The sequence below is a fragment of the Paenibacillus sp. J31R109 genome (assembly GCF_059692055.1).
On the sequence record NZ_JCAUAR010000005.1, the window covers coordinates 288,358 to 403,700 of the forward strand.

The window sequence follows — 115,343 nt, forward strand, 5'->3', positions numbered from 1 at the left end:
TCCATGATTTCATGTACATCGATTGCCATGATCCAATCCCCGACGGCTTGATCGAGGAGGAAATTCCTTGCAGCAGACTCGTTCCAAGCATCGGCGGGTAGACCAGACGGCTTATGATGGAACATCCGAATGTTAGCACGGGTTTTCCAAGCATTCAGGATGCGTACATTAGCGTCGCTGCTACCTGCGAGCATGATTAGAATTTCATCCGCATAGGAAGCGACACTTTCGAGAAACAAGGGGAGAACATGTTCCTCATTCAAGAGCGGTACGATGACAGATAGCGTTGGCCTGGGTTCGATTAAGGGCAGTTGTGGCACCCCCACCGGTTCAGGAGCTAGTGGAATGTTAATGATAGGTCGACGCAGTCGCTTCACCAGACGAGTCGATCGGACGGATGCTCTTCTCGGTATGCGTTTTTTGATGAGTCGCAGCCCCGTTTTGCGCAATGGTACGCTTCTTCGCGGTCGTTTCCTGTTGGTGACCGTTTTACTGCGACTACTTTTAACTATCTTGCTTTTCCGGTTCGTTAGAGGGGCCTTCCTAGGTGCTAGCAGGAGAACTTTTTTCATAGATGACCTCCTTGTTGCAGTATTCGAAACGATTCAGCAGCAATGTGACAATCCCGTTCCGATAATCAAATTTAGTATATTCAAACAGTTCTAGCCCTGAATGGACGAATAACTACATGTACGTTTTTGCGTGTGGATAACGCCAACAGATGAACTGCAAAGGATTGTAAGGAAGGTTGTCGAATAGAGTGTGTAACATGACTTGTTAGGGGATTATTTTATGAAAAAAATCGGGTTACCAGTGTGCATTGTTGGGATGAGCTTGCTTTACATATTCTTCATTCCATCCGATCCAACGGCAGTTAAACTCCTGTTTAAGCTTATTCCGATGTGGCTTATTATGTGGTATGCGTATCTGCAAATACCAATTCAAAGACAGCGTTACCACATGTACATCCTCATAGGATTGTTTTTTTGCATGTTAGGTGACGGCCTATTAAGTATGTTCGTTATCGGTCTTTCGGCTTTTCTCATTGGACATTTATTCTATACGGCAAGCTTCCTACAGAGGTGGAGTTTCTCGAAGCTGCGCTTTGCAGTGATTATTCCACTCACGCTGTATGGTCTAATTATGGGTCGAGAACTTCTTCATGCTTTAGTTAGCGATGGAAAAGAGGGCTTGATTGTCCCGGTACTTCTCTATTTAATTGTCATTTCTTTTATGGCATTCTCAGCGATCATGACTGGGCATCCATGGGCGATCCTCGGAAGTATGCTCTTCGTCGTCTCCGATTCGATTCTCTCGTGGAACATGTTTATCTCCGATGTCACCTATTCAGGTCCGTTGATTATGACGTCCTATTATGCGGCTCAATTCCTCTTAGCTTATAGCCTAGGGAAGTCGTCACGGTTTAGGGCGGGGGTTGGGAATTAAGGTCTGTATTACTGCAAATATACATCTTTTTGTGGAGATTTTTCGTGAAATAGGAGAAAAACTGCGAAAATGCAGGTTTTTAATGGAGTTTGATCATAAATGGATAAATAAGGTTAGTAAAGATGCACATTTGCATCAATTTGCGATTTTAGAGGGGAAACTAGCTAAAAGGATGTATAATCGCATCTTTTTAGATGTAACAGGAGTAAATAAGAAGAAGCCATTTCCCCTGAGCGGGAAGATGGCTTCTTTCTTTAAATAGGCGTCGCTTCTTTCGCATATCGATTCGCCGGCCTCGATAAGCCGAGATTCTCACGAAGGGTTTTGCCCTCATACTCGTTGCGGAACAGACCGCGCTTCCTTAATTCAGGCAGCACGAGATTAACAAACTCCTCAAGTCCGCCTGGAAAATAAGGCGCCATAATATTAAAGCCGTCGCAGCCTCCCCCGACAAACCACGCTTCAAGCTGATCAGCAATGGAGGAAGGGGTGCCGAAGATCGTCCAGTGCCCTCGAGCACCAGCAATTCTACGGCTAACTTCTAGAATACTAAGTTGATCTCGTTTGGCAATATCTTGGATTAAATGCAGCCTACCCTTCACTCCATTGGAGATATCGGGAAGATCGGGGAATGGGTCATTCGGATCATAGGAAGTGAGATCGTGACCGATCATGCCAGAGAGCAGGGTTATTGCCGCTTCCGGATGGATGAGGCTTTGGAAATGCTCATATTTCCGAAGCGCTTCGTCATCGGTCTCGCCGATTATGGGAAGAACGCCAGGCAAGATGAGGAGATCGCCTTCAGATCGTCCGTACGTAACAGCTCGACTTTTCACATCATGATAGAAAGCTCGCGCTTCTTCAAGCGTTTGCCAGGCCGTGAAAATAACCTCGGCAGTCTGCGCTGCAAAATCCCTGCCATCCGCTGAGGAGCCCGCTTGAATGACGACAGGGCGACCTTGCGGTGAACGCGGCATATTCAGCGGACCTTTCACGGAAAACCAGGTGCCATGGTGATTGGCTGCATGCACTTTGTCTTTATCGGCGAATAAGCCGTTCTCTTTGTCGAGTATCAGCGCGTCATCTTCCCAGCTATCCCATAGCTTGGATACGACGTCGAGATATTCTTTGGCCCGTTCATAGCGCAGATGATGATCCAAATGCGGTGTTTCACCGAAGTTACCCGCTGCTCCCTGATTAGACGTTGTAACGACATTCCAAGCGGCGCGTCCATTACTCAAATGATCCAACATTGCGAATTGTCGCGCCACGTTATAGGGCTCACTGAAGGTAGAAGACAAAGTGCCCGTCAAGCCAATGTGTTCAGTTACTACGGAAAGGGCAGATAACAGGGTGATGGGCTCAGGTCGAATAGCGGCCATCCGTGAGATGGCTGTATCGAAATTCTCGGAGACGGCAAGAATATCAGCGAAAAAAATCATATCGAACTTCCCGCGTTCAGCTAATTGTGCCAAATATTTATAGTGTTGGAAGTCTAGAATTCCTTGCTCATTTGCTCCTGGATACCGCCATGCGGCCAGGTGATGTCCTGCTCCACTGAGAAATGCGCCAAGTCGCATTTGTCGTTTGGTTTCTGTCATTGTCATCTTCTCCTTACTTCTGGGCGCTTAATTCCTTCAGCGCTTGTTCCACGAATTTACTTTCCAACACTTGGGAAGTGTCTAATTTTTTATTAATAGCTCCTTGGGCAAAAAGGAAATCAGCTTGTTCCTGATGAGCTTTGGCGAATTCCGGCGTGATAGGGGATAGCAATGGGAATGAGTTTTTAAGCACAGTTTCAATAATTGGTTTATCTAGTTTTTGCGTTTTGACAAAGCTATCCGCTACTTCATCTTGATGATCTAAGTAATATTTACGAGCTTGCTCATAGGTTTTGAGGAACAGCACAGTGAGATCCGGGTGATCTTGCGTGAATTTCGTTCTGGCAATCAGGAAGCCTGGGGCATTAATATTCAGATCTTCACCAGAGACTAACACTTTGGCGCCTGCTTGGAACACAGCGATGGTTGCATAGGGATCCCAAATGGACCAAGCGTCGATAGCGCCGCTGTCCAGCGCGGGTCTGGCATCATCTGGCTGCAGTTGAATAACCTTGATATCATCGTCTTTTAGCCCCGCTTTGGCAATCGCCATATAGAGGAAGTTATAAGCGCTGCTCCCTTTGGCAACAGCTATTTTTTTGCCTTTCAGATCTTTGAGTTCTTTGATCGGGCTGCCTTTTGGAATGACAATCATATTACCTTTCTTGCCATCACTCGTAACGCCGATAGCTTTGAAGTCGATACCGCCAACTTGGCCGGAGACGACCGGGGTTCCACCGACGCTGCCGAAATCGAGTCTGCCTGAAGCTAACGCTTCAAAGTGGGGAGGACCGCTGGCGAATTCGTTCCATGTTACTTCTGCGCCAACGGCAGCGAAAGCTTTTTCGAAGAAGTTATTCTCACGGGCGTAGACTAGAATACCTGTTTTGCCTTGTACACCGATGTTGATCTTCACTTTTTCCTTAGGTTTGGCTGTCTCCGAGGCAGCTGTAGCTGTTCCTGGGGTTGATGAAGTAGCAGGGGTTGCGGCATTGGCTCCTGTTGTCGTTGTACTGCTTCCTTGACCGCAAGCTGTTAATGTAAGTGCAAAAATCAGAAATAGGAAAACGGATAAGTGCTTGAATGACCCTCTTTTAATCGACATAGTTTAAAAACTCCTTTATATATAATGGTTGTTAGATCTTATCGAATCTCATAATGAAATGGCTGACTTCGTATATCGATTCTTCGGTTGGGCAAGGCCGAGATGCTCTCGCAGGGTTCGCCCCGTATAGGCTGTGCGATACAATCCGCGTCGCTGAAGCTCAGGGACAACAAGGTCAACGAACTGCTCTAATCCTTCAGGCAAATAGGGCGGCATAATGTTAAAGCCATCGCAGGCTTCCTTGAGAAACCACTCTTCGAGCATATCGGCGATTTGGACCGGCGTTCCTGCAATCGTACGGTGTCCGCGTGCGCCAGTTACCCTGGCAATAAGTTGACGAATGGTTAACTGCTCCCGTCTTGCCATATCCAGAATAAGCTGATAGCGGCTCTTGCCTCCGTTAATCTCAGTTGAGTCTGGCAGATCTGGCAACGGACCGTCTAAGGGATATGCGGAAAGATCATGCCGCAGCACACCGGAGACCATGGAGAGCCCCACGCTAGGGTGGACGAGTTCCTGTAGCGCAGCTTCCTTTTCGCGCGCTTCTTCTTCGGTCCTTCCGATGATCGGTAGGACGCCTGGCATTATTTTTAACTCATCAGGTGATCGACCGTATGCAGGCAATTGTCCTTTCAAGCTGGCGTAGAAGCCTTGCGCTTCCGCAAGGGTTTGCCATGCCGTGAACACGACTTCGGCGGTTTGCGCTGCAAAAGCTTGACCTGTTGTGGATGAGCCAGCTTGAACAATAACAGGTCTGCCTTGCGGTGTGCGGGATACGTTCAACGGTCCGCGGATGGAGAAGTGTGTGCCTTGATGGGCTGTGGTATGCACCTTATCTGGATCAGCAAAAATGCCGGAAGCTTTGTCAATAACAAGCGCGTCCTCTTCCCAACTGTCCCAAAGCGCTGTGACCACATCGACGAATTCTTTCGCTCGCTCGTAGCGAAGGGAGTGGTCCAAGTGATGATCACGGCCGAAGTTCTGCGCCGTAATTTCCATACTTGTCGTCACCACATTCCATGCCGCTCGGCCGCCACTAAGATGGTCGAGCGAAGCGAACTTACGTGCTACATGGTATGGTTCGCTGTAGGTCGTCGATACGGTACCCGCAAGGCCAATATGCTTGGTGACGGATGCCAGCGCAGAGAGTAGCGTAAGCGGCTCTGCCCGAACGGGCACGGTATGCCGAACAGCGGTATCCAAACGTTCGGGCAATGTAGGGATATCCTCGACGAAAATCATATCGAATTTGCCTCGTTCGGCGATTTGTGCAAACTTGCGATAGAAATCCAACGTGAGGAGACCTTTCGTATCCGTATGCGGATGACGCCAAGCGGCGACGTGATGGCCGACACCGAAAATAAATGCCCCAAGATGAAGCTGTTTTTTTGTATTCCCCATAATGGATGCCTCCTTTGTTTAAATTGCTGATGTCCTGTAGGCAAATCGGTTCACAGGACGAACAAGACCAAGATGCTCGCGCAGGGTTGATCCTACATATTCAGTACGGAATAATCCTCTTCGTTGAAGCTCAGGAATGACGTGCTCAACAAATTCCTCGAGGCCGCCGGGTAGCGTTGGCGGCATAATGTTAAAGCCATCGCAAGCGCCTTGCGTGAACCACTCTTCGAGTTGGTCAGCGATTTGACTTGGCGTGCCGGCAATCGTACGGTGCCCGCGAGCACCGGTTACGCGATAGATGAGCTGGCGAATCGTCAGGCCTTCTCGTCTTGCCATCTTGGAAACGAGCTGGAATCGGCTTTTGCCGCCATTAATGGTTGCAAGCTCAGGGAGATCCGGCAGGGGACCATCCAGCGGATAACCGGTCAAATCGACATTCAGTGAAGCGGAAAGCATGGAAAGTCCAACGGCTGGCAGCACTTGTTCCTGGAGGAATGCCTCTTTAGCTCGAGCTTCTTCCTCGGTTGCCCCGATGACAGCAAAGATGCCGGGCATGATCTTAATATCCTCCGGTGAGCGACCATTTGCCACGGCAAGTGACTTCACTTCACGGTAAAAACGCTGCGCTTCTTCTAACGTCTGCCAAGCGGTGAAGACGACCTCTGCCGTCTCGGCAGCAAGCCGTCGACCTGTTTCTGAAGCGCCAGCTTGAATGATGACGGGTCTGCCCTGCGGGGAACGCGGGAGGTTCAGCGGACCGCGGACTGAGAAGGCCTGGCCTCGGTGGTGAAGCTCGTGTACCTTGCCGGGATCAGCGAATTGCCCGCTTTGTTTATCCGCGATGATCGCGTCATCTTCCCAGCTATCCCAGAGTGCATTGGCGATATCGACGAATTCGCGCGCTCGTTCGTATCGTTCCTCATGTCCAGGATGTGCAGCAAGGCTGAAATTTTGCGCTTCTTCATCGCGACCTGATGTTACGACATTCCAAGCGGAGCGACCGCCACTGAGATGATCGAGTGTTGAGAATTCACGCGCTAAATTGTAAGGCTCGTTATACGTTGTTGAGACTGTAGCCGCTAGTCCAATGTGCTTCGTCACACCGGATAAATAAGCAAGGAGGGTTAAGGGTTCAGGTCTAACCGAGACGGTGTGCTTAATGCCCGTTTGACCGCGATCTACAACAGCCAATGTATCCGCGAGAAAAATCATATCGAATTTTCCACGCTCAGCCAGCTGTGCGAAGTTTTCGTAGAAGGTATGATCCAGAATGCCGTGCGCTTCTGTTTCTGGATGTCGCCAGGCGGCTACATGGTGGCCAACCTGAAATAAAAATGCGCCAAGATGCATATGTCGCTGATTGTGATGACTCATGATTGTGCCTCCTTTAATAAAATAAAAAAGACTCCATAAGCTGTTCAACGTCGTAGACGCTGTCAGTTAGGGAGCCTTTGGATGACCAATGGGCGATATGTGATGTTGGAGTTATGTTATCAGGTTTAATCCGATTATACAAGTGGGTTTTATGAGAAATAATGATTGACCCGATGGTAAGGCGGTGTTAAGATCGGTCTATATCCAAAATTTTGACAGTTTTAGTTTGGCAGTATCTCATATTAATAAGTCCACCGGACAACTGGAGGCTTCCAATTCGATTCTTGTATAGAATCGGGTCGGGAGTCTTTGTGTTTCTAAGATTCCTGAAGGAGTGATTTGTTATGCCCATTATTCAATCGCAGAAGCAAGTAAGGAGGAGTGCCCAATGAGTGTAACTACATTAGAGATTGATCTGCCACACAAATGGTTTCACACACCGCAGGGTACTCGTATTGAGGCTCTAAACAACATTCATCTAACGATCAAACAAGGTGAATTTATTACCATTATCGGACCTAGTGGATGCGGTAAAAGCACACTTTTGAAGATAATCGCAGGACTAGATACGGATCACGAGGGAAATGTGTTACTCGATGGGCAGCAGGTCGTGAAGCCTGGCATTGATAAAGGATTTATTTTTCAGGAGCATCGCTTATTCCCGTGGTTAACTGTTGAGAAAAATATAGCCGCCGATCTTTCCTTGAAAGATCCTGTGGTGCGCAAAAGAGTCGACGAATTGATTGAATTGGTCAAATTGCAGGGTTTCGAGAAAGCTTACCCACGAGAATTGTCTGGGGGCATGTCCCAACGTGTGGCGATTGCAAGAGCACTGCTGCGTGATCCTAAAGTATTGCTGCTAGATGAACCATTCGGCGCGTTGGATGCTTTTACAAGATCACATTTGCAGGAGGTAGCTCTGAATATTTGGGAAGCGAAACGCACGACAATGGTGCTGGTTACCCATGATATTGATGAGGCCGTTTTTCTGGCGAACCGTGTTGTGGTGATGAATGCAAGGCCAGGTACGATCCGCAATATTATTCCGGTTGATCTTCCCCATCCGAGAAAGAAAGCATCGGTTTCGTTTCTGGAATTGCGTAAGGTTGTCATGAATGAATTCGAACGCGTCGATGAACTAGAACTAATTGATAGCTCGGGCATTTAATTAAAAATGAGAGAAGAGGTGAATTCGTATGAGTCAAGCAGAAGTGGTAACAGGGGTTAGCAAGGGACTTGTTCAAGCTAAGTCACCCAAAGAAACGCAAGCTCCTCAGCAAAGTCAAAGCACACTGAAAGCAGCTAAAAAGGATCCTAAATGGCTGCTCATCGTAAGAGGAACAATTTTGCCGCTAACTGTACTAATTATTTGGCAAATCGTCGGATCGCTAGGTATTATTTCCAAAACGTTGTTGCCGACGCCCGCTGAAATTGCGGTTGCTTTTTATGACCTGTTAATTACGGGGGAGTTGTTTAAGCATTTGAAAATTAGTATTTGGCGCGCAGCCGTTGGATTCTTGGTAGGGGGAAGTTTGGGGCTGTTATTTGGTCTATTGGTTGGTCTATTCCGCAAATTTGAGCAATCGGTTGATCCTTCGGTCCAAATGCTGCGGACAATTCCGCATCTAGCGATTACTCCGTTATTCATTTTATGGTTCGGTTTTGGGGAGTTTTCAAAAATATTGCTCATTGCCAAAGGCGCTTTTTTTCCGCTCTATGTACAGACCTTCCTAGGTATTCGGAACGTGGATTCCAAGTTGTTCGACGTAGCGCGTGTGCTGGAATTCAATCGGTTCAAGCAAATTACGAAGCTGGTGCTTCCGGCAGCGTTGCCCAATATTTTATTAGGCTTGCGTTTATCCATCGGGGTAGCTTGGCTGGGCTTAGTTGTGGCTGAAATCATGGGCTCAAGCGAAGGCGTTGGCTATTTGATCATGGATGCCCGCCAATTTTCACAGACAGCGGTTGTATTTGTCGGTATTTTGATATTTGCTTTTGTTGGAAAAGGTTCGGATTCACTTGTGCGGATATTAGAGAAAAAGCTGCTGAAATGGCGAGATAGCTTTAATGGATAAAGGTCCGAAATTGAACGGAGCACAGAGGGTAGATAAACATAAGGATAAGGAGATGTTGGTATGAGTATCGGGCAAAGACGTTTAGGCAGAACCGGGTTAAAAGTATCGGAAGTAAGTCTCGGAACGATGGCTTTCGGTCGTTGGATTGATGAGAAGGCGTCGGCAGAAGTACTCGATACGGCGTTAGATTCGGGTATTACTTTGATCGATACAGCCGATGTGTATGGCTCTGGTATGGATAAAGGCAACCCACTCGAAACGGGAGAATCGGAAACAATTCTTGGGAATCTCCTTGGAGCGCGTAGGCATGAAATCGTACTTGCCACCAAGGTGCACGGCAGAGTAGGACTTGGACCTAATGATGCTGGCCAAAGCAGATACCATATTGAAAGGGCAATTGATAACAGCTTGCGAAGGCTGCAAACGGACTATATTGATCTCTATCAGGTGCACCGTTTCGACGAAGAGACACCGCTGGAAGAAACTCTGAGAGCGCTAGATGACCTGGTGCGAAAAGGAAAAGTACGCTATATCGGCGCCTCCAATTATGCTGCTTGGCAGATCGCCAAAGCGCACGGGATTTCAGCTCGGCTCGGACTGGAACGATACGAAAGTGTCCAGCCGGAGTATAGCCTCATTGCGCGTGGTATTGAGCAGGAGATTCTTCCATTGGCGGCTTCAGAAGGCGTCGGCGTTATTGTGTATAGTCCGCTTGGGCGCGGCCTGTTGACAGGCAAGTACAGCTATGGCGGACAGCCGCCGGTTGGAACGCGTGGGGCAGCTGGCGAGCAGCGGCTGAAGATACTGCTAGAGCAGGAGCGCAATTTCCGCATCGTGGAACAATTGAAGCCGTTAGCTGAGCGAAGAGGCTGGACATTAGGTCAGTTAGCGCTGAACTGGGTGCTTAGTCAACCAGCGATTACATCAGCTATCCTAGGTGTCTCGAAGCCGCAGCATATCACGGAAGCACTCCCAGTTCTAGGCGAGAAGCTGGATCGCGAGGAACTTAAACAGATTGATGCAATCACAAGCGGGACGCAATTGGAGTTGATCGCACGATGAGTGCAACAGAGCGTAAGCTGCATTTGAATGTGTTTTTGCGGGCAGCTGGCCATCATGAAGCGGCGTGGCGACATCCAGAGGTGCATCCCGAAGGGGATCTCGATATTCATTATTTGGCTAAAATGGCGCTGATCGCCGAGAGCGGGTTGATGGACTCGGTCTTTTTGGCAGATGGCTATGCAGGGCGAACAGCCAAACTCGAGCCGTTTACCCAATTAGCGGCCTTGGCTGCGGTTACCCGCCATATCGGATTAATTGCCACGGTGGGGACCGTCTACAATGAACCGTTTCATGTTGCGAGACAATTTGCTTCGTTAGACCATATTAGTGGAGGACGGGCAGGATGGAATATCGTAACAGGTGCTGGCGATGCTTCCCAGAATTTTGGCCGATCCGCGCATCCTGAACTTTCCGATCGCTATATTAGCGCAGAGGAATTTGTTGAAGTCGTCAAACAGCTATGGGATAGCTGGGAGGATGACGCGCTCGTGTACGATAAACAGGCGGGTATTTTTATCGCAGAAGAGAAAGTGCGAGAGATTAACTTCAAGGGGAATGTGTATGCCGTCAAAGGACCGCTCAACATTCCTCGTCCACCGCAAGGCTATCCTGTTCTTGTTCAGGCAGGCTCATCAGAGCAAGGCAGGGAGCTGGCTGCGCGTACAGCGGAGGTCATCTTTACTGCGCAACAGACATTTGGCGCTGGTCAGGAGTTCTACGCCGATGTCAAAGGAAGACTGAAGAAGTACGGTCGGTCTGTGGATGAGCTGCATATTCTGCCAGGGCTCAGCCCAATCGTGGCGGACACGGAAGCTGAAGCTCGAGACATTGAGGCTGAGCTGAATGGGTTAATGGATCTGCCCAAAGCACTGCAGGCGATGTCAGAGCGCTTCGATGTTGATTTGGCGGCGTATCCTTTGGATGGCCCCGTGCCGCTCGACAAAGCCAAAACGGCGGAAGCGTTTAACGGCATTCGCAGCCGTCAGGAAGTCATTCTCGATGCGGCGCGCCGTGAGGGGATGACGATCCGGCAGTTGATCTACCGCCATGCCGGCGGCCATGGACATATTACTTTCACGGGCTCAACGCTGCAGGTTGCCGATTTCATCGAGAAATGGTTCCGCGGAGGCGCGTCCGATGGGTTTAATATATTGCCGCAGACGTTTCCCGGCGGGTTAGAGGCTTTTGTGAACAAGGTCATTCCAGAGCTTCAGAACCGGGGGTTATTTCGCACGGCTTACGAAGGAAGAACCCTGCGTGAGAATCTGGGACTGGTGCGCCCAAGTAATGTGCGTAGTGTGGTTACAGGCGCGTAACTCGAAAAATTCGAGTTACGCGCAGCGAGAAGAGCAAAAGCAGTTGCGTAACTCGAAAAATTCGAGTAACGCGCAGCGAAAAGAGCAAAAGCAGTCGCGTAACTCGAAAAATTCGAGTTATGCGTAGCGATAAGAGCAAAAGCAGTCGTGTAACTCGAAAAATTCGAGTTACGCGCAGCGAAAAGAGCAAAAGCAGCCGCGTAACTCGAAAAATTCGAGTAACGCGATTGAATATCAGAGGATGTCCCAAAAGCCACGAAAATGGCAGGGGGCATCCTCTATATGCATGTCAAAGATTGAGCATTTTACGCTACTTCATTTGTGTTATTTCAAAAAATGCGCATTTTACGCCTTACCTATTTTGTGTTATGTTATGTGATAATTATACACAAATTATTCAATGAGGTGTTCGATCGTGTTACCTATCCAAAGAAGGCAAGTGATCAGCGAATATTTGGCTAACCATGGAGGCGCTACGATCAAGGAGTTAAGTACCCAATATGGGGTTTCTGAGATGACCATTCGACGGGACTTTGAGCTATTAGAGCAACAAGGGTTGGTCGCGCGGTCTCATGGTGGAGCCATTTACGTAGATAAGCTTATTGTAGAGCCAGCGCTGCCGGAGAAGCAATCGCGGAATCCTGAGGTGAAAGAAAGGCTCGCAGCCTATGCCGCAGAGCGGTTTGTATCTGATGGGGATGTCCTTATTGTGGAGGGAGGGACGACGGTGTCCAGAATGGCCGCGTATCTCAAGCACGCTCATTTGACACTGATGACCAACGGAATGGATGCCCTCCAGCAGCTAAGGGAAGTAGCAGGAACGCACACGGTCTTATGTTGCGGCGGTGTATTGCGAGAACCTTCAGGCACATTTGTGGGTCCTGTTGCAGAAGCTTTTTTCTCACAGTATCATGCACGCACAGCGTTTCTGTCATCTCTTAGTTTTACAGTCGAAGCAGGGTTTACAGATCCGAACATGATGGATACGCAAGTCAAAAAAACAATGATCCAATCGGCGTCAAGAACGATCATGCTGCTGGATTCCTCCAAAATCGGCAGTCGATCGTTCGCTACGGTAGCGCAATTATATGAGGTATCGGTGCTGATTACAGATAGCGGAGTGAATGAACAAGTACGTGAAGCGTGTGAGTTAGCAGGCGTAGAATTACATGTGGTTTAACAGGTTAACATCGATCTCTTTGTAGCAAATTAGCTACAAGGAGATTTTTTTGTGGTCGAATGTGTTAATTTGTGTTATCTTATGTTATATAATGATAAATTCAATGGAGGTAATCACACATGACGATTACATACAACAAGAAACCAACCATTCTCATTCAAGGGCACGAGCAAGAAGCACGACGAGGTTACACGGATATTGCTGAGGTTCTAAGTACTCGATTGCACAAAAAGCAAAAAGAAGTCCTTGTTATCGAATGTTATCCAGGTGTTAGAAAACAAGAGATTCTAGATGGGCTTCAGCCTTATCTACAGCCCTCTGTCATCATTGATGTGGAAGCTGCTGCTATAGACACAGTAGAGATGGAGAGCATGTTGGAACGTTATCTAACGGATGACCGGGTATTCGGATACATGTCTCCGTTTCATATCGAGGATTTGTATGACGCATCCAAATTGTCACAATTGAAAGAACAAGTGGATGCGGTGTCAGAAGGGATTGTCGTTCTGATTGGTTTTGGAGCTTCGCTTGTTTCCAAAGGCGATGTGCTTGTGTATGCAGATATTACACGTTGGGAAATTCAACTTCGGTACCGTTCGAAGGAATTTGGTAATTGGCTTGCTCATAACGAAAATGAAGATATGCTGCGTAAATACAAGCGGGGATATTTCTACGAATGGCGTATGGCAGATCGCTTGAAGCGGTCGCTATTTGAACATATTGATTTCTATCTCGACACGAACGTACAAGACGATCCGAAGCTAGTTTCATGGGAATCCTTGCTGGATGGTATGGAGCAAATTGCTCGCAGACCTTTCAGACTTGTCCCTTATTTTGATCCAGGTGTTTGGGGCGGCACATGGTTGGTGGAGAAGATGTCTTTGGAGCCCAAAGAGCATCCATACGCATGGGGCTTCGATGGCGTGCCAGAAGAAAACAGCTTGTGTCTGGACTTCGGTTCGATTCAATTGGATGTGCCGGCGATTAACCTCGTATTCTTACAACCGAAGTCACTGCTTGGAGAGCGAGTATATGCCAGATTCGGCGCGGAATTTCCAATTCGATTCGATTTCCTCGATACGGTTGGCGGTCAGCATTTGAGCTTACAGGTACACCCAACAACTGATTATATTCGCAATCAATTTGGAATGAACTATACACAAGATGAGAGCTATTACATTTTGGATGCTAAGCCTGGTGCTGAAGTCTATTTGGGCCTCAAAGATGATGTGGTGCCCGAGCAAATGATCAATGACTTACGGAAAGCTGAACAAGGCGTGCCTTTCCCTGCTGAACAATATGTCAATATTTTTCCAGCTGCGAAGCATGATCATTTCTTGATTCCTGCCGGTACGGTGCATTGCTCTGGGAGTGATTGCATGGTGCTCGAAATTAGTGCGACACCTTACATCTTCACGTTTAAACTGTGGGATTGGGATCGTGTAGGTCTAGATGGCAAGCCGCGCCCTGTTCATATTGATCATGGGTCCAAAGTGATTCAATGGGACCGTAAGACAGCTTGGACCGAGCAAGAATTAGTGGGTAGAGTGGAACCAGTTGCGGAGGGAGAAGGCTGGAGCGAAGAGCGTACAGGACTTCATGAGTTCGAATTTATTGAAACACGCCGCCACTGGTTCTCAGAGCCTGTGCTTCATGAAGGCAATGGCAGTGTTCAAATGCTTAATCTCGTTGAGGGCGAAGAGGCTGTCGTGGAAAGTCCAGAAGGTCTGTTTGATCCTTTCGTTATTCATTATGCGGAGACGTTTATTATTCCGGCTTCGGTTAAGCAATACGTCATTAAACCTGCTGGCCCAAGTATCGGTAAGAAGATCGCGACGATCAAGGCTTTTGTCAAAGGATGACATACAGGTTCAGATGGAGGGAAATAGTATGAAGGAAGGGATTTATTTAGCTTTCGATGTTGGTGGCACTTCCATTAAAGCAGGAGCCATAGATAGCGCGGGAATGATTATTCCACACACGATTTCGGAGTATCCGTCCCATGCGAACGAGTCTGCTGACAACATCTTTGATCATTTTGTACAAATGGCTGTAGATTTGCTGGAAATAGCAGATCCTGAAGGCCAAGAACGGATTGCTGGGATCGGTTATGCCTTTCCCGGCCCGTTCGATTATGAGCAGGGCATCAGCTATATACAAGGCTTGAATAAATTCGATGCGTTATACGGGATGCAGGTTGGCGAACAGCTACAGACAAAGATGATGTTGGACAAGCGGTTAAAGGATCGAATTATCCCTCATTTCTTGCTTCGTTTTGAAAATGATGCTTCGTTGTTTGCAGTTGGTGAGGCGCATTTCGGACAAGCCGCAACCTATAGGAAGGCTGTTTGTTTTACGCTTGGAACTGGCATTGGATCGGGGTTTGTGGAGTCAGGTAAGTTGATTACACAGCGAGAAGATGTTCCAGCGGGCGGCTGGGTGTATGCGATCCCCTACCGTTCCAGTATCGCTGATGATTATATTTCGCGGCGTGGGTTACTAGCGCTGGCATCAGAACTAGGAATTAACTTGGCTGGCCGGGATGTCAAGGAGTTAGCCGCCTCCGCACGTGCTGGAGAGGGTTCAACTCAGCAACTGTTTGACGTGTTTGGAGAGAGAATGGCTGAGGCATTAGCAAGCGTATTGAACACATTTAAACCTGACATTATTGTGCTTGGTGGTCAAATTTCCAAAAGTGGTGAACTATTTATCCCAAGTTTTTGTCGTGAATTCATTCATAAAGAGATACACGCCTCTGTGGTCGTTAGTCATGATACCTTAAGGAGTACGCTCATGGGCATTTATCATATGTTGCAAGAGCATTAGGAGCTGATTTCAATGATCTCGAGTGAAAAGTCGCAGTATATCGTGAAAGAGCTTTCCAAAATTATAGACCGAAATATTAACTTCATGAATGATGAAGGGATTATTATCGCAAGTACGGATCAGTCTCGTATCGGATTGGTTCATGAGGGAGCTCTAGTCGTTTTAAAAACGAAAAAAAAACTATTGGTTAAAGATAATCAATTTGCAGGATCCAAAGCAGGCATTAATTTGCCTGTTTATTTTGAAAATCGTGTTATTGGTGTCATTGGCATTACGGCTACGGAACCGGAAGTATTGAAGATGGCTGAGATTATCCGCAAGATGACAGAGATTTTGATCAAGGAACAACTCATCGATGAGCAGAACGAGATCATGAATCAGACGAAAGAGGTTTTTATTCGAGATTGGTTGGAAGGGAGATGGAACGAAGATAAAGTCCTCTCCTCTAGGGGATGGATGATTGGACTTAACGTTAATTTGCCGCGTGTCGTCATCACTGTCCATATTCATTACAACATCGATATTCAAAAAGGGGGGACGTCTTACGATCTGCAAAAAGAGCAAAATCGCTATAAGGGTTATTTGCAAGAAGCCGTAAAATTTAATGACCAAGATGTCATCATCCCAGTTGGGTTCATGAAATTTGCTCTTCTCCTAACATGTCAAGGTCCCAGTGAAGAAACTAAAAAAGATGTCGTCTCTCATAAAATTCAATATATTTTGAGACAGTTTCCTAAATCGGAGAATTACACGATTAAAGTAGGTGTCGGGGGATATTATGATTTCATCCGAGGGATACCGATTTCTTTTCTGGAATCAGAGAAGGCCGAATCTTATGCGAGATCAACGGATGAATGGAGCCTCTTATTTTATGACGATCTCAGGCTGGAAATGCTGTTAGATAGTGTGCCCGTGGAAAGCAGTCATGATTTTGTGCGGAAAACGTTGAATGCAGGGGCTTTTTCAGATCCCAAAGAAATCATTGAAACGCTGCGTATATTTTTTGCGTGCAATCAATCGATTAATAAAACGGCCGATAGGCTATTTATTCATAAGAACACGCTTCAATATCGATTGATCAAGATCAAGGAAATAACCGGGTACGATCCCCGTGTTTTCGAAGAAGCTGTGCTGCTTTACTTAGCCATCTATTTTCATCCAACCAATAATGCAGTTTCTTCAGCAATAGGACTTGGTACAGGTAACAATAATTGAAGCGAATATAGTGCGAATCATTGGTACGTGTAATATGTTATGCGCTTTCAGAACCTGTTACGATTTAGGTATACCAGAGAGTAAAGGTGGTTCTACAACGAATGGCAACTGACCAATCCCATGCACTACTAGAGAAACTTAACATTATATATGGCAATGAGAAGGCTCCTGCTATTCTTGAGCAAGTCAAACAAGTGCTAGACAGATACACGGTAGGGAAGCTGAAGGATAAGCGTTGGGTATCGGAAAAGGATGTCATGCTCATCACTTACGGTGATTCCATCCGAAGCGAAGACGAGGCACCGCTGCAGTCACTGCGTAAATTTTTACTTCGGAATTGCGAAGGGATTCTGTCATCTGTTCATATCCTTCCGTTCTATCCTTATTCTTCGGACGATGGTTTTTCCGTCATCGATTATCGTGAAGTGAACCCAGATCTGGGCAATTGGGATGATGTTACGGCGTTAGCCCAAGACTTCGATCTTATGTTCGACGGCGTTATCAACCATATTTCACAGCACAGTGAATGGTTTCAGCAATACTTGCAGGGCAATCCAGACTACGCGAATTACTTCGTTGAAGCGGATCCAGATGCGGATTACAGCAGTGTTACACGTCCGCGGGCTTTGCCGTTGCTAACGAAGTTCCAAACAACTGCGGGAGACAAGCACATTTGGACAACGTTCAGCGATGATCAAATCGATTTGAATTTTGCCAATGAGAAGGTCTTACTTGAAATCATAGAAATACTGCTCATGTATGCAGCACGCGGGGCTCGTTACCTTCGTTTGGATGCGATCGGGTTTATGTGGAAGAAGCTTGGCACGACGTCGATGCATCTACCAGAAACGCATGCTATCGTGCAGGTTATACGTGAGGTGTTGGAAACAGCAGTACCTGACATTGTGATCATTACGGAGACGAACGTGCCGCATCATGACAATATCAGTTACTTCGGTAATGGCTCGAATGAAGCGCACATGGTGTATCAATTCCCATTGCCGCCACTCACGTTGTATACGTTGCATACGGGTAACAGTTCTAAGCTTCAGGCGTGGGCTGAATCGCTCGGATCGACGACACCAGAGACGTCATTCTTCAACTTCCTAGCTTCGCATGATGGCATTGGCGTACGTCCAGTAGAAGGCATCCTGACGAAGGAAGAAGTTAACACCATGGCATTAAAGGTGCAGGAACATGGTGGGAATGTTTCTTACAAAAACAATGGTGACGGAACAAAGAGTCCTTATGAGTTAAATATTAACTACTTAAACGCTTTATCGCATCCCGATGACGCTATTGCGCTTAAGGTCAAACGCGTTGTCGCGGCTCATTCCATTCTCTTGTCTTTCATGGGCATGCCTGCGATCTACGTTCATAGTTTGCTCGGATCTCAAAACGATCAAGAAGGATTGAAAGCGACCGGCCGTTTCCGTTCGATTAACCGAGAGCAGCTGAAGCATAATCAGTTGCAGTTGGAACTGGATACAGAAGGTTCACTACGTCAGCAAGTTTTCCAAGCATTGAAGAAGCTCATCGAGATTCGGGTTATGCAGCCTAGTTTCCACCCGAATGCTGCGCAACGTGTCCTACCGAGTGACAGCCAGCTATTCGCATTACTTCGAACATCGGAGCAAAACCAAGATCTTCTCGCCATCGTGAATATTACCAATGAAACGGTGCAGCAAGATTTCGCAGCTTTACAGACAGGTTGGAAGCACGGACAAGTGGCATTTGACTTGATTAGTGAGCAAAATATTGCGATTGAAGATTCGCTGCAACTCACTTTAGCGCCTTACCAAGTGATGTGGATTGGGCGCCTTGAAGGGGGTGATGACAAGTGAAGATCATCATTTCGCCAGACTCCTTTAAAGGATCAATGTCCACAATCGATGCCGCCACTCAGATCGAAGCTGGCATACTCTCCGTGTTCCCTACCGCTGAAACCATCATAATTCCGATGGCAGATGGAGGGGAAGGTACGGCAGAAACGTATCGGATGATTGCTGGAGGAGAGATGATCTGGCACGAAGTGATGGATCCCTGTCATCGGACGATTCAAGCGAGTTACTGCTGGATGGAGAAGGAGCAAACGGCCGTCATCGAGACGGCTGCCGCTTCGGGGTTAACGCTTTTGAAGGAAAGTGAACGTATGCCAGCAGGCCTCTCGACCTATGGCACAGGTCAACTCATTCGTCACGCGTTGGAACGTGGAGCCAGGAAGATCATTATCGGACTGGGGGGAAGTGCAACCATTGATGCGGGAATCGGTTGCCTGCAAGCGCTAGGGCTTCGATGCTTTGATGAGAACGATAACGAGATCATCGGCGAGAACTTTCGCTTAGATGCTATTGTTCGCATGGATGCCAGTCAATTGGATGCACGTCTCCATGAAGTAGAACTTGTTGTTGCGTCCGATGTCAAAAATCCGTTATTGGGACCAGAAGGAGCTGTTCATGTCTTTGGTCCACAGAAAGGGTTGCAGCCGAATGAGCTAGCCGGTTTCGAACAACGGATGAGCCGGATTGCGGATCTCGTGACGCAGACGTCAGGATGTGACATGCGAGATCAGCCTGGTGCAGGGGCTGCTGGCGGGTTTGGTTTTGCCTTACTTTCCTTCTTCTCTGAATTAACGATGATGAGCGGCTTTGACTTGATTGCTCAATTAAGCCGATACAAAGAGCAATTGAAAGACGCTGACTTAGTCATCACTGGTGAAGGTAAGTTTGATGCTCAATCGCTCTATGGTAAAGCACCGATTGGCATTTCTCGTTTAGCCAAACCATTTAAAGTTCCAGTTATCGTCTTCGCAGGCATAGCGGAGGGGAACGAGCAAACAATAAGACGAGAAGGTATTCAAATGGTAATTCCGATCGTTGATCGGATTATGACGCTCGAAGACTCCATGAAACAGGGAGAGAAGCTGTTGAAGAAAGCCGTCATTCGGTTTTTTGAAACGATTCGGCTAGCGGGACACTTTAAGGCGAAGGGGGTGGAAAGTTGAGAATTGCACTAGCCCACTTTAGGGTCGGTGAAACAGATGGTGTTTCTTTGGAGATCGAGAAGTGGAAGCAAGTATTGAAGCAAATGGGGCATGAAGTGCTGTTGTTGGCAGGAAGTGAAGGCCAAGTTCGTGCACATGTGATCACTGAACTTCATTATAAGCATCCGATGAACGAGAAGTTTGTGTACAACGCTTATGACAAACTGATTGATTATGATTCGGAAAAAGAATTTGTGGACGACGTGGTGGCTTTCGCTGACAGTATGGAGCAAAAGATTCTTGATTTCATTGCGTCGGAATCTATTGATTTGCTCATTACACACAACTTGTTCTCACTAGGCTGGAGCTTACCTGCTGGAATCGCCTTCACTAATGCTTTAAAGGTAACGGGGATTCCTTGCATAGCGCTTCACCACAATTTCTTCTGGCAAAGAGATCGATATTTAAATCCGACATGTCCTATGGTGACGAAATGGCTTAAGACCCTATTTCCACCAGACCTGCCGAATATCATTCACGTGGTCACGAATCGTTTATATCAAGCTGAACTCATCAAGCATCGTAAATTGCGCTCCAGCATCATTCCCAACGTATTTGATTTTAATGCGAAGGTTTGGGAAAAAGACGATTGCAATGCCTCGTTGCGTCGAGACATTGGTGTTACCGAAGACGATATTGTCATTTTGCAAGCTACCCGGATAACGGAACGTAAGACGATTGAACTTGGCATTGATACGGTGGCAGAGCTGCAAGTTCAATTAACATCGTTAAAGCAACGGGGGGCCACTCTCTATAATGGGAAAACGCTTTCGGATCGTAACCGACTCGTTTATGTCCTAGCAGGCATGCCGGAATCCAGTTACGAGTACACGGAAAAGCTAAGAATTAAAGCGGAAAACCTTGGTATTGATATTCGGTTTATCAACCCAATCATTGATCAATCGCGTTCTTATTTTAATGGACAGAAACGGTATTCACTCTGGGATGCCTATGTTATCGCTGATTTTGTCACCTTTCCAAGCGTGATTGAAGGCTGGGGTAACCAATTGCTCGAAGCTGTGTTCGCACAGAAACCACTCCTGATCTATGAATATCCGGTCTATGAGAAAGACATTAAGGAATTCGGGTTTGACATCGTTTCCTTAGGTAACACGCATAAGATCGAAGCGAATGGGTTGGCGAGTGTGAATAGCAAGCATGTGAAGGCGGCGGCCGCTAAGATGGCACAGCTGCTAACGGATGAAGAAGCGTATACAGGGATGGTCAAGCATAATTTCAAGATTGGTAAAATGAATTTTTCATATGAATCGCTTCACTTACTATTGGAACCATTACTTGAGGAGGTCAAACGATGAACAAAAAATTAGGTTTAGTATCGATGACATGTCTAGTAGGTATCATGACTGCTTGCAGCAACGGGAATACAAACAGCACATCTTCCGCGGCACCAGTTGCAAGTACAGAGGCAAATAGCAATGGCAAAGTAACCAACATTAGCATGCAGATTGCATGGGCAAGCGATTCAGGTAGAGGTAAAGCAATTCGTGAAATGCTCGACCAGTTTGAGAAAGAAAATAAAGATGTGAAAGTTGAATTGCTTGGCGGCGTACAAACGGGGCAGAAACTTCTAACACAAATTTTAAGCGGAAAATCACCTGAGGTTCTTCAAGTTGCCTACGGCGATGCGAAACCACTGGCAGTCCAAGGGGCATTCGTTGATTTGATGAAGGATTTCGGTGCTGAGAAAAGCAATTACATGCCGCAAATTTGGGAACTTGCTGTGAATGAAAACCAATTGACAGGTATGCCGTGGTTGGGTCACACAATCCAAGTTATTTATAACAAAAACCTATTCGAGAAGGCTGGCATTAAAGAAGTACCGAAAACATGGGACGAATTCTATGCAGCGGCTAAGAAATTAACTGTTGATACGAATGGAGATGGTAAGCCGGATCAATTCGGTATCGGATTATCAGGTAAGCAAGGCGCCGACTTGGGCTGGATGTACGGTCTGTTCGCTGGCCAAGCGGGAGCTAAGCTTGTTACTACGAAGGACGGGAAAAGCGAAGTTGCGATTAACTCGCCTGAAGGTATTAAAGCCTTAGAATTTTATACGAAGCTGTTGACTGAAACATCACCGCCAGATTCCTTGAATAAAGATGGCGCAGCCATTCAAACAGATTTCAGAAACCAAGTCGTTGCGATGGAATTGTCGGGTCCTTGGGGCGTTGCCGAAGCTTGGAAAACGAACGGTAAGTTCGAAGCGGGTGTAGCTGAAGTACCATCAGGTCCTGCTGGTAAAGCGACTGAAGTGACATCTTACCTGCTTTCCGTCCCAACTGGGGTTGAAGGGGATAAGCTTGCTGCATCCAAGAAGCTCATCAAATACTTAAGCTCTAAACCAGCTCAAGAAATGGTCATGAAGGGTGAAAAAGCCGAAGATGGGAAATACTATCCATTCCGTATTCCAATTCGTAAAGATATGGCAGACACGCAATTCTATAAAGACCACCCAGAATTTAATACGTTTATGAAGGGTGTCGAGTATCCAGTAGCCCTATTCCCAATTCCACAGTGGGCACAAATCAGTGATGAAGTGTACACAAGTGCATTAAATCAAGCTGTATCCGGCAAGATTTCGGCAGCAGATGCTTTGAAATTAGTTCAAGACAAAGGGAATACCATTATTAAGAATTCGAAGTAAACAAGTGGGGAGCACCTCGATCGTCCGGGGGCTCCCATTTCTGAAGGGGGACTCGCAGTGAAGGTTTTAAGAAGCAAGCTCGGTGATCTCAACGCATATCTTTTTTTATTACCTTCTATCGTCATTCTAGGTCTCTTTTTAGTCTATCCGATCATTTGGTCGGTCATCGTCAGCTTTAAGAATGTTAAACCGATTGCACTCAAAAATGCAGGTCTATTCGAAATTCCGGGGACATTTGTTGGTTTTGATAATTATTCGGCGGCCATTCATAATCCGTTATTTTTCAAAGCCATTGTAAATACAGCCTATTTCGGTATCCTTTTCATACCGATTTCTATGTTTGGTGCTGTTTTTCTAGCTATTCTTGTGAATCAGAAACTCAAAGGTGTTAACTTTGTCAGATCGATTTTCTTTATCCCTTATATCATTTCCATTGTAAGCGGCAGTTTAATTTTCATGTTTTTGTTTAATGGGGACAAAGGTTTAGTCAATGCATTGCTATTGAAGTTCGGTTTAACAGGGCCTAATTGGCTTGCTAATGCTACGTGGGCGATGCCCGTCATCGTGTTGATGTCATGCTGGAGAAATATCGGTTACTATATGCTGATTTATTTATCTGGACTACAAAATATCCCTAAAGATCTTTATGAAGTAGCCGATGTAGAAGGCGCAAATAAATTTCAAAAATTCCGATTGATTACCTGGCCATTGCTAGGGAGAATCTCGTTAGTCGTTATGATATTGCTGTTAATTCATTCGTTGAACGTGTTCCAGGAAATATTCATTATGACAGGTGGCGGCCCGGGAGATTCAACCATTACGGTTCCATTCCTTATTTACAACAGGGCGTTTAAATACTATGAGTTCGGTCCTGCTGCCGCGATGTCTTACTTGCTGTTTATTTTTGTAGTAGGTGTAGCGATTATTCAAAGAAAGCTTGTAGATCGAAGATTAGGCTAGGGGGTTCGTAAAATGAAAAATAAAAACGTACTGCCCACAGTCACTCTTTGGGCAATTGGGATCGTATTTCTGATACCTATTTACTGGGTATTGGTTTCCAGCTTGAAAAGCGATGAGGACATTGTAAAATTTCCGCCAACGTTTTTCCCAGATACATTAGTATGGAGTAATTATCCCGATATTTGGAGTAAACTCAATTTCGGCGTGACCTTTTCGAACTCACTCATCGTAGCCGTTCCTACTGTACTACTTACGGTGTTGTTCTCGAGTATGGCTGGATACGCGTTTTCGAAGAAACGCTTTATGGGCAGGAATGTCCTATTCTCTAGTTTGATCGCGACCATGATCATTCCGCCAACCGTCTTGATGCTGCCTATTTACTTCATTATTACGAAACTAGGCATGTTTGACTCCTTACTAGGTTTAATTTTGCCATTCTCCGTCACGGTTTTTGCTATATTTTTCACTAAGCAATATATCGATGACATTCCAGATGAAATGCTGGAAGCAGCGAAAATGGACGGTGCAGGAGATTTCCGCACATTCATCCAGATCATTATTCCATTGATTCGACCTGCAATTACGGCACTAGTTATTATTGATTTTGTGCAAAATTGGAACTCATTTACAATGCCGCTTGTCATTCTGCAAAGCGAGTCTCATTTCACTTTACCGTTAAAGCTGGCGATGATGCTAAGCAATTCTGACAACGTTCCTTGGTCCAAAATATTAGCGGCCAATGTTCTGTCATTAATCCCAGCGCTTGCCGTGTTCCTCGTACTTCAAAAGCAATTTGTGAATGGCTTGATGGCAGGGGCTGTAAAAGGGTAAGAAGGAGATACCGATATGAAACGCAATTACAAAATCGCTTGTCTAGGCGATTCCATGACGGCATTTTGGGGGACGGAAATGCCCGAGCTTAAGGCCTCCTTAGAACGAAAATTTCCGGATCAGCCCTTTGAACTCTTTAATTACGGTGTAAGCGGAACTCGGGCGGAATATGGGATTTATCGTGTCTCCCATGACTTCCCCAGTCCGTCTGGCACCGGCATACAGAAGTGTCTGTCTTCGGTTAGTCCCGATCTCGTTGTCGTGGAATCATTCGCCTACAATCATCGGCTGGATGGAAAGCATCGCATTGAAAACTATCATTCCGTATTGCGTCAATTGTTAGAGGAAATCAAAGCAACAACACCAGCTCAAGTGGTGTTTCTCATTACGATACCGCCTGATAAAGAAAATTTCTTGGATCATATTCCGACGTATCGGAACGTTGCCAAAGATTTAAGGCAGGAATGGGCGGGATACAGCGAGATGTACCTGCAAGCTGCCGTCCAATTTGCGCAAAATGAAAATATACCGTATATCAATGTGTTTGAGCGTGTGAATGAAAAGGTGAATGCAGGTGTACCGATTCGGTGGTTCATCGATCAAAATGATCATATTCATCCTAGTCGATACGCTTATGAGCTCATTGCCGAAGAAATTACAGAAGCAATCATTCGTTACGATATTATTCAATCATCAGGTTCATTGGAGTAGGAGGAATTCATAATGCCAACGACTAATCATACGCAGCCAGAACAATGGACAAGAGGGTTATATTTTAATAAAAAGACGTATGCGGATACGCCGCTTCTGACGTTCGAGGAGGCGCGCGCTTCTCTTCCAGTACCTATATTCGAAAGCCGCCCTGATTATATCGAATGTTACTGGCGCACATGGGAAATTGCTTATCGAAATACGTTCGTGCCAACCAAGGAAAGTGGATTTGTAAGTAATTTCATTGACGCTGCATTTAATGATAAAATTTTCTTATGGGATACCGCTTTTATCACGATGTTTTGTAATCTCGCTCATCCATACATTCCAGGGATCCGCTCCCTAGATAACTTTTATTGCAAACAGTTGGACGACGGGGAAATCGCTCGTGAATATGTGACGAATTCAGGTATCGAGTTCTATAAATGGGTCAATGCCGAGCGTAAACCATTGCACTCTTTCTTCCATAATCATTATAAGCACCGGGGACTCGCGCAAATTAATGATCTTGACTTTGATGTGATGTACAAGCCAGATTTAGGACGCACTGTTGAAAACCCACCGTACTTTAGACTTGACAACTTGAATCACCCGATCGTTGCTTGGGCGGAGTTGGAAAGCTTTAAGCATACGGGAGATCGGGAGCGACTCGAGCTGGTTTGGGAACCACTTGTGCGATACTACGATGCGCTTTATTACCACCTGTATAATCAGTATGGGTTATTTGTGACTGATTGGGCGAGTATGGATAATTCTCCGCGCAACAAATATTTGGGCAGCGGGGTTGATATTAGCTGTGAAATGGTGCTTGTGGCTCGAAGTTTGATTGAGATCGGGGGCATCCTGATTGATAAAAAATTAGAAGAAGGCTCCAAAGAAGCTGCCAAAGATCTGGCCAGTCGAATCGCACAATTTGAAAAAGATGCTAGGACGTTTTCAACAGCGATTAACACTTACATGTGGGATGCCGAAACGGGCTTCTATTATGATGTTAAGAATGACGGACAACGCGCTCCTGTCAAAACAATTGCGGCCTATTGGGCGCTGCTCGCTGAAGTTGCGAATGAGTCTCAGGCTGCAAAGCTAGCCGAGTGGCTGAATGATCCGAACACCTTCAACCGTGTACACCGTGTTCCGGTGTGTGCTGCGGATGAGCCAGGTTATGATCCACAAGGCGGATATTGGAGAGGTTCCGTCTGGGCTCCGACGAATACGATGGTTATTCGCGGCTTGGAGAAATACGGATATGTGGATTTAGCCAGAGAAATTGCAATCAACCACCTGGATAATGTTGTGCAAGTCTTTAAGGATACGGGTTCAATCTGGGAGAATTATCCACCAGATTCCGTTGACTCGGGGAATGCCGACAAGAAAGATTTCGTAGGCTGGTCTGGTATTGCATCGACACTTTATCTGCTGGAGCATGCCATTGGTCTCAAAGGGGATGCTGCGAAGAACGAATTAACATGGCGACTTCAAGCAGGTATGGGGACAATCGGTTGTAAGCAATATTGGTTTGCAGGCAAGACGATGGATCTGATCGCAACCGAGCAGGAGGATGGATCATATCTCATCACGGTATCGAGTGATAAACCCGTGCAGCTTAAGATTATCTGCGGGGCTATTGAAAGCAAGCTAGAGATTAACGGCACATCTGAAATTAAGATTCAGCCTTAGGCATACACGTTAAGAAAGAAACCGTCTCCTTTTTATGTGGTGAGTAACTTTTCCACTATACGAAGGAACGGTTTCTTTTCGTTACGCAGGAGGGTGCTTACAGCAGGCAATCGCGGTCTTCTGAATGCTGTAAGTCGAAATAATCGAGTTACAGCATCCATTCCTTATTTCTCATTGCGGGATCAAAATGATCGAATCTAGCATCATAGCATATCCGGTGCTTGAGGCATTCTTTCCACTTACGGTTAGTTTGAAGGCCTTGTTGCCAGTAGTACTAAAGTTTAGCGTACCAAGGGTATGTTCCTGATAGGTAGCTGCAGCGGCGTACGTATCAAATGCTGAACCAAGATTGGTGCCGTCGATGTTCAACTGCACGGTACCCGTTGTACTTGAATTCTTCGTACGAACTTTAACCTGATAGGTGCCCGGATATTTGACATTCACGTTGAAAGTTAGGTAGTCATTTACGGCATTCGAGGCATACTGACTAAGCGCTGTGCTGCTGGCGCTTGGCTCGTTACTCGTTAAGCTCCGAGTATCTCCGGAGGAAGCAGTGATCGGTAGTCCTTCAACTTCGTAGATTTGCTCAGGTGTTAGCGTAATGGCATCCGGGAACATTCCGTACCCGGTGCTGCTCGCATTTTTGCCAGTTGCCGCAAATTTGAATACTTTGGTCCCCGCGGTGGTGAATGATTTGATCCCTAAGTTATCCATTCGGTAACCGATGACAGAGCTGTAAGGATCAAATACGCCGCCTTGTGCTGCGCCGTCAATGGAAAGCTGAACGGTGGCACGGTTATCCGCTGTACGAGAACGGACGGTGATGTTGCCGTTAACCGCGTATGGTACGGCGGCATTCAGGGAGACATAATCACCTACGGCTGTGCCTAAGTACTTTAATACTGCGCCACCGCTTGCAGCGGTATCCGCATAGGTGCCAATGACATCGCCTGACGTGGCGGCTACGCTCATCGTTTCAGCTTCATACTTGCGTTGAAGCGTTGAAGGACCGGCAGCAAAAGTATCTTTGCTGTCCGTCAGCCATTCGAGATTAAAACGGGCAGCTTTCACAACGGTAGTGCCTACCCCATACAGCAGTAAGACGGAATTGTCCTGCAGCACCGTTAAGTCAGAATACGAGGCGCTGCCCGTTGTTATCGTTTTGCTGGTTGCCCAAGAATTCGTATCATCATAGCTGAGGCTGACGACCATGTTCTCGCGCGAGGTTGGATGAGCTGGTCGGCTGAACAGAATACGACCGGGATTTCCACCTGAGGCTGTGGATAATTTCACCATGCCGGCGTCAACGGCACTAAAGGGAATCATGGCCATATCGTAGGTAGGACTTGACCATGTTAACCCGTTGTCGCTGCTGGTGGAGATAATCCGCAGCTGTGTACCGCCTGCAGCGTATCGCGCGTTAATCATGATTTTGCCGTTATCGAGCTCAACAAGTCGTGATTCGTTAGCGGGGTAAGCACTGCTAACTGGCGTATAGCCTCCGGCATTCCAAGTTGTGCCTCCGTCGTCACTATAGAGAACAGACACCCCATATTCACGTAAATTGACCGACAGGTTGACAGGGTGGCGATGCCAGACCTGCATCAGCAACCGTCCTCCACTAAGTTGTATGCCGTGACCAGGACCTGGGAGGTGAAACTCTCTCGCTTCTGGATCACCGCTGAACTTAGAAGTTACACTGACAGGAGAGGACCAACTCGTGCCATTGTCCGTGCTGGAAATATAATAAACGTCGGAGGAGTTATTACTGTAATTTTGCGCATAAAATAAGAAGATCTTGCCGTTGGTTCGATCAATGACAGGCGTGGGATTTGCATAGCATTCCCCACTTGAACTGGTAACGATCGTACTTGTTGAACCCCAAGTAGCACCATTGTCTGTGCTGCGTTTCATCATAATATGATGCGGTGAGGTATCACCTGTCGTAATGCGTCCTTCTGCAAAAGCTAGTACATCGCCATTCCCCACAACTGTCAATCCGTAAACAAAATGCTCCGCAATACTGTCTTCCCCGCTGCTCCAAATCGTCGATGTAGTAAAGATGGGTGCGGCTGCTTCACTTTTCCCGGGAAATAAATGGAGTGTCAGGCAACATGCAAATAGACTCAACAACAAATGATAGCTTACTTTTCGAATACGTTTCACAACCATAATCATAGCTCCTTTCGCAGATAAAGTAGTAAATTCATATTAATTGTAAGCGTTTTAATTGCAGGCAAGAAGCAACGATTTTGTTTAAAATGTTCATTTTTTTAATGACATGTTTGGCGTGTTCAAATATTTACGCAGTACGAAGTGAGCCACACTACGCCTGCAAAAGCCAAAAAGCAATGCTGCTCATATCGGCAGCATTGCTTAAGTCTAAATCGAGTGAAGCTCTTTCATCGATACACCGCCACGCCGGAGCACGGCTCTAAGGCGATCCAGTCCATCCGAGGATAAAGGAGAGAGCGGGTAATGCGGAATGCCTTGGCCGAAACCGAGCAGCTGCGGCATTGCTTTGAGCACAGGAAGGGAATAGCCCTCAATGGAGAAGGAGGCCTCCAATTGTTCAATAAAATCCTGAATGCGGTATGCTTCCGCAAGGTTATAGCTATGTACAGCTTTGTAGAGGGAAACGAGCTGGTCGGGGATGAGATTCCCGACACCCGGGATCAGGCCGCTAGCTCCCATCTGCAAGCTGATGATGCTTAATACTTGAACCCCTTGCAGAACAGAGAAGGTAGGGTCCGATTCCATCAAGCGGATTGTTTTCTGAAACTGTTGCATGTTCCCTGAACTATCTTTGAAGGCGATGACATTGGGGAATTGCGCAATCTGTTTAACGGTCTCCGCTTCGATTGGATTGCCCGTATAAACCGGAACGTTATAAATAATGAGAGGCAAATCGGTAGCTTCGCGTATTGCCGCAAAGTGCTTAACAATTTCTTGCTGCTTCACGCGGAAATAGTAGGGAGTTACAGCTACGATGGCATCAGCGCCAAGCTCCTCAGCTTCTCTAACAAGCTCAAGCACACGGTCGGTACTGGTCTCCATCACACCAAATAGTAGGGGGATTTTACCTTTACACGTTTCCGATAAAGCAATGAGCGCTTGTTCACGTTGTGTTCTTGTCAACATGGGAGATTCTGCAGCAGTTCCCATAGCGAAAATGCCATCAACACCGCAATCCATCATATAGCGGGCCAATCCTTGAAGCGCCTCCGTATCCACGGTTCGATCTGTGTTTAATGGTGTGATGATAGGAGGAATGACACCGGCTAGTTTTTTATTTTGTAACATGAAAATGACCTCGTTTCTGTATATGGTATAGTTTGTAAATTAACCGATTTCGCTGAAGCCTTAACCCTTAACCCCGCTTGAAGCAATGCCTTGTATAAAATACTTCTGACCAGCAAGAAACACCGCAATAATAGGGATGATCGCACAAGTAGCCCCGGCCATAACCAAGTTGTATTGAGCGCCTTCGGCATCATTCAAGGTCTGAAGTCCAAGTGGAATCGTATAGAGAGACTTACTTGTAATAAATATCAACGGATCCATGTAGCTGTTCCAGTTCCAAACAAAGGACAAGATGACCAGCGAAATGACGCCGGGAATGGAGAGAGGCATGATGATTTTGTAAAATATTTTGAAATGATGGGCCCCATCGATATGTGCAGCTTCCGATATTTCCTTTGGAATACTGATGAAGAACTGCCGTAGCATGAAGATGCCGATGACATTAAACATTCCCGGTAGGATCAGTGCCCAGTGCGTATTGTAAACACCTATCCAGTGGAACAAAATAAATCGCGGCACAAGCGTAACGTGAGGAGGAATCATCAGCGTAGACAGATACAACATGAATACGATATTCTTCCCTCTAAAATCCATGCGGGCAAACGCATACGCGGCCGTAGCGCTAATCAATACGGTACCGCTAATTGTCAGGATGGCGACTTTAATGGAGTTCCAGTAGAACAAATAGAAGGGATACGTTTTGTTAAACCAGACTTTGCTATAGTTGCTGAATTGCAGCTCATGAGGTATCCACTGAATCGGATATTGAAAGACTTCGATTGGTTTCTTGAGTGAGGCTGATATCATCCAGGCAAAAGGCATCATCATCAATAACCCGAACAGCAGCATTAGGAGTGTGATGATGAGCTTAGAAACATCCAAGCGGAACGACATTTTGGTTGGACGGGAAGGCTTAGTAATTACTGCTGCTTGCTCCATCGTGCAAGACCTCCGTTTCTAGTAGGTAACCCATTTTTTTTGGCGGTTCCATTGTATGAGTGTAATGACGAAGATGATCGCGAACAGCACCCAAGCGACGGCAGAGCCGTAGCCAAATTTGTAAAATTTAAAAGAGAGTTCATAAATGTAATAAACAAGGACTGAGGTCGAATCGCCTGGCCCGCCATTGGTCATGATATTGACCGGGGCAAACACTTCAAAGGAGTGAATAATCCGTGTGATGAACAAGAAGAAGGTGGTAGGTGACAGCATGGGAATCGTGACGTTGAGAAACTGACGAAACCGTCCTGCGCCATCCATTTCAGCAGCTTCATACAGCTCTTTCGGAACGCCTTGTAGTCCTGCCATATAAATAATTAAATCATAGCCTAGACCTACCCATACCATCATGATCATGAGGGAAGGAAGCGCCCATTCAGTACTGCCGAGCCATTTGGGCGGGTTATCGATGCCAAGCGTCATGAGCAGCTGATTGATCGGACCCTGGGTCGGATGATAGAGCTGCATCCAGACGATGGCAACTGCGACAATCGTCGTAATATACGGGAGGAAATACAGCAGCCGAAGAAAATTTCGAGCATACACCATTTGGTTTAATATCAGCGCGACACATAAGGAGACGGCTAACGTTACCGGGACAACGACAATGGAATAAATCACATTGTTTTTCAACGATTTTAGAAATAGCTCATCATGCCACATCTCGATAAAATTACGAAGTCCGACAAACTGAATATGGTTTAAGCCCGAAATCAGATCCCATTCACTGAAGGCTAGCCATAAGGAAAACAGAATAGGAAACAACAGAAATACCACATAACCAAGCAAGCTCGGCAGTAAAAATAAATAGCCAGTTGTTAACTCTCGTTTGGAGTTCAAAATTCTCACCTTCTCTAATGTTGTGTTGAGGATGACTTTATTGTAGAAGAAACGAGGCTGGGCTAGAATCAACTATCTTATCGGCTTTCTTCACTATTCCATGCCCTTTTGGGGCTGTTCACATTTTTTAAAAGGGTGTTCATTATTTTGTTTATAGCCACACGAACCTAAATTAGGTCAGCGTAAAAAGCAATGACAAATAACCCGCTTTGTCAGCGGGTCATTGGAGTTTACTTGCTATTTTTAATAGCTTCGTCTGATTTCTTCTTCATATTGACAAGGGCTTCATCAATCTTTTGTACACCAAAGAGTGCTTTCTCGGCTTCATCCTGCAGGAGTTTATTGAGCTCAGCATAACCTGTAAAGATTGTATCGTTATAAGAAACCGAGTCATAATCGAGCACAACTCGCTTAAATGCTTCCAAATCAATCTTTTTATCGGCATCCTCGCCAAACATGACCTTCACAAGCGCATCCTTATTCGTCTTCTTCCACGTTGGGATATGTCCAACTTTGGCTAGATGTATGGAACCTTCGGTTGCCAGCCATTTCATAAACTGCCAGGAAGCTTCTTTCTCTTTCGTATTCGGATTCATGGATAAGTAGCCAAAATAATGCAGGCCGTTATTGAGATTTTGCTTCTGATCCTTCTCCAGAGTCGGAAGCGGGGCAACGGTTGTGACAAAGTCCCTCGGATACTGAGTCGTATCACCGATAAAGCGAGAAATGGCATTGGAAGCAACGGCCATGGCGGTTTTCTTTTGCATAAATAAATCGAAAACCTGTGCTTTGGTTGATTTAATCTCGGTGTATGGATATTGAATTTTATCCACATTTTCCATCGCAAATTTAAATTCTAACGCCTTCTTGTAGCCAGGATAGTCAAAATTCGAAGCTCCGTCCTTGTTGTACCAGGCATTTGTTCCCAACACACTTCGAACCGGCATTGTCCAGTAGTACAAGGAATGGAAATCGCTTGTGCCATAAACTCTCGCAGGACCATCGCCCTTCGTCAGCTTCTTCGCATACTCTTTGTATTCTTCCAAAGACCAGCTTTTCGGTACGGGTAAACCAGCTTCATCGAGCAACTTTTTGTTAATAAAAACGGAGTCCGTTAACGAACTGACAGGCAGCCCGAAATACTTGCCATCCTGCTTGTAAATTTCTTTGCCCAGCTCAGCCTCTACATCGAATTTATCTTTACTGATAAATTCCGTTAAGTCTTGCAGCAGCTTTTTCTTCGCGCGAGCTTCCACCCGTGGCACACCATAATTGAAGAAAACATCCATTTCTTGACCTGCAATCAGCGAGGTATCGACCTTAACATTCCCTTCATCGGTGTTCGCGAATTTGACGTACTCCACTTTGATATTGGGAAACTTTTTGTTGAACTCTTTGATCATATCACCAGGACCTTGATCCTCGTTCCAAGCGCCCCACCACGATATTTTTGCAGCTTTATCGGCCGCAGCTGGTGCGGCTGTCGTTGCAGCTGGTGCAGCTGACTTTGTAGCTTCCGGTTGGCTGGAAGTCTGCGAAGTTCCTGTGCTTCCAGATGAACTGCAGCCTGCAATCATCATTGTAGCAAGTACGAGCGAAGTGATGCTTGACCCTCTTGTAATCTTTTTCATGAATGGCACCTCCATGGTTGATAGGCAAACTGGCACTGCTTCTTTCTATTCCCATTATAAAGGGGGGCCAAATGTACCAGAATGACTATTATTATGGTGTTGATTCATTAAATTTGGTCTTTTTTCTCGTATTCATTTTTTCGGGTAATCCTATTCACTTTTATTGGAAGGTTTTTGATCCATGCTCCCGATACTCACTCGGACTTACGCCCATGACCTTTTTGAAAGCTCGGCCAAAATAGTTAATATTGTCATAGCCAACCTTTTCCGCGATCAAATAACTAGGCAAATGCGTAGATTGCAAATATTCAGCTGCTTTATTCATTCGTACGGTGGTTAAAAATTCGATGAAGGAGATGTCCGTCTCTTTTTTAAATAAATGACTGATGTAACTCTCGCTCATGTTGACTAATTTGGCAGCACTGCTCAGTGTAATATTGCTAGCGTAATGCTGCTGCATATAATCGATAAGGTAATGAATTTCTTCGCGGTACGTACCTTTTCTTTTGCGTTCGGATGCCTCAATGAGCGAGGTAGCTAGCTGCCTGACGCGTATTTCCATATCCTGAAGCGTCTCCAGGTGAAGAACTTGCTCAAATAGAGGGGAGTGGGTCGTGTCAATTGCGGACCAATCGAGCTCTAGTCCGTTGCCGATCGTTTTTAACTGATGATAGACGTCCATGTAGATATCGAGGACGATGCTTATTTCATAGCGCTTCGTTTGCAGGTCCATGAATAAGCCAGATAACCACTGATCAAGTTTGTCGGTATCGCATCTCTGTATCGTTTGCTCCAAATCAACACCGATTTTGATCGCGTAGGGGAACCCCGTTGTGGAGCGGCGGCTGAAATAATCACTCTGATAGCCGTAATTGCCACCGGTTTCCTGATAAAAACTATATTTGGACGCTTCCTTAGCCTCGATGAATGCTGTTAATAGGCCGCCTATCCCCTGAAACAAACGACTTCGCCCTGCACTGATTGTGATATTGAGGAAACGTTTGGCGGCAATGATCAAATCCTGCACATGTTCCTCGATCAGTGGTTCTCGATGTAAATCCATATCTAACAGGAATATAGCTAGTTCATTGTTCTTATAACGTACGGAATCGATACGGCCTAGCGGTGACAGCTGTTGTTCGGCCAGATAAGTCAGCGATTTCAACAGCTGATCCTGATCTTTGTTGAAGGCATCCATGGGATGATTCCTTAGCAATAGCGCCATCTGAGAACCGGAGGCTTCCTCCCAGTGCAATCGATTGTGATAATCGGCTAACTGTTCAACGGTCAACTCACTCTCACAAAGGAGTCGAAGATACGATTGGGTCCGATCCTCTAATATACCACTTTTGGAATCTGTCGTAGATTCTAATCGATTCAAGATCAGCTTGTGCTCCTGATGAATGGACTCCGCAAGTTCTTGGAGCAGAGAGAGCAGTTCCGTCGGCTTAACCGATGCTTTGAGAATATAATCATCCGCACCAAGTTTCATCGCTTCACGGACATAGTCATAGTCACTATGACTGCTGAGGACAACGACTCGGATATGCTCAGAGCGCTTTTTGACCCTGCCAATCAGCTCCAGACCATTCATATTGGGCATAAGTATATCCGTTAGGACGATGTCGGGCAGTTGTTTATCCATAATCTCAAGCGCTTTCTCGCCATCGCCAGCATCCCCGATAATTTCAAAGCCATGATTTTCCCAGGAAATCAATGACTTCATCCCGACACGTACGAGCATCTCATCGTCGACGATTAATACTTTCAGCATCCAGATCTGCCTCCTCTTTGGCGTATGGAATCGTAATGAGAATTCTTGTTCCTTCATTTTCCGAGCTGGTCAGTGAAAGGCCATATGCAGCGCCGAATTGATGCCTGATTCTGTGATGGACATTGAGCAAGCCCACATGCAACGAATCTGCTGGCGGATCGGGCAATTGCAAGGATTCTTGAATCTCTAGAACTTTCTCAGATTTTATGCCAATTCCATTGTCAGCCACTTGGATGAACAGCTGTTGATGCTCAGCCCAGGCTTTAACTTCGATAAGCCCTTTACCATTGAGTGGCTCGATGCCATGATAGATACTATTTTCCACTAGGGGCTGCAAAGAAAATTTAATGATGGATACACTCAGCAGCTTTTCTGGCACATCGATCACCAACGATACTTTCTCGTTATATTTAATTTTCTGCAGGTGCACATAGCTTTGAATATAGCCCAATTCCATACTTAGCGGTATCTGATCTTCACCTCGGCCGATACTAGCTTCCATCATCAACGCTAAATCAGAAATCATTTCACCAACTTCATGATCCTGTCGCATGTAAGCCATCCATTTAATATTGTTGAGCGTGTTCAGGACAAAATGCGGTTTGATCTGCGCTTGCAGCGCTTTGAACCTGAGATGCTCCTTCTGCTGATGTTCGTATTTCACATTCTCGATTAGTTCTTTGATCTGTACAATCATCTGATTGTAGGACATCATTAACGCCGCGACTTCATCGGAGCCGCGTACTTGAATGGGGGAGTTCAGACTTCCTTTTTCGATGTGAAGCATCTTTCTTCGGAGCAGTTTCAACGGCCTCGTTACCCCATAGGCAATCGAATAGGTGATCAATAGAAACACGACAAAAATGACCCCAACAATGGTGATGTTGATTTCCCGCAGCTTAAAAATTTCTTTGAAAACGGAATTATAAGGGATGCGCTGGATGAGCTTCCAACCCGTTTTGGAAACGGTTACATAACTGATAATCATTCTCTCCTTATTCTCTGCGGTTTCATCTACCAACTGTCCGCTTGTACCACTGAGAATCCGCCCAACGTAGCTTTCACTCGATAAATCTTTGCCAAGCATGGCTCGGTCTGGATGTACAAGGACTTTGCCTCCGTCATCAAGAATCAGAACTTCTCCTTCCAGCTCACTAAAAAGATGAAGAAATTCACTGGAGCTAGCAGTCATGACAACCACGCCGGCGCGTCGGTTCGTTTCGAAATCATTGATCGATTTGACGAGTGAAATAAACGGGCCCTTGGATGGTGCAAACCAGGGATTCTCATGGTAGACCCATTGAAAACGGTCTCGCGTTCCTTCGGTTCGTGTATAGTTGTCGTAGAAAGAGAGCCAAGCATCCGAAGTCTTCTGATTATTCAGCGAGGAATACAGATGACCCTGTTCATCCAGGATGGATATGGAATACTCCCAGCGATGCAGATAAATGCTGAACATTTTGGAAAGCGTCTGGTCAGCTGCACGCAGTCTTTCATAGACGCTAAATTGATCAGGTTGTTTTAATATGCGAATTAATGACTCGTCGAGTGAAATGGATGTCGTCAAAGACATCATTTCTCCCACAGCTTCCTGCAGGTTTAATTGCGTAATGTGAAGCGCTTCCTGATTAGATTTGCCAATTTTTTGTTCAATCGTTTTTTCCATGGGTTTATCAATCAAGTAAAAAGTGAAGCAGAATGGAATGATCAGAAACAAGACCACAGAAAACATAATTTTAGTTTGGAGTTTCATGGGTGACCTCCGAATTCGTTGCTGTTATAAGTAAACTAAATTAAAAGCGTGGATTCAATACTGTTTTGAGATGGAACTGTTCATTATTTTGAGCATTTGCAAGTTGTATTCACTATTTTTGGAGGAATGTTCACTTATTTATTATACGTGGACGGAGGGAGAAGACCAAAGAAAAACGTTGTTGCAGTACACTTTATTAATGTTACGATAGTTAAAGTGAGCATGACATTCTAATTTTCGAATAGAAGGAGACGGAATAGGATGACTCTTAATCAGCTAGCCAAGCAATACGCACTGCCAAGATTACAGGCTTATGTGGAGCAAATGTGCAAGGAACAACAAGATATGAAGTTGGATGGTATGGATGTTTTTGATGACAAAGAGGGCTTTGTATCCGGTTCCGCTGTGCTTTCGGCAACTTTTGTGTTAGAACGGTTGGAGCAAAAACATGACTCATTTGCAGCGTTATTGGATGCGATCCCAGGGCTGATCCGGTATAGTTCAGAGCTGCCTGCCAAGACATGGGGAATTCTGTTCTATCTACAAGGATTGCTTGCCTTGCAAGAAAAGGGCCTTTTGGAAGCGGTCGTTCCTCCCGAGATGATGGTGTATCTAAAAGAAAAGATGGACTGGCGCACCTTTGTCGTCGAGGATGGTTTACAATTACATAGCAATTATCCTACGAATTATTATGGCGTCGCTTTTCGAATTGCCGTATTGCGAGAGAAGCTAGGCTGGGAATCCCCCGTTTTTGCAAATGAACTGCTTAAGAAGTTAATGCATCATATTTCCTCCTATTCAGGGGACCACAGTTATATGGATGAATCGAATGGCCATGGCAGATTCGATATTTATACAATGGCAATCCCTTTTGAAATCTATGAAACACTAATTGAGTTGGGGTTGGAAGTATCCAAACAAGTTCAACAGATGATGAGAAGTGTTACTTCCATTTATCTAAGGCTTGCGAATGAACACGGAGATGGCTTCACCTATGGGAGGAGCATCGGTTTCTATGGAGATACAGGCGTTCACTGCTTGTTGACAGCTGCTAAGCTGGGATGGCTATCGGAAGAAGAAACAGAACTTGCCTATGCGTATCATATTAAATGCGCTGAGAAACTCATTCATTTTTGGCATGATCCTGAGATGAATTCGGTTAATCTATGGGAGAAAGGTCGACGAACGGATAGTTATCGGCATAAGCATCGGATTCTGATGGCGAATTTAGAAGGATACATTGGCATCATTCGGCTCTCTGAGCAATGGAATGAGCTTGGCTACCAGAATAAGCAAGTGTCCGAGGAGAGGTACCAAGAGCTGTTAAACTGTCAACCACAACATACTTTTGTTACCTTCGCGGAGGGTGAATTTACGCGAGCGATGGCTATAATCCGTAAGCATGGCAACGTCTACTCGCTTCCGATCGTGAATGAGGTATGGGGTAAATGGGTGTATACGCCGTATTTGCCGATTCCTTTTCAGCCACGTGTGCTTGAAGCTCCGCCCAATACGTGTCACGCGCAGCTCATCCCTACTTTGGAATGGGCGGATGGTCGCGTTGCTGCACCTGTTGCTTTTGCCAGGAAAGTGGAGACAGAGGAGGATACAAACACGGGTAAGTATACGATACGCTATGAACAAGATATTCTCGGTCAAGTAACGGAGAAGGAGATACTTCAGCTTGATGCAGGCATACGCACTGTCAGTACGTACACCTTTGGAGAGAAATCCATTACGCGCAAGGACACCTTCACGTTCACAGGCGGAGAGTTGCCGAAACGAATTGTCATGGAGTTCGCTACCTTTTCAAGTGAACCCGAGGTTCATGCGAACAGCATTTGTTTCGGTTCGGGGGCTGTTGCTGAATTCGAGGTAACAGGATTGACTTTTGTTTCCACCGAGAATGTGGTTGCGGATCCTCTGTATCATACATCGCATGGCCCGTTACAAACGAAATCCCTATGGGTCAAAGAATTGGATAAGAAAGAACAAGGCAGATATATGGAAATCATATGGAAGATTCACTTCGCAAAACAAGCGTAAATACAAGGCCACAATTAAGCGTGTTCAGATTGCGATTGAAGGTGGCGTGAAAATGGAGATGCAGCGTATGTCGAATAAAGCGAAAATGATTTTGCAACAGGAATCCTTGGTTAGTTTTTGGGATTTTCAAGAAGCAGCTGGTGAGGCGCGAGTAGCTAAAGGGCCATTTGCCTATGCACTTCAGGAAATGGAAGGCCCAATTGAGCGGGTAGAAGAAGGGGTCTTTGGGGAGTATGCGGCCCAACTGGCGTTTGGTCAATGGTTTAATTTGGCGAGAAAAGATTGTGCTGAGCTTGATTTTCATGGATTAGGAGCAGAGCTAACGATCTTGGCTTGGCTCAAACGTGACAATCGTGTCAATCAACAGTGCCAAGCTATTGCTGGTATGTGGAATGAAACCGAGAAGAAGCGCCAATACGCGATGTTTCTTGATTTGCGAATTTGGCAAAGTGCTAATCAAGTAGGTGGACATGTCTCCGCTGAAGGGGGACCAACGCCAGGTCATCCATGGTGTATGACGACGGCAATTGGGGAAACGCCTCTTGGGAATGAAAAGTGGTACGCACTTGCTTTCACCTATGATGGCACATATGCCAAAGTGTATATAGACGGGGTTCTTGACAGACGAGAAGCCTACAACCCTTACTTGTACGACAAAGGCTTGTTTGATGGTGGAGCCACAGGCGCTGACTTTACGGTTGGTGCTGTACATCGGTCGGGGGAGATGGGGAATTTCTTTGCTGGCTTGTTAGGTGGCTTGGCTGTGTATAAGAAAGCATTAACTGACGAGGAAATATTATTGTTATCGAAGTAAGCATGACATGGAATGATAGAAAAACCAGACAGCTGCTTGGAGCAGGGGGCTGGTTTTTTGGCGTGAGATCCTTAGATTTTCTAAAGTAAGCATAGATATGTTTATTTTAATTACGAATCAATCGGCTATAATGAAAACGCTAACAGTCTGTGAATCCAAAAGGAGAGATGCGTAATTATGAAAGTTTGGCTATGCCGTCTTATGATTGTAGTGTTGTTTCTGGGGGCAATTACGAATGGAACCCTAGCAGGAATCGCCTATGCAGGTGTGTATGATGATAACCTGAATCAGCAATTAAATCAGAACGATATTGTTATTGATGACAATGCAGGCACTACGTACGTCACCAGAAGCGGAAGCCCTTGGAATGCTGTAGGCACACAAGGAAATATTGTCTATGGAACGACGGCATTATCTGCACCGAAATCGACTACGGACGGAGCTTTTGTGAAATACACACCAAAGGGAGCCAAAGCACTGACACCAGGCGGTTATGATGTATATATGTCCTACAAGCGGTCCTCGACGTGGGCTAATAATGTCTTGGTTGATGTATTTCACAATGAGGAAACCCATACGGTTACTGTTAATCAGCAAGAAAATGGGAATGAGAATTGGTTTAAAGTAGGCAGTTATTATTTTACAGGCGATGGCACGGAGTTTGTCAAAATACGAAAGAACGGTGACGGCACTACCGCAACCGGCTTTACGATTGCCGATGCTATTCGTTTTTCCCCGAACACGAGCATTACAGCTCCCCCTAATCTGAAATTAAGTGACATCCAGTTATCTTCTGGTCTGTTATCGCCGGGATTTCAGTCTTCCGTTACTAGCTACTCCGTCACTGTTGGTTCGAGCGTCACTTCGGTGGACATCACGCCAATCGCTGCGGATTCTGCAGGTGTAGCTTTAACACTTAATGGTGTTCCCACAACTTCCGGACAACCCACTTCTATTTCTTTAAATCCTGGAGCCAATTCGGTTACCATTACGGTGACGTCAATAACTAACCCACTATCTACCAAGACATATACGATACAGGTTACACGTACGGAGGAAGTAAGCAGTGACAGTCAATTACTAGCTTTATCCATTAATCCGGGGACGCTTGATCCGATATTTCAAGCCAATGTGCATACGTATCAAGTAAATGTTGGCAATCTAGTATCAACCATGGATGTTACCCCAACGGTGAGTTCCTCTGTTTATAAAAGTTTGACAGTAAACGGGAGTAACACGGTATCGGGCAGCACATATTCGGTACCATTGAATGTCGGTAACAATTCCATTGCGATTACGGTAACGGCTGAGAATGATTCGACAACGACCTATCTGCTGCAGGTGAACCGTGTCGCTTCGTCCAGCAATGATGCGACGCTAAGCGCATTGTGGATCAGCGCTGGCTCTATGTCCTTCCAGCCAGAACGAACGGATTACAATGTGTCTGTCAGCAGTATGATCCAGAACATCGAGATCACACCTATCGCTCAATCCACGTACAAAAGCATGACGGTAAACGGTGTTGCTGCCATTTCAGGCAATCCCTACTCGACGGTTCTCTCGCAAGGACTCAATGTCGTATCCATTCAAGTCACAGCAGAAGATATGGTGTCGACGAAAACCTATACGCTGCGGATTACGAAGGCTGCAACGCCCGGGGAAATTGTCGGACAAACGGGAGTTGCCAACGGGCAAATTGCGCCAAAACTTAGTCAAGCTGTTGCGTTGTTTGTAGGTCAGAACGAAGCTTACACGAATAACGTTCGCACGGCAATTGAATTAAATAATAGTCTGATCAAACCTTTCCGAGAAGCGGGTCATATCTATGTGCCACTTGTGTATATGGCGCGAGGGATAGGGGCGCAAGTATCCTGGGCTCAAGGTGCCAATACCCTTACTGCGAACTATAACGGAGTGACTGCTATTTTTACAGGAGGAAGCAATCAGGTTGTAGTGAACGGTCAATCGAGAGCTATTCTTGCTGAAGTGCTTTTGAATGAAGGTCAACTCTTTGTTACAGCAGAGACTGTGGCGGATGTTTTCCAAAAATCCTTATTTCAGGACAGCAGGGGCTTAGTGATTGTTAGCAACACCCCTCAATTATTCATATTACCTTTGGAAGCTGCATTGGTGGATGAATTGGTCAATGGTTTTTTGTATGAATGGGGAAATGTGAAAATATATCCTGGCGGTTTTGTAACTGGTATGGTGTTTCACCCCGTGGAACCAGAATTGAAATATGTACGAACGGATGTAGGCGGTGCCTACCGATGGAATCCTGAAAGTCAGACCTGGGTTCCTCTTATGGAAAGCTTTGGATTAGATGAACTGAATCTGATTGGGGTTGACGGTATCGCGGTGTCCCGGACCGATTCAGACATTGTTTATGTGGCAGCTGGGATGTACGGCACCAAAACAACGGAACCTCACGACGTGCTTAAATCGACAGACCGCGGTCAAACTTGGCACAGAACGGGGCTCAATAAACGCTTTTTTGGCAATAGCACAGGCAGCTCAGGAGATCAACGTCTTGATGGTGAACGAATTCAAGTGGATCCATATAATAGCCAAATTGTCTATGTCGGAACACGTTACGACGGATTATGGCGTTCATTAGATGGCGGGGCCAATTGGGAGCAAGTAGGAGCTATTCCTTTTGGTACAGCACCAGCAGGTGTCACTAACGTAGAATTTGATTACAGTGCAGGGATGATCGATGGCCGAGCCAAGGTGATCTACATTGGTGTCGAAGGGAAAGGCGTATATAAGAGTACGAATGGGGGGCAAGACTGGGAATCTACGATGACCGATTTGACCTCTGGCGCAGTATATCCACGGCGAATGGCCATTGGAAGCGATGGTACTGTGTATGTTACTTCAATTACAGGCTTGAATCGTGGTGATCTTAATGTGACTTCAGCGCCTACGAATGGTGTGTTTAAATATCAATTTGGGGTATGGTCTAACGTTACGCCTGCGGCTAGCAAAAATCTGCCTTTTGGTCCGGTAGCCGTCAATCCAGCGAATCCCAATCTCGTGGTAGCTGTTGAAGGGTATTACCGTTCTTCCAAAGTTTATGTTTCTACGGATGGAGGATCCAGCTGGGTTCAGAGAGGAAATTCCGTGGGAGCGAGCTCACAATTTCTGTTTGATCCGCTGCATCCAGAAGCCTTGTACGATCTTCACGGATCCGGAATTCACAAGACGATGAATATTGCTACGCAATCCATTTCTTGGATCGAAGCGGGTAACGGTATTGAAGAATTATGTGCGACAAAGATGCTTTCTCTTCCTAACGGTACACTAATCATGGGAACGCTGGATCGCGGAGGATTTACATCGACGGATATAACAGTTCCGGCAATACGGTTAACACCTGAATCTAGTGAGAATACAGCGCTAGATTTCTCTGAAGGCGACCCGAACTATGTATTTAGGCTCATGAGCTCCTCAGCTGGTGCGACTGCAAGGGCGGCATATTCGACAGATGGTGGCATGACGTGGAACGAGCCTGGGACTCCGTTTGCGTACGGTATCGGGGGCAGTGTAGCCGTATCTTCAACCAAACAGGCGAATGGCAAGCCTTTGGTCGTAGCCTGGACGAATAACAACACACCTAAACTATCCCGAGATTTTGGTCTTACTTGGGAGGATACTTTATTCGAAGGTGTTACAGCACCTAAATACACAGGAACTACGTTTACTTCCCGCAGATATGGGTTAGAGGCAGATCGCGTAACAGGTGATACGTTCTATTTGTTTGACACTGTAGCGGGCAAATTGTATACCAGCACGAACGGGAAGAACTGGAAGCTGGAATCCACGGCCATTCTTCCTAAGAATGATGCTTCGACGATTGCGGGAGTGAAAGCCGCACCTTACGTAGCGGGTGAAGTATGGGCTAGTGCGAATAAAGGCGGTCTCTATCGTTCCAGCGATTATGGAAAGAACTTCACCAAGCTTGGTAATGTTCAGGAAGCAAGACTTTTCTCATTCGGTAAAAATAAGCCAGGTCAGACGAATCCTTCTGCCTACGTGTACGGGCGGATTAATAATGCCACTGGGGTATTCCGCTCCGATGATATGGGAGCCACCTGGACGCGAATCAATCATGATGCCTATCAGATAGCCGATGATCCGAAGTCGATGGTGGGTGATCGTAAAGTATATGGCAAAGTCTACATTGGAACAGGCGGACGTGGAATTTACTATGGTCATCTACTTGAAACAGACGATGTCCCGCCAAAGCTGACAGTTGACCAATCCCACACTTCTGTAGTCAAAGATGCTCATTATGCGGTGCGGAATGCGCTATATACCGTTTCTGGTACACTCAGTGAGGATGCCACGCTGTATGTGAATGACTTAGCATATCCAGCAATGCAGAAGGGGACGTTTAGCCAAACCATTCAGCTAGCACCTGGAGATAACGCGATTTCTGTAAAAGCCGTGGACAGCGCAGGCAACGCGTCAGTCCCCATCATCATTAACGTTCGTTATGATGCCACTTATGTTGGTATTTCACTGGATGCGTCGCCAACGTATACCAATCAAGCCGTTTATACGGTGAAAGGCATAACGAATACGTCTGCGGTTGTTCGCGTGAACGGGCAGCTAGCAACGCTAGGACCGGATCTGACTTTTAGTAAGGAGATTAACCTGCAAGAAGGCGTGATAACGGCTATTGAGGTAACTGCTGTCAACAGTGCCAATCAATCTGCTGAGCCGATTACCTTCCATCTGACACTGGACAGTGTGTCTCCGGTTATTAATCTGGTTGCGCAGACCGTTACGGCGGATCATGACTATTACTTGCTTCATGGTTCTGTGAGTGAAAAGTCAACCGTCTTCATCGATGGAGACCCTGTCGAATTGAATCCTGATCGGACGTTTGAGCGTTTGCTGTTTTTGCAGCCAGGTCTAACGACTTATCGCATCGAGGCAGTCGATGAGGCAGGCAACGAGGCGATGCCAAAGGATGTCGCGATTCAGTATACGCTGCCTGAAGAAACGATCATACCGAAGATACAAGCTCCTTTCACGGACAGCACAGTAACCGTAGATGGAGTGTTATCTGAAGAGGATTGGTACCTTCCTCATTTGATGGGGAAACCACTTTTAAACAGACCCAATAATATCACGTATTTTGGCACGATGTGGGATGAGAATAATCTCTATGTAGGATTTAAGGTAAAAGATCAACAGTTGGTCAATCATCCAACAACGGTGTACCAAGGTGATTCCCTGGAGGTCTATGTCAGTCCAGATGACAATAGGAATAATACGTACGGTACCTATGACAAGCAGCTTATGTTCGGAATGGATTGGAACATTGTCAAGGTAGGCGGGAATAAGAGCAGTACGGGCATCCAGTTTGCTCGGCAGATTACTGAAGAGGGCTATACGATGGAGATATTAATTCCATGGGCTAATTTAAATACAACTGCCGCATTAGGAAAGATTATCGGATTTGATGTAGATAATATTGACAACGATGGCAACAACGCCAATGGCAACAGGGAGTCCATTATTGCCTGGAACGGCACAATGGATAATTACAAGAATCCAGCAGGTTTCGGTCAATTAGAGCTGGCCCCTGCACCGGAACCAGAAATTATTCTCAGTGATGATGCCTCCTTGAGCAGTATTGTTCTAAACGCTGGCAGTATCATCTTTCAGCCGCAAGTTACGGAATATGCGGTGACGGTGAGTCATGCTGTGGAGCATCTGACGATTACGCCAACTGTAACATCTAGTGTGTATAAATTGCTTTCTGTAAACGGTCAGCCGGTTGGATCAGGCGCTCCAATGACTGTAAACCTAGATGAAGGGTTGAATACCGTTTCAATCGCGGTGACTGCGCAAGATGCAATAACGGTAAAGAGCTATATTTTGACGATCCTGCGAGAAGTGGCAGCGGAGAAGGATAAGAAGGATAAAGTCAAGGACAAGGATAAAGACAAGGATAAGGACAAAGATAAAGATAAAGATAAAGACAAGAAAGAAAAGTAAGGTGAATGCTTAATAAGTTAAACAGAGGTCCATTGCGCCTCCGCAGCTACTATGCTTCGGAGGCGTACTTGTACCTGATTACCAAAATGTCAGTAGAATTACGTAAGTCATCGTTGATTTGTTAATTCATCTTGTTAAGCAATTTGGTATAAATGGGTAGAAGATAAAAAAGTGTTTGAACATACAAACCATGTAAGCCTAACAGAATGAAGGAGGAGAATGGATGCAGTACGATCTGATAATTATCGGGGCGACAACTACCGCACTGGGACTGGCGAAGACAGTGCAGTCTAGTCTCAAAGCACTCATTATCAACAAAACGGAAATGGTGGCTTATGATTTTGTTAATGCCTATAAAAAACCAGAAATTTATGCGAATGGCGCGTCCTTTTATAAGGAATTTAGAGATCTGAACACCGATATTCTTCTAGGTACAGAAGTCGTTTCCATCACGAAACAAGAAAATGGTGGCTATGAACTGGAAATTCTCAATACAGCTGGATTCCATAAAGTGGAAACGCAGCTGCTTGTCGATACGACAACAGAGAGAGAGACCGAGATGTTGGGGAAATCGTTGAATGCACTGATTATCCAGCAAGAAGGGGATGCTGTCCCTCAGGTGGATTGGCCAGGCATCACGATTGTGGGGGAGGACCATAACCAAACGTATAGCACAGCGATTTTAAAATTAGATGCTGAATTGGAATGGACCGTCGCTGAAGCGCGGCACAAGTTAATAGAGCACTGGCTTGCTCGACCTACACAGCTGAGTAATTGGAAAGTAGCGGCAATTGCTTTCTGTTTCGAGGATCGGGTGGCGAGTGGCGAACGTAAAGAGGATGAGGGGTACTTTGTATGGCCCGCAGCTTGCTATACAGAACTGGATGAAAGCATAAATGCTGGCGTCCAACTGGGAAGGAGTCTGGTATCATGATGATCTATCGCCGCAAACTTAATGGTGCAATAATCGAAACGCCTGCTGCTCATATAACGTTTGATCAACAAGTAGATGTACTGGTAGCAGGTGTAGGCACAGCTGGTGCGCTTGCCGTTATTTCTGCAGCAGCTCAGGGGGCATCCGTTCTTGGCGTAGATCGCCTTATGGGCATTGGCGGCATGGGCACAATGGGGTATGTGTCAGGCTATTACTATGGTCTGGCTGGAGGCATGCATATCAATATTGATGATGAGGCGCAGCGTTTAGGTCGAGCTCATTTTTTGGACAGAGTAGAACCGAAGAAATATTTTCTAGAAAACAGAATCACGGAGCTTGGTGCGAAACTTTCACTTGAAACCACGGTGACTGGGGTATTTGTAGAGGAGAATACAGTAAAAGGCGTATCCTTATTCTCAGATGGTCGGCAATGGAATGTTGCTTGCAACGTAGTGATTGATGCTACTGCCAACTCAGAAGTATGTATATTGGCAGGATGTGCAACGCATCAAGGGCGGGAATCCGACGGGATGAGTAGACCTTTTACCAGTGTAAAAGTATGGTTACATCATAAAGGAACGATTACTCGAACCAATCACGATTGTGGATATGTCAATCATTATGATCCTTTCGAATTGACGCAGGGGATCTTGCAGGCTCACGCTAGTCAACTGTTGGAGGAGTTTAGCGATGACGAGAAGCGCGTTATGTTCTTTGCTCCTTTCATAGGCATTCGAGAAGGCAGAGTCATAGATGCAGAAAAAAATATTACAATGGAAGAGGTCATCATTTGCGAGAAAGAGGATGAGCCTTTATTCTACGGATACTGTGATTTTGATAAGCACGGCAAAGACAATATGCTGGAGACAGAAGCTTTACAGGATCTTTATGTGGCAGCTAATTTGAGTACAGCCTGTTTTTCTGTTCCCGTTTCACTTCGCTCATTGACACCTAAAGGGTTTAAAGGCATTTTAGCAGCCGGACGCCATCTGGGTATGGATCATGATGTGGCCAGTTTATTGCGTATGCAGAGAGATATGCAGAAGTGTGGCGAGAGTGCAGGCGTTGTAGCGGCTTTGGCAGCTAAGCAAGGAGTGGAAACGGGGCGTGTGCCTTATGGAGAGATTAAGGATATTCTTGAGAGGAGCGGTTGTCTCGCCGACGATCATGACCAAGGGATTTGGTTTGATGATTCCTTCCGTAAGGAGCAGATTCATTGGATGACGGACCCAGCGGCAATCAAGGCAGAACTTGCAACAGAAATGCCGGGTATCGCGATCTATTCTTGTAAATTGCTTGGTGACAAGATCACGTCGCATTTAAAAGAATGGTTGGCTGCCGAAGATCATTGGCTTCGTTGGGGAGCTGCAATCAGTCTTGGAATTATTGGTGAAGATTCGGCAATTCCTGTGTTACACGAGATCGTTCGCAAACGAGATGCTTACTATTACAAAGATTGCCGTCGAACGAATCAGTTTCGCACTGCCATTGCACTTTATCTCCTAGGCAAGTTAGGAGACAAGACGTGTGTGCCGATGCTGCAAGATATTTTGTGTGATGTGACAGAATTTGATAAGGATTTATACCATGTCATAAAAGAAGTTAATTATAAGTTTAACACGAGCAAAAACTTTAACGAATTGTATTATCAAGTGATTTCTCATGCTGCAGTTTCTTTAATTAAGATTGCAATGAAGCATCCTGAGCTGGATGATTCGGTAAAAACAAGTCTACTGGATAGCTTCAAAGATGATCGTCATTTACTTCATATTACGACGATGCCGAAGCTGACTTTCGAGTATGAATCCGTCGAGAATATCCGGAATTATGTGCTTACATATTGTGGTTCAGCACGAGTAACGGAGGCAAGTATTCATTCATAAAAAGCAGGGACCCTTGTGCATAAACGAGGGTTCCTGCTTTTTGATTGTGTTAGGCAAGGAGATACACGAAAAATTCGAGTAACGTGAGCGAGCTTGGCCGAAAGGCGATGAGATACTCGAGAAATTCGAGTAAAGGGAGCCTGCCGGTGCGAAAAGCAAGGAGATACACGAAAAATTCGAGTAAAACGAACACGCAGGCCCGAAAATCGATGAGATACTCGGAAAATTCGAGTATCTCCTTCAAGTTCTCATTCATAAATTAAAAGCAGAGACCCTAGTCCATACCCTAGGGTCCCTGCTTTTTGTTAAGGCAAAAGACGGCCGTAATAAATACCTCGGCCTCCCGTGCCGACATAGACTGTACCATATTGGTTCCGATCGCCGACCATCGACTTCGGATCATCCCCAATCTGGTAGGCGTCATGATTGACGCGCGTCCAAGTAATTCCAAGATCATCGGAACGGAAGATACCGTCCTGATTGTCTATTCTGCCATAGACATAGGCGCTCGGCATGTTGCTGCCCGTGGCATTCTTGCCAAAAGAAAAGAGAAGCGCTTCCTGAACAGCAGCAACTTTGGTAAAATTGCGGCCGTCATCCGAGGAGCGGAATAAGCCGCTATCACCTGCGCTGGCCCACACTTCGCCTGCAAGGTATGGCGCTGCACGTACCCCAGCGATATCGGAAGAGCCATTGCTTGGCAATTGGGCGTTGGATTGAAGCGTCCAATTCTTCCCATCCTTGCTGCTATAGAATGTACCCACTACGGTATCGTACAGATAAAAGACATTGCCGTTCACTCTGTCAGCTTCCAAACTATAACGTCGGGAGTTGTAGATATTGCCGGTATACACAGGAGCTGGAACACCGTAGAAAACGGTATCTTCCCATGTCTGGCCGAAATCTCTAGATAGCTTAGGCGTGTGACCATTCGTGAAAATGACAACGAGTGGCAGGCCGTTAGCCTGTTTTTGTGAAGAGACCGCGACACTGCCGCCAAAGCCATAAGGATAGGTGACTTCCGTCCATGTTTGTCCGCCGTTGGTGGAATAGGATGCACGAGGCGTCTCACCAAGTTGGCTGCTGGCAAGTCGGAACACGTAGTTGGGATCAACCTCGGAGAAATCAATTGCTGTATTCTCGCTTGTCGTTGGGCCAGTCAATCGTGTAGCTGGTGTACTGATATCGGTTGTGGAAAACCCGCCTCTGTCCAAAGTCCCCATAATCAATCTGCCATTAGGAAGCGACAGCAGCTTTAAGGCGCACAGCTCTTCAATCCCATAACCGGCTTCGATCCAACTGATAGCCTGAGTCGTAATGTTCTGCGTTTTATGAATACCAGACCCATGTAAATCATACAGATCCTCCGTATGGTGCGGATCGAAGAGGAACTGAGAACTAGCTCCATAGGAATCACCCTTATAAGTCCATGATGCACCGCTGTTCGTGGAAAGGTAAACTTTGGAGGATTCGTAATAACCTTCTACGGCTACGAGTGTGCCAGGCGAACCAGGCTTAACAGCGATAGGACCAAATGGTTTTCCTGTACTTGCTGATGGGGTTACATCCGTCCATGTCGATCCATTGTATTTAAACACACCGTTGGTTGGCGCCGTGGCTACTGCCAGATTCTCTCGATTTAGTCCGGTTATGGAGGTGACATAGAGATTTCCATCACCAGAAAGTGACATTCGACGAGGGAATACGGGTCCAGAAGTTAGTGAAGACATCGTGGAGGTCCATGTCACCCCACCATTTACACTTTTATACACACCACTACCCTCTACACCTACATAAAGCGTACTTGCTTTTCCGCTCACGGAGCCTGCACTGTAATCGATCTCAACGTTGGTTACGCCAGCCGGTGAGTTTCCTGAAGGAATAGCGGTCACTTTGCTCCATGTTTGTGCGCCATCGGTTGTTACCCATAGCCCATCATACCGCGTACCTACGTACACAATATTAGCGTTGTAAGGGTCAACGGCGATGCGCTCACCATCCAACCTTTGATCTCCAGCGCTTCCGGTACTATTCCCATAAAAGCGTTTATTCAGATTCGTACGCTGCCAAGTTTGACCTCGATCGGTAGATTTCAGTACATCATGAGGTTCTGATGGCTTATTGCCGTACATACCCGCTGCGACATAGACAATATCCGGATTGGTACGAGAGACGGCAAGGCCATCTATGCCTTGTAGGTTTAATTCATTCGTTCCGAAGTTTTCCATGAGTGGGACCCATTGCTGGCTGACGGAATTCCAACGATAGGCACCGCCTACATCTGTTCGCACATATTTAAGGTCGGCAACAGTAGGGTGAATGACCATGCCAGTAACGAATCCGCCGGGATAAATGTCAACATTGCCCCATTGATAGCGGAATCCGTCTATGATGTATTGAACCAGACTTTGTTCGCCAGGCAACTGGAATATAGTGGCCGTAGAACTAAAGATGACAAGGCCGCTGCTATCCTGAAAGGCGTTGCTTCCTGTCACTTGAGAAATGGTCTCAGCAGAGACAAACAATTGTCCAGCCTGTGCGATAACAGGGGCAGGGATAGCGGTGGTCTGACCATTTACACTAATTTGAGAGCTTCCCGCTGTAAAAACATACACGTTGCTATTCCGGGTTACCGTCATGCTGACCGGATTCGCAGCTGTAGAAGTTGCACCTAAGCCTTCTGTTGTGTATTTGAGCGGAACATAAATGAGATTGCCCTGCTTAAAAGGCTTAACTGCATCGCTATTCAAGTCCATGGCTCTGCGCACATTATTTAAATAGGCTTCATGATTACCTGCGAACATCATTACCGCTTGGTTAATTCTGCTTGCAATAGGCTCACGGGTTATGCCGGCTTGCCCTACGGTTTCTCCTGCAGATGTATTGCGTTCGACTTGAACGGTATACGTTGTTTTGGATGTACCGTTCTCAGCTGTTACCTCAATCGTCACGGTATTGACGCCGGTAGCCAGTGTTACATCCTTCCCCGTCCCGGCAGCCACAGTCGTCCCATTAACTTTTATGGACGAGTAGAAGGGAGAGCGAGCATCTGGCGTGACTCGTAGATTATCTACAAGACTGCTTACCTTTAATTGATAACTGGTCACAGCAGATTGGAAAAGCAGATTGCCCTCACTTAGCGCAAGTCTGTTTAGCGCGGAGTCGTTACTCGTAGATGCAGCTCTTGTGATCGTCAGCGTATACGTCTTGGTTGTGTTATTTTCCGCTGTGACAACGATCGTTACGGTGTTAACACCTGTAGCGAGGTTGACGCTGCTTGAGGAGCCAGAGGCTACGGTTACCCCATTAACAGTTATGTTTTGGTAGCTGTCCGCATTAGCGAACGGAGTAATCGTCACAGATGACAGGCTATAACCGGCAGCTACGCTATACGAAGTGGTATTCGGATGGAAAATAGGCGAAAGAGTACCTTTGTTCAGCTTTAGACTGCTAAGTGTCGCATCTGAGCTTGTCGCTGAAGCACGGTTAATTGTGAGTGTATATGTTTTGGAAGCTGGCTGGTTAAGCGCAGTGACGACAATCGGCACGTTATTTGCGCCTGCTGTAAGTGAAATGGTCCTAGCGGTGCCTGAGGTAGCAACGGTTCCACTAATGCTTAAGCTTACTTCGCTTGAGGAGCTTGCTGTTATTGCAGTGAGGGCAAGACTACTGACGGTATTGGGTACGTTTAAGGTGTACGTCATCGTGTTGGAATCAAAGACTGGCCCTAGCTTCCCTTTACTTACGGTGAGGTTGCTTAGCTTCATATCTGGCTTGGGAGGCGGCACCGGCACGACACTATTGGGAGAAAAGCGAACAGCATCTGCGATGACATACCCATTACCGGAAGCGGGTGTACCTGCATTTTTGATGCGGACAACCTCATTACCATCGCCTGCAAAATAGTAAGTACCGACCCTAACCCAGCGAAATCCATTGATTTGCTGATTGATCGTCACGGCATGAGTCTCGTCATTATGTGCAATTTCTATCGGTACATTGTTGGCTCGATTCGTACTAGACACATAAGATACATACACATTGTAATTCCCAGCAGCTAACCCTTGTGGCTTGTATTCTACGTATCGGTCTTTACTGTCGCCAGGGGCTGTGTACAAAGAGTTGGTTCCGTAACGACCAGCTGCCGTACTAGTTGACCAGAAGCCAATGCGACTTACGCCTGATGCATCGGAATTATCGATAATTTTATCACCCGTGATGATTCCGTACTGAGGAGAGGATGCAGTGGGAGGGGAGACGGTGGTGTTGGGAGAGAAACGAACGGCATCTGCGATGACATAGCCATCTCCAGAAGTTGGCGTTCCCGCATTCTTAATTCGTACAAAATCAGTCCCGTCAGCGGAGAAATAGTAGGTACCCACGGATACCCATTGAAAGCCATTAACCTTCTGGTCGACGCTAACAGAGGTAAGTTCACCATCGTGATAGATGTCCACAGGCACATTACTCGCACGGTTGTTAGCTGAAGTATAGGAAATGTAGACATTATAATGTCCTGCTGCAAGTGCATTAGGCGTGTAGGTCACAGAGCGATCCTTACTGCTGGAGGGAGCTGTGTAGAGTGCATTGGTGCCATAACTGCCGGCGGCAGTGCTGGCGGACCAGGCACCCGTTAGTGTAACTTGACCGGTATCACTGTTGTCAATAACGAGATCTCCAGACAGAAGTGTATAGTCTGGATTCTCTGCAGTTGCAGCATAGCTTAGCGTGGCAGGCATACAGACGGTGAGCAGGGTCATGATGAGGAAAGATATAAACCAACGAGATGTAAGGTTATACATAAAGTCCTCCTCTTAATAAGTTATTTGTGATCCCAATATTCTCCTTTCCTCCTTGATGATAGCGATTACATCATACAATTTGCCTCATGAAGAGAACATAAATAAAACTATAGTCTCTTTAATTTTTCTACTGAGTTCATTGTGAAAAGGGAAGAAATGAACAAAACAGCCCTGCCGTCGGTGATTCCCGATAGGCAAGGCTGTTTCGTGTATGACGTAAGCCTACTTAACTTCAGCGTGGATGTTAGTAAGCAGTTTTTTTAAAGCTTTTGATGCAAGGGTGAACACTTCTTCCGGTTCTTTTTCTTTATACACAGGCGCCCAGCGCAAGTGTGGTTCTAAGGAAAGAAATCCATTAAAACCGGAGTCCTTCAGGGCAGCAAGAAGCTCCGGCAATTCACCGTCTCCGTCACCTGCTGGCACAACATGGCCGGTATCCATTCTGGCATCTTTGATATGGATATAATCCACATAATCCTTGAGGAGCGGGTAGGCATCCGTCATCGGCCGAACACCTTCCTTGACAAAATTGCCAGGATCGAATGCGCTGCGCAACCAAGGGGATGCAATTGTTTCGAAGATATCCAGGCAACGCTCCGGTGTGCTGCCGTAAATATGGCGTTCATTTTCATGCAGGAGAATGATCTTTTCTCGTTGTGCAATCTCACACAGAGCTTTTAAGCGTTCCATGACCTGATCTCTGTACATGTCTGGTGCTGCTTCTTTGGGTATAAAGAAAGAAAAAATACGGATATAAGGAGCATCCAATGTCTTCGCTGCAGCAATGGCTTTCTCAAATTCAATGAGGTGCGGTTCGAATGGATCCGTAATGTGAATTTTACCAATCGGTGATCCGATGGCACTTACTTTTACCCCACTTATAGCTAAGAATTGTTTCGCGTCCCTCATCTGCTCCTCACTGAATTGCAGCACATTGACTCCCCACATACTCCGCAGTTCCATCCATTGGATGTTCTCCGATAAGAGTTCATGGATTTGACACTGAGGATCACTGGATATTTCATCGGCAAAGGCGGATAAGGTAAACAAATGATTTCGCTCCTTTGGTATCAAGCCATTATGACTGCGTTAGATACGTATACACTAAGAAGTAGAGCAAGGTCTTATTTCCAAAGCGAACCCGCCGTTTACAGCCATCGGAATTGAGATTCGTTCTCCACTGCGTACGGTGAAAAAGGTTGTTTTCAAGGCTCGCATGTCATGCTCATGCAAGGAAGGACGCACTCTTTTACTATCCAGAAAGCGGATAACGTCTTCATTCACAGGTGGAACAGCGCCAAGGGCTGTATCAAAAGGCAGTGCCTTGGACAAGTCATCACTGTACAAATTGGCCTCATAGTTGCCTTCTGTTAGAAAATCCAGATGAACTTCGGCGGTTCTTGGACGTCTTGCACAGATGCCTCCAATGAACCAACGCTCCCCCCGTCGCCGAGCCATGGTCACATAGCTGGCTGGCTTTCCTTCCAATAGGTGTGTTTCATCCCAGACGACAGGCACCTGTTCGAGAAACTTGCGGCAGGGATGATCAAGCAAGACAGAAGCCTTTTCCGCAAGATGAAGCGTATAGCTGGTAAATATGACCGTGAGCGCTGTCTGATGCGCATCGGATGTGCCTGTTTTGAATGACGAGTAGACCACAGGTGTATAATCCATGGGTCCAACCGCATTACGAGTGAAAGGTAATGTACAGTTGTGCGCAGCGTCGGGGCCTGCTAAGGAAAAGCTGCTGTAGCCCTGATAGAATTCGCTTCCCATGACCCCTTCGTAGGTCAGAACATGGGGCCAGGTTCTGCTGGCACCGCTTGGCTTGGTAGTGCCGTGCAGGTTGAGCATCAGACTTTTGGAAGCAGCAAGCTCAGCTAACATATTGTATTGACGAATGCGTTCCTGAGAATCGGATTCGAAGAAATCAAGTTTGAGTCCGGCAACCCCCCATTCCGCCCACAACGTCATTTTTTCCTCGGCAATCTTCTGATTACGTAAATCTTGCGTATGCGCCCAGATCCAGATCCCTACGTTTTTGGCAGCAGCGTACTGAACTAAAGCGGGAATGTCAACGTTCCCAGCCCAGCCTCCGTCAACAAGGGAGTATTCATAGCTCATGGCAGCTGCTGCATCCACGTATTCCTGCATGCGTAATTGATCTAAATGAGCGCCTTTATCGGACATCCAGCTCCAGAGAACACGCCCGGGCTTAATGAATGAGGGATCGCTAACAATGGAAGGCGGGTTCAGGCTCTCCAGCACATTGGAATTCACAATGGTAGCAAGATTGCCGATAATCACCGTTCGCCATGGTGTTACCAACGTTTGCTCGCTGACCGTGAAGCTCAACTGATCAGAGGCACGCTGGATGGTTAAAAGAAGCGGATCTTGCCGGCTAGAGATAAGGTGAGAGCCGCCATAATCACCGCTGAAGACAGCTGCTTCTGTGTATAAGGCCCACAACGAGTGACCGAGCTCTAACAAAAGTGGGAAGCCCCAAGCATTTTGATAGATATCTTCAAGGGGGACAGGATGGTAGAAATCTTCGTAAGAGAATAATAGCTTTTGCGCGTATAGATTCACAGTATCCTTGGGCACACGGTAACCAGTTGCTTCCCGATACACAGTTATGGAGCTGTCCGATGGCAGAACAAGCCTTACCGCAGCGCCATCATTGCTGACCCATGCTTCCGCATGAATGACGCTATTATTTTTCTTCAGGATCCAAGTCAGGCTGTTGGCGTTGGTGTGGCATTCAGGCTTTTTGAAAGCAGGGATGATAAACGTTTCCTCAATCGTCTTACATTCAGTTCCTACAGCTATCAGCCCTTGTGTGAAATCTCCAATGCTTGTATCGAGCCCAAGAGGGGAGCGCGCAATAACTGTTCGCTCGCCCGCTTTTACTATATAAGAGAGACTTCCACTCTCCAGTAACATCGTCAGTTGCAGGCGTCCATCCGGTGAGTAAATGTGCTGTTGATCCATACTTCATTCCTCCGTCAAGTCGTTATACAGTTTATTAAATAGCTCACTTATTTCCCTTCAAGCCCTAATTCGCACCGTGCTGTGCGGCGGAAGAAGGTGTGTTTGTCTTGCAGGAAGGTGGACATTATCTCTTGCCCTTTCGCGCTCTGGCAGCGTACGGCGGCTCTGGCAAGACTGATTTCTGCGTGAGCCATCATATAATTGGAATGTCCAATCGTATGCAGCCCCATGGCGTAACCTGTAAGGCCATCCCTGGATAATAAGGTATCCATCGCTTGAGATAGACGACTATCCGCACGTTCAGCAGCAGCTGCAGCAATGTTCGTAATCCGTTTGAAAAAAGGATACTGGACCATGTCCTCTCGCTCTTGATCATAGATAAACATCCACGGATGTTCAGGACCGTATCCTTCGGTTTCGGCAATGAGACGAGCTAATGGCTCAACAGGCGCAGGATGCGTAGAACGTCCTGCGAACATAATCAAGCGATTGATGTAGGTAAAGTCATCGCCATAATGATGTCCCCAGCGAAATTGACCGCTGTAGATTTGTTGCATCGGCAAGGTATGATGCCGACCTTCAGCAATGGCTGCAGCTAGGAGGTTAGCAATTTCCTCGCCGCCTAGTGCAGAGCGAAACCAAGCCAAAGCATGGGCGGTTAACCCGCGCTTGCCACCATGGTAATTGTTCTCGAGCAGCGGAAGCGCTGTCTCTGCTGAACGACGCAACAAGGCGAGGAGAGCCTCCTCATCTCCGTCAGCGACACGCGTAGCCAGCACGGTAATATCTGGCGGTTGGGCTGCGGAGAATGCCCAGTCCGGTAATATCTCCATTGCAATCAATTTATCCTGGAGTGTGTCAAGGTCGATGTCCCTAACACCACAGTTCATATCTACGGCCATCGAAGCAGCAAGACCAATGGCATACCCAGCATTCTTGATATCCGCATTCATTCGGCAGAAGCTCGTGGCATCGCGTTCCCCTGACATGGCTTTTGCGGCTATGAGCAAACCCTCTTTACCTTTAGGAATGAAGCTTCCATAAGGTATGCGCAGTCGAATTTCTTTGCCGGCACCAAGCCCACCTAATCTAGCAAAAGGGGAGGAGGTGAACGCATGACTGTCAGCTCTTGTATTGGCAACTGCAATGACGTCATCATATAATTTGTCATCCAGAATATCCCGGACGGTCAAATAATGTTCCCCTTGAAGCCGGCGAGACTCTCTGACCGTCACCATGGGAGAAATATGATGCGGAGAATTCTTGTAATGTCCGTCACGAACCGCACGCAGTCGCTCGGAGTAATGATTAGGGTGGCAGATACCGCGATCATTATAATAGCGATGCATCAAATAACTGGGGAAAGGATAGAGTTCCATGCCCCATAGACTGTAACTTTGCACCATGCCTGTGTCGGAATCGCCAATCTCGTAGCCGGCTCCAGCGAACTCAATCATATCGGCATTTCCTGTGGAATCAATGGTGACTTCGGCTTTAATGGCAAATAGTCCGTCCTCATTCGCAGCGATGACACCCTTTACCCGATTACCATCCATAAGCGCTCCACAGGCGACAGTGCCTGAAAAAATAGCAACACCGTGCGTCTCTACACAGTTATTGAGAAAAGTAGCGTAAGGAATGCCGCCTTGTTCTTTCAGGTCTCGTTTCTTGTGGGTAAAAGCATTAGAACGCTCGCCAGTCTGCTTACTCATGCCCTTGCGATAACCATCGTAATAATCAATAACTCTCCCTAGCGTATGTGTGCCGCCGAATAGGGAGTGAATCTCGATGGCTGCTACTCGCTTGGCAGATTCTGCTGCAGCCAGCATAGCCATGCCGCCTCCTACGCCAACACCAATGACACAGACATCAACTTCAAGAGGTTGTGATAGCAACTTCACATAAAGGTCCTCTGGAATACGATGAAGCTGAATCGTCATACCATCATCCTCATAAGGGATGAGCCTACTCCAATCCCAAGGTTGACTTCCCTCGCGCAGGAGTAGGAGCTCATCACCAAGACGATCAGGTTCAGAGGGGGGGGAAGCAGCCCATTCCACAGCTGCAAAAGCTTGAGCCCATGCATCTGCCACATGGCCTAGTGTGAAATTCCATGGCAACGAAGCTAGAGGTCGCAGACCTTCCAAGTTACTAACGAAATCAGTCTCATCACCTGTAAGATGAGCATCGTAGGCCAAGTGATTTGTATGTGCCTGCTCGAAACCAGCTACATTCTCAGTGAGATACGAGGAGACTTGCCAGCTTTTCGATACCCGTCGGGTTTCCAATTTACTACGTGATGCAAACATATTGTTGGCTTCGTCCATATAAGCGAATTCGATAATAGTTGTATCTTTACGAGCGGAAGGATGCAACCGGAGGCTGCCTTTCACTAGATCGAGTTCGTGTTCTACCTTACTCATTGCCACAGAATTCACCAAAGACGACAAGTCGATATTCTCCATATCAAATGTCGCATTCACCCTAATTTCACCTTGGGCATAAGGTCTATTTTGTAAAATGCGAATTAAGTTGAATCTTTCTGTCGCATCCAGAGCCTTACGCGTTGCTACGTGCATGACACCGAAGGGTGTAGCTAGTGCCACGCCTGTTAATCCAGTCCGATCACGCGTCACACCAACAGCTATTGCTGCATACAGAACGGTCACGCCAACACGTTCTAATTCATCGATGAGCCATTGGCGGGTTAAACCAGCAGGAGCCTGGGCTTCCCGATCATTCCGCATGGTAAACAGACGGGCAAGCCACCCCGGGCAAGTTAGATTCATCCGTTCATGTCCTTCAGGACTAATAAATGTATGATTATAAGCAGCAATTTCCCTTCCAGGATACTCACGCTTCTCGACAAGCACGACATTCAAACCGTTCTGAGCAGCCTGGATCGCAGCCATACATCCCGAAATTCCGCCGCCGATCACGACGAGATCAACCTTTTTCATCTGAGTCTCTCCCCATAACCAAATAGGCTGCCGTGAAGCAGCCTTGGTTTCTATTTTTTTAACCTTTCACAGATCCGATCGTAAGTCCTTTAACAAAGTACTTCTGTAGGAATGGATACACAAGAATGATAGGACCAATACCAATGATCGCCATCGCCATACGCACAGTTTCCGTTGGAATCCGATCCAGCTCCATATTGGCGACAGCTGAATCCACCATGCCTGAATTTAGATACTGAACTTGCGAAATGACCTTATACATGAGAAATTGCAGTGAAATGAGATCATTGTTACTGATAAATATCATGCTGGTAAACCAATCATTCCAGTATCGAAGTGTCTGAAATAACCCGATGGTAGCCATGACAGGGAGTGATAGTGGAAGAATAATTCGTGTGTATATGCGGAATTCGGATGAGCCATCAATTTTGGCGGATTCGATTAGCGCCGGAGGAATCGTATTGGTAAAGAAAATTCGCATGATAATGAGATTGAACGGTGAAATTAATCCTGGAATAATGAGTGCCCACAACGTATTCTTTAGTCCCACACTTGTGTAAAGCAGATACCAAGGCACTAAACCGCCATGAAATAGCATCGTGAAGAAGACGAAGAAGGCGATGGTGTTGCGATAAGGCAGTTCTCTACGAGAGAGTGGATAGGAAAACATAGAGGAGATTAGCAAACTTAGAGCGGTTCCAGTTACGGTGACAAGTATGGAGATGCCATATCCTTTAAATATTTTATCAGCATCTTGAAAAAGATATTTATACGAAGCGAGTGTAAAATCGTTCGGAATGAGATTATAACCACGTTCCAGAATTTCTTTTTCTCCTGTAAATGAAACGGCAATGACGAGCAAGAGAGGAAAGAAGCAGGCAATGGTAAGCGCGATAAAGATGATGTTTAAACTAATATTCACCGGCATGGTTACAGCGTTGGCGTCATAGAATTTTTTACGTTTGGTTACCATGACCTTCTCGCTTACTGCAGGACTAGATAGAGTTTTGGCCATTTGTCACATCTCCTAAAACAAAGCGTTCTCTGAATTTATTTTTCTAACAATCGCGTTTGCCGTTAGTACAAGAATAAGTCCTACAACAGCCTGGTAGAAACCAGCTGCCGCAGACATCCCTACATTGCCATTAAGTAGGAAGGAACGGTACACGAAGGTGTCGATGACATTGGTTGTCTCTTGAATAGGGCCGCTGTTTAAAGGGACTTGATAGAAGAGGCCGAAGTCTGCATTAAATATTTTGCCTACATCTAAAATAAACAGAATCGTGATGACTGGGAACATAAGCGGAATTGTGATATGTCTGATTTGCTGCCATTTGCTTGCTCCATCAATAATCGACGCTTCATAATATTCATGATCAATTGAAACGAGTGAGGCCAAGTAGACAACGATGGAATAACCGATGCTTTTCCACAAATAGACGATAGGTAAGATGTAGATCCATACATGCGCGTTGCTATACCAAGAGAGTGGTTTAATGCCTAAAGGCTCTAAAATATTGGTATTCACATAGCCGGAACCGCCGAGAAAAGCATAAACGAGATAACTAACCACAACGTAAGACAAAAAGTGAGGGAATAGCAAACTGCTTTGGTAAATTTTAGCTAAACGACGATTCAATACCTCGTTCAGACCAATGGCTAAGAGAATAGAGATGATGGTGCTTGTCACAATGAAAACGATATTATAAAGTACGGTATTTTTCGTTGCAATAAGCGCTGTATCGGTTTTAAACAGGTAGATAAAGTTATCAAGTCCATTCCAGGGGCTTCCGAAAATACCTTTTGCGTAGGCATAATCCTTAAATGCTACAATGACACCAAACATGGGAATGTAGTTATTAAAGATCAGGATGGCCGCAGCTGGAATCATCATGATATAGAGTGCCCGGAATTTAACGATATTTCGTAAAAATTGGAAGGTATGGGACATCAACAAGCGCTCTTCAACTCCTTCTCCGTGATGTCTGACATGTTCAGGAATGAGCTGCTGTACGGCATGCTCACTCCTGACATGTGCAGAGATCTGTACTCTATTTTTTTGTTTTCAAGAACTCATCAATTTGTTTCTGTTTCTCTGCAAGTACTTTGTCCATACCTGCTTTCTTTAATTTCTGGTTGTACTCAGCCAGATCTTTTTCTGGATCCATCACGCCGGTACCCAGCCCATCGTTATACGCGTTGTAGATATTAACGATAGCGGATTCTTCATTTTTCACATTGGTAGCATCATAGGCGAAACCTAGCAAAGGAGAAACTTTGGCATTTTTGTTGTAATCTTTGAATTGTGCCCATTTGTTCGGATCTTCGTTATCCCAGAGATAATTCAAGAATTGGTTACCGATTTTCCAGTTGATGCCTGGTGCGTAATTGGCTGCTTTGTCGGTTTTCTTGATGACAGTGTCATTGACTTTGGTATAGTGGACGCCTTCAACACCTTGGACCAGTGTGTTAAGAATTTGTTTGTCGGTGTGCAGCAAGTTTAGAAGCATCATGGCACGCTCAGGATTTTTGGACGTTCTGGAGATGGAAGTCATGGCGCCTGTTAGACCGTTAGCTGCGATATAAGGTGTTGTTATATTTACTTGTACATATTCGTATGTTTTGCCTGCGCTCATTTCTTTGTCTTTGCCAGGTTTGAGACTTTGCCATTGAGCAAATAGAGTGCCTGCTTTGTTATAAGCTGCGGCGTCTTTCTGCGTTGTCGGATCTTTTTGGAAGTAGCCTTTTTGATTCCAAGATCTCATCAAGCTATAGATTTCTTTGATTTCTGGTGTTTCCCATTGATTGAAAACCTTCGTGTCTTTGCCAATTGTAATAGCGCCAGGCACTTGTCTGGATCCAATGAACTCAAAAGGAGCAAACACGGGAACATTGCCTGTAGCCCAGAATGGCACGACGGTGGACGGCTCTTTATCTTTAATCGTCTGCAGCATAGGTTCTAGATCTTTGAGTGTTTTGATCTTCGTAATATCAAAGCCATATTTGTCTACCATCGGTTTATTCAGAACGATACCCTGATGAGCTGCGATTTCCTTTTGTACAGGAATGGCATATAGTTTTCCATCGATTTTGTTGCCATCCAACAGCAGTGGATCAATGGTTTTCTTTAAATCCTGACCATATTTATCAATCAACTCATTCATGGGTGCGAAGTTTCCAGCAGCTACTTTGGCGCTGAAGCCATCCGTTCCAGTCGTAAAAATGAGGTCGAATGGCTCATTGCCGGCTACCATCAGATTAATTTTTTGCGCCCAGCTGCCGTAATCAACTGGAAATAGTTTGACAGTGGCATTGATCTTATCCTTCAAAAGTTTGTTTAATTCCGCTTCGACAACGGCCTGATCTTTCTGCTCTGAGCCTCCGGAATAATAGAATGAAAGCTCCACTGGCTTTAAGTCCGCTGCTTTAATTGTGGGTGCAGGGGCAGCAGACGAGGTGACGGGATTTGTTTTCTCCGCTGTACCCGAACTTCCATTGCTGCAACCTGCTAATGCCATTCCCATAGGCAGAACGAGTGCCAATAATGATGATGTCAACTTCAGTTGTTTCATAGTAACCCTCCGTATTTATAATTGAGTACGGTTTCATTATAGAATTGCTGAAATTCGAAATGAATAAACAAATCTACTGCGGCATTTGAAAATCTAATGAGTATTGAACAGCAGATGTATTATGGTGTGTTATAGTTTTTCATAGGGAATAGAGGATTGAAGTCATCTTCCGTATAATCGTCAATATTAATATAATTCCGATAGATAATATCGGATAGATACTTCGCGTGCTGCTCAGTTAATTGCGTCAAGCTGGTGGAGGGCTTTTGTTGGCCTCGCATAATTTCTGTGTAAGCCGTCATTCGAATGGTGTCTCCTGAGGTCCAAGGCAGAATAAATTTCGGTTCTCGTGGATAAGGGGACTCGGACTTGCCTGGCAGGAAATCCTTTAACCACACGGGAGCCTTGTTATCAAGTTGTCTCACACTTTGAGGAATGGGAATGAGATCTCCACGCTCATACATGCTGTCCAAAAATTCGCTGGCATGCAGATAGTTCCATAACTCGGAAACTTCATTCTTGTAAGGCGTAACAGAAGAGATTACAATGGGGTGCTGTAGGGAAACCATCAATGCACCTTTTTGGGAGCTTCCATTGGTAAGTGGGGGCAGGGCTACACCTGGCGTGAAATTCAGCTTGGAATTGCGGTAAAGTTCCGAGAACTCCCTATTTGTCATATACATCATTCCCACATTCCCTTGTTTGAATTGGGCGAGCGCTGTTTCCCGCATGAGAGCTGTTTCCCCGGGAAAGAGTCCGCCTTCCTTTTTCATTTGAAGCATGGTATCGAACCAAGATTGATAGACCATAAAATCATACTTGCCTTTGGCAAAGTCAAAATAGTAATCTCCACTAGATGTGCTGGCCATCTCTAGAGCTAACCGATAGGTTTCAATATCTCCTGCGGGGAGTGCAAAGCCGAATAGTCCATAACCAATGCCTGATTGAGAGAGCAGATTGGCCTTTGTCTTCAAGTCTTGCAAGGTGTGAGGAGGTTGTTCGGGGTCCAGACCCGCTTGTTTGAACATATTTTTATTATAAACGAGCCGTAAGGGTACAAATTCCGTAGGCAGTGCAAAAAAATGACTATTCTCTCTGGTGTAATCCAGCGCCCATTTCGGGTACTCCTGCAGCACCTCTGGCTTGGCTATTTTGGAGAGGTCCATGAGCCAGTTCTTGTATATGTAGGTGCTGAGCCACCCAGATGAAGCCTGAAACAAATCAGGTGTTTGACCGGAAGTCAGCAGCATGTTCAACGTTTCATCGTATCTTTCGCGAGGCAGACTGATGATTTCTACTTTATAGCCAGTATGCTTGGCATTGAAATGCTCGATCATGTCATCAAGGTTCTGTGTATGAACAGAGGACTGAACGGCCAATCGGATGATCGGTGGTTTCTCTGCTGATGCATCGGCCTCCTCGAGAATTTGACTGTTGGGATCATTATTGCTGCAACCGAATGAAACTGTAAGCGTTACAGCAATAGCGGATAATAATAAGGCAGAGCGAATCAAAAATTGCAATTTCAAAATAACAGCTCCTTCAGTATAATGAAATTTGAATTCATCCTGCAGTGCCCAAATGGAGGCGGAAGAGCATGGTTGCTTCAGTAAGCAAGATTTTCAATTATGTTCTATATTATCATGCAAGTCTAAGAAATAGGCTGCTTCTTTATTTTTTGATTCTTGTCATTATGCCTACTTCCATTATTTCGATTACGATTTACATGAATTCCAATCAGACGATCAAAGAGAATATCAGCACCTCCGTTCAGAAAAATTTATCCATGGTGGAGAGCTTATTGATTCAGAAGTTTGAAGAAATGAATACCCTCATGGATTCCATTTATTTAAATCCACAAATGACGGCGAAGCTTTCAGCAGATAGACCGGTAGATGAGGTTGGCATTGTTAATGAATTGGCCGACCTTGATAAGCTTATTGCTGGATATGTGTTACATAACAGTGTTAGCAACGAATATTCCCCCAAATTGTACATGCTGGATCGACCCGAATATATCCAGTACAATTTCTCCCAATATGTATCTTCTTTGAAACTCATTGAGAATGACCAATGGTATACAAAGCTTGAACCTAAAGCGCGATTTCAAGTTATCGGTCTGAGAGAGAATCATGGACCCCGCGATACGAATTATTCCATAATGCTAGGTAAACGACTCTTTGGTCTTAACAATATTGCACTTCCTTATTCCGGACTGTTGACGTTAGAAGTGGATCTCCAAGAATTCAATCAGATGCTGTCTCGATTAAAACCATCACGAAATAGTTCGATCTTTGTTCTAGATGAGTCCGGTAAAGTGATCATGACACCTGAGCTTGCACAACTCAATACGAATATGTCGGATAATCCATTTGTCAAATCGATGAGGCTTCAACAGGCTGAACACATGACCGATTCATTTGAAACTGATTTTTTGAATAAACCTTCACTGGTTACATACCGCAGCATGAAGGATCTTGGCTGGACTGTTGTTAGTGTTTCGCCAGTTAATGATTTGAATGGCAAGCTGATTGCTTTTCGCAATGTGATGTATGTCGTGCTAGCGGTTTGTATGGCACTTGCTATCCTCATAGCGGTGTTGCTCTCAAATAGTATTACACGCCCCATTATTAAGGTAATTCGGTCGATGTCTTATGCGAAGAACGGTAATTTCGATATGGAAGTGACGTACGAGTCCAAGGATGAGTTCTCGCATTTAGTTAATCAATACAACAAAATGATTCGGCAGATCAAGGAATTATTCGGTAAACTCACGATAAGTGAAGTTCAAAAAAGGGAAGCTGAGTTCAAAGCACTTCAAGCTCAAATCAATCCTCATTTTCTATATAATACTTTGGATTCTATTAATTGGATTGCCTTGCGACACCAAGTTCCCGATATTAGCAAAATGGTAACTTCACTCTCCGATTTCTTTCGGTACAGTTTGAATAAAGGGAATTCCATCATTCATGTCAGGGATGAGTTAAAGCAGGTGGAAAGTTATCTAGCGATCCAGCAGATTCGGTTTCAGGAACGACTCTCTTATACGATTCAGGTGGAGCCAGAGGTTTATGATGGCTACACAATCAAATTAATATTGCAGCCGTTAGTAGAGAATGCTCTCTTGCATGGGATTGATCGGCGGCTTGGCCCTGGCGAAATTCATATTACTGCGAAGCTCGAAAATGATTGGGTTCGAATTCAGGTTATGGATAACGGGATTGGTGCGGATGTGGAGTACCTGAATGCGATGCTGCAGAGTGCCAATGAAGAAGGCAGTGTCTCCTTCGGTCTAAACAATGTAAACCAGCGAATTAAACAAGCTTTCGGCAGTGAAGCCGGTTTGCATTTTGCTGCTAATGAGGATTACGGGATTACCGTGACCGTTTCATTCCCATTCCGACTTGAAATGGAGGATTATAAGCATGAAATGGAAAATGATTATCGCAGATGACGAATTGAATGTACGCCAAGGACTAAAAGAGGTCGTAAATTGGCAGGAGCTTGGGATTGAGATCATTGGGATGGCAGCGAATGGAAAAGAAGCCTATGACATGTGCATCGCGCAAAAACCTGATATCTTACTGACGGATATTCGCATGCCAATGCTAGATGGATTGGAAGTTGCTTCCAAGTTAAGAGGAGAAGAGCCGCTGATGCGCATCGTTATCATTAGTGGGATACAGGATTTTAATTATGTGAAGACGGCGCTCAAGCTGGAGGCAGACGGATACATCCTGAAGCCGATTAAGCTTGATGAATTAACAGAGACGGTTAGTCAGGTAGTTGTCTCCTTGGAGCAGGAACAGAGTCGTAACCAGCACATGGAAAGGCTCCAACAAAATCTGAAGGAATCGATGCCCGTGGTCAAGGAAAAGTTCATGGTCGACTTGCTCGCTGGGATCTTTAAGGATATGGAGGAAATTAAAAGAAAGCTGGATGCCTATCAGATTGTTCTGGAGGATACCACTTCTTGGAAGGTAGCGTTGTTTAAACTGGACGACTATGAAGAGGCGGTCGAATTCTTTAGTGAGCAATATCGGAATCTGTTGACCTTTTCCATTCGAAATATTATCGATGATATTCTGGTTCATACAGAACACGGGATGGCGGTAACCATCAAGGAAGATGAGTATGCGGTACTCTTTCCGTGTTCTGGCTTCAGAGATAGACAGATTATGGACGTCTGCCACAAGATCGTTCAATCCATCCATAGGTATCTGAAAATTCCGATGTCCGCTGGTGTCGGTAATAAAGTACATACTTTGACGGAACTTCAACTTTCCTATAAGGAAGCACGTGCAGCCGTAGAGTACAAGTTTTTTTCTGGTAAAAATTCTGTAATCGACATCCGTGACATCAGTGACAGTCGCATGGAACTGGATCTGAACGCCCTATTTGACAGCCAATTGAAGACGATTCAGCTGATGAAATTAGGAGATTCAGAGGGTGTACAGATCAAGGTGCAAGAGATTTTATTTCTACTATGCGCTAGCCGATCTACACCCATTCGCTACGTTCAGAACACGTGTGCAGGACTGATCACGCAGGCATCCAAGGGGTATTTGGAACTCGGGGAAGAGCTGGAGGTCGCTGGTCTGTCTTTAACGGAAATGATTCAGGAAATTTACCTGCAAGAAAGCGCTCAAGAATTAATGGATATCACCCAGCAGTACATGGAGACACTGACGCGATACATGTCGAACCGACACAAAAGCAAAAATAGCACAACGATTCATAAAATAAAGGATATCATCGCAGCTAAATATATGGAGAATCTTTCAGTTGCACAGATTTCAGAGGAGATTTTTTTGTCTCCTAATTACATTAGTCTGGTCTTCAAAAAGGAGACAGGGGAAAGCATAACGGAGTATTTGACTAAGGTGCGTATAGAGGCAGCGAAGGAGCTATTGCAGGACCAAGACTTAAAAATTCTGGATATTTCAGAGATGGTAGGCTACGTGAATGCCACTTATTTCAGCACTGTTTTTAAAAAGTACACCGGCTTGCATCCCCAGAAGTTTCGGTCTCTCTATCACAAAGAGTAAGTCAATTGTGTAGGGAGATTTGTAGCTAAACGGAGAAAGATTTCATGTTCAAATGGAACAATATGTTATAATTGGCGAGGAAACCATTTCAGGGAGGCGATTGGAAATGAACGTAAGTAAGCGCTTAAATGAACGTGTGACTCCGCTGCTGAAGCGTATGATGGAAAATGGACCGGCTGGCTGTGCATGTACGGTAGTACGACGGGGAGAAGTCCTTTATGAGGAAACCCTAGGATATGCGGATGTAGAGAAACAGAAGGAGATCACACTGGATACGATCTATCGGATCTATTCGATGACGAAGGTCATTACTTGCACAGCGGCGCTTATGCTGTATGAAAAAGGACTTTATCTGCTTAACGATCCCTTAGACAAATACCTGCCCGCGTTCAAAAACCAACAAGCCTTTCAACTCAACGAAAATGGTACGAAGTCTTCCTCTCCTGTGACCATTCCGATCCTGATCAAGGATTTGTTCACAATGACCTCAGGGTTGACCTACGGTGGAGATGGCACGGAAACCGAAAGGCTCACCCGCAGCATGTTGGAGACCGCTAGAAGAGAGACGATGGACATGCAGACATTGTCCAATGGACTGGCATCCATTCCGTTGGAATTTGAGCCTGGCACGCGCTGGAAGTATGGTTTCAGCCACGATGTTCTGACCGCATTAATTGAAGTGTTGACAGGGCAAACGTTTGGAGCCTTTCTCCAAAAGGAAATATTCGATCCGTTAGGGATGATCGACACCTCTTTCCGGATTACGGAAGACAAGAGGGAGCGTCTATGCACCATCTATGATCGTCCAGATGGCGGGGTGCTGACACCGAATACCAAGATGGACGCTAGCTATCAACCCCAAAGTCGATATGAAAGTGGCGGAGCTGGCCTGCTTTCGACCCTTGGGGATTACAGCCGGTATGCGCAGATGCTCGCCAAAGGAGGGGAGCATGAAGGGGTGCGGATTCTTAGTCCGAAGACGATTCAATTGATGGCGACTAATCATTTAAATCCGCAGCAGCTGAATGATTTCAATTGGCAGCAATTACGTGGTTATGGCTATGGTTTAGGCGTTCGTGTCATGATGGATCCAGCTGCTGGCGGCATCAATAGTTCCATCGGTGAATTCGGCTGGGCTGGTCTAGCCGGGTCATACATGTTGATCGATCCGAAGGAAGAGCTATCCGTGGTGTACATGCAGCAGTTGGTTCCAAGCCAAGAACCGATCATACATCCACGACTGCGGAATGCCATTTATGGGGCATTAGACTAATTTTAACTGTTGACCTGGCCTTCATGGCTGGGTCATTTTTGTTTGTTTATTCCAAATATGCAGTGAAATAGGAGGATACTCTTTACAGCCGCTGAGAGTTAGCTTAGGATGTAGAGAATAGTTAAATGATAGCGGTTACTTGGAAATGGCATCTAGTGGGCGGAGGAGGGAGAAGTGGATGTTAAGAACAGCGGATGTGCAAAAAAAGAAGTTCTTCACCAAAGTGTATCTCGTATGCATCTTAATTGTCTTTTTATACGCTAGTATTGCTGTTGGTTTTCTGGTCTATAAAAATATGGAGTCCCTCAACCAGAAGTGGGATGCCAATGCCACAAGATCTGTGGAACAGATGCGGGAACAGATGGACATTCGGCTGCAGGTAGCCTTTAATTTGGTGTACCAATTGAAGCGAACGGAGCATTTTCTGAATTACAGCAACGATTCCACGCGCAATTACGCCAACATTACGTTGGTGTTGGAACAACTTAAGAAAAATAGGGAAGCTTTCGAGAACTATGGCTACCGAATCGATGTGATGAAGCCTGATGACAATTTGGTCATTACGACATTTGGTACCATCGATAAGGACAAGTATTATAAGGAAATGGCGCTGAAAAGCGCGGACATTGAGCAGATCGATGGGTACATCAAAGATGCGAAGTATTCCAATGTTGTTCTAGTCCAACAACGATTGTCCGAGATGGAGAATTACGGCTACGATACGATCTCTTTTGTGAAAAAAGAGCTTACCGGCAGGAATGACCTCATGTTTGTAATTTCCTTTTTCAAAGGTGGGTTTTACCCCGATTTGCTCAAGTTAGATACCCAGGTGAACCGTATCGGCGTGCTTTCTGGTGACCAGTTAGTGGATGTCAAAGAAAATGGGGCTAATGGCGAAATTCCAGATGAGGTGCTGGCTCAGGTGAAGGAGCGGAGAGCTCCTTATGTCGAACAATACGGCGACGATCAGGCGCATCTCGTGAGTTCTTCTGTGCTGCCGAATGTCAGATATCTGTTCATGCTTACAGGATATGCTTGGCAGCCGCAGTTGTCCGGCCTGATGTCTCATTCGTTATTGTTGTTCGGGCTGCTGCTTGTGATCGGTGCCGGCGTGGCTTTCTTAGCTTCACGGAATATTTACCGTCCCATTCATAATGTGCTAACGATTTTCAAAGGACTGGATCAGGGCCGAAGAGGTGTTGGTGAAGAAGCACTGGAGAGCACTGATGACATGTCCTTTATCACGGCAACCGCTGTGAACATCTCCCGTATGAATGACAGCCTGAAGGAAACCATCCAGAATAATCGGCTGTCCCTGCGTGATCATTTTTTACGCAACATGCTTTATGGGATTACCGGCGAGGCGGAGGTTAGGAACAATGCGGATAAATATGGGTTAGAGCACGTGCAGCATGACGTTACCGTTGTCGTGATGGAACTTGTGGATGCTCAAGACTTAGATGCACAGTTTCCAGTTGAGACGGTGGTAGAGATTAAAGCGGGGATATTCAGGATGATCCTAGAGGCGGTCAAGAAAGAATTCGACTATGAACAAGTAGAACTGGAACACAAGCGGCATGTTCTCATCGTCAAAGAGCAGCAAATTGATCGAATGAAACGGATTTTCACCCATATTTTATCCGGCATTGAAGCCGACACGGAGATTCGGGTGGTTGCTGCCATTGGCCGTCCCGTTATTTCATTAGGCAACAGTGCAGAGTCTTACCAAGATGCCGTACGTTTGCTGGAGCGACGTTTCTCGCTGGAAAAAAATACAGTCATTACCGTGAATGATGTCGTGCTCCAAAGATCAGATATGTACACCTATCCACTAGAGCTCGAGCGTGAACTGATTACCTTTGTCCTACAAGGGAAGACAGACCAGGTACAGGCTATTCTATCTCGTATTCTGGATGAGCACATGGAGGAAAGTTATCTAGGCGGGGAGAAGTTGGCCCGTTTTGTGCTTGCTGTCGATGTAACGGTGCATCGGATTCTAAATCAGATGAATAAGAGCTACAGGGAGCTATTTGGTCAAGACTCACTCTATGACGAGCTGAAGCAGACTGGTAACCGTAAACGGGTGCGGGAAAGAATTTATGACGTATTTGCGGTCATTATGGCGAGTATGGCGAACCGCAGTGAGAAGCAGGATCATACCGTAGCGGAGCAACTTCTGGCGCATATTCATGCGCATTTCAATGAGGATATTTCGCTCTCTGATATTGCTGAGCAATTTAACCTCTCATTGGGGTACATCAGTTTATTGTTCAAAAAGTTCACAGGGGAGAATTTCAAGGAGTACTTGAACCAATACCGAGTAAGCAAGGCAAAGGAATATCTAAACGCTGAGGAAGTATACAGTATCAATGATGTGGCAGGCAAAGTAGGCTGCAACAATGTCAATACGTTCATCCGTATTTTCAAAAAGTATGAAGGTGTATCTCCCGGCCAGTATGCGAAGCGAAATGAATGAACTACATTGAAAAGTAGTTTTTGAAACAAAGCCCCGGCACATGCCGTGGGCTTTTGTATTGTTACCAATAGAGGATGCCCATTAAAATGTAAACGTTATCAATAAATTCATGATGATCAAAATAATCGATATCGCCTACCCATCAAAATTATCGACATGCAGAAAAATAATAAGGATTTACTGGGAAAGGAAGCCGATGCTACACTTCAACCGTGAGAACCAAGCAACAAGAGAACGAGAAGGAGTGGGAATTGTCCATGAGTATGAAAACAGCTATATGGGAACCAGGAGCGCATGCGAGAGCGAGCACAGGTCATAGGATTTTGCGCAATCTAAAAAGAGACCGCTTTCTTTACTTACTTATTGTTCCTTTTATCGCCTGGTACCTTGTCTTTCAGTATTATCCTATGCTGGGGTTGCAAATGGCTTTCAAAAAATACAGTATATACAAGGGACTATCTGGAAGTCCTTGGGTAGGTTTTGATAATTTTGTAACTTTTTTCAAAGGTCCCTACTTCTTAAGAACGTTGAAAAATACGATCCTGATCAGTCTATACAGCTTGATTTTCGCTTTTCCAGCGCCGATCATATTGGCTTTGCTGTTGAATGAAGTGAAGAACATGCTGTTCAAACGTACCGTACAGACGCTCACTTACTTGCCGCATTTTATCTCCATTGTCATTGTAGCGGGATTTGTTACTAATTTTTTATCTCCGACCAATGGCATTGTAAATTTGCTGTTAGCGAAATTGGGTCTGGAAAAACTGTACTTTCTGGTGGTACCGGAATATTTTCGAACGATCTTCATCTCCATGAATATATGGCGTGAAGTAGGGTTTGGATCCATCATCTACATCGCTGCACTCTCCGCCATTCATCCAGAACTTCATGAAGCCGCTGTCATTGACGGGGCGAACAAATGGAAGCGAGTGCTGCACGTAACTCTGCCAGGTATTATGCCGACGATCATGATTATGTTGATTTTAAAAATCGGCAATTTGTTGGATGTCGGATATGAGGCCATTATTTTATTGTATCAGCCCTCGACGTATGAGGTTTCCGATGTCATCAGCACGTATGTGTACCGGACGGGATTGCAAGATGGCCGTTATGATGTTGGGACCGCCGTAGGTTTGTTCAACTCGGTTGTCGGTCTTGTGCTAGTCATCTGTGCGAATAAATTAAGCAAAAAATATACCGAAAGCGGTTTATGGTAGGAGATGACCTATGAAATTCCTGACACCTGGAGAAAAGATTTTTTCATTGTGTAACTATATTTTTCTAGGCCTTTTGGCTGCAGCCACCTTGTATCCATTTCTGTATGTAGTCTCAGCCTCCTTAAGCTCATCAAATGCCGTGTTATCTGGGGATGTGGTGCTGTTCCCCAAAGAGTTGACGCTGCAGGCTTTCAGGCAAGTTTTGACAGAGCAGGGCATTTGGCTTGCGTATGGGAATACGGTATTCTATACGATCGCTGCAACCTGTATACAGATGGCCTTCACCATTATGGGCGCATATCCATTATCCAAAAAAAGATTCATGGGCAGAACCCCGATCAGTTTCTTTATCGCATTTACGATGCTATTTAATGCAGGCATGATTCCTTTCTATTTGACGATCAAAGAGCTCGGCATGTTGAACAGCAGGTGGGGACTATTGATACCTTTTGCTGTAACGACCTTTCTGGTCATTTTGCTGCGAACGAACTTCCAGTCCGTACCGGAAGAGATGGAAGAGGCGGCTAAGGTGGACGGCGCTTCAGACTTTCAAATTTTGACCCGCATCTATTTACCCGTATCCAAGCCTGCGCTGGCAACCATTTCACTCTTCTATGCAGTAGGCACTTGGAACTCCTATTTCTGGGCTATGGTATTAATACAAGATGAGAGCAAGATTCCTTTGCAAGTGCTTTTACGCAGATTAGTCGTATCTATGAATCCAACTGAAGGCATGATGGCTACAACCGATACAACCGTGTTGTTCTCTCAAGAAACCGTTATTTACGCCACCATTGTCATTGCCATCCTTCCAGTTATTGTGGTGTACCCTTTTATTCAAAAATATTTCACCGCTGGCGCTATGGTGGGCTCCGTCAAGGGGTAAATAGAGAAAGATAAGGGAGGTGGTGCCTCCTCGATAGGCACGAATTGTAGAGAAAATAAATCAATATCATTTTGTACAATCCTAGGGAGGTTGCATGTCAATGAAACGCAAAGCATGGAAGACCGCAGCAGCTGCAGCTGCACTATCAGTCAGTATGATTACAGGTTGCTCATCGGATAAGGAACAAACGCAAGCTTCTCCTTCTACACAGGCTTCACCGCAATCCGCATCGGCGGCTCCGGCAAGTCCGCAATCCTCAAAAGCGAGCTCCAAACCGATTACGTTAAGCATTCATATGCACTATGGGAATGGTGGTGGCGGGGATAAGGTATTTAATGACGAGTGGCCCGTCTTCAAAAAAGCAGCGGAATTAACGAATGTTAGCTTAAAAGGAACCGCCTCTAAAACGCTGACGAACAGTGCTGAAGCTTACAATTTGATGCTGGCATCAGGAACGTTATCCGATATTATTCATTTTAGTAAAAAAGAAGATGCCAACAAGCTTGGGGGAGAGGGCGGTCTTGTTGCACTTAACGATTTAATTGATAAAAATGCGCCTAACATCAAGAAGTTCTTGGACAGTCGTCCGGATGTTCGTAAATATTTGACTTCTGCAGATGGCAAAATCTATTATGTCTCCTTTGTCCCAGATGGAGCAGCCTCAACGGGTTGGTTTATTCGCCAAGATTGGCTCGATAAACTAGGACTCAAAAAGCCGACTACAGCAGATGAGTACTACAGTGTTTTGAAGGCTTTCCGAGATAACGATCCGAATGGAAACGGGAAGAAAGATGAGATTCCTTATTTTAATCGTCAATCCTTTGGCGTGTACTCGCTGCTTAACCTATGGGATGCTGGTACGGGCTACAAAGTAGACCCGAAAACGGATACCGTTGTCTATGATCCGATCAACCCTACTTACAAAACGGGAATGATGAACCTCGCTAAGTGGTATTCGGAAGGGCTAATAGACAAAGAAATTTTCACTCGTAAAGGCGACACTAGGCTGGTTATGCTATCAGATAACCTCGGTGGTTCTACGCATGACTGGTTTGCAAGTACGTATGGTTACAATGTGAAAGCCAAGGATAAAGTACCTACTGTGAATCTTGCGCCAATCCCGCCAGTAGCTAGTATGACCGGGGATGTGTCCTGGTTCGATTACCGTGCTACAGTGAGTCCATCCGGCTGGGGAATTGCCAGTTCCAACAAGAATCAATTAGAAACAATCAAGTACATGGATTTCTGGTTCAGTGAGGAAGGACGCCGAATGGCGAATTACGGTTTGGAAGGTCAAACTTATGATATGGTTAGCGGCAAACCGGTTTTCAAGAAGTCGCTGCTGGACACTGGGAATGTGTTGCTCAATCTGCAAAAGATGGGGGCTCAACAAGAAATCGGCTTCTATCAGAATTTTGATTATGAGAAGCAATATACCCCAGAAGGCGTACTGTCTTCCATTGATGAGTATAACGCGAAGTATATTAAGAAAGTCAGCGTGCCGAACTTAAACTTTACAGTGAAAGAACAAGAGCGCTTGAAAGAGTTGGAAGGACAAATTGAAACGTATCGTGTGGAGACGGGGCAGAAGTGGTTGTTGGGGGCTGAATCACCTGAGGCCAAATACAACGATTTCGTCAAACAACTCAAAACACTAGGAATTGACGAAGTACTAAAAATTAAGAATGAGGCTTACTTGCGCTATAAAAAAGGCTGATCAATCAATTGGTTTCCGGGCTGTGTATTTTGCGCAGCCCGGTAGTATAATAAACGCTACCAAAAATGAGCATGGGAGGGAAAATGAGGATGAGAAGGACAATTGCAATAAGTCTTATATGGGTTATGATGCTTGGATTGCTTTCACCTGGGATCGGCTCTATATCGTATGCTGCAAGTGAAGGCGATGCTAGTCCGCACAGCAGTGTCACTACAAGCATTAATGAAAGCGTGTACAAGGAGGTAGTGGTAAAGCCTTCAGCTGATGCCTATACCCTCAATTCAAGGGCAGACACCAATTATGGTAGTTGGGATCTACTTGTTCTGAAGAGGGATAACAACAGCAATACAAACCGCAAAATTTATACGAGGTTCGCGCTGGCGGACCTAGGCATCCGGGATCCTCAGAAGGTTATCAGCGTTACGCTCCAAGTTTATCGAACCGATACGACGGGAACAACCGGCGGCGTAGGTGTGTACCCGGTCAATGATAATTCCTGGCAGGAGCTAGGCATTACGTGGAATAATGCGCCTGCCAATGTTGCAGATCCACTAGCTGTCGTCACGGTAGGACCAGCAACCAAGTTCTATGATTTCGATGTGACAGCGTATGTAAAGTCCCATTGGCAGGATGAAGCCTTGTCCTTTGCTTTCTTAGGTCAGGTGCATGGTCAGCAGATCACTTTTGCCTCTAAGGAGCAGAATGCAGCAGGTGTGGGCAAAGAACCGCGGCTCGTCCTGAGGACGACTCAAACGCCTCTGACCGCCATTGAAGTCATCAATCCGCCGCTGAAAACGGTCTATTATCCAGGTGATAAGCTGGATCTGACGGGTTTGGTCGTAGGTGGTCATTATGAAGATGGCTCGGTGACGCCATTGACCTCTTACGCAGTGAGCGGCTTTGATAGCAGCGCGCCAGCCGCATCGCAGCAAATTAGCTTGACTGCTGAAGGTCAAACAACCCATTTCAACATAGAGGTACGTCCGCCATCAGGGGTGAATATCCCTACGTGGCCAGTCGGAAGTACGCTTACAGCGACAGGTACGTCTAAGACGAAGACAATGCTATCTTGGCCCCAAGCCTTTGATAATGAGGATGTGACGGGTTATCGATTGTTTGACGGGGAGAATCTCATGCGTACTTTAAGCGGTGATACTTTGTCGCTTTCGCTCACAGGATTAACACCTTCAACCTCGTATCACTTCCGTATCGAAGCTGGGGACAGCGAGGGGAATTGGACGTCAGGCCCGTCGTTGAACGTAGTGACGGAACTGAGTCCACCAGCGTTGCCACAGGTAACTTCAATTGAAAGCGGTGCTTTCAATCTGGCTGCTTGGACTGTGGGTGTGAATTCAGATGGCAAAGGCGTGTGGGAGACGCCAAGTGGCAATCTCGCTTTAACGACATATGCGAGCGCAGGGTCTGATCCGCTCCGCAACGTCATTGTTCATCAGACTCCGTTTATAGGTGACTTCGTCTGGACCGGTAAGGTCATGGTGACACCTCGCAGCGATTGGGATGATCTAGCTGTGGTGTTCAACTACGTAGATGAGAAGAACTATTGCTTTGTTTCCTTGAATAAGAGCAACGACGATGCGACCAACGGTATTTTCCGTGTTGTGAACAATTCGCTTGTTCAACTCAAGGATTTTAACATAGGCCTGCTAAAGCCTGGCACGGCACAGGAATTAAGGATTGACCGGCAAGGTTCGATCATCCGTGTGTATCTAGACGCTGATTATATCGGTGAAGCAGAGGAATCTCAGTATACGACTGGTCGTGTAGGCTTCGCAAGTGCAAACGATCGGGTCACGCTTTCCGAAATGAATGTATACGGAACAGAGTTGATCGATCTACAGCCGCCAAGCTCGCCAGGACAATTCACAGCGGAGGCACAATCCTCGAAGGCTATTCGCTTATCGTGGACAGCTTCCACGGACGATTCGGGCATTAAGCTTTATTCTGTCTATCGGAATGGCGTGTTGCTAGGCACGACGAACCTCACTGCTTATGTGGATGAGGGATTGACACCGCTGAGCGCATACAGCTATTACGTGACGGCAACCGACGTATCGAATAAGGTTTCGGAGTCAAGTGCAGTCGTGACTACAACTACTCTGGAACAAGATCTGCATACGTTCCCGTTCAGTCACAGAATGATCGACAGCGCGCTCCGGGAGCCGCTGCTGCAATATCAGCTAAGTCTGGAGTGGACGTCGCACAGTCTGCGAAGTGGTACTGCTCTGATGTATCTGACGACAGCTGCTTTATATGACCCTTCCTATAAGGGCAGCGACGGTACGATGATAAAGAATCGGATTCTAGCACATATTCGCAATATGCTGGTACCCGGAAGCAAGCGGGAGCCTGGCGCGTCCGGTTCACTGGATACCTCAGCGACATCTCTCGCAATTCAAGCACTTGATCTCGCTTCGACGATTCCTGCCGTCTGGAACGAGCTGACTTCGGAGGAAAAAGTCAAAATCAATCTCATCATGCAAGCGCATTTGGTAGCGGCGCATTGGGGACATGATGATGACAACAATTTCTCGACGGGAATCGATCAGTTGGGCAATTTCAACAAAGGATGGAATCCCAATTATGTAGAAGGTGCTATTGCCAGTGCGCTAGCTACGGTTCGTTATTTAGGCGGGGCAGACAATGCGAATGAGTTTCTGCTCAGTTTCGATTACGACAACTTTATGAGCAAACTTCAGGCAGCAGGACTTTCCAGCATTGCTTGGACTTTCCGTCAAACAGGCAAAGCTGCGCTCGAGGCAGCGGTGAAGAATGAATTTACGTTTAGAGGCCACACGTTGGATCAACCGTTCGAATGGATGAAAGACCGCGCCTTGATTATGTACAACAAAACAGTAAAAGCACAGTTATCCAGCAACGATACTGTTCGTGCTTTTGTCCTTAATCCGGAAGGATTGCCGAATGTAGGCGTGATGGGAATGGCACAGGAATTCGACTCAGTGGATGCCAATGGGATTCGAAGCGACCTCGATTATGTGACAAGGGGCTGGAATAACAGCATTCTTAGTTTGCTGGAGGCCTATTATTATGGTGTTGCTTCATCAGGTTCGCCAGAAGATCTTGCATTGATCCAATCTCGATATGCAATTGGGAGTACTGATCTCATCTATAAAGCGGTAAATGGGTACTCCGGTTATGCGAAAGGGAAGTCACTTGGCATTCGGGATGAATTCACCGCTGATGCTAATGTAGGTTACGATTGGCTGAAGGAGCTTTGGGAGAATGTGATTAGCCAGCCGTCACTGATTCCATTGCGAGAAGTGGAACCTGAGCCTCAAGGATTAGCTGTTGCCAAACCAGGTACTATCGTGCTTTCAGACGACAATGGGCAGGATACAGGTCTATTAGATGGTCAGTACAAAGTTACCATGCATATGTGGTATGGCGATAATGGCACACTTTACAAGCTCTATGAGAATGATGTGTTAATGGATACACAAGTTCTTAGTGACAAATCGCCGAACACGCAATCTGCGGTAACTTCCATAAACAACAAGCCGAATGGTACATATAAGTACCACGCTGAGCTCACGAATAAGTTCGGTACGAGCAAAAGCCAAGATTTAACCGTTATTATCAAACATGCTGCTCCTGCTAAACCAGTTCTTGCTAACGATAATTGGGATGGTGACGGAAACTTTAACGTTAACATGAACATGTGGTGGGGAACCAATGGGACGACGTATAACCTCTATGAAAATGGGGTGCTTGTTTATTCGCAAGCGTTGTCTGTGAATACTCCAAATGCTCAATCCGCTGTGGCATTCTTAACGAATAAAGCAAAAGGTACGTATGCGTATCGTGGTGAACTTGTGAACGATGCGGGTGCCACATCCAGCGATACGATGATTGTCAAAGTAACAAAGCCCTGAAGGCTGTGAAGCACAATCTTTGATAATAGTCGCTAGTCTGTAAAGGACAGCGTATGAGGAGATGACTCCATGAAAAAGAATATGTCTATGTTCGCTTTCTGTCTGGTTGTTTTGTTTACACTGGCTTGTTTACTTCCGGGATGGGAAACACCTGCTTATGCGTCTAGTAATTTGGCATTAGGTAAAACAGCTGTCGCGAGTTCTGTGAAAAATAGCTCCTTAGCCGCCAGTAAAGCTACGGATGGTGACAGCACTACTACTCGCTGGGGGTCGAACTACTCAAGCAGCGAATGGTTGTATGTGGATCTGGGCTCATCGCAAAATGTAGGCAGCGTGACTATCCAGTGGGGATCATCCTACGCTACTGCCTATAAAATCCAGTTATCCAGTAATGCCTCTACCTGGACGGATGTGTATTCAACTACGAGTGGTGATGGCGGCGTTGATGCCATTACACTTGCAGCAGCAGCCACAGCCAGATATGTGCGCGTGCAGGGGATTACGCCTGCAACAACGTATGGTTATTCCATCTATGAATTAGAGGTGTATGCACCGTCAGGTACGACGGATCCAGGTCCTGACCCGGGTGAAGAGCCAGATCGCGATGCCTCTTTTGGACCAAATGGTACGCACTGGCCGTCGCTGATTCCTACGCCTTTTATGTACGACACCACAGTAACGAACATTATCGATGTTAGCAACTCTTGGTCGGCAATCAGCACGGCGATTGCGGCCGTGACGCCTGAACAGGCAGCAGCAGGGGTTCTGATCCGTGTCGCTCCTGGGACATTGACGGGCAACGGGGCCGGTTCAGGTAATACGCCAGTTCTACAAAATCTTGGTTCTTCGTCATGGACGAAGCGCATTACAGTAGCTCCTCGTGACGGTTATGGAACAGTGACCATTACGGGAGGAGCTTTGATTAAGAATGTGCGTAGTGTGGCTTTCGCTGGACTGATGGCTGACCAAATCAAGCTGGAAGGCTGCGACCGCTCAGCCTTGGCTTGGACCAAAGTAACCCGTTGGTTGGCAGGGTACGGTATCGCAAACCAGACAACATCCATGGTAGAATTCAGCGAAGTCGTTATGCCGGATTCTCAAGTCGTCGATGGGGATGCCTCCGATTTCTATTCTGTATCTTCCGGCCCTATTGACGGGTGGCGCTTCGACGGCATCTATCTTGCTCCTCATTTCTTTAATCCAGCTACCACACCGAAGCCTCATACAGATACGATGCAATTTGCTGGTGCAGGGGCCTATACGAATATGACAATCCGCGATTCTGCGATCTTCTCTAGTAATAATTGCTCCATTCAGACAGGCAGCTTGAACGGATTGGTCCTCGAGCATAGTTATCTTGCAGCGGGGAGCGTGGCCCGAAGCCGCTATCCTTTCCTTGCTGGAGGATCTACGGAAGCAGGAACAGCGGCATTCAATGGCAACGGTACGAACTTTGTAGCACTAGATTCCGTTATCATTGGTGGAATGGGCTCGGCATCATGGACTTCCGCAACGAACACGAAAACCAGCTATGCGTATCAGGCTTCCCAGCAGCCTGCCAGCGGTGCTTGGACAGTGGATACGAGCTTATCTGCTACGAATCCAACCATGCCGCCAATGCCAAATGATACGTATTTGAACTCGATTTGGGGGAACTAAGTGAGGAAAGAAAGAGCCTGTCCCAAGTTAGATATGTGAATGATCGAGGCAGATAACTACGTTGGAAAAGTAAATAAGTGAATGAAAAAGCAGCTTAGCGGTTGTATACTTTGAACCTGCTAAGTTCTTTTTTTTAGTTTCCGCTTCTTGGAAAACCACGCCAGATAAGGTGATGGCATCATCCTAACTTACGTGGTTTCTCATTTTTACCGGAAATAAAGTGATGGTATAACGCTAAAGTGTTGATATACGCAGGAAACTTCGATTTTGGAGCTTTTAACGTTATCGCATAACGTTATTGTTCAGCTGGTCGTCCATTAGCACGGATTAGCGTTTTCCCGTAGCGTTATTTAAAGTAGTTGCGGTGTCCCTGGGTTATATACCCAAAGCACTGTTTGTTTTGCGCCAATTCAGCGGCGTAACGCCCGTTATTCTTTTGAATACGGTAGCAAAATGTTGGCTGGATGCGTACCCCAGATTCGTCGATATGGTCAGTACGGAATTGTCGGTATGAGAGAGAATAACACACGCCTGTTTAATCCTTTGTCGTTCCAGAAAGGCCATCGGGGTATTGCCAGTGTATTGTCTAAACGTTCGCATGAAGTGAGAAGGACTAATAGAAGCGAATTCTGCCATTTCCTCAATTGTTGGCCGCCAATCGGGTTCTTCATCCACTTTTCTGATCATGGCGTCGAATGCATGAACGAGATCATGGGAGAGCGTACCACTTTCTTGGGAGGGTTGGAGAATCTGAAGCAGCAGTTCAACGATCGCTTGACGGATAGCCGTGGAACGTAAAGGACTGGAGGCTTGCAGTGCATCTTTTAATCGTTGTAAAGCAGCTAGGGGTTGAATGCCCGTATGTACAATCCGCTGCAACTGATCTAGCTTTGTTCGAATGGTGGCAATCTCATGCTTAGGTAAGCAAAGCCAATCTTCATGCGACGGAGGGGAGAGGATAAACCACCAGAAGCGACTAGGTTCAATGACATTGAAACCACCTCGGTGAATTTCACCAGGTCGTGTATGAAACACTTCACCAGCTTTCGTTTCGTAGGTTCGATTAGCTAGCTCCCAGCTTGCTTTCCCGCGTTCAATAAAAACAAACTCGTAACCAAGATGTTCATGGTAGCCAAGTCGAAGTGCACTGTTAATTTCATCAAATCCGAAAACAAGCAACTCAGGAACAGCCTCAATAGGTTCTTGATGCTCTCGATTATACGTCCAACGGTGCTTGGCTGCAGGCGCCATGACATCATCCCTTTGTACAGAATATAGTCCGATTGTTTCTGATACTACTCTTCAAGGAGAAGAACGTCAAGACAAGTTCTAGCGATATATAATATATCTGAAGATGAAAGGGAGGATGAATATGGCCATTCAAGCTCAGAAAACGTATAAAATAACGGAAGCAGATAAGGCGACATTTGAGAGAGACGGTTATTGGATCAGTCCAAAGATTTTGGATGACAACCAAATTGAAAGACTTCGCAAAGCGCATGATCGCGTCTGGTCCGGTGATTATGACGGAGATGGGATGCCAATGAATCCATATCGACCGTCAGCTAATCCCGATGCTCTACGGAAGCTGGATAATGGGTGGTGGATTAACGACGAGATTCGGGAAACCGTAACGGATCCGTTCATTGGAGAACTTGTGGCCGATTTGCTTCAAGTTAATGAGACACGACTTTGGCATGATCAAGTCATCTTAAAGCCAGGTGTAGGGGACAAAGAAACGAGCTCGGGAAATGTGGGTTGGCATCAAGATTATGGCTATTGGCAGTGCAGCAGTACAAGTGAAATGATTACGGTCTGGATAGCGCTGCAGGATACGGATTTGACGAACGGCGGTATGATGACCATCCTGGGGTCGCACAAATGGGGACTCATTCCTGACAGCAATACCTTCTTTAATCAGAATATGGATGAGCTAAAAGCGAAGTACGCTGGTGGGCGTGAATGGGTGGAGGAGCCGTGTATTTTGAAAGCAGGGCAAGCGAGTTTCCATCATGGACTCACGTTCCATGGATCAGGTGCCAATCAAACGAACGAGGCTCGCCTATCCATTGTTGCACACGTCATGCCTGGCGGCACGTCGTATCTTTCGGGTATCCAACATCATTCCAACATTCGGTTGCTCGGACCGCGTCCTTATCATGGACAGCCTTTCGATAATGTGTATTTTCCGACGTTATTTAAGCGGTAGAAACGTTGGGAAATAAAATTAAAGTAGAACCTGCTTCTCCATGAAGCAGGTTCTTTGGTGTCTAAACACAAAAAAAGAGACACTATTGCTTCGTTACGGACATGTGATTACAAACCGAACTAAGGTAAATTTATATCAAAGGGAGGTTAACTCGATGTCAACTGAGAACGTAAGATTAGCTCCATCCACAAACATTGACCCTATAGTTAGATCAAAAACAAAGAAGAAATCTAACTTTACTAGAAACCTGAGCAGATATGCTTGGTTCTATTTCATGGTAGCTCCGGGAATGCTGTACTTTCTACTTTTTCATTATGTCCCTATGTGGGGGATTATCTTGGCTTTCAAGGATTACAGTCCATTCCTTGGAGTAAGCGGAAGCGAATGGGTCGGACTTCAGCATTTCAAAGACTTATTTACCCAAGAAACGTTCGGTAAGCTGCTTTCCAATACGTTGATGCTAAGCGCTGTGAATTTGTTTTTCTATTTTCCTTTCGTCATTGTGCTAGCACTGGCTCTAAATGAAGTGCGTTTGGTGATGTACAAACGAATTGTGCAAACCATCGTCTATATGCCTCATTTCATTTCTTGGGTTATCATTGCAGCCGTAACACTCATGTTCTTCGGCCCATCTGGCGTCATTAATCATCTAACAGAAACAAAACTAGGCGCTTCAATCCCGTTCTTAATGAGTAATGAATGGTTTCGTCCCGTTATTGTGTTCCAACATATATGGAAGGACGCAGGTTGGGGAACGATTATTTTCCTGGCGGCATTAGCGGGTGTAAATCCTGAGCTTTATGAAGCGGCTAAAGTCGACGGGGCCAATAGGTGGCATAAAATTTGGCATATTACCTTGCCTAGCTTGAAGAGTACAATTATCATTTTACTTCTTATTCGCTTGGGCAATGCATTGGATTCTGATTTTTTACAGGTGTTCCTCATGGCGAATTCACTTAATAACGAAGTTTCCGACGTATTTGATCTGTATGTCTATCGCAAAGGGATCATCGGTGGTGAATTTAGCTTTGGTGTTGCAGTCGGATTATTCAAGTCCATCATCGGATTAATTCTTGTTCTGTTCGCGAACTGGATGGCAAAGCTTGCCGGAGAAGACGGTATATTTTAAAGGAAGGAGGCTGCAACACCATGAAAGAAAGATTCACAATTCTCGATGGCCTTCTCTACGTGTTACTGGCCGTATTATCTCTGTTAGTTGTCATCCCATTTACTCACATTATAGCAGTTTCTTTTAGTCCGGCAGAGGCTAGTTTGGGGGGGACTTTCTTCCTATGGCCTAGAGGATTCACATTAGAAGCGTACAGTTATTTATTAACGAGTACAGACCGGTTCTTGGTTGCGCTTAAAAATACGATAGTCCTCACGGTACTAGGGACAACGGTTAACTTGGTTTTCTCGATTACGTTAGCCTATGGTTTATCCAAGAAGTTTCTTCCAGGCCGTCGTATCATGATGCTGCTTATTTTCTTCACTTTAATATTCTCAGCAGGTTTAATTCCTTCGTACTTGTTAGTGCAAAGCTTAGGCTTACTAGACAGCTACTGGGCAATCATTCTTCCAGGTGCGACCAATGCGTTTACGGTTATGGTTATGAAAACATTTTTCCAGGGACTACCTGAAAGCTTGGATGAAGCAGCTAGAATTGATGGAGCAGGCGAAGTACGAATTTTATTGTCCGTGGTGATCCCGCTGTCTATGCCGATTATAGCGACATTTTCTTTATTCTTCATGGTAGGGCATTGGAATCAATTCTTTCAAGCGATCTTGTATGTCAGTGATAGCACTAAATGGCCTATCCAAGTCCTTTTACGTCAAATGATTCTTGCAGCCAATGCGAGTATTGGAGCAGATGTAAGTTCGGAAGCAGACAATTTCCAAATCGGCAATAATGTGAAGATGGCAGCGGTCATTCTTGCTTTAATCCCGATAGTTCTCGTATATCCATTTCTACAGAAATACTTTGCACAGGGTGCTCTTTTAGGTTCTGTTAAAGAATAGCACACGGAATTAGGAAAGGTGGTGGTGCTCCTCAAACAGGTGAAGTAAGATAGGAGACACAGACGAAATGATAGAGATAAATCGATAGGATAGGATGAACTGTAACCGATATCATAGGGAGGTCGTCACAATGCGTAAACTTTTAACTAAGAAAACAGGTATTTCTGCCATTATATTATCCCTAACTATAACCAGTTTGGTTGGTTGCAGCTCTAAGCCAGCTGAGCAATCAAGTCCAACTCCGAGTGCTACAGCAGGTGCGGCGGCAAGCGCGAAGCCAGCGGAGCCCCTTCGAATTAAAGCTATGAGTGTCTTATTTGGAGATGCTCCTGCGATGCCGAACCAAGCGAAAGAAGCGATCGAGAAGGCAGGCAATGTTATTCTCGATATTGAATATGTGCCAAGTGATGTATATAACGATAAATTAAACATTGCCATGGCCAATAACGATTACGACCTTATTCTTTGGGAAAAAGGGAAAGCGGACGAAAAGTATATTAAATATGCGAAGCAAGGCGCTTTCATGGATCTTACTGAGCTGATCAAAGGGAAAAATAAGCTGGAAGAAATTCCTCAATCCACGTGGGATTTCACGAAGGTTGGAGGCAAAGCATTCGGTATTCCACGTCCTCGAGCAGCCTTCGGCAATGGAGAAGCGAATTTCGTCATCCGCAAGGACTGGCTGGATAAATACAATTTACCTGTTCCCAAGACGGTGGATGAGCTGACCAATGCGTTAAAGGTATTCAAAGAGAAAGATCCTGCTGGCGGTGGCAAAACGATTCCCATGGGGGCTTACGGGAGCTGGGCTGGTAACGTGAGTATGGATTACGTTTTTGGGGATACAACACCTCTGCGTTTTGCTTATGGGATGCCGTATGATTGGTCCGTGGATGCTGCAGGTAAAGCGGTAAATGAAGTGCAAACGCCAGAATATAAAGTCTACTTGGAAGCTCTTCGTAAATTATGGGCGGATAAATTAATTGACAAAGATGCTCCGATCCTCAAAGGCGATCAAGCAACGAACAAATTCTTATCCGGTGTCGTGGGTGCTATTGCGAATAACGTACGTGCGATTGGTGAGCCTGAAATGGATAAATTGAAGAAGAATGATCCGAATGCAGAACTAGCTTTCATCCCTGTGTTAACTGGTCCTACGGGCAAAGCAGGAACGAACCTGACGAGTGGTTATTACGGATTGTGGGTTATCCCATCGAAGGTTGATAAAGAAAAAGCAAAACGAATTGTTGAGTATTTGAACTGGTCAGCTGATGGTAAAGTAAATGGTGATCTTAGTCTTGGCATTAAGGGATTGCATTACACGGAAGTAACCGTTAAAGATGCTGCTGCTGTTCCACCAATTCGTGAACTCGTGCAGAATGCAGACCAAAAAGCGTTAACTGCCAAAGAAAGACCAGACTATTATATGCTTCAAAATCAATATTCCCCTTATATCAACAATGCAAAAGCTTTGGAATTGATCAAGTTACAACGGAAGTACTTTGATGAAATGAACAAAAAAGAACTGCTGATTCCAAATCCATTTGAAGGATTAACGTCAGCAACTTTGGCCAAAAATCCGGATAATCGCAAGAAACTAGACGTAGCTGCATTGAAATATGTATTAGGCGAATTGCAGTGGGAAGCGGTACAGAAGGAAATCGATGATTGGGTGAAAACATCAGGGACACAAATTGCTAACGAGTACCTAGAGCAATACAATCAGTCTAAGAAGTAATAAGAAAAAGCGGCAGATCAAGGTTGCAAGATAACCTAATCTGCCGCTGTTTTGTATGGTTTCTTAAATTGTTTTAACTGTTCTGCACAATCTGGCGATATTCACTGGGGCTCATGCCAACTTCACGCTTAAACGTTTTATTAAAATGGCGGTAATTCTCCATGCCGACGCGTTCGGCGATTTCAAAGGTTTTTAGCAGCGTGGTTTCAAGCAGCATCTTGGCTTTATTCATTCGAAGTTGTGTGACATATTGAATGTACGTCAGTCCGCTGAACTTTTTGATGAGATGGCTAAAGTAGGGAATGCTGTAACCCGCACTGGTAGCAGCGTCTTCCAGTGAATATGGATTTTCCAGATTCATTTCAATCTCAGCGAGAATATGGAGTAAGTGAGCATCCTCGAGCTGTGTTTCTTTGATTTGATTTTTCAACTTCACCAGAAAGGTCTCGACAGCCTCATTCAATTGATGAATCGTCTGACTGAGATCAATTTGTTTTAGCAATGTAGAAATCTCAACGGAGATTTCCTTAATAATATTCTCCTGAACTTGTTTGAAAGCGATAATGGCTTCAACAAATATACCTTTGACCTGGAGCGGGTCCCACTGCTTCTGTTCAGCTTCCAAGATAAACTGACGTTGATTGGGGAGTCCGCTTGTCTTACCAGTTGGATAGTTATAGAGCGACATTTGCAGCTTCTTCACCCGCTCTTTACGAATGTCAGGCAAGATCTCAATAAAATGTGGAAGTGATTCTGGCAAGACAGTGGAAAGCGTTTGACTTTGTTTATAAAAGAAAGGGAAATCCATTTTGTATAAGCTGCGAATCTCATTTAACCATAATGTGGTGCTAGTTCTTGTGGAATGGAAGCTTAAGGAGAAGATATTTTTCTTCAAATAAGTATGGAAGGCTGCGCGAACCTCGGCGATAACATCCTCCACTTTACCTTCATCATGTAAGCAACAGGTCCCAATAAAACGTCCCTTGTCCAGGGCAATCGCTTTGACTGACCCGTATTGGCTAAGGATTTCCTCCATGACATTGACGCCAGCAAACTGCCAAATTTTCAACTCTTCAGACTCTTCAAGAGAGAAGCGAAGCGAATATTGATCCAATTCTACGACAATTACCAAAGGTTGTTTCTCATCCACCTGTAGGCCACACTCGGCTAATCGAGTAAGCCAAGGATCCTCTTTCCCTCGAATCATATCAAGAAAAAGATTGCGATCTCGATCTACCTCAACTGTACGTAATTGATGTTCTAACGTAATTTGTCGCACGACTTGATCCGTTTGTTTCTTCAGCATCGTAGAGACATCCAAGAGTGCTTTAAGAAATACGTCTTCATGCAGCATGCAGTCATCTTTAATTAAATAGGAGGAGGCACCTAGTCGTATGGCTTCTTGCGCAAAATGAAAATCTTGGTGACAGGATAAAATAATGACTTGCGGCATGGTGATAGTTCCGTTAGCTGCTTCTCTTTTTAACTCCCGCACAAGCTCCAGTCCGTCCATGACAGGCATCGTAATATCGGTGACAACAATGTCAGGAGCGTGCGTCAGACATAGCTCAAGCCCCGTTCTTCCATTAGAAGCTTCAGCGATAACTTGAAACTGGCTCATCTCTTTCTCCAAAATGCTGCGAAACAATAGCCGAATAGGCTTCTCATCCTCAATAATAATCACACTAGTTGTCATGGCGATGTTGTCTCCTTCTTCCAATTGATGCGGTGCGCTGGCAAGCTAAGTGTGATGCAAGTTCCTTGTCCTTCTTCGCTTTGAACCTCCATGTAGGCATCAGAGCCATAGAGCAGCCGGATACGTTCAGCGACATTTTTAATGCCAATATTCTCGTCCACATCAGGTCGATGTAAGTAGCTTCGTAATTGCGTTAATTTCTCCTGCGTCATCCCAGCGCCATCATCTTGAAGCGTTAACACAACCGTTTGCTGACTCGGATCCGAGTAGGCGCTCAGTGTCACTTTTCCATGTTCTCGTCCCAACGGCAGAATGCCATGAAAAATAGCATTTTCAACTAGAGGCTGTAAGAGCAGCTTGGGAATGCTGATGTCTAGAAGGGATTCTTCGACGTCCACGACCCACGTTAGCTTGCAATCGTATCGAAGCTCCATCATATAGAGATAGTCCTGTAAGTAGGCGATTTCTTTCTTCAAAGGGACTGTTTGTTCATAGTTTTCCATAGAATACCGCAGCAAAGCAAACAATCGAGTCATTAATTCTTTGAAACGAACAGTATCATTCATCAAGGCATAGGCACTAACCGCATTCAAGCAGTTATATAAAAAGTGTGGATTAATCTGCGATTGCAGCGCACGAATTTCACTTCGACGCTTCATTTCCTCTGTACTTCGCAGTTCTTCAATAAGCTTGTGAAGTTGGTTGGTCATGTTGTTCAAAAAGTCTCCTAGTTCCCCAATCTCATTCTTGGGATAGGTCGGAAAGGGATTTTCAAGATTGCCATGCTTGATATGTGAAATGTGTTTTTTTACAGTTTGGAGAGGGCGATACAGGTAATAACCCAAGAAGATTACACTAATCATACTTAGTCCCAATATACCGAACAAAAGAATTTTCACACGCTTTTCCAGCACGCTCGTTTGGGCGGTTAACTGTTGGATTGGAATTTCGGACATGACCAACCAGTTGGCAAACTGCGGTGAACGATAGATGGAGATCATGGCATCTTTCTCTTTAAATTGATTCGGCTTTCCTAACGAGTCCCAGAGCTTAATGAGTTGCACCGAATGTTCGGGAACAGAGGTACTTCCTTTCGCATTGGAAGAGGCAATCAAGTGACCAGATTGAGTCACAATGGAAACCGAGCCTTGTTCTCCAAGATCAATGTGTGACACTAGATTTTGAATAGCTGTATGAGGAATGGCAATGAGCAATGCTCCTTGCGCTTCATCATAGGAATTGTAGGGAACTTTTCGTAAATATAATGTGTTGCTTCCGAGTATGGCATAAGGCTGGGGACTGTCCTTATCCACAAATAAGTTTGCTGAGCCCTGAACCATGAAATCCTCGATGACATCCTTATAACGAGATTGTGCAAGGGGAATGGCGTTCTGAAATTTGGTTTCGTCATCACCAGAGCGTGTCGAATTGAAGATATCCCCTGTTAGCTTACTGTACAAGCTGATATACACACCCAAATCTCCCATAACGGTAGCTTCGGCATCAATGGCATCGGCGATTTTCTTTTTTTGATCAAAATTGTCGAACAAGGTTTGCTTAACCTCAATGTCATTGAACAACGAGAGCAGACTATTCTGATAACTGAACTGTTTAATTCGTGTTAGAGCATTGTCCATCCGTTCCCCAACTTGAGATACGACTTGATAGTTCACTTTGTTCACTTCAGCTTCTAGAATCGTCTTGGAAGTCTGAATCGAAAGCAGGGCTAATAGAAACAAAGGTACCAGACAAACTAACAGCATGAACATGACAGTTCGGACATAAAAACTCTTTCGCAGAAACGTCCAAAAGGGGGTATGCAGGTGTAAAACCCCTTCCTAATGTGGTTTCTTTCTATTGTAAAGCAATTCAAAAGCTTTGAACATGTCGCATCCGATGCTAAAAAAAGATACACATTTTCCCTTCGAAAATGACACGGTGATCCGTATTATACTTAGACGCAGATGAGATAGTAGGAGGGGAACGTATGAAATATAAACAATTGAGGTTCGATTCGACCTATACGAAGCCTTTGATGAGTGATGAAGAGTTCTTCCGGGAAGTCATCAATCTAGAAGGTAAAGGCCTAGAGGAAGTGAGATCCTATGTCGAATCGAATGACTGGGGAAACGCGCGAGAAGCTTATTTAACGTATGTAGAAGAATCAAGTAATCAAAGGTATTACTTTGGTAGTTCAACGGTCTCTGAGATGAGTGCTTTTGTTCGTGAGCAGTATGAGGAAAAGGAGTACCAGCCACTTCTAGAAGAGGCTGAGCGTGTTGCGGCATTTGATATACCGCTCTATGGCAACAAACGGATGACGTTCCCTGATGGTGTGATCGATTGGAATGGTTGGTTCCACGATTCTTCACAGCATCAGTTGTTTCTAACCCGATGTATATATATGCTGTCGTTGTCGAGGGCGTATTGTCTTACAGGGGATGAAAGGTTTGGTACTTGCTTCAATGCACTCATTTCTTCGTTCATTGAAGATTGTCCTGTGCCATTGGATGACACGTTCTTGGTTGAGCACTGCGCATGGGAGCCGCTTACGGTTGGCATTCGAATGTTCATGTGGCCGGAAGTGTTTATCACTTTCCTGGCTTGTTCAGCCTTTCAACCAGAGACAAGAATGAAAATGATTAAGTCTTATTATGATCACGGGGACTATATTTATCGCTATCATACCAAGCATGGGAATCATGCGACGATGCAGCTGCGTGGTTTGCTGAATACGGCACTTTTGTTTCCTGAGTTCAAGGTGTCACCGAAGTGGATTGATTACACACTGAAGGAATTTCCATCTTATATATTGCAAAACGTGTACGATGATGGCATTCAGTTCGAAGCAAGTCCGACCTACCACGTGACGGTAATGCGGGATCTGCTCGAAGTGGTGGAGCTGTGCAACCACCACGGACTAGAGCAGGGGACCGACATGAAATCGGTCCTGGAGAAGATGTTCGAAGCGGTCGTTCACCTCCTGTCTCCGACAGGAGAACTACCTCGCTTCGGCGATACGGACGTGATCCGCGGAGCGCCGATCACCGGACTGATGAGCAGCGGCGCTCGTCTATTCGGCCGCAGCGATTTCAAGGTCTTCGGCGAAGCGAAGCTGCCGCTGGTGGCTGCGCTTCGCTTCGGCCGGGAGGAGGCGCAGCGCTACGCCGCTCTGGAAGGAAGGCTGCCTGAGGCGCTAGCCGCCGTGTATGCGCAGGGCGGCTATATGCTCGCCCGCGATAGCTGGGAAGCATCGGCCATGTATGTGGCGATGCGCGCTGGTGGCGGTGTCGGCGGACATGTCCACGCCGACGCACTGAACGTGCTTCTCTATGCGCACGGCAAGGAGCTGCTTGTGGACTCGGGCAAAGGTGTCTACGAGTGGGACTCTGTGCGTAAATATATCATTTCTACGCGTGCGCATAATACGGTCGTTGTGGACGGACAGAACCAGTATGTGCGCAATCTGCACTGGGAATCTGTATCAGGGGCTCCGTGCAAAATCTGGGATGTGAGAAGCTCAGCGGAATACGAATTTTTCTTCGCGAGCCACTATGGCTATACCCGATATGACGATCCTGTCATTCACACGAGGAAAGTCCTATTCGTCCGAAATAAGTATGTCGTTGTGATGGATATCATGAAAGCAGACAAACAACACCAGTACGAGTTGTTCTTCCATCTACCATCAGGGGATGTCGTGGCTAATGCAGATCTTGAACGTGTGTACACATTGGATGATCACGCAAATGTACTGTTGATTCAGGCTGATGAAGGTGAAGCAACTTGCACGTTGGAGAAAGGTTGCCTGTATTACGATCAGAAGTATCTGCCTAAGCCTGTTGTGAAATATGCACGGGAAGAGGCAAGTAATGCTTGCTTCGTGACCGTTTTGGTGCCTTATGGATCGACCAAACCAAGTGCACATATACGTCGGCTGGAAGCTTGGCGAGAAGGTCAACCCTTGCAGCCATGGGAAGCAACGGCATTGGAGATTGAGTTGGATGGGCGAATAGACCGTCTATGTGTAAATCATTTATCGGTTAACGTTGCAAGCTTTCTGGATGCCACAGGTAATGTAGTTGCAGATAATTTGATCAGAGATACCAAAGACTCAGTTGAGATTACGTTTCGGGAACGCATAAGGCAGTCCGATCTAATTGTTGAATAAAGGGGAGACGGGAATATGGTGACACTTAACCAGCTTGCAAAGGAATACGCCCTACCAAGGTTGTATGCCTACGTGGAGCAGATGTGCAAGGAACAACAAGCTATGAAGCTGGATGGTATGGATGTTTTTGATGACAAAGAGGGCTTTGTATCTGGCTCCTCGATTCGATCTGCTGCTTTCGTGTTAGAGCGATTGGATCGAGATGATCAATCCTTTACTGATTTATTTGCTACAATTCCAGGGCTAATCCGCTATACGTCGGAACTGCCTGCAGTGACATGGGGCATTCTGTTTTATCTACAAGGATTACATTCCTTGAAGGAACAGGGCCTTTTGGATGCGGCAGTTCCTCCAGAGATGATGGCGTTTTTGAAAGCGAAGATGGACTGGCGCTCCTTTGTAGTGGAGGAAGGCTTGCAATTGCATAGCAATTTTCCAACCAATTATTATGGCGTTGCATTTCGCATTGCGGTGCTGCGAGAAAAGTTAGGCTGGGAATCGCCTGATTATGCGAAAGGACTCCTACAGAAATTAATGAATCATATTTCCTCGTTCTCCGGCGAGCACAGTTACATGGATGAATCGAAGGGCGAAGGTAGATTCGACGTCTATACGATGGCCATCCCGTTTGAAATATACGAAACGCTCGTCGAGTTGGAGATGGAAGTAACGGAACAAATTCAGAGCATGATGAAAAGTGTCATCTCGATTTTTCTACGCCTTGCGAATGAACATGGGGACGGTTTCACATATGGCCGAAGTATTGGTTTTTATGGGGATAAAGGTGTTCACTGTTTGTTGACTGCAGTTAAGTTAGGATGGTTGTCCCAAGAGGAGAAGGAACTGGCCTATGCGTATCATATTAAATTTACAGAAAAACTGATTCATTACTGGCACGACCCTAAGATGAATTCCGTAAATTTATGGGAGAAAGGTCGACGAACGGATGCCTATCGGCATAAGCATCGTATTCTGATGGCTAATTTGGAGGGATACATCGGCATCATTCGGCTCTCCGAGCAATGGAATGAGCTTGGGTACCACGATAAGTATGTGTCCAGGGAGAGATTTCAAGAGCTGCTAAGCCTGCAACTTCCTCATTCCTTAGTTACCTTCGCAGAAGGGGAGTTTACTCGGGCGATGGCCATTATTCGAAGGGATGGCAACGTCTACTCGCTTCCGATTGTGAATGAGGCATGGGGGAAATGGGTATATACGCCGTATTTGCCGATACCTTTTCAGCCTCGTGTGTTAGAGGCTCCACCAAATACGTGTCACCCGCAGCTCGTTCCTACATTTGAATGGGCAGACGGTCGAAGTGCTGCGCCTGTTGCATTCGCTAGGACTGTGAAGACAGAAGAGGATCGGGATACGGGGACGTATACGATTCGCTATGAACAAGATATTCTCGGCCAAGTGACGGAGAATGAGCTGCTTCGTGTCGATGTAGGAATTCGTACTATTAGTACGTATGTTTTTGGAGAAAAATCTATTACACGCAAGGACATCTTCACCTTCAATGGTGGTGAGATGCCCAGTCGGATCGGGATGGAATTTGCAACTTTTTCAGCTGAGCCAGTAGTTCAAGGTGAGCGCATCCAGTTCGGAAGCGGACCTATAGCTTCGTTCGATGTGAAGGGGTTACAGCTTGTTTCTACGGAAGATGTGACTGCTGATCCCCTGTACCATACGTCTCACGGTGCTTTGCATACCAAGACGGTATGGTCGACGGAATTGAATCCGAACGAAATAGGTCACCAACTGGAAGTGAGTTGGAAGATTACGTTGCTGTGAGTAGAAGAGGCAAAAGAATGAAGCCGTCCCAAAAGCGATGCGGCGAAGACAATAGCGCCCTTTTAGGGCGCTAAATTGAATCAGCAGCCGCCGCGAGAAGAAATAAGGCCCTTTTGGGGCGTTAAAGTGCCCGAAGCGGCCGAAAAACGAGCGCAAGGGTTCAGATGACGCCCTCTCCCCCTGATGATAGAAAGGGAGGAGGCGTATCTGAAGACTGCGCTAAGAAAAAGAAACACTTTTCCTTCGAAAAGGGCATGGGCTATTGGTTTTTTATACGGTATTCTGTTGGAGAAGGAGGAGACATCTACTCGAAAACTCAAAATGTAATCGCTTACAATTTATGTCTATTAGGGGGAACTATCGTGTCATCTTTTCAACAGTACCGTAAGTTTATTTTCCTGAGCGCCTTTCTATGCTTTGCCTTATTCTTCACGGTGCACACTGCATCTGCCGAGAATATAACATTCCCCGCAGATGCAGGGGTAATCGACATTACGAAAGCACCTTATCTTGCGGATCCAACGGGGACGATGGACGCAACCGCTGCGATTCAAAAAGCAATGACCGATGCACGTGGGAATCTTAGATCACGGACGATTTATTTTCCAAATGGCACCTATCAGATAAGCGATACGCTCATCATGGGTACGGATAAAGATTTGCATAGGGGGATGATTCTGCAAGGGCAGAGCCGTAATGGGACAGTGATTAAACTGATGGATAATGCCCCAGGTTATAACGACCCCGCACAGCCAAAGGTCATCATTAACTCAAGTCGATCCAAGGATAATTGGGCGAACAGTAATTTTGATCTTAGTCTAATGAATGTAACGATTGATGCAGGAAGCGGCAATGCGGGAGCAGTAGGTCTCGTCTATGTGGCTTCGAATCAAGGGACAGTTCGCGATGTGCTAATCAAATCCAGTGATCCTAACGGTGCTGGACATATCGGTTTCGACGAATCTATGGAGAAAATACCAGGTCCTTCTTTTATAAAAAGGCTAGAGGTTATTGGATTTAACTATGGGATAAAAACAGCATGGCAACAATACAGCACAACGCTGGAAGAGATCAGTTTGTCCCATCAGCAAATTGCGGGCATCTACAATGAAGCCCATACACTCGCCATTCGCAAGTTGAACAGCTTAAATACCGTGCCAGCGATTATCCAGGCGGAAGATTCTCAGACGAAACTGCCTGATGGCCAATATGTCATGGAAGGACAGGGAATGATCTCCCTTCTTGAAAGTCAGCTGCTCGGAGGTTCACCTGACCAACCAGCGATTGATATCCGATCTGGTCATTTATTTGCTCGTGATGTGATAACGGCAGGCTACTTAAGTGCTATTCGCGATCATGGAAGCAGCGTGATTACAGGGAATATAAGCGAATATGTGACTGGCGGTATCGTGAATGCAACTTCTTTTCAGCCGAAATCCCTAGGATTAGAAATCAAAGAGACACCTGAGCTTCCTTGGCCAGATCCGAGCACATGGGTGAGTGTAAGAACCTACGGTGCCAAGGCTGATAGTACCACGGATAATACGGCAGCAATCCAAGCGGCGATGAATTCGGGTGCTGAAACGATCTACTTCCCTAATACATCGGCAGATGAAGCCACAGCTAGATATAACGTCAGTGATACGATTACGATACCAGGCACAGTTAAGCGTATTATCGGGATGTATTCGATTCTGACGCCAACGGGCACTTTAAAGACGACATCTGGCAAGCCGATGTTTCGAATCGTCGACGGCAGCCATGACGTTGTGATGATCGAAGGGCTTCGAACAACCGTGAACAATGTGAGTTCCTATTTCATAGAGAATACAAAGAATAAGACGCTGGTTATGAAAAATATGGCGATTCGAGCAGGGTACGCGTATCGAAATTCAGGTACTGGTGACCTGTATCTAGAGGATTTCCACACCCTTGCCAATTTTAACCCCGTAATTACGAACCCTGAGCCTGGCCTTATTTTCAAAAATCAGAATGTGTGGGCTCGTCAATTAAACCCTGAAGTTTCTTCCCCTGAATTTGTTAATGATGGTGGTCATGTATGGGTGTTGGGGCTAAAGACAGAATATGAAACAACGTTAGCTGAAACCAAGAACGGCGGCAAAACGGAAATTATCGGATGCTTAAGCGCAACGGTAAAATCGACAGGGAAGGTACCTGCATTTGTTACAACCAATGGAGAATTATCCGTAGCGGGCTGTTCAGAAGCTAGGAACACAGCGAGTAATGGAGTATTCCAATGGATCGCACAAGAGACACGAGGAGATGTAACGCGTAACATTTACGCCAAAGATGTGCCGTATCATCGAGCTGGCCAAGATGCTTCAGTGAATGCATTTGCTATTCCCTTGTACACTGCGTATGGCCCAATGGATATTTTGAAAGAAATCTCTGTTGATGGCGTTGCCAATACCCAAGTCGCCTTGGGGGGAACGGAATTTACAGTAACGCTGCCAACGGGAACAACAACCGTACCTCACTTGACTGCGCTAGCCCCTGATGCGGCTGCAGACGTACAGATTATTCCTGCTGCATCTGTGCCTGGAACTACCTTGATTTCGGTGCAAGGGGCAGGGGCAGGCAGTCCTCCACGTTGGTATCGTGTTCATTTCGTAACGAAGGATGATGTTCATAACACGTATACGGATCTAGCAAATGATTCAACACAGGTCACAGAGAAATCAGCGGGTGCGATTATTGTGAAATCTGATTCTCAACGTGTATATGGTGACATGGGTCGATGGGCATCCAATGGTCAACAGTCGGGTACAGACTATCTTGTCTACCATTCACCTAAAGGCGCAATTGAGCGTATTCAAGTTGAAGCTTTTGAGGAAGAGGGAGCTCAGTCGAATCTGCAATTCTCACTCTCCGAGGATGGGAATAGCTATCAATCTTTTAACCCAATGAGAAGGCTGTTGTCCACGACTTCAGGTATGAATAGGGTCTTGTATACAGCTGAAATACCAACGATTACGCCAAATACTTATTTTAAAATAGCCTGGAATTCCCTGCAGCGTACAGATACTCCTAAGTTGCAAATAGGTGAAGTTAGCTTTGATTACGATCAGGAAGTCGTGCTAGTAGAACCGAGCTCAAACCGAATTTACTTAGATCCTGCTCGCGTGGATTTTCAAGTGTACACCTTCGATCCTTCAGGGGTTAAGCGCGTTGAGCTTTATGCAGGTCCGACACTGCTTGGAACGGCATCAATGACAGGTGATAGCATGTATGGCTACAGTTGGATGGCCCCGCCTGGTGGCAATTATGATGTTAAGGCAAGAGTTGTTGCGAATTCTGGTGCCATATTTGAAACCGATGTTACTTCAATAGCTGTCAAAAATAACATCGAGCCAGGGGCTCCATCACCCATTATTGATGCCTCACCCATAGATGGTTACATCTCTTACGTAGATGGAACGAACAATCCGACCAACACGGGTAGATTGAATGGCTATCTACGTCTAAGTCCGGATGGCACGTTCAGTGCAGCAGATGGCACGACGTTGAAATCTGAAACGCCGCTTGCGTATGAAGCGAATAAGACGTATAAAATCCGTACCCAAATGAACATCGGCACGAAGAAATACAACTTATGGATAACGCCAACTGGTGGGCAAGAGGTTCGGATCGCCAATAATTACACGATGAATACATCAAGTTGGGGTATTAATTACGTGCGCCGAATGGTCACGAAATCAGCTGCCGATGGGGAATTCAAGGTAGAAAATCACAAATTGTGGTCTGACAGCGTACCAACTCCAGTGACAACGCCGTTTTTTTACTCTTCCGGCACATGGGCCTTAGGCAAATCAACAACGGATTTGGTCACGACTAATTACACGTATGTGGGCAATGTGTACACCAGTTATGATCTGACACCTCGTCCTGTTGAGAAGAGTGCCAGTGTGATGTACAGCTTAGGAAGCGTAAAGCAAGTGAATGGGATCGGTATCGTGTGGAAAAATGGGGCAGCAGCTTCCAATCCATTCTCAGTTGACATTTCCATGGATGGTGCTAACTGGACCAATGTGTACAAAGGAAGAAACAGCGGTAAATCAACAGAGATGGAATATTACCACTTTGGCAATGTGCAGACAGCTTACGTGCGAATATTAAATGCGCAAGGTGTTGTCAGCTCTTTGCTCTATGGCTATGAAATGACGACAGATGCTCGTTTAAGCGAGGTTGCACTAAATGGGGATAAGTGGCATGGTTTCCTGCCAGAAACGCATGATTATTATATGGGTCTGACACCTGGTACGACGATAGCCCCTACCGTTACTGGGGTTACCTACGGCCTATATGGTAAAGCCAATGTGATGTCTTCACAAGCGAATAGTGTACCTGGCACAACACTTCTGTCCGTAGTAACAGATGGTGGTGCTGCACAAACGTATAGGTTTCATTTTGATCAAACTTGGCAGTCTGGTAATGGTATTACCGTGGAACATCTTGCTCAGAACCAAGTGAGCTTGAAGTGGACACCACCAACGGGTCACGCACCTATAACTGCTTATCAGTTGTACCAAGATAATGAATGGATACAAACAGTTTCAGGCAGTGTGTATACAGCTGTATATGGCTTGCAACCAGGCACGATGTATACGTTTAAAATTATAGCGTCGGATGCATTCGGTAATTCGCATGGGGAGTTGGTGAAACAGGTTACTACGTTGCATGAACCGCTGCCCGTGACAATTAAACCGACTTGGGCACAAGGAAGCCAGCTTCATTTTAAACATGTACGACAGAAGAAAGTTACCTTGAAATGGCAACCTGCACAAGATGATCAACCCATTATGAAATACGAAGTGTATCAGAATAATGTCTTAATCGCTTCGCTTCCTGGTGATGTTTATAAATGGAAAGTCAAACGGCTGTCGTCAGGCGAGAGATATGATTTTTATGTCGTTGCCGTAGACAAGGATAACAATCGAAGCGGGAAGTTGATTGGAACTGTAAAAACCGACAAGGAGGACAAAGGCAAGAAGAACGATAGCAAAAAGAACGATAACAAGCATAAATCGAAGGAGAAGAAAGAGAAGAAGGAGGAAGAGAAAGTTACTTCTCCTAGGAGAAAATAGAAGTGTTCCCGCTTGCCTATCAGGTTGGCGGGTTGCTTTTTACATAAAATGTAAACGTTTTCATTTAATGGCCACTATGAAGGAGGTAAGATGATGAGTAAAGGAAGGTTCAGAAAGCTTCTTGTGGGACTTCTTGGCTTCCAGCTTTTGTTTCATGCGTTGCCTGTTTTTGCAGAAAACATTGTATTTCCAGGTTCGACGGCTCCGAATGCGAGTTCAGGCATTATTAATGTTGTTCAAGATTATGGGGCAGATTCAACGGGAGCTACAGATGCCTCTGCAGACATTCAAGCTGCGATTAACGCAGCAAGAGGCCAGTATACGGCGCGTACTGTGTATTTTCCGAATGGCAATTATCGGATTGACACGCCTCTGGTCATGGCAACCGATGAACTGAATCACAGGGGGATGATTCTTCAAGGGCAGAGCAAAGAGGGGGTTCGCCTATTCGTAGATGCCACGAAGACAAATAAGTTCAAAACCGCGGGTACATCAACCCCAGTAGCGGTCATCTCTACCCACAAAGGAATTGCATGGACGAATAATGCCTTTAATACGAGTATTCAAAATTTGAAAATAGACATAGGTACAGGAAATGACAAAGCGATGGGGATTACCTATATTGCAAGCAATCAGGGCTGTATTTGCGATGTTAAAGTTATCAATGCTGCGCAGACCCAGATTGGCATCGATCTATCGACACAAACGATTCCGGGACCTGCTATCCTGCGTAATGTGGATGTGCTGGGCTTCAGCCTTGGCGTGAAAACATCTCATCAGCAATACATGACCACGATGGAAAATATCACACTGTCGGGGCAGGGGGCAGCCGGCATTCAAAACGATGCGCACGTGGTCACGATTCGCAATTTGACGAGTACGAATAGTGTCCCTGCAGTCAAACAAATTGCAGGTGGGGATAGTAAAGGGATGCTTACGCTAGTGAAAGCCACGTTAAATGGCGGCAATGCCAGCAATTACGGGGTAGATTTGCAAGACGGCTTCCTGTTCGCTCGTGATGTGACTTCAGCAGGCTATGCAGCTGCACTCCGTGATCAGACGAAGTCGCCTGTTGCCACATCAAGTAGTCCTGTTGCGGAATACGTTACAAATGATAGTTATTCTTTATTCGAATCGACGGCACTTTCGCTCGAACTGGAAATGAAAGACACACCTGCAAGTCCTGCATTGGCAGACGACAGCGGCACAACGGACGATGACCCCTCGAACTGGGCTGATGTGACGAAGCCGAGTACATGGACGTATAACCCAACCGGTTCCTTGGGGGCTACGCAAGGGGATGCAAGTGACGACACGGCAGCCATTCAAGCCGCAATGAATTCAGGGAAATCAACGGTGTATTTCCCTAATAAAGGGACGACGGATTATGGCACTCGATATAACATTAGTGACACAATAACGGTGGGGCCTTACGTGAAACGGATCATCGGCATGTATGCGCAGCTGGCTCCCATTAATCCTATCAAGACAGACTTGCCGTCGAAGCCTTTATTTAACTTTGTGAATGCAAGCGGTTCACCAAGTACGATTTTAATTGAGGGACTTCGTGTTGGTACAGCTGGGGGGCGCCAATACTTTGCCCAGCAATCTTCCTCCAAAACATTGATTTTCAAGCATATTTCGGTGCGGAATGGGTATGGATATCGCAATACGGATAGCAGCGGTAATACGACGGGGACAGGGAACATATACATCGAGGATTTCCATGTGATTCCCAATCAGACACCGGACACCACCGTGCAGCCTGCATTTATTTTTAAAAATCAAAAAGTATGGGCTCGCCAGCTAAACCCTGAGCAAGGCAACCCCAATATTGTGAATGACGGATCGCGCTTATGGATTCTGGGCTTGAAAACGGAATGGCCTACGACGTTAATTAGAACGATAAATGCCGGTGCAACAGAAGTATTAGGCTGCCAAACCACACCTGTGGAAAGTGCAGGAAGCACGCCATTCTTTGTGGATACAGCTGCAAGTACTTCCTATTCAGGGTGTGCGGAATCCAGATCGGTAACGGATAGTGGAGGGACGATCACATCACAAGGTGCATTTAGTACGATCGTAGATGAAACAAAAGGAGGAACCAACCTACTCCTGACTTCTGCAACGCTGCAATCAGGAGGTTCTTGGCGCAAAGCCGAGCAAAACAACACAACAACGATCGTGAAGTCCTTCGTGCTGCCGCTGTACGTTGGTTATGGGGTACCTGGAGCGCCTACCGGATTAAGTTCGACCGCTGGAGCAACGGGCACCATAAATCTGACCTGGTCGGACAATACCATGTCGGAACGCAGCTATGTGGTGGAACGATCGTTATCGGATACGACAGGATGGGTGGCTATCTATAACTCCAATGGCTTACCGGATATCGAAGCTTACAGTAATAGTGGATTGCCTTCTGGAACCAGGTATTATTACCGGGTAAAAGCAACGAATAATCTGGGAAGTTCGAATTATTCGAACACCGTGAGCAGAGTAGTGCCGTAGGAAAGCAGGTTCATTACTCCTAGGCTATTAATAATTGTGGGGTTGTTTCAAAAAGTCTAAATTGACTTTTGAGACAGCCTCTCTTTTATGTGATCGAACGAACAATCATTTTTCTTAGAATACAGTTAAAATGCACAGTTTTTATGCAGCAGCATAGGAAAAGACCCGTTTCCTTACAAATTTAACCTATTTTCAAGCCGAGGAAACGTGATACTTTGTTGGGATAATGATTTCTAACTTGCGAGGTGTTGGTATGCCTATTCTGTACGATGAAGCCCGTCAGTTGTTCCATCTCATGACTGCACAGACAAGTTATGCTTTTCAAGTCACCCAATGGGGACTGCTTGCACATACGTACTGGGGAAAAAAGGTGCGTACAGATAATCTTCACAGGAATTTAGTACTTCGTGCCCGCAGTACAGTCTCGCCTCGTCCCGACCCCTCTGAACCTGCGTACTCTCCAGATACAATTCCGCAGGAATTTCCTGCCTTCGGCGCTGGAGATTTCCGTGCTCCAGCCTTTGAAGTACTGCTTGCAAATGGCACTTCCGTCACTGATTTGACATACCGATCGCACCGCATAATGAATGGGAAACCCACGTTGGAGGGATTGCCTGCAACCTATGTGGAAGCGGAGGAGGAAGCGCAGACGCTGGAGATCGAGCTCTATGATGCACAGATTGGATTGTCTGTGTTTCTGACCTACACCGTCTACGCCTCGTATAATGCCATTACTCGTTCAGCGAGGTTTGTTCATAGTGGCCACGAATCGCTGAGACTTCAACGCGTGTTGACAATGAGTATCGATTTGCCCCATTCTGACTTTGATTTCCTTCATTTGTCTGGTGCACATCTCAGGGAAAGGGCTATTTATCGCAGGCCGCTCACGCCAGGTGGTCATACGGTAGAAAGCAGACGCGGTGTGAGCGGTCATCAGCAGAATCCTTTCGTAGCGCTGCTATCCAAAGGGACGGATGAGAACCAGGGAGAAGTTTACGGATTTAGTCTCATTTATAGCGGCAGCTTTCTTGCACACGCGGAAGTGGACCAGTTCTTTACAACGAGAGTACAGATGGGGGTTAATCCATTTGATTTCAGCTGGCTGCTCTCGCCAGGGGAATTCTTCCAAACACCAGAGGTGGTGTTAGTATTCTCTGATCAAGGATTGGGTGGTATGTCCCGTATCTATCATCGTCTTTACCGTGATCGACTTTGCCGTGGCTCATACCGACACAAGGAACGGCCGATTCTTATTAACAATTGGGAGGCTACGTATTTCGATTTCGATGCCGATAAACTGGAGCACATTGCCAAAGAAGGTTCAAGTCTTGGCATGGAGTTGTTCGTGTTAGATGACGGTTGGTTCGGTAAACGCAACAACGACAACGTGTCACTGGGTGACTGGGTTGTGAATCCGAGCAAACTGCCAGATGGGCTGCAGGATCTCGCTGATCGTATTGCGAGGCAAGGTATGCAGCTGGGGCTTTGGTTCGAGCCGGAGATGGTTTCACCGGACAGCGATCTCTATCGTAAACACCCCGACTGGTGCTTACATGTACCTGATCGGCGCCGTACGGAAAGTCGAAGCCAATTGGTTCTGGATCTATCTCGAAACGATGTTGTTGAATACATAGTAGAGGCAGTGTGTAGTGTGCTGGAAAGCGCACCAATTGCTTATGTGAAGTGGGATCTCAATCGGAATTTCACAGAGATCGGCTCCGAGCTTCTGCCGAATGAGCGGCAGCGTGAGACAGCGCATCGCTACATGCTCGGTTTGTATCAGGCGCTCGAGCGGATCACATCCAAGTTTCCCCATATCTTATTCGAAAGCTGTGCAGGTGGCGGTGGTCGCTTCGATCCGGGCATGCTTTATTACATGCCGCAAACATGGGCAAGCGACAACTCCGATGCGGTAAGTCGTCTGCAAATCCAATACGGGACTAGTTTGGTCTATCCGCCCGTGACCATGGGGGCGAATGTGTCAGCAGTGCCCAATCATCAAATTGGCCGAATGACCCCCTTGCAGACCCGCGGCTATGTTGCGATGTCAGGATCCTTCGGGTATCAACTCGATTTAACAAAGCTGAATGTAGAGGAGAAGTCGGCTATTCGCGAACAAGTTGCCCTCTACAAAGAGATCAGAGGTATCGTGCAATTTGGCGACTTTTATCGCTTGTTAAACCCATTTGAAATAGGAGAAGCTGCGTGGATGTTTGTAACAGAGGATCGTAAGGAAGCAGTCGTGTTCTATTTCCAGGTACAGGCTGCCGTTGCGGGTCAAATAAAAAGACTGCGGCTTAACGGGTTGGACGAAAAGTTCAACTACCGACTTCTAAGCGGAGGACATATCGGGGGGAGTGACCAGGGGGACGTCTACGGTGGTGACTATCTGCAGCGAGTTGGGTATGTGTTACCTGCTCTCAAAGGAGATTATCAAAGCCTAATTATTCGTCTTGCGGCTAACGGATGAAAATTCGGACCAAACTGTTTCTTGCCCATACCATCGTTGTTATTCTTTTGTTGGGTTCATTAACGTATGTGATGGATAGATCCAGCAGTTCAATCATTTTTGGACAAATGAAGGAATCTGCTGGCTATTCGGTGTCACAGCTCTCGCAGAACGTCGATCAATTACTGCAATCCTATGAGCAAATCTCCGATTTTTTTTACACGAACGGTTATTTTCAAGAAAGATTAGTTGCCACATACAACAACTCGCTTGCGGCGCTGCAGATGTATACGGATTATTTCGGACCTCTGCTAGCGTCGATGCGCAACTCCAAAGAAATCGTCAATTTATCGATTTATACCGACAACCCCTCTTTCCATTTCGGAGATATTAAGTATCTTACTGATGAATTGTACCAAGCCAAATGGTATGTAAATCAGCGTACCAATACGGGGGAGATTGCTCCTAAAACATGGTCCGTAGAAGGGTTAGACCCCTTGAACAGAATGGAACGTCTTCGTTTAACCCAGCATTTAAACAACCAATACCCCAATGCCAATCTTTACCTCACGTTAGATATCGATACCGCGTTATTAAAAAATCTGTTTGATAAGGAAAATACCCGCCATCAGTTTATTTTGCTTCTACCTAATGGAGACGTCATTATTGACAGTTATCAACTCCATTCTTATGGATTGAAGTCAACAGATTACGAATTTTACTCCTCCATAGCGAATAGTGAATCCGGCAACAGTATTCGGAAAGTAAACGGCAGGAGCTTTTTACTTACCTACGACACACTGAAAATGCGAAGCAGCAGCATGGGAATTAAAGTGATTTCCGTCATCCCGCTGGAAGAGCTGTTGGCTAAAACTATGGAGCTCCGTCAAATCGTTATTTTCATGCTTATTGCCGCGCTTTCGGTGTCGGTTATACTCAACTATGTCCTTTCACTTGGCCTAACCAGAAGGTTGATGGGGCTTGCCGCCATCATGCGACGCATGGATTTGGACCGCTTACAGCCTATTTCTATCATTCGCGGGCGCGACGAAGTCAGTCAACTCGGGCATGTGTTTAACGAAATGGTCAATCGTATTCAACGTTTGATCAGTGAAGTATATGACTCGGAGCTAAATCGGAAGGAACTAGCCATTAAGACGAAAGAATCCGAGCTGTATGCGCTGCAGTCGCAAATTCATCCGCATTATTTATTTAACACACTTAATGCGATTCGCGGCAATTTATTGGAGCGGGGCGATGAAGAAAATGCTAGCATTATCCGGCTGCTCTCCTTATCTTATCGAAATATTTTAAGCAAAGGAGGACAGATTATTCTTTTGCGCGATGAGTTGGAGATTGTTGTTCCTTTTTTACGTATACAGGCGTTCCGCTATTCTAATAAGCTTTCGTATCACATCGACATCCCCGATTCGTTCAAAGCGTTCAAAATCCCGCGGCTTTCTTTGCAAACACTTATGGAAAATACGATCGTTCATGGGGTTGAGCAGAAAGTCGGCCATACCCATATTCGCATTCGGGCCTATATCGTAGATAACGAGACTTATGGCATTTCCGTAGAGGATGACGGCCCTGGCATTTTAGCAGCTAATCTCGATCGCATTCGTGAAAACTTGGAAAATCCGATTGATATGAATGAATCCAAGCAAATCGGCTTACGCAATGTTCATCAGCGGCTCATCCTCAAATACGGTAAAGGTTACGGCTTGCAGATCGAAAGTGTGGAAGGACAAGGAACGATCGTTTCAATGCGTTTACCGAGTATAGAGGGGGAGTGAAAGTGCATGTATAAGGTATTGCTTATTGATGACGAACCCGGCGCGATCAAAACGATGAAGTATTTGCTGAACTGGCAAAAGCACGGTTTTAGCATTGGAGGAGAAGCAGAGAACGGCATTCAAGCGCTGGAGTTATTAAAATCAGGTGAATTCGCACTGCTCATCACGGATATTCGCATGCCTGGCCTAAGCGGACTAGAACTGATCGCACAAATACGCACATTCTCTAACATTCCAGTCATCATCATGAGTGGATACGATGATTTCGAATATGCCAAAGAAGCGCTGCGCTTCGGCGTCAAACATTATTTGCTCAAGCCGGTTGGCGCAGAGGAGGTAGAGCCCTTACTGGTTTCAATCAAACAGGAAATTGAGCGGGAGCTGGTTATGCAAAAGAAGTTACAAATCGGCATCCCAGCGATAAGGGACCAATTACTAAAAAGATGGCTGCACGGCTACTCGGAACACGATGAGGTGACTAGGCAGCTCATACTGCTTGATATGTTGCCAAGTGAAACCAATCTGTTTTGTCCGCTCCTAATTGAAATGGAGTTCCCACATTTGCTGGATTCCCGTTTGACCGAATCAGAAATCGGTATCCAGCGCTATGCCGTGCGTACGATCATTGAGGATCACGTACAGCCTATCGGGTATGTATTTGAAGAGTCGGACGAACGATTTGGTGTTGTACTCATATCCGATACGGCAGTAGACATGGCGATGACGGCTAATCTTTTGTCGGAAAAAATAACGAGTGCTATCCAGCAGGATGCCCGTGTGCAAGTTGCGATTGGCATAGGCAATCCTGTCGATCGCGTTTCCGAAATGGCAGCATCATTTCGTACGGCAGAGATGATGCTCCATGCCATTTTTATTTTCGGTACTGATGCGATGTTGCCTGCAGGGATAACCAGACCTAGTCTTACTTTGCTGAATGAATATGCGTATCTGTCGCAAGATCTGATCCAAGCCATTCGCTTAGGAAACGAAAATCGGATCATCGCCATGCTGGGGGAATTCGAAGACATGTTCTGCAGCAAATCTATACCCGATCATGTCATCAAATCGTGGACCATCGAACTCGTTATCGATTTATACAAATTAAGTAAGGAAACAATCCCGGAATATGATGCGATGTGCACACTCCGTATTAGAGAGTATAGAACGATCTTAGAGGCAAGATCCTTGCATGACTTGTTTGCCTATACCGGACAGAAGTGCTTAATGATCGCCCGCCAGCTTCAACCCTACAAGCAGTCGCAAACGGAACCCACCATCAAAGTGCTCAAAAAACAAGTTAACGAACAGTACATGGAAAATATCAGCCTGAAATCTATGTCCGAACAACTCTACATCAACGCCGCTTACTTGGGGCAATTGTTTAAGACATCCGAAGGGATATCTTTCAACGACTATTTGATGAAAATTCGCATGGAGAAAGCCAAGGCACTATTGGCATCAACATCAATGAGAGTTTACGAGGTGGCATTAGCTGTCGGCTATAGCGATTTGAACTGGTTTTATAAAAAATTCAAACAATATACAGGCACCAGTACAAGCGACTATCGGATGGATTATGAATAAGGAAGCGGGAGTTCCTGAAAATACACATGCTATTATCTATAATTCATCCTGTGGTTGACCGTCTGACAAGTTTTTATAATGGAAGAAGAGAGAGCTTCCAATTAGTAAGCTAATAGCAGGACTAGGAGGTGCGGAAGTGGCAACAGATGCCGAAACTGTAGTACGTACGAAACGCATTCGAACAAAGCCTGGCAAGAGCAAATGGATGCTATGGAAAAAACAATATCAGCTATTGTTGATGGCATTGCCTACCTTATTTGTGCTTATTTTTTCTTACGGACCTCTATGGGGTTGGCTTATGGCGTTTAAGCAATACACGATCGTGAAAGGAATATGGGGAAGTCCTTGGGTTGGATTAGATCAGTTTAAACGGCTGTTCAGCGACGATGAGTTCTATCAATCGTTACGAAACACGCTGGCCATGAGCACGATGAGTCTAATCACTGGATTTGTATGCGCTATCATTCTAGCGCTGTTGCTGAACGAAGTTCGGTTCACAGCCTTCAAGCGCGTGGTGCAAACCATTACCTATATTCCTCACTTTGTCTCCGTTGTCGTCATTGTCAGCATCTCAACGATTATTTTGTCACCTGATCGCGGACTGCTGAATCAATTGCTGATTGGTCTTGGCTTAATCGAGGAACCGATTTTTTTCCTATCTAAGGGTTCGTGGTTTTGGGTTATTAATACGCTTGTTCAACTTTGGAAAGAGCTTGGTTGGAGTACAATCATCTATCTTGCCGTCTTAGCTAGTCTCAATCCTGAATTGTATGAGGCTGCTGATGTCGATGGAGCGGGAAGATTCAGTAAAATGTGGCACATATCCATTCCTGGCATGATGCCTACCGCGACAATCTTGCTCATTTTGGCAACGGGGACGATTATAAACAGCGGATTTGAAATGCAGTTCTTGCTAGGCAACAACGTAGTCATCGATTATTCACAAGTGCTGCAGATCTATGCGCTGAACTATTCCTTCAAGCTTAGCGAGTATTCGTACGGCGTCGCGATTAGCATTTTCCAATCGGTCGTCAGCATTTCACTTGTCTTGACCGTCAATATGATATCCAAGCGGCTCGGTCAGTCCCGAGTCATTTAATAAGGCTTGCAGGAGGATCATAGTGAAAAAATCAATCCGTTTGGGAGATTTGATATTTACGATTAGCAATTACGTGTTTTTGCTCCTGCTGGCAGCGGCTACGCTCTATCCGTTTTTAAATTTACTTGCGATATCCTTTAATGATTCGAGTGATGCAGTACGAGGCGGGATCTATTTGTTTCCACGCAAATTTTCCTTGTATAACTATGAGACGATTTTTCGCGATAAAACGCTGGTGCGAGCGACACTTATTTCGATTTCCCGGACGTTGCTCGGCACGGCATGTTCGCTCTTTGTGACCTCCATGCTCGCCTATGCACTCAGTCGTCGCGAATTCGTATTGCGTAAAGTCATCAATACCATTCTCGTCGTTAGCCTATATGTACAGGGCGGATTAATCCCCTATTATGTGCTCATTATGAATTTGCATCTATCCAACAACTTCCTCGTTTATATTTTTCCGCTACTAGTAAATGCCTTCAATGTGATTATCATTCGCAGTTATTTCGATCAAGTTCCCGAAGCGCTGACAGAATCAGCTCAACTAGACGGAGCCACCGACTTTCAAATCTTATTCCGTATTGTGGTGTTTGTCAGTTTGCCGGTCCTCGCAACCATTACGTTGTTCGTTTCCGTTGTGCAGTGGAATGCCTGGTTTGACAGTTATTTGTTCAATAACAATGTGAACTTGACGACACTGCAATACCAATTACAAAAAATATTGACCCAATCCTCAGAGAGTGTAAATCGATCTAACATCCTCAGTTTAAATGAAGGTGAGTCGAAGCTGGTATCGCCGCAATCGATCCGAGCTTCGCTGATTATCATTGTCACCGTACCAATTCTGTTCGTATATCCCTTTATGCAGCGCTTCTTTATTAAGGGTTTTACGGTAGGATCGGTAAAAGGTTAAATCAATCGGATCGTATCCGTTGATAAATAAACAAAAAAGGGAAGGGTGTTACGATGAAAAAAGCTTTTTACATACTCAGTCTTACGGCTATGGCGATTGTGGCGATTTCTGGATGCAGCAAAGACAGCGGGGCTGATAATAAACCTTCAGCAAGTCCTACTGCTGCAAGTGGTACAACGGCACCGTCCTCATCCGCAGCTGTGCCCACGACTGACAAATCGCCGATCACACTCAAATTGACGGGACTTTATGCAACGTTTGTCCAAGACAATCCAGTCTGGAAAGAAGTTGAGAAGAGAACCGGTGTGAAAATGGTCGTCGAGGATCCTGTCATTGGCGATCGCAATCAAAAGTACGATCTGTGGCTGGCATCAAAAAGTTATCCAGAAGACGGTTTCGTCATTAATACGCAGACCCAGCTTACCAAATATCGAGATGCAGGTGCCATCGTTCCACTGGATGATTTGATCGAGAAATACGGACAAAATATCAAAAAAGCGTTCGGTAAAAACTTGAACTTGCTGAAAGATCCGAAGGATGGGCATATTTATTCCATTTACTCTAACAATCCTCTGACGGAAACGCCTCCCAATGCACAAGGCTCATTCGTTGTGCGAGAAGATGTGCTGAAGGAAGCGGGTTACCCGCAGATTAAGACGTTGGATCAACTTTACGGCATTATTGAAAAATTTTATAAAGCACATCCACAAAGCAATGGCAAGCCTACCGTTCCTTGGTCAGGAATTGGCGGTTACGAGAGCACATTGCTGTTGAATGCTCCGTCTGTTGTGGCAGCTGGTAACGTGGAAAATGGGAATAACGGGATCGGATTACGTCTCGATAATGGTGTTGTATCCAGCAATTTAATTCATCCTGATTTGAAGCGATACTATCAATTTCTGAATAAAGTCAAAAATAATGGCATGCTTGACCCGGAATATTTCACCCTTACTGCCGATACAACAAAAGCAAAACTAGCGGAAAACCGCATTTTGGGCGGATTCTTTCCGAACTGGTATTTACAAGAAAGTAATAATGCCATCAAAGCGACGGGCAAGTACGATATGATGTATGCGCCATTCCCAGTGACATTTGACGAAAACCAAAAGGAAATGCATGTAAACACAGCACCTTCAACAAGAAATGGCTGGAGCTGGGTTGTTTCGAGTAAGTCGAAGCATCCGGAACGTGTCATTCAGCTCTACGATTATATGATGTCCGATGAAGGCCAGAAATTGCTCGGGTGGGGACTCGAGGGTAGACACTATGAAGTTGTCAATGGCAAGCGCCAGGTGAAAGCAGATTATCAAGCCAAATTAACGGCAGATCCTAATGTCAGCTGGAGTGAAAAACAATTGCCGTTTGCCGGTGCTACCTTTGGTTATGGCGATGGAACCAAATTGGCCGATGGCGATTATGCAACCACACTGACGAAAGACTCGATCATCAACAATCTGGATCCTGTATCCAAGGAAACGCTTAGCAAATACGGAAAAACCGTATGGGCGGACTTCTTGCCGCCAATCGAATTTATCCCTGCTTACTTAGGATCAATGCCTGTACCAGATGATGTGAAAGCAGAAAATGCGAAGACACAATCCATCTTTTTGAAAGAAGCACCGAAGATTATTTATGCGAAGACTGATGAGGAGTTCAACAAAGCATGGGACGATTATGTGAAACAGATGAACGATGCAGGACTAGCGAAAGTCGTTACATCTTCGGCAAAAGCGTGGAAAGAATTTGTGGATAATACCAATAAGTTTATGAAATAACCGTTTCATGATCTCATGCCTATTCGGTTAGGCATGAGATTTCATTATGCGTACAAGGAGGCCGGATAGGAGCTATGGGTATTGTTTTTATTGCAGAGAGGAATATTTTTCATGTGCAGGCCGGTCGTATGTCGTATGCTTTTCAACTCTACAAAGAAAAACATTTGACGCACCTCTACTGGGGAAGAAGGATACAAAGCAGTGATTTCAACTATTTATTAAGACCGACATTTCGGCAGTTTTCACCTTATCCTGATCTAGAGGACAAGAGCTATTCACTGGATACAATCCCATTGGAATACCCGGCATACGGAAATTCCGATTTCAGAAGTCCTGCTTTTTCGTTGCAATTAGAAAATGGTTCTACGATTACCGACTTAGCTTATCACTCCCATTCGATTAGCAAAGGTAAACCTGATCTGGATGGATTACCAGCCACCTATGTGGAAACCAGCGATGAGGCGGAAACGCTAGAAATCACCTTAAGAGACGAATTGTCAGGTCTGTTAGTTATCCTTTCTTATACGGCTTTTGAGCATCAGAATGTCATAACGAGGCATGTCCGATTTGTAAATGATGGCGAGAAGCGCTTGAAGCTGGGCAAAGCTTTAAGCATGAGTGTCGATTTTCATGACAGTGACTTCACCATGATGCAGTTGAATGGTGCATGGGGGAGAGAGGCTGATGTCGCCAAGCGAAAGCTGGTACAAGGGATTCAATCTATTGAAAGCCGCAGAGGGAGCAGCTCGCCGCAGCATAATCCGTTCTTTGCCTTGCTTAGACCGGGAGTGGATGAAGATCACGGGGATGTATTTGCTTTTAGCCTTGTCTACAGTGGAAGCTTCGCTGCCGGTGCAGAAGTGGATCAGTACAATGGCACAAGAGCTTACATGGGCATCAATTCATTCGATTTTGATTGGTTGCTGCAGCCAGGAGAGCATTTTCAAACCCCAGAAGCGGTGATGGTGTATTCTTCAAATGGATTAGGAGAAATGTCGCGAACTTTCCATCACTTGTATCGGAAGCGATTGTGCAGAGGGGCGTACCGCGATAGGGAAAGGCCGGTGATCATAAACAATTGGGAAGCAACTTTCTTCAATTTTACGGCTGAAAAAATCAATCACATTGTTGAAGTTGGGCACCAGCTTGGATTTGAAATGTTTGTTTTAGACGATGGATGGTTTGGGAAAAGAGACGATTCGACCTCCTCTCTAGGAGATTGGGTAGAGCATAAGGTAAAGCTTCCGGATGGTCTGAAGGGTTTGGCGGAACGCGTGGAAGGGCATGGCATGAAGTTCGGGCTGTGGTTTGAGCCGGAGATGGTATCGCCTGATAGCGACCTATACAGGGCTCACCCGGACTGGTGTATGCATGTGCCGGATCGGGCACGAACGCTATCCAGATATCAGCTTGTCCTTGATTTATCTAGAGCGGATGTGTGCGAAGCCGTTATAGGCATGATCACAAAAGTGATGGCCAGTGCGCCGATATCCTATGTAAAGTGGGATAGCAACCGCCATCTGACCGAGATCGGTTCGGCGCTGTTGCCGCCGGAGCGGCAACGGGAAACGGCTCACCGGTATGTACTTGGTTTATACAAGGTGATGGGAGCGCTGACTACGGCTTTTCCGGATGTTCTATTTGAGAGCTGTTCTAGCGGGGGCGGAAGATTCGATCCTGGTATGTTGTATTACATGCCACAAACATGGGCAAGCGACTGCAGCGATGCAGTCGAGCGAATCAAAATTCAATATGGCTTCAGCATGATCTATCCAGCTATCACAATGGGAGCTCATGTCTCGAAAGCGCCAAGTCACGTATTGTACCGCAGCGCTTCCTTTGAAACTAGGGGACATGTCGCGATGTCTGGTAATTTCGGCTACCAGCTTGATTTGACGAAGCTGACAGAGCAAGAACGAGAAACGGCTACAAGCCAGATTGCCGAATATAAAGATATAAGAAAGCTGGTTCAGTTCGGCGAGATGTACCGGTTAAGAAGTCCTTTTGAACACAATGACTCAGCTTGGATGTTCGTCTCGGAGGATAAACAAGAGGCATTTATTGTGTATACCAAAGTATTAGCCCGGTATAATGAACCCCTTTCTCGCATTTATCTGAAGGGGCTTGAGCCTGGTATGGATTATGAAATCGTAGGTAGCAATACTAGTTATTCTGGAGAAATGCTGATGTATGCTGGATTAAATGTTCCAGTATTAACAGGGGACTATGCCAGTTGTTCCTGGAAGCTGCAACGGAAAGGGATGAAGTCCGCGTAAAACGCGGGCTTTTTGGTGCTAATAAGCGATTGGGGCGGAGAACTGCAAAAATACATCTTTTTTAAGGAGAATAGACTGTTTATCGAAGAATTGCTGCAAAAATACATCCTTTTCTACCGAGATGCCATAAAAAGGCTGAGTGGGGTGGAAAAAGATGCATATTCGCATCTTTCCTAATAGATTGTGACTTATCTAATGGAAAAAGATGCAGATTCGCATCTATTTTAGATTTTGACTTTTTAAGGATGGAGAAGCGAGGATGGAGCAGCGGTGTATCTCATGTATGTCGAACACTTCTAATTATGGCATAATGGAATGGCGGGACATTTGAAAGGGAGGTAGATACGTAGATGAGTCAATCATTGATAGCTGCCGTTGAGCGCGGTGACATTGAGCAAGTACAGCAACTCCTGGGCGATGGTGTTAATTTGAATGAGCAGGACAGCAGAGGCAGGACGGCGATTATGGCAGCCACGCATGCTAACAATCCAGCGATTGTAAAGCTATTAATTGAAGCTGGAGCCGATATCCATATCAAGGACGCCATGCAGGATAACCCTTTCCTATACGCTGGAGCAGAAGGGCTTCTATCTATTTTACAGCTCCTAATTGAAGCTGGGGCCAATACGAAGCTGACGAACCGTTACGGGGGGAATGCGCTCATCCCTGCAGCAGAAAAAGGACATTTGGAAAATGTGCGAGTGCTGCTTACAACGACTGATGTGGATGTCAACCACATTAACAATTTGGGTTGGACCGCTTTGCTTGAAGTTGCTATTCTCACCAATGGCGGACCCAAGTATCAAGACATCACCCGACTTCTCATTGAACATGGTGCCAACGTGCATATAGCTGATCGGGACGGCGTTACCGCGCTTCAGCATGCGAAACGAAATCGATTTACAGAAATCGAGCAGATATTAAGACTTGCAGGAGCGAAGTAGAGTTAATAAATTGCGGGAAGCAGAGGAGGTAGCCTCTCTTTCTATGAATATCCCTTAGGCGAAACACCAGTAATTTTCTTGAACGCCTTATAGAAATTAGAGTAGTCCTCGAAGCCTGTCATTTTACATACTTCTGCTGGCGGAATGGATAACTTTAGTAATTCAATCGCCTTAGCGATGCGTTTATGAATGATATATTGTTTAAAACTATACCCTGTTACTTTTTTGAAGAGATGAGAGAAGTAGTAGCGATTTATATAGAAGACTTCCTCAATATG

At 45.7% G+C, this 115,343-nt stretch carries 71 protein-coding genes (2 of these 71 only partly in view); 47 read left to right on the top strand and 24 right to left on the bottom strand.

Annotation, left to right across the window (positions count from 1 at the left end; genetic code table 11):
* Positions 1–572 carry the 5' portion of a glycosyltransferase family 2 protein gene (locus AC58QT_RS16440; protein WP_497409940.1) on the bottom strand. Its footprint begins 406 nt before the window's first position, so the window shows 572 of its 978 coding nt (coding positions 1–572); the start codon lies at positions 570–572; its stop codon lies beyond the left edge, outside the window.
* Between the two features lie 220 nt (positions 573–792).
* On the opposite strand from AC58QT_RS16440, the gene AC58QT_RS16445 reads away from it, so the two are divergent.
* Positions 793–1,446, top strand: a complete 654-nt coding sequence (locus tag AC58QT_RS16445; RefSeq protein WP_497409941.1) for a lysoplasmalogenase — start codon at positions 793–795, stop codon at positions 1,444–1,446.
* A 254-nt stretch (positions 1,447–1,700) separates the two neighbouring features.
* Here the strand turns inward: AC58QT_RS16445 and AC58QT_RS16450 are convergent, their stop codons facing one another.
* From AC58QT_RS16450 to AC58QT_RS16465, 4 genes are read right to left on the bottom strand one after another with little or no spacing between them, the layout of a single operon-like run.
* Positions 1,701–3,047, bottom strand: a complete 1,347-nt coding sequence (locus tag AC58QT_RS16450; RefSeq protein WP_497409942.1) for an LLM class flavin-dependent oxidoreductase — start codon at positions 3,045–3,047, stop codon at positions 1,701–1,703.
* A 13-nt stretch (positions 3,048–3,060) separates the two neighbouring features.
* Complete coding sequence (locus AC58QT_RS16455; RefSeq protein WP_497409943.1) at positions 3,061–4,152, bottom strand: aliphatic sulfonate ABC transporter substrate-binding protein; 1,092 nt, start codon at positions 4,150–4,152, stop codon at positions 3,061–3,063.
* A gap of 48 nt (positions 4,153–4,200) precedes the next feature.
* A complete protein-coding gene (locus AC58QT_RS16460; RefSeq protein WP_497409944.1) occupies positions 4,201–5,553 on the bottom strand; it encodes an LLM class flavin-dependent oxidoreductase in 1,353 nt (450 codons plus the stop codon).
* An 18-nt stretch (positions 5,554–5,571) separates the two neighbouring features.
* Positions 5,572–6,927, bottom strand: a complete 1,356-nt coding sequence (locus tag AC58QT_RS16465; protein WP_497409945.1) for an LLM class flavin-dependent oxidoreductase — start codon at positions 6,925–6,927, stop codon at positions 5,572–5,574.
* 388 nt (positions 6,928–7,315) lie between these two features.
* Between AC58QT_RS16465 and AC58QT_RS16470 the strand changes: the two genes are divergently transcribed.
* From AC58QT_RS16470 to AC58QT_RS16545, 16 genes are all read left to right on the top strand, one after another.
* Positions 7,316–8,095, top strand: coding sequence for an ABC transporter ATP-binding protein (locus tag AC58QT_RS16470; RefSeq protein ID WP_497409946.1), 780 nt, complete (start codon positions 7,316–7,318; stop codon positions 8,093–8,095).
* 28 nt (positions 8,096–8,123) lie between these two features.
* Positions 8,124–9,002 (top strand): ABC transporter permease, encoded by an 879-nt coding sequence (locus tag AC58QT_RS16475; RefSeq protein ID WP_497284004.1) that lies wholly within the window; start codon positions 8,124–8,126, stop codon positions 9,000–9,002.
* Between the two features lie 60 nt (positions 9,003–9,062).
* Positions 9,063–10,064 carry an aldo/keto reductase gene (locus AC58QT_RS16480; RefSeq protein ID WP_497409947.1) on the top strand — a complete coding sequence of 334 codons (1,002 nt, stop codon included), beginning with the start codon at positions 9,063–9,065 and terminating at the stop codon, positions 10,062–10,064.
* On the top strand, positions 10,061–11,380 hold the full coding sequence (locus AC58QT_RS16485) for an LLM class flavin-dependent oxidoreductase (protein ID WP_497409948.1): 1,320 nt from the start codon (positions 10,061–10,063) through the stop codon (positions 11,378–11,380). Before AC58QT_RS16480 ends, AC58QT_RS16485 begins: the two co-directional genes overlap by 4 nt.
* Before the next feature lie 415 nt (positions 11,381–11,795).
* A complete protein-coding gene (locus tag AC58QT_RS16490; protein ID WP_497409949.1) occupies positions 11,796–12,560 on the top strand; it encodes a DeoR/GlpR family DNA-binding transcription regulator in 765 nt (254 codons plus the stop codon).
* Between the two features lie 119 nt (positions 12,561–12,679).
* Positions 12,680–14,422, top strand: coding sequence for a class I mannose-6-phosphate isomerase (locus AC58QT_RS16495; RefSeq protein WP_497409950.1), 1,743 nt, complete (start codon positions 12,680–12,682; stop codon positions 14,420–14,422).
* Between the two features lie 28 nt (positions 14,423–14,450).
* Positions 14,451–15,386 carry an ROK family protein gene (locus AC58QT_RS16500; RefSeq protein ID WP_497409951.1) on the top strand — a complete coding sequence of 312 codons (936 nt, stop codon included), beginning with the start codon at positions 14,451–14,453 and terminating at the stop codon, positions 15,384–15,386.
* A 12-nt stretch (positions 15,387–15,398) separates the two neighbouring features.
* Entirely contained in the window at positions 15,399–16,601 is a 1,203-nt protein-coding gene (locus AC58QT_RS16505) for a CdaR family transcriptional regulator (protein ID WP_497409952.1), read from the top strand.
* Between the two features lie 101 nt (positions 16,602–16,702).
* Complete coding sequence (locus AC58QT_RS16510; protein ID WP_497409953.1) at positions 16,703–18,445, top strand: alpha-amylase family glycosyl hydrolase; 1,743 nt, start codon at positions 16,703–16,705, stop codon at positions 18,443–18,445.
* Positions 18,442–19,605, top strand: coding sequence for a glycerate kinase (locus AC58QT_RS16515; RefSeq protein WP_497409954.1), 1,164 nt, complete (start codon positions 18,442–18,444; stop codon positions 19,603–19,605). The genes AC58QT_RS16510 and AC58QT_RS16515 overlap by 4 nt, the downstream gene beginning before the upstream one ends.
* Entirely contained in the window at positions 19,602–20,960 is a 1,359-nt protein-coding gene (locus AC58QT_RS16520; protein WP_497409955.1) for a glycosyltransferase family 4 protein, read from the top strand. Before AC58QT_RS16515 ends, AC58QT_RS16520 begins: the two co-directional genes overlap by 4 nt.
* Positions 20,957–22,309 carry an extracellular solute-binding protein gene (locus AC58QT_RS16525; protein ID WP_497409956.1) on the top strand — a complete coding sequence of 451 codons (1,353 nt, stop codon included), beginning with the start codon at positions 20,957–20,959 and terminating at the stop codon, positions 22,307–22,309. The genes AC58QT_RS16520 and AC58QT_RS16525 overlap by 4 nt, the downstream gene beginning before the upstream one ends.
* 57 nt (positions 22,310–22,366) lie before the next feature.
* Complete coding sequence (locus tag AC58QT_RS16530; RefSeq protein ID WP_497284023.1) at positions 22,367–23,269, top strand: carbohydrate ABC transporter permease; 903 nt, start codon at positions 22,367–22,369, stop codon at positions 23,267–23,269.
* Positions 23,270–23,281: 12 nt separating this feature from the next.
* The gene (locus tag AC58QT_RS16535) at positions 23,282–24,100 is read left to right on the top strand and encodes a carbohydrate ABC transporter permease (protein WP_497284025.1); all 819 of its coding nucleotides are present in this window, start codon (positions 23,282–23,284) and stop codon (positions 24,098–24,100) included.
* 15 nt (positions 24,101–24,115) lie between these two features.
* A complete protein-coding gene (locus AC58QT_RS16540; RefSeq protein WP_497409957.1) occupies positions 24,116–24,811 on the top strand; it encodes an SGNH/GDSL hydrolase family protein in 696 nt (231 codons plus the stop codon).
* Positions 24,812–24,823: 12 nt separating this feature from the next.
* The gene (locus AC58QT_RS16545; protein WP_497409958.1) at positions 24,824–26,488 is read left to right on the top strand and encodes an MGH1-like glycoside hydrolase domain-containing protein; all 1,665 of its coding nucleotides are present in this window, start codon (positions 24,824–24,826) and stop codon (positions 26,486–26,488) included.
* Positions 26,489–26,659: 171 nt separating this feature from the next.
* On the opposite strand, the gene AC58QT_RS16550 is transcribed toward AC58QT_RS16545, so the two are convergent.
* The 7 genes from AC58QT_RS16550 to AC58QT_RS16580 form a co-directional block, all read right to left on the bottom strand.
* A complete protein-coding gene (locus tag AC58QT_RS16550; RefSeq protein ID WP_497409959.1) occupies positions 26,660–28,660 on the bottom strand; it encodes an exo-alpha-sialidase in 2,001 nt (666 codons plus the stop codon).
* A 210-nt stretch (positions 28,661–28,870) separates the two neighbouring features.
* Positions 28,871–29,791, bottom strand: coding sequence for a dihydrodipicolinate synthase family protein (locus AC58QT_RS16555; RefSeq protein WP_497409960.1), 921 nt, complete (start codon positions 29,789–29,791; stop codon positions 28,871–28,873).
* Between the two features lie 60 nt (positions 29,792–29,851).
* Positions 29,852–30,730, bottom strand: coding sequence for a carbohydrate ABC transporter permease (locus AC58QT_RS16560; RefSeq protein ID WP_497409961.1), 879 nt, complete (start codon positions 30,728–30,730; stop codon positions 29,852–29,854).
* Positions 30,731–30,748: 18 nt separating this feature from the next.
* Complete coding sequence (locus tag AC58QT_RS16565) at positions 30,749–31,630, bottom strand: carbohydrate ABC transporter permease (RefSeq protein ID WP_497409962.1); 882 nt, start codon at positions 31,628–31,630, stop codon at positions 30,749–30,751.
* Positions 31,631–31,860: 230 nt separating this feature from the next.
* Entirely contained in the window at positions 31,861–33,261 is a 1,401-nt protein-coding gene (locus tag AC58QT_RS16570) for an extracellular solute-binding protein (protein ID WP_497409963.1), read from the bottom strand.
* A gap of 160 nt (positions 33,262–33,421) precedes the next feature.
* Entirely contained in the window at positions 33,422–35,035 is a 1,614-nt protein-coding gene (locus AC58QT_RS16575; protein ID WP_497409964.1) for a response regulator, read from the bottom strand.
* A complete protein-coding gene (locus AC58QT_RS16580; RefSeq protein WP_497409965.1) occupies positions 35,007–36,788 on the bottom strand; it encodes a sensor histidine kinase in 1,782 nt (593 codons plus the stop codon). Before AC58QT_RS16580 ends, AC58QT_RS16575 begins: the two co-directional genes overlap by 29 nt.
* A 261-nt stretch (positions 36,789–37,049) precedes the next feature.
* Here AC58QT_RS16580 and AC58QT_RS16585 point away from each other — a divergent pair, with 261 nt between their 5' ends.
* The 5 genes from AC58QT_RS16585 (at position 37,050) to AC58QT_RS16605 (ending at position 48,477) form a co-directional block, all read left to right on the top strand.
* A complete protein-coding gene (locus AC58QT_RS16585) occupies positions 37,050–38,834 on the top strand; it encodes a hypothetical protein (protein ID WP_497409966.1) in 1,785 nt (594 codons plus the stop codon).
* A 52-nt stretch (positions 38,835–38,886) separates the two neighbouring features.
* The gene (locus AC58QT_RS16590) at positions 38,887–39,648 is read left to right on the top strand and encodes a LamG domain-containing protein (RefSeq protein WP_497409967.1); all 762 of its coding nucleotides are present in this window, start codon (positions 38,887–38,889) and stop codon (positions 39,646–39,648) included.
* Between the two features lie 177 nt (positions 39,649–39,825).
* Positions 39,826–45,660: a cadherin-like beta sandwich domain-containing protein gene (locus AC58QT_RS16595; protein ID WP_497409968.1), complete on the top strand. Its 5,835-nt coding sequence runs from the start codon at positions 39,826–39,828 to the stop codon at positions 45,658–45,660.
* Positions 45,661–45,883: 223 nt separating this feature from the next.
* Positions 45,884–46,594, top strand: coding sequence for a hypothetical protein (locus tag AC58QT_RS16600; RefSeq protein WP_497409969.1), 711 nt, complete (start codon positions 45,884–45,886; stop codon positions 46,592–46,594).
* The gene (locus tag AC58QT_RS16605) at positions 46,591–48,477 is read left to right on the top strand and encodes an FAD-dependent oxidoreductase (RefSeq protein WP_497409970.1); all 1,887 of its coding nucleotides are present in this window, start codon (positions 46,591–46,593) and stop codon (positions 48,475–48,477) included. The genes AC58QT_RS16600 and AC58QT_RS16605 overlap by 4 nt, the downstream gene beginning before the upstream one ends.
* A gap of 305 nt (positions 48,478–48,782) precedes the next feature.
* Here the strand turns inward: AC58QT_RS16605 and AC58QT_RS16610 are convergent, their stop codons facing one another.
* From AC58QT_RS16610 to AC58QT_RS16645, 8 genes are all read right to left on the bottom strand, one after another.
* Positions 48,783–53,279, bottom strand: coding sequence for a golvesin C-terminal-like domain-containing protein (locus AC58QT_RS16610; RefSeq protein WP_497409971.1), 4,497 nt, complete (start codon positions 53,277–53,279; stop codon positions 48,783–48,785).
* Positions 53,280–53,501: 222 nt separating this feature from the next.
* On the bottom strand, positions 53,502–54,329 hold the full coding sequence (locus AC58QT_RS16615; protein ID WP_497409972.1) for a sugar phosphate isomerase/epimerase family protein: 828 nt from the start codon (positions 54,327–54,329) through the stop codon (positions 53,502–53,504).
* 54 nt (positions 54,330–54,383) lie between these two features.
* Positions 54,384–56,270 carry a glycoside hydrolase family 97 protein gene (locus tag AC58QT_RS16620; protein ID WP_497409973.1) on the bottom strand — a complete coding sequence of 629 codons (1,887 nt, stop codon included), beginning with the start codon at positions 56,268–56,270 and terminating at the stop codon, positions 54,384–54,386.
* 47 nt (positions 56,271–56,317) lie between these two features.
* A complete protein-coding gene (locus tag AC58QT_RS16625) occupies positions 56,318–59,230 on the bottom strand; it encodes an FAD-dependent oxidoreductase (protein WP_497409974.1) in 2,913 nt (970 codons plus the stop codon).
* Between the two features lie 58 nt (positions 59,231–59,288).
* Positions 59,289–60,245 carry a carbohydrate ABC transporter permease gene (locus AC58QT_RS16630; protein WP_497409975.1) on the bottom strand — a complete coding sequence of 319 codons (957 nt, stop codon included), beginning with the start codon at positions 60,243–60,245 and terminating at the stop codon, positions 59,289–59,291.
* Between the two features lie 12 nt (positions 60,246–60,257).
* Positions 60,258–61,181: an ABC transporter permease gene (locus AC58QT_RS16635; RefSeq protein ID WP_497410043.1), complete on the bottom strand. Its 924-nt coding sequence runs from the start codon at positions 61,179–61,181 to the stop codon at positions 60,258–60,260.
* Between the two features lie 100 nt (positions 61,182–61,281).
* On the bottom strand, positions 61,282–62,802 hold the full coding sequence (locus tag AC58QT_RS16640) for an ABC transporter substrate-binding protein (protein ID WP_497409976.1): 1,521 nt from the start codon (positions 62,800–62,802) through the stop codon (positions 61,282–61,284).
* Between the two features lie 119 nt (positions 62,803–62,921).
* Positions 62,922–64,331, bottom strand: coding sequence for an ABC transporter substrate-binding protein (locus AC58QT_RS16645; protein WP_497409977.1), 1,410 nt, complete (start codon positions 64,329–64,331; stop codon positions 62,922–62,924).
* A gap of 68 nt (positions 64,332–64,399) precedes the next feature.
* Here AC58QT_RS16645 and AC58QT_RS16650 point away from each other — a divergent pair, with 68 nt between their 5' ends.
* The 9 genes from AC58QT_RS16650 to AC58QT_RS16690 all read left to right on the top strand — a co-directional run bounded on the left by AC58QT_RS16650 (position 64,400) and on the right by AC58QT_RS16690 (position 80,989).
* Positions 64,400–66,256 carry a cache domain-containing sensor histidine kinase gene (locus AC58QT_RS16650; RefSeq protein ID WP_497409978.1) on the top strand — a complete coding sequence of 619 codons (1,857 nt, stop codon included), beginning with the start codon at positions 64,400–64,402 and terminating at the stop codon, positions 66,254–66,256.
* Positions 66,228–67,850: a response regulator gene (locus AC58QT_RS16655; RefSeq protein WP_497409979.1), complete on the top strand. Its 1,623-nt coding sequence runs from the start codon at positions 66,228–66,230 to the stop codon at positions 67,848–67,850. Before AC58QT_RS16650 ends, AC58QT_RS16655 begins: the two co-directional genes overlap by 29 nt.
* 106 nt (positions 67,851–67,956) lie before the next feature.
* On the top strand, positions 67,957–69,123 hold the full coding sequence (locus AC58QT_RS16660; protein ID WP_497409980.1) for a serine hydrolase domain-containing protein: 1,167 nt from the start codon (positions 67,957–67,959) through the stop codon (positions 69,121–69,123).
* A 178-nt stretch (positions 69,124–69,301) separates the two neighbouring features.
* A complete protein-coding gene (locus AC58QT_RS16665; protein ID WP_497409981.1) occupies positions 69,302–71,599 on the top strand; it encodes a helix-turn-helix domain-containing protein in 2,298 nt (765 codons plus the stop codon).
* Between the two features lie 257 nt (positions 71,600–71,856).
* On the top strand, positions 71,857–72,816 hold the full coding sequence (locus AC58QT_RS16670; protein ID WP_497409982.1) for an ABC transporter permease: 960 nt from the start codon (positions 71,857–71,859) through the stop codon (positions 72,814–72,816).
* A 10-nt stretch (positions 72,817–72,826) separates the two neighbouring features.
* Positions 72,827–73,702, top strand: coding sequence for a carbohydrate ABC transporter permease (locus tag AC58QT_RS16675; protein ID WP_497409983.1), 876 nt, complete (start codon positions 72,827–72,829; stop codon positions 73,700–73,702).
* A gap of 100 nt (positions 73,703–73,802) precedes the next feature.
* Positions 73,803–75,419, top strand: coding sequence for a type 2 periplasmic-binding domain-containing protein (locus tag AC58QT_RS16680; RefSeq protein ID WP_497409984.1), 1,617 nt, complete (start codon positions 73,803–73,805; stop codon positions 75,417–75,419).
* A gap of 89 nt (positions 75,420–75,508) precedes the next feature.
* Positions 75,509–79,330: a CBM96 family carbohydrate-binding protein gene (locus tag AC58QT_RS16685; RefSeq protein WP_497409985.1), complete on the top strand. Its 3,822-nt coding sequence runs from the start codon at positions 75,509–75,511 to the stop codon at positions 79,328–79,330.
* A 69-nt stretch (positions 79,331–79,399) separates the two neighbouring features.
* The gene (locus tag AC58QT_RS16690) at positions 79,400–80,989 is read left to right on the top strand and encodes a discoidin domain-containing protein (protein WP_497409986.1); all 1,590 of its coding nucleotides are present in this window, start codon (positions 79,400–79,402) and stop codon (positions 80,987–80,989) included.
* Positions 80,990–81,364: 375 nt separating this feature from the next.
* Here AC58QT_RS16690 and AC58QT_RS16695 read toward each other — a convergent pair whose 3' ends face one another.
* A complete protein-coding gene (locus AC58QT_RS16695; protein WP_497409987.1) occupies positions 81,365–82,240 on the bottom strand; it encodes an AraC family transcriptional regulator in 876 nt (291 codons plus the stop codon).
* A gap of 121 nt (positions 82,241–82,361) precedes the next feature.
* On the opposite strand from AC58QT_RS16695, the gene AC58QT_RS16700 reads away from it, so the two are divergent.
* The 4 genes from AC58QT_RS16700 (at position 82,362) to AC58QT_RS16715 (ending at position 86,955) form a co-directional block, all read left to right on the top strand.
* Entirely contained in the window at positions 82,362–83,198 is an 837-nt protein-coding gene (locus tag AC58QT_RS16700; RefSeq protein WP_497409988.1) for a phytanoyl-CoA dioxygenase family protein, read from the top strand.
* Positions 83,199–83,352: 154 nt separating this feature from the next.
* Complete coding sequence (locus AC58QT_RS16705) at positions 83,353–84,327, top strand: ABC transporter permease (protein WP_497409989.1); 975 nt, start codon at positions 83,353–83,355, stop codon at positions 84,325–84,327.
* A 20-nt stretch (positions 84,328–84,347) separates the two neighbouring features.
* Positions 84,348–85,217, top strand: a complete 870-nt coding sequence (locus tag AC58QT_RS16710; protein ID WP_497409990.1) for a carbohydrate ABC transporter permease — start codon at positions 84,348–84,350, stop codon at positions 85,215–85,217.
* Positions 85,218–85,347: 130 nt separating this feature from the next.
* Positions 85,348–86,955 (top strand): type 2 periplasmic-binding domain-containing protein, encoded by a 1,608-nt coding sequence (locus AC58QT_RS16715; protein ID WP_497409991.1) that lies wholly within the window; start codon positions 85,348–85,350, stop codon positions 86,953–86,955.
* Positions 86,956–87,028: 73 nt separating this feature from the next.
* Here AC58QT_RS16715 and AC58QT_RS16720 read toward each other — a convergent pair whose 3' ends face one another.
* Together AC58QT_RS16720 and AC58QT_RS16725 are read right to left on the bottom strand one after the other, a co-directional pair.
* Positions 87,029–88,651 (bottom strand): response regulator transcription factor, encoded by a 1,623-nt coding sequence (locus AC58QT_RS16720; protein WP_497409992.1) that lies wholly within the window; start codon positions 88,649–88,651, stop codon positions 87,029–87,031.
* Positions 88,648–90,420, bottom strand: coding sequence for a sensor histidine kinase (locus AC58QT_RS16725; RefSeq protein WP_497409993.1), 1,773 nt, complete (start codon positions 90,418–90,420; stop codon positions 88,648–88,650). Before AC58QT_RS16725 ends, AC58QT_RS16720 begins: the two co-directional genes overlap by 4 nt.
* Positions 90,421–90,638: 218 nt before the next feature.
* On the opposite strand from AC58QT_RS16725, the gene AC58QT_RS16730 reads away from it, so the two are divergent.
* The 12 genes from AC58QT_RS16730 to AC58QT_RS16785 all read left to right on the top strand — a co-directional run bounded on the left by AC58QT_RS16730 (position 90,639) and on the right by AC58QT_RS16785 (position 115,065).
* Positions 90,639–92,822: an alginate lyase family protein gene (locus tag AC58QT_RS16730; protein WP_497409994.1), complete on the top strand. Its 2,184-nt coding sequence runs from the start codon at positions 90,639–90,641 to the stop codon at positions 92,820–92,822.
* Between the two features lie 15 nt (positions 92,823–92,837).
* Positions 92,838–94,616: a hypothetical protein gene (locus AC58QT_RS16735; protein ID WP_497409995.1), complete on the top strand. Its 1,779-nt coding sequence runs from the start codon at positions 92,838–92,840 to the stop codon at positions 94,614–94,616.
* Between the two features lie 362 nt (positions 94,617–94,978).
* Entirely contained in the window at positions 94,979–99,721 is a 4,743-nt protein-coding gene (locus AC58QT_RS16740) for a glycosyl hydrolase family 28-related protein (RefSeq protein ID WP_497409996.1), read from the top strand.
* A 93-nt stretch (positions 99,722–99,814) separates the two neighbouring features.
* Positions 99,815–102,229, top strand: a complete 2,415-nt coding sequence (locus AC58QT_RS16745) for a glycosyl hydrolase family 28-related protein (RefSeq protein ID WP_497409997.1) — start codon at positions 99,815–99,817, stop codon at positions 102,227–102,229.
* Between the two features lie 253 nt (positions 102,230–102,482).
* Positions 102,483–104,699: an alpha-galactosidase gene (locus AC58QT_RS16750; protein ID WP_497409998.1), complete on the top strand. Its 2,217-nt coding sequence runs from the start codon at positions 102,483–102,485 to the stop codon at positions 104,697–104,699.
* The gene (locus AC58QT_RS16755) at positions 104,696–106,474 is read left to right on the top strand and encodes a sensor histidine kinase (RefSeq protein ID WP_497409999.1); all 1,779 of its coding nucleotides are present in this window, start codon (positions 104,696–104,698) and stop codon (positions 106,472–106,474) included. Before AC58QT_RS16750 ends, AC58QT_RS16755 begins: the two co-directional genes overlap by 4 nt.
* Positions 106,475–106,480: 6 nt before the next feature.
* Positions 106,481–108,058 (top strand): response regulator, encoded by a 1,578-nt coding sequence (locus tag AC58QT_RS16760; RefSeq protein WP_497410000.1) that lies wholly within the window; start codon positions 106,481–106,483, stop codon positions 108,056–108,058.
* 136 nt (positions 108,059–108,194) lie between these two features.
* Complete coding sequence (locus AC58QT_RS16765; protein ID WP_497410001.1) at positions 108,195–109,157, top strand: ABC transporter permease; 963 nt, start codon at positions 108,195–108,197, stop codon at positions 109,155–109,157.
* 22 nt (positions 109,158–109,179) lie between these two features.
* Positions 109,180–110,070 carry a carbohydrate ABC transporter permease gene (locus tag AC58QT_RS16770; protein WP_497410002.1) on the top strand — a complete coding sequence of 297 codons (891 nt, stop codon included), beginning with the start codon at positions 109,180–109,182 and terminating at the stop codon, positions 110,068–110,070.
* A gap of 53 nt (positions 110,071–110,123) precedes the next feature.
* On the top strand, positions 110,124–111,845 hold the full coding sequence (locus AC58QT_RS16775; protein WP_497410003.1) for an extracellular solute-binding protein: 1,722 nt from the start codon (positions 110,124–110,126) through the stop codon (positions 111,843–111,845).
* Between the two features lie 74 nt (positions 111,846–111,919).
* Positions 111,920–114,121 (top strand): alpha-galactosidase, encoded by a 2,202-nt coding sequence (locus AC58QT_RS16780; protein WP_497410004.1) that lies wholly within the window; start codon positions 111,920–111,922, stop codon positions 114,119–114,121.
* Between the two features lie 350 nt (positions 114,122–114,471).
* Positions 114,472–115,065 carry an ankyrin repeat domain-containing protein gene (locus tag AC58QT_RS16785; protein WP_497410005.1) on the top strand — a complete coding sequence of 198 codons (594 nt, stop codon included), beginning with the start codon at positions 114,472–114,474 and terminating at the stop codon, positions 115,063–115,065.
* A 41-nt stretch (positions 115,066–115,106) separates the two neighbouring features.
* Here the strand turns inward: AC58QT_RS16785 and AC58QT_RS16790 are convergent, their stop codons facing one another.
* On the bottom strand, positions 115,107–115,343 hold the 3' end of the coding sequence (locus tag AC58QT_RS16790) for a helix-turn-helix domain-containing protein (RefSeq protein ID WP_497410006.1). 600 nt of this gene lie beyond the right edge of the window; 237 of the gene's 837 nt are visible here — the last part of the coding sequence; its start codon lies beyond the right edge, outside the window — the gene reads right to left on this strand; it ends in the stop codon at positions 115,107–115,109.

Excerpts from the sequence above, each read along its gene's own strand:
- AC58QT_RS16525 (WP_497409956.1), top strand. The coding sequence starts at position 20,957 with ATGAACAAAAAATTAGGTTTAGTATCGATGACATGTCTAGTAGGTATC.
- AC58QT_RS16485 (WP_497409948.1), top strand. The coding sequence starts at position 10,061 with ATGAGTGCAACAGAGCGTAAGCTGCATTTGAATGTGTTTTTGCGGGCA.
- AC58QT_RS16660 (WP_497409980.1), top strand. The coding sequence starts at position 67,957 with ATGAACGTAAGTAAGCGCTTAAATGAACGTGTGACTCCGCTGCTGAAG.
- AC58QT_RS16475 (WP_497284004.1), top strand. The coding sequence starts at position 8,124 with ATGAGTCAAGCAGAAGTGGTAACAGGGGTTAGCAAGGGACTTGTTCAA.
- AC58QT_RS16750 (WP_497409998.1), top strand. The coding sequence starts at position 102,483 with ATGCCTATTCTGTACGATGAAGCCCGTCAGTTGTTCCATCTCATGACT.
- AC58QT_RS16600 (WP_497409969.1), top strand. The coding sequence starts at position 45,884 with ATGCAGTACGATCTGATAATTATCGGGGCGACAACTACCGCACTGGGA.
- AC58QT_RS16570 (WP_497409963.1), bottom strand. The coding sequence starts at position 33,261 with ATGAAAAAGATTACAAGAGGGTCAAGCATCACTTCGCTCGTACTTGCT.
- AC58QT_RS16780 (WP_497410004.1), top strand. The coding sequence starts at position 111,920 with ATGGGTATTGTTTTTATTGCAGAGAGGAATATTTTTCATGTGCAGGCC.
- AC58QT_RS16605 (WP_497409970.1), top strand. The coding sequence starts at position 46,591 with ATGATGATCTATCGCCGCAAACTTAATGGTGCAATAATCGAAACGCCT.
- AC58QT_RS16625 (WP_497409974.1), bottom strand. The coding sequence starts at position 59,230 with ATGAAAAAGGTTGATCTCGTCGTGATCGGCGGCGGAATTTCGGGATGT.
- AC58QT_RS16580 (WP_497409965.1), bottom strand. The coding sequence starts at position 36,788 with ATGAAACTCCAAACTAAAATTATGTTTTCTGTGGTCTTGTTTCTGATC.
- AC58QT_RS16495 (WP_497409950.1), top strand. The coding sequence starts at position 12,680 with ATGACGATTACATACAACAAGAAACCAACCATTCTCATTCAAGGGCAC.
- AC58QT_RS16685 (WP_497409985.1), top strand. The coding sequence starts at position 75,509 with ATGAGAAGGACAATTGCAATAAGTCTTATATGGGTTATGATGCTTGGA.
- AC58QT_RS16505 (WP_497409952.1), top strand. The coding sequence starts at position 15,399 with ATGATCTCGAGTGAAAAGTCGCAGTATATCGTGAAAGAGCTTTCCAAA.
- AC58QT_RS16480 (WP_497409947.1), top strand. The coding sequence starts at position 9,063 with ATGAGTATCGGGCAAAGACGTTTAGGCAGAACCGGGTTAAAAGTATCG.
- AC58QT_RS16710 (WP_497409990.1), top strand. The coding sequence starts at position 84,348 with ATGAAAGAAAGATTCACAATTCTCGATGGCCTTCTCTACGTGTTACTG.
- AC58QT_RS16720 (WP_497409992.1), bottom strand. The coding sequence starts at position 88,651 with ATGACAACTAGTGTGATTATTATTGAGGATGAGAAGCCTATTCGGCTA.
- AC58QT_RS16545 (WP_497409958.1), top strand. The coding sequence starts at position 24,824 with ATGCCAACGACTAATCATACGCAGCCAGAACAATGGACAAGAGGGTTA.
- AC58QT_RS16620 (WP_497409973.1), bottom strand. The coding sequence starts at position 56,270 with ATGGATCAACAGCACATTTACTCACCGGATGGACGCCTGCAACTGACG.
- AC58QT_RS16760 (WP_497410000.1), top strand. The coding sequence starts at position 106,481 with ATGTATAAGGTATTGCTTATTGATGACGAACCCGGCGCGATCAAAACG.
- AC58QT_RS16640 (WP_497409976.1), bottom strand. The coding sequence starts at position 62,802 with ATGAAACAACTGAAGTTGACATCATCATTATTGGCACTCGTTCTGCCT.
- AC58QT_RS16665 (WP_497409981.1), top strand. The coding sequence starts at position 69,302 with ATGTTAAGAACAGCGGATGTGCAAAAAAAGAAGTTCTTCACCAAAGTG.
- AC58QT_RS16675 (WP_497409983.1), top strand. The coding sequence starts at position 72,827 with ATGAAATTCCTGACACCTGGAGAAAAGATTTTTTCATTGTGTAACTAT.
- AC58QT_RS16560 (WP_497409961.1), bottom strand. The coding sequence starts at position 30,730 with ATGGAGCAAGCAGCAGTAATTACTAAGCCTTCCCGTCCAACCAAAATG.
- AC58QT_RS16595 (WP_497409968.1), top strand. The coding sequence starts at position 39,826 with ATGAAAGTTTGGCTATGCCGTCTTATGATTGTAGTGTTGTTTCTGGGG.
- AC58QT_RS16465 (WP_497409945.1), bottom strand. The coding sequence starts at position 6,927 with ATGAGTCATCACAATCAGCGACATATGCATCTTGGCGCATTTTTATTT.
- AC58QT_RS16725 (WP_497409993.1), bottom strand. The coding sequence starts at position 90,420 with ATGTTCATGCTGTTAGTTTGTCTGGTACCTTTGTTTCTATTAGCCCTG.
- AC58QT_RS16550 (WP_497409959.1), bottom strand. The coding sequence starts at position 28,660 with ATGGTTGTGAAACGTATTCGAAAAGTAAGCTATCATTTGTTGTTGAGT.
- AC58QT_RS16700 (WP_497409988.1), top strand. The coding sequence starts at position 82,362 with ATGGCCATTCAAGCTCAGAAAACGTATAAAATAACGGAAGCAGATAAG.
- AC58QT_RS16510 (WP_497409953.1), top strand. The coding sequence starts at position 16,703 with ATGGCAACTGACCAATCCCATGCACTACTAGAGAAACTTAACATTATA.
- AC58QT_RS16540 (WP_497409957.1), top strand. The coding sequence starts at position 24,116 with ATGAAACGCAATTACAAAATCGCTTGTCTAGGCGATTCCATGACGGCA.
- AC58QT_RS16775 (WP_497410003.1), top strand. The coding sequence starts at position 110,124 with ATGAAAAAAGCTTTTTACATACTCAGTCTTACGGCTATGGCGATTGTG.
- AC58QT_RS16695 (WP_497409987.1), bottom strand. The coding sequence starts at position 82,240 with ATGGCGCCTGCAGCCAAGCACCGTTGGACGTATAATCGAGAGCATCAA.
- AC58QT_RS16715 (WP_497409991.1), top strand. The coding sequence starts at position 85,348 with ATGCGTAAACTTTTAACTAAGAAAACAGGTATTTCTGCCATTATATTA.
- AC58QT_RS16745 (WP_497409997.1), top strand. The coding sequence starts at position 99,815 with ATGAGTAAAGGAAGGTTCAGAAAGCTTCTTGTGGGACTTCTTGGCTTC.
- AC58QT_RS16680 (WP_497409984.1), top strand. The coding sequence starts at position 73,803 with ATGAAACGCAAAGCATGGAAGACCGCAGCAGCTGCAGCTGCACTATCA.
- AC58QT_RS16460 (WP_497409944.1), bottom strand. The coding sequence starts at position 5,553 with ATGGGGAATACAAAAAAACAGCTTCATCTTGGGGCATTTATTTTCGGT.
- AC58QT_RS16585 (WP_497409966.1), top strand. The coding sequence starts at position 37,050 with ATGACTCTTAATCAGCTAGCCAAGCAATACGCACTGCCAAGATTACAG.
- AC58QT_RS16500 (WP_497409951.1), top strand. The coding sequence starts at position 14,451 with ATGAAGGAAGGGATTTATTTAGCTTTCGATGTTGGTGGCACTTCCATT.
- AC58QT_RS16655 (WP_497409979.1), top strand. The coding sequence starts at position 66,228 with ATGAAATGGAAAATGATTATCGCAGATGACGAATTGAATGTACGCCAA.
- AC58QT_RS16455 (WP_497409943.1), bottom strand. The coding sequence starts at position 4,152 with ATGTCGATTAAAAGAGGGTCATTCAAGCACTTATCCGTTTTCCTATTT.
- AC58QT_RS16445 (WP_497409941.1), top strand. The coding sequence starts at position 793 with ATGAAAAAAATCGGGTTACCAGTGTGCATTGTTGGGATGAGCTTGCTT.
- AC58QT_RS16735 (WP_497409995.1), top strand. The coding sequence starts at position 92,838 with ATGGTGACACTTAACCAGCTTGCAAAGGAATACGCCCTACCAAGGTTG.
- AC58QT_RS16670 (WP_497409982.1), top strand. The coding sequence starts at position 71,857 with ATGAGTATGAAAACAGCTATATGGGAACCAGGAGCGCATGCGAGAGCG.
- AC58QT_RS16630 (WP_497409975.1), bottom strand. The coding sequence starts at position 60,245 with ATGGCCAAAACTCTATCTAGTCCTGCAGTAAGCGAGAAGGTCATGGTA.
- AC58QT_RS16610 (WP_497409971.1), bottom strand. The coding sequence starts at position 53,279 with ATGTATAACCTTACATCTCGTTGGTTTATATCTTTCCTCATCATGACC.
- AC58QT_RS16590 (WP_497409967.1), top strand. The coding sequence starts at position 38,887 with ATGGAGATGCAGCGTATGTCGAATAAAGCGAAAATGATTTTGCAACAG.
- AC58QT_RS16450 (WP_497409942.1), bottom strand. The coding sequence starts at position 3,047 with ATGACAGAAACCAAACGACAAATGCGACTTGGCGCATTTCTCAGTGGA.
- AC58QT_RS16785 (WP_497410005.1), top strand. The coding sequence starts at position 114,472 with ATGAGTCAATCATTGATAGCTGCCGTTGAGCGCGGTGACATTGAGCAA.
- AC58QT_RS16730 (WP_497409994.1), top strand. The coding sequence starts at position 90,639 with ATGAAATATAAACAATTGAGGTTCGATTCGACCTATACGAAGCCTTTG.
- AC58QT_RS16650 (WP_497409978.1), top strand. The coding sequence starts at position 64,400 with ATGGTTGCTTCAGTAAGCAAGATTTTCAATTATGTTCTATATTATCAT.
- AC58QT_RS16535 (WP_497284025.1), top strand. The coding sequence starts at position 23,282 with ATGAAAAATAAAAACGTACTGCCCACAGTCACTCTTTGGGCAATTGGG.
- AC58QT_RS16555 (WP_497409960.1), bottom strand. The coding sequence starts at position 29,791 with ATGTTACAAAATAAAAAACTAGCCGGTGTCATTCCTCCTATCATCACA.
- AC58QT_RS16705 (WP_497409989.1), top strand. The coding sequence starts at position 83,353 with ATGTCAACTGAGAACGTAAGATTAGCTCCATCCACAAACATTGACCCT.
- AC58QT_RS16575 (WP_497409964.1), bottom strand. The coding sequence starts at position 35,035 with ATGCTGAAAGTATTAATCGTCGACGATGAGATGCTCGTACGTGTCGGG.
- AC58QT_RS16470 (WP_497409946.1), top strand. The coding sequence starts at position 7,316 with ATGAGTGTAACTACATTAGAGATTGATCTGCCACACAAATGGTTTCAC.
- AC58QT_RS16635 (WP_497410043.1), bottom strand. The coding sequence starts at position 61,181 with ATGTCCCATACCTTCCAATTTTTACGAAATATCGTTAAATTCCGGGCA.
- AC58QT_RS16755 (WP_497409999.1), top strand. The coding sequence starts at position 104,696 with ATGAAAATTCGGACCAAACTGTTTCTTGCCCATACCATCGTTGTTATT.
- AC58QT_RS16690 (WP_497409986.1), top strand. The coding sequence starts at position 79,400 with ATGAAAAAGAATATGTCTATGTTCGCTTTCTGTCTGGTTGTTTTGTTT.